117 protein-coding genes and 1 tRNA gene (2 of these 118 only partly in view) are annotated in these 115,343 nt (G+C 44.7%); 80 read left to right on the plus strand and 38 right to left on the minus strand.

Features of this window, described 5'->3' with window-relative positions; genetic code table 11:
- The 5 genes in view from BST85_RS01885 to BST85_RS01905 are tightly spaced (at most 15 nt apart) and all read left to right on the plus strand, a layout consistent with a single transcriptional unit that may run on beyond the window.
- On the plus strand, positions 1–710 hold the 3' portion of the coding sequence (locus BST85_RS01885; RefSeq protein WP_104811712.1) for a BT_3928 family protein. It extends 391 nt beyond the left edge of the window; 710 of the gene's 1,101 nt are visible here — the last part of the coding sequence; its start codon lies beyond the left edge, outside the window; its stop codon occupies positions 708–710.
- 3 nt (positions 711–713) lie between these two features.
- Complete coding sequence (locus tag BST85_RS01890; RefSeq protein WP_104811713.1) at positions 714–1,787, plus strand: ABC transporter permease; 1,074 nt, start codon at positions 714–716, stop codon at positions 1,785–1,787.
- Positions 1,788–1,791: 4 nt separating this feature from the next.
- A complete protein-coding gene (gene tpiA, locus BST85_RS01895) occupies positions 1,792–2,538 on the plus strand; it encodes a triose-phosphate isomerase (protein WP_104811714.1) in 747 nt (248 codons plus the stop codon).
- Between the two features lie 2 nt (positions 2,539–2,540).
- Entirely contained in the window at positions 2,541–3,383 is an 843-nt protein-coding gene (gene prmA / locus BST85_RS01900) for a 50S ribosomal protein L11 methyltransferase (protein ID WP_104811715.1), read from the plus strand.
- A gap of 15 nt (positions 3,384–3,398) precedes the next feature.
- Positions 3,399–3,674: an ATP-dependent Clp protease adaptor ClpS gene (locus BST85_RS01905; protein WP_104813860.1), complete on the plus strand. Its 276-nt coding sequence runs from the start codon at positions 3,399–3,401 to the stop codon at positions 3,672–3,674.
- On the opposite strand, the gene BST85_RS01910 is transcribed toward BST85_RS01905, so the two are convergent.
- The 8 genes from BST85_RS01910 to BST85_RS01945 all read right to left on the minus strand — a co-directional run bounded on the left by BST85_RS01910 (position 3,671) and on the right by BST85_RS01945 (position 7,721).
- A complete protein-coding gene (locus BST85_RS01910; RefSeq protein WP_104811716.1) occupies positions 3,671–4,849 on the minus strand; it encodes an MFS transporter in 1,179 nt (392 codons plus the stop codon). The two genes, BST85_RS01905 and BST85_RS01910, sit on opposite strands and share 4 nt — an antisense overlap.
- A complete protein-coding gene (locus tag BST85_RS01915) occupies positions 4,849–5,310 on the minus strand; it encodes a hypothetical protein (protein ID WP_104811717.1) in 462 nt (153 codons plus the stop codon). The genes BST85_RS01910 and BST85_RS01915 overlap by 1 nt, the downstream gene beginning before the upstream one ends.
- A gap of 77 nt (positions 5,311–5,387) precedes the next feature.
- Positions 5,388–5,531 carry a hypothetical protein gene (locus BST85_RS14295; RefSeq protein WP_181039936.1) on the minus strand — a complete coding sequence of 48 codons (144 nt, stop codon included), beginning with the start codon at positions 5,529–5,531 and terminating at the stop codon, positions 5,388–5,390.
- A 115-nt stretch (positions 5,532–5,646) separates the two neighbouring features.
- Entirely contained in the window at positions 5,647–6,081 is a 435-nt protein-coding gene (locus tag BST85_RS01925; RefSeq protein ID WP_104811719.1) for an outer membrane insertion C- signal, read from the minus strand.
- Positions 6,082–6,095: 14 nt separating this feature from the next.
- Positions 6,096–6,329, minus strand: coding sequence for a DUF6327 family protein (locus tag BST85_RS01930; RefSeq protein WP_104811720.1), 234 nt, complete (start codon positions 6,327–6,329; stop codon positions 6,096–6,098).
- Positions 6,326–6,676 carry a hypothetical protein gene (locus BST85_RS01935; RefSeq protein WP_104811721.1) on the minus strand — a complete coding sequence of 117 codons (351 nt, stop codon included), beginning with the start codon at positions 6,674–6,676 and terminating at the stop codon, positions 6,326–6,328. Before BST85_RS01935 ends, BST85_RS01930 begins: the two co-directional genes overlap by 4 nt.
- A gap of 3 nt (positions 6,677–6,679) precedes the next feature.
- Positions 6,680–7,003 (minus strand): hypothetical protein, encoded by a 324-nt coding sequence (locus tag BST85_RS01940; RefSeq protein ID WP_104813861.1) that lies wholly within the window; start codon positions 7,001–7,003, stop codon positions 6,680–6,682.
- A gap of 127 nt (positions 7,004–7,130) precedes the next feature.
- Positions 7,131–7,721 (minus strand): TetR/AcrR family transcriptional regulator, encoded by a 591-nt coding sequence (locus tag BST85_RS01945; protein WP_104811722.1) that lies wholly within the window; start codon positions 7,719–7,721, stop codon positions 7,131–7,133.
- Positions 7,722–7,740: 19 nt separating this feature from the next.
- Between BST85_RS01945 and BST85_RS01950 the strand changes: the two genes are divergently transcribed.
- Positions 7,741–8,184, plus strand: coding sequence for a cupin domain-containing protein (locus BST85_RS01950; RefSeq protein WP_104811723.1), 444 nt, complete (start codon positions 7,741–7,743; stop codon positions 8,182–8,184).
- 195 nt (positions 8,185–8,379) lie between these two features.
- Here BST85_RS01950 and BST85_RS01955 read toward each other — a convergent pair whose 3' ends face one another.
- From BST85_RS01955 to BST85_RS01970, 3 genes are all read right to left on the minus strand, one after another.
- On the minus strand, positions 8,380–8,829 hold the full coding sequence (locus tag BST85_RS01955) for a hypothetical protein (protein ID WP_219842109.1): 450 nt from the start codon (positions 8,827–8,829) through the stop codon (positions 8,380–8,382).
- A 28-nt stretch (positions 8,830–8,857) separates the two neighbouring features.
- A complete protein-coding gene (locus BST85_RS01960; protein WP_104811724.1) occupies positions 8,858–9,463 on the minus strand; it encodes a hypothetical protein in 606 nt (201 codons plus the stop codon).
- A 787-nt stretch (positions 9,464–10,250) separates the two neighbouring features.
- Positions 10,251–10,324: transfer RNA gene (locus tag BST85_RS01970), tRNA-Arg, on the minus strand.
- Positions 10,325–10,391: 67 nt separating this feature from the next.
- On the opposite strand from BST85_RS01970, the gene BST85_RS01975 reads away from it, so the two are divergent.
- The gene (locus BST85_RS01975) at positions 10,392–10,907 is read left to right on the plus strand and encodes an adenine phosphoribosyltransferase (protein WP_104811726.1); all 516 of its coding nucleotides are present in this window, start codon (positions 10,392–10,394) and stop codon (positions 10,905–10,907) included.
- Positions 10,908–11,118: 211 nt separating this feature from the next.
- Here the strand turns inward: BST85_RS01975 and BST85_RS01980 are convergent, their stop codons facing one another.
- Both BST85_RS01980 and BST85_RS01985 read right to left on the minus strand, forming a co-directional pair.
- Entirely contained in the window at positions 11,119–12,999 is a 1,881-nt protein-coding gene (locus BST85_RS01980; RefSeq protein WP_104811727.1) for a M56 family metallopeptidase, read from the minus strand.
- A 2-nt stretch (positions 13,000–13,001) separates the two neighbouring features.
- The gene (locus BST85_RS01985; RefSeq protein WP_104813863.1) at positions 13,002–13,358 is read right to left on the minus strand and encodes a BlaI/MecI/CopY family transcriptional regulator; all 357 of its coding nucleotides are present in this window, start codon (positions 13,356–13,358) and stop codon (positions 13,002–13,004) included.
- A 174-nt stretch (positions 13,359–13,532) separates the two neighbouring features.
- On the opposite strand from BST85_RS01985, the gene BST85_RS01990 reads away from it, so the two are divergent.
- Complete coding sequence (locus BST85_RS01990) at positions 13,533–14,480, plus strand: calcium/sodium antiporter (protein ID WP_104813864.1); 948 nt, start codon at positions 13,533–13,535, stop codon at positions 14,478–14,480.
- 48 nt (positions 14,481–14,528) lie between these two features.
- Here the strand turns inward: BST85_RS01990 and BST85_RS01995 are convergent, their stop codons facing one another.
- The gene (locus tag BST85_RS01995) at positions 14,529–15,548 is read right to left on the minus strand and encodes a glutamine synthetase beta-grasp domain-containing protein (RefSeq protein WP_104811728.1); all 1,020 of its coding nucleotides are present in this window, start codon (positions 15,546–15,548) and stop codon (positions 14,529–14,531) included.
- Positions 15,549–15,734: 186 nt separating this feature from the next.
- Between BST85_RS01995 and BST85_RS02000 the strand changes: the two genes are divergently transcribed.
- The 11 genes from BST85_RS02000 (at position 15,735) to BST85_RS02055 (ending at position 28,801) form a co-directional block, all read left to right on the plus strand.
- Complete coding sequence (locus tag BST85_RS02000; protein WP_104811729.1) at positions 15,735–17,921, plus strand: glutamine synthetase III family protein; 2,187 nt, start codon at positions 15,735–15,737, stop codon at positions 17,919–17,921.
- 558 nt (positions 17,922–18,479) lie between these two features.
- Positions 18,480–20,090: a hypothetical protein gene (locus BST85_RS02010; RefSeq protein ID WP_104811731.1), complete on the plus strand. Its 1,611-nt coding sequence runs from the start codon at positions 18,480–18,482 to the stop codon at positions 20,088–20,090.
- A 100-nt stretch (positions 20,091–20,190) separates the two neighbouring features.
- A complete protein-coding gene (locus BST85_RS02015) occupies positions 20,191–20,706 on the plus strand; it encodes a hypothetical protein (protein ID WP_146090622.1) in 516 nt (171 codons plus the stop codon).
- 11 nt (positions 20,707–20,717) lie between these two features.
- Positions 20,718–21,476, plus strand: coding sequence for a CsgE family curli-type amyloid fiber assembly protein (locus BST85_RS02020; RefSeq protein WP_104811733.1), 759 nt, complete (start codon positions 20,718–20,720; stop codon positions 21,474–21,476).
- Positions 21,476–21,865 (plus strand): curli assembly protein CsgF, encoded by a 390-nt coding sequence (locus BST85_RS02025; RefSeq protein WP_104811734.1) that lies wholly within the window; start codon positions 21,476–21,478, stop codon positions 21,863–21,865. The genes BST85_RS02020 and BST85_RS02025 overlap by 1 nt, the downstream gene beginning before the upstream one ends.
- Positions 21,866–21,878: 13 nt before the next feature.
- Positions 21,879–23,294 carry a CsgG/HfaB family protein gene (locus tag BST85_RS02030; protein ID WP_104811735.1) on the plus strand — a complete coding sequence of 472 codons (1,416 nt, stop codon included), beginning with the start codon at positions 21,879–21,881 and terminating at the stop codon, positions 23,292–23,294.
- The gene (locus tag BST85_RS02035) at positions 23,294–24,814 is read left to right on the plus strand and encodes a carboxypeptidase-like regulatory domain-containing protein (protein WP_104811736.1); all 1,521 of its coding nucleotides are present in this window, start codon (positions 23,294–23,296) and stop codon (positions 24,812–24,814) included. The genes BST85_RS02030 and BST85_RS02035 overlap by 1 nt, the downstream gene beginning before the upstream one ends.
- Before the next feature lie 70 nt (positions 24,815–24,884).
- Entirely contained in the window at positions 24,885–26,060 is a 1,176-nt protein-coding gene (locus BST85_RS02040; RefSeq protein WP_104813865.1) for an AIR synthase related protein, read from the plus strand.
- A 62-nt stretch (positions 26,061–26,122) separates the two neighbouring features.
- A complete protein-coding gene (prfA, locus tag BST85_RS02045; protein ID WP_104813866.1) occupies positions 26,123–27,199 on the plus strand; it encodes a peptide chain release factor 1 in 1,077 nt (358 codons plus the stop codon).
- A gap of 2 nt (positions 27,200–27,201) precedes the next feature.
- Positions 27,202–28,020 (plus strand): orotidine-5'-phosphate decarboxylase, encoded by an 819-nt coding sequence (gene pyrF, locus BST85_RS02050; RefSeq protein WP_104813867.1) that lies wholly within the window; start codon positions 27,202–27,204, stop codon positions 28,018–28,020.
- Positions 28,010–28,801, plus strand: a complete 792-nt coding sequence (locus tag BST85_RS02055; protein ID WP_104811737.1) for an ABC transporter substrate-binding protein — start codon at positions 28,010–28,012, stop codon at positions 28,799–28,801. The genes pyrF and BST85_RS02055 overlap by 11 nt, the downstream gene beginning before the upstream one ends.
- Here BST85_RS02055 and BST85_RS02060 read toward each other — a convergent pair.
- Positions 28,781–28,957 (minus strand): Lacal_2735 family protein, encoded by a 177-nt coding sequence (locus tag BST85_RS02060; RefSeq protein WP_104811738.1) that lies wholly within the window; start codon positions 28,955–28,957, stop codon positions 28,781–28,783. The two genes, BST85_RS02055 and BST85_RS02060, sit on opposite strands and share 21 nt — an antisense overlap.
- Positions 28,958–29,195: 238 nt before the next feature.
- On the opposite strand from BST85_RS02060, the gene BST85_RS02065 reads away from it, so the two are divergent.
- The gene (locus BST85_RS02065; protein ID WP_104811739.1) at positions 29,196–32,645 is read left to right on the plus strand and encodes a methylmalonyl-CoA mutase family protein; all 3,450 of its coding nucleotides are present in this window, start codon (positions 29,196–29,198) and stop codon (positions 32,643–32,645) included.
- An 11-nt stretch (positions 32,646–32,656) separates the two neighbouring features.
- On the opposite strand, the gene BST85_RS02070 is transcribed toward BST85_RS02065, so the two are convergent.
- Positions 32,657–33,052: a hypothetical protein gene (locus BST85_RS02070; RefSeq protein WP_104811740.1), complete on the minus strand. Its 396-nt coding sequence runs from the start codon at positions 33,050–33,052 to the stop codon at positions 32,657–32,659.
- Between the two features lie 131 nt (positions 33,053–33,183).
- Here BST85_RS02070 and BST85_RS02075 point away from each other — a divergent pair, with 131 nt between their 5' ends.
- Together BST85_RS02075 and BST85_RS02080 are read left to right on the plus strand one after the other, a co-directional pair.
- Entirely contained in the window at positions 33,184–33,627 is a 444-nt protein-coding gene (locus BST85_RS02075) for an Lrp/AsnC family transcriptional regulator (RefSeq protein WP_104811741.1), read from the plus strand.
- 70 nt (positions 33,628–33,697) lie between these two features.
- Positions 33,698–35,038 (plus strand): hypothetical protein, encoded by a 1,341-nt coding sequence (locus BST85_RS02080; RefSeq protein ID WP_104811742.1) that lies wholly within the window; start codon positions 33,698–33,700, stop codon positions 35,036–35,038.
- On the opposite strand, the gene BST85_RS02085 is transcribed toward BST85_RS02080, so the two are convergent.
- The 3 genes from BST85_RS02085 to crcB form a co-directional block, all read right to left on the minus strand.
- Entirely contained in the window at positions 35,023–35,763 is a 741-nt protein-coding gene (locus tag BST85_RS02085) for a DJ-1/PfpI family protein (RefSeq protein ID WP_104811743.1), read from the minus strand. The two genes, BST85_RS02080 and BST85_RS02085, sit on opposite strands and share 16 nt — an antisense overlap.
- A 10-nt stretch (positions 35,764–35,773) precedes the next feature.
- Positions 35,774–36,994 carry an MDR family MFS transporter gene (locus BST85_RS02090; RefSeq protein WP_104811744.1) on the minus strand — a complete coding sequence of 407 codons (1,221 nt, stop codon included), beginning with the start codon at positions 36,992–36,994 and terminating at the stop codon, positions 35,774–35,776.
- Positions 36,995–37,159: 165 nt separating this feature from the next.
- Positions 37,160–37,531: a fluoride efflux transporter CrcB gene (gene crcB / locus BST85_RS02095; protein ID WP_104811745.1), complete on the minus strand. Its 372-nt coding sequence runs from the start codon at positions 37,529–37,531 to the stop codon at positions 37,160–37,162.
- 114 nt (positions 37,532–37,645) lie between these two features.
- Here crcB and BST85_RS02100 point away from each other — a divergent pair, with 114 nt between their 5' ends.
- A complete protein-coding gene (locus BST85_RS02100) occupies positions 37,646–39,706 on the plus strand; it encodes a dipeptidyl-peptidase 3 family protein (RefSeq protein WP_104811746.1) in 2,061 nt (686 codons plus the stop codon).
- A gap of 54 nt (positions 39,707–39,760) precedes the next feature.
- On the opposite strand, the gene BST85_RS02105 is transcribed toward BST85_RS02100, so the two are convergent.
- Together BST85_RS02105 and BST85_RS02110 are read right to left on the minus strand one after the other, a co-directional pair.
- Positions 39,761–40,453 carry a hypothetical protein gene (locus BST85_RS02105; protein WP_104811747.1) on the minus strand — a complete coding sequence of 231 codons (693 nt, stop codon included), beginning with the start codon at positions 40,451–40,453 and terminating at the stop codon, positions 39,761–39,763.
- 122 nt (positions 40,454–40,575) lie between these two features.
- Positions 40,576–40,764 carry a hypothetical protein gene (locus tag BST85_RS02110; protein ID WP_104811748.1) on the minus strand — a complete coding sequence of 63 codons (189 nt, stop codon included), beginning with the start codon at positions 40,762–40,764 and terminating at the stop codon, positions 40,576–40,578.
- 48 nt (positions 40,765–40,812) lie between these two features.
- On the opposite strand from BST85_RS02110, the gene BST85_RS02115 reads away from it, so the two are divergent.
- On the plus strand, positions 40,813–41,199 hold the full coding sequence (locus BST85_RS02115) for a pyrophosphohydrolase domain-containing protein (RefSeq protein WP_104811749.1): 387 nt from the start codon (positions 40,813–40,815) through the stop codon (positions 41,197–41,199).
- Here BST85_RS02115 and BST85_RS02120 read toward each other — a convergent pair.
- Positions 41,196–42,266 carry a branched-chain amino acid aminotransferase gene (locus tag BST85_RS02120; protein WP_104811750.1) on the minus strand — a complete coding sequence of 357 codons (1,071 nt, stop codon included), beginning with the start codon at positions 42,264–42,266 and terminating at the stop codon, positions 41,196–41,198. The genes BST85_RS02115 and BST85_RS02120 overlap by 4 nt on opposite strands.
- Positions 42,267–42,364: 98 nt before the next feature.
- Here BST85_RS02120 and BST85_RS02125 point away from each other — a divergent pair, with 98 nt between their 5' ends.
- The 12 genes from BST85_RS02125 (at position 42,365) to BST85_RS02180 (ending at position 54,965) form a co-directional block, all read left to right on the plus strand.
- On the plus strand, positions 42,365–42,886 hold the full coding sequence (locus BST85_RS02125) for a DUF4920 domain-containing protein (RefSeq protein WP_104811751.1): 522 nt from the start codon (positions 42,365–42,367) through the stop codon (positions 42,884–42,886).
- Between the two features lie 2 nt (positions 42,887–42,888).
- The gene (gene mnmC2 / locus BST85_RS02130) at positions 42,889–43,557 is read left to right on the plus strand and encodes a tRNA (5-methylaminomethyl-2-thiouridine)(34)-methyltransferase MnmC2 (protein WP_104811752.1); all 669 of its coding nucleotides are present in this window, start codon (positions 42,889–42,891) and stop codon (positions 43,555–43,557) included.
- Positions 43,558–43,581: 24 nt separating this feature from the next.
- Positions 43,582–44,487: a TIGR01777 family oxidoreductase gene (locus tag BST85_RS02135; RefSeq protein ID WP_245917613.1), complete on the plus strand. Its 906-nt coding sequence runs from the start codon at positions 43,582–43,584 to the stop codon at positions 44,485–44,487.
- A gap of 84 nt (positions 44,488–44,571) precedes the next feature.
- Positions 44,572–45,105: a nucleotide exchange factor GrpE gene (locus BST85_RS02140; RefSeq protein ID WP_104811754.1), complete on the plus strand. Its 534-nt coding sequence runs from the start codon at positions 44,572–44,574 to the stop codon at positions 45,103–45,105.
- Positions 45,106–45,109: 4 nt separating this feature from the next.
- Positions 45,110–46,225, plus strand: a complete 1,116-nt coding sequence (dnaJ, locus tag BST85_RS02145) for a molecular chaperone DnaJ (protein ID WP_104811755.1) — start codon at positions 45,110–45,112, stop codon at positions 46,223–46,225.
- 303 nt (positions 46,226–46,528) lie between these two features.
- Positions 46,529–47,455, plus strand: a complete 927-nt coding sequence (locus BST85_RS02150; protein WP_104811756.1) for an ABC transporter ATP-binding protein — start codon at positions 46,529–46,531, stop codon at positions 47,453–47,455.
- Between the two features lie 4 nt (positions 47,456–47,459).
- Positions 47,460–48,770: an ABC transporter permease gene (locus tag BST85_RS02155; RefSeq protein ID WP_104811757.1), complete on the plus strand. Its 1,311-nt coding sequence runs from the start codon at positions 47,460–47,462 to the stop codon at positions 48,768–48,770.
- 1 nt (position 48,771) lies between these two features.
- A complete protein-coding gene (locus BST85_RS02160; protein ID WP_104811758.1) occupies positions 48,772–49,671 on the plus strand; it encodes a mechanosensitive ion channel family protein in 900 nt (299 codons plus the stop codon).
- Between the two features lie 67 nt (positions 49,672–49,738).
- A complete protein-coding gene (locus BST85_RS02165; protein WP_104811759.1) occupies positions 49,739–50,902 on the plus strand; it encodes a sigma-54-dependent transcriptional regulator in 1,164 nt (387 codons plus the stop codon).
- Between the two features lie 113 nt (positions 50,903–51,015).
- Complete coding sequence (locus BST85_RS02170) at positions 51,016–51,894, plus strand: PPK2 family polyphosphate kinase (protein WP_104811760.1); 879 nt, start codon at positions 51,016–51,018, stop codon at positions 51,892–51,894.
- 5 nt (positions 51,895–51,899) lie between these two features.
- On the plus strand, positions 51,900–53,312 hold the full coding sequence (locus tag BST85_RS02175) for a M20/M25/M40 family metallo-hydrolase (RefSeq protein WP_104811761.1): 1,413 nt from the start codon (positions 51,900–51,902) through the stop codon (positions 53,310–53,312).
- Positions 53,313–53,546: 234 nt separating this feature from the next.
- Positions 53,547–54,965, plus strand: a complete 1,419-nt coding sequence (locus tag BST85_RS02180) for a helix-turn-helix domain-containing protein (protein WP_181039937.1) — start codon at positions 53,547–53,549, stop codon at positions 54,963–54,965.
- Between the two features lie 342 nt (positions 54,966–55,307).
- Here the strand turns inward: BST85_RS02180 and BST85_RS02185 are convergent, their stop codons facing one another.
- On the minus strand, positions 55,308–55,766 hold the full coding sequence (locus tag BST85_RS02185; protein ID WP_104811763.1) for a DUF1801 domain-containing protein: 459 nt from the start codon (positions 55,764–55,766) through the stop codon (positions 55,308–55,310).
- Positions 55,767–55,839: 73 nt separating this feature from the next.
- Here BST85_RS02185 and BST85_RS02190 point away from each other — a divergent pair, with 73 nt between their 5' ends.
- The 3 genes from BST85_RS02190 to BST85_RS02200 are packed head-to-tail and all read left to right on the plus strand — an operon-like array spanning position 55,840 to position 58,071.
- Positions 55,840–57,234, plus strand: coding sequence for an MATE family efflux transporter (locus BST85_RS02190; protein ID WP_104811764.1), 1,395 nt, complete (start codon positions 55,840–55,842; stop codon positions 57,232–57,234).
- Between the two features lie 47 nt (positions 57,235–57,281).
- Positions 57,282–57,512, plus strand: coding sequence for a hypothetical protein (locus tag BST85_RS02195; protein WP_104811765.1), 231 nt, complete (start codon positions 57,282–57,284; stop codon positions 57,510–57,512).
- Positions 57,505–58,071 (plus strand): phosphatase PAP2 family protein, encoded by a 567-nt coding sequence (locus tag BST85_RS02200; RefSeq protein ID WP_104811766.1) that lies wholly within the window; start codon positions 57,505–57,507, stop codon positions 58,069–58,071. The genes BST85_RS02195 and BST85_RS02200 overlap by 8 nt, the downstream gene beginning before the upstream one ends.
- On the opposite strand, the gene BST85_RS02205 is transcribed toward BST85_RS02200, so the two are convergent.
- Genes BST85_RS02205 through BST85_RS02215 form a run of 3 tightly spaced genes read right to left on the minus strand, consistent with a single transcriptional unit; the run spans position 58,061 to position 61,021 of the window.
- A complete protein-coding gene (locus BST85_RS02205; RefSeq protein WP_245917614.1) occupies positions 58,061–59,692 on the minus strand; it encodes an ArnT family glycosyltransferase in 1,632 nt (543 codons plus the stop codon). The two genes, BST85_RS02200 and BST85_RS02205, sit on opposite strands and share 11 nt — an antisense overlap.
- Complete coding sequence (locus tag BST85_RS02210) at positions 59,685–60,311, minus strand: lipid-A-disaccharide synthase N-terminal domain-containing protein (RefSeq protein WP_104811767.1); 627 nt, start codon at positions 60,309–60,311, stop codon at positions 59,685–59,687. The genes BST85_RS02205 and BST85_RS02210 overlap by 8 nt, the downstream gene beginning before the upstream one ends.
- Positions 60,308–61,021, minus strand: a complete 714-nt coding sequence (locus BST85_RS02215) for a glycosyltransferase (protein ID WP_104811768.1) — start codon at positions 61,019–61,021, stop codon at positions 60,308–60,310. The genes BST85_RS02210 and BST85_RS02215 overlap by 4 nt, the downstream gene beginning before the upstream one ends.
- A gap of 103 nt (positions 61,022–61,124) precedes the next feature.
- On the opposite strand from BST85_RS02215, the gene BST85_RS02220 reads away from it, so the two are divergent.
- Positions 61,125–62,066 carry an NAD-dependent epimerase/dehydratase family protein gene (locus tag BST85_RS02220; RefSeq protein WP_104811769.1) on the plus strand — a complete coding sequence of 314 codons (942 nt, stop codon included), beginning with the start codon at positions 61,125–61,127 and terminating at the stop codon, positions 62,064–62,066.
- On the opposite strand, the gene meaB is transcribed toward BST85_RS02220, so the two are convergent.
- Positions 62,059–63,144: a methylmalonyl Co-A mutase-associated GTPase MeaB gene (meaB, locus tag BST85_RS02225; RefSeq protein WP_104811770.1), complete on the minus strand. Its 1,086-nt coding sequence runs from the start codon at positions 63,142–63,144 to the stop codon at positions 62,059–62,061. The two genes, BST85_RS02220 and meaB, sit on opposite strands and share 8 nt — an antisense overlap.
- Before the next feature lie 45 nt (positions 63,145–63,189).
- A complete protein-coding gene (locus BST85_RS02230) occupies positions 63,190–63,762 on the minus strand; it encodes a DUF2911 domain-containing protein (RefSeq protein WP_104811771.1) in 573 nt (190 codons plus the stop codon).
- 131 nt (positions 63,763–63,893) lie between these two features.
- Between BST85_RS02230 and BST85_RS02235 the strand changes: the two genes are divergently transcribed.
- From BST85_RS02235 to BST85_RS02245, 3 genes are read left to right on the plus strand one after another with little or no spacing between them, the layout of a single operon-like run.
- A complete protein-coding gene (locus BST85_RS02235) occupies positions 63,894–64,436 on the plus strand; it encodes an RNA polymerase sigma factor (protein ID WP_104811772.1) in 543 nt (180 codons plus the stop codon).
- On the plus strand, positions 64,420–65,016 hold the full coding sequence (locus BST85_RS02240; protein ID WP_104811773.1) for a hypothetical protein: 597 nt from the start codon (positions 64,420–64,422) through the stop codon (positions 65,014–65,016). Before BST85_RS02235 ends, BST85_RS02240 begins: the two co-directional genes overlap by 17 nt.
- The gene (locus BST85_RS02245; RefSeq protein WP_146090624.1) at positions 64,988–66,595 is read left to right on the plus strand and encodes a DUF4097 family beta strand repeat-containing protein; all 1,608 of its coding nucleotides are present in this window, start codon (positions 64,988–64,990) and stop codon (positions 66,593–66,595) included. Before BST85_RS02240 ends, BST85_RS02245 begins: the two co-directional genes overlap by 29 nt.
- Positions 66,596–66,653: 58 nt before the next feature.
- On the opposite strand, the gene BST85_RS02250 is transcribed toward BST85_RS02245, so the two are convergent.
- Positions 66,654–67,004, minus strand: coding sequence for a DUF6249 domain-containing protein (locus BST85_RS02250; RefSeq protein ID WP_104811775.1), 351 nt, complete (start codon positions 67,002–67,004; stop codon positions 66,654–66,656).
- Between the two features lie 161 nt (positions 67,005–67,165).
- On the opposite strand from BST85_RS02250, the gene BST85_RS02255 reads away from it, so the two are divergent.
- On the plus strand, positions 67,166–67,750 hold the full coding sequence (locus BST85_RS02255; protein ID WP_104811776.1) for an RNA polymerase sigma factor: 585 nt from the start codon (positions 67,166–67,168) through the stop codon (positions 67,748–67,750).
- The gene (locus BST85_RS02260) at positions 67,725–68,129 is read left to right on the plus strand and encodes a hypothetical protein (protein WP_146090625.1); all 405 of its coding nucleotides are present in this window, start codon (positions 67,725–67,727) and stop codon (positions 68,127–68,129) included. Before BST85_RS02255 ends, BST85_RS02260 begins: the two co-directional genes overlap by 26 nt.
- On the opposite strand, the gene BST85_RS02265 is transcribed toward BST85_RS02260, so the two are convergent.
- The 9 genes from BST85_RS02265 to BST85_RS02305 form a co-directional block, all read right to left on the minus strand.
- The gene (locus BST85_RS02265; protein WP_104811778.1) at positions 68,130–68,687 is read right to left on the minus strand and encodes a DUF4377 domain-containing protein; all 558 of its coding nucleotides are present in this window, start codon (positions 68,685–68,687) and stop codon (positions 68,130–68,132) included.
- 63 nt (positions 68,688–68,750) lie between these two features.
- A complete protein-coding gene (gene secA, locus BST85_RS02270) occupies positions 68,751–72,107 on the minus strand; it encodes a preprotein translocase subunit SecA (protein ID WP_104811779.1) in 3,357 nt (1,118 codons plus the stop codon).
- A gap of 167 nt (positions 72,108–72,274) precedes the next feature.
- On the minus strand, positions 72,275–72,496 hold the full coding sequence (locus tag BST85_RS02275) for a DUF2795 domain-containing protein (RefSeq protein ID WP_008272287.1): 222 nt from the start codon (positions 72,494–72,496) through the stop codon (positions 72,275–72,277).
- Positions 72,497–72,636: 140 nt separating this feature from the next.
- On the minus strand, positions 72,637–73,209 hold the full coding sequence (locus BST85_RS02280; RefSeq protein ID WP_104811780.1) for a cob(I)yrinic acid a,c-diamide adenosyltransferase: 573 nt from the start codon (positions 73,207–73,209) through the stop codon (positions 72,637–72,639).
- Between the two features lie 8 nt (positions 73,210–73,217).
- Positions 73,218–73,412, minus strand: a complete 195-nt coding sequence (locus tag BST85_RS02285) for a hypothetical protein (RefSeq protein WP_104811781.1) — start codon at positions 73,410–73,412, stop codon at positions 73,218–73,220.
- A gap of 13 nt (positions 73,413–73,425) precedes the next feature.
- The gene (locus tag BST85_RS02290; protein ID WP_104811782.1) at positions 73,426–74,112 is read right to left on the minus strand and encodes an ABC transporter ATP-binding protein; all 687 of its coding nucleotides are present in this window, start codon (positions 74,110–74,112) and stop codon (positions 73,426–73,428) included.
- Positions 74,113–74,182: 70 nt separating this feature from the next.
- Positions 74,183–74,956, minus strand: coding sequence for an O-methyltransferase (locus tag BST85_RS02295; protein WP_104811783.1), 774 nt, complete (start codon positions 74,954–74,956; stop codon positions 74,183–74,185).
- Between the two features lie 107 nt (positions 74,957–75,063).
- On the minus strand, positions 75,064–75,396 hold the full coding sequence (locus tag BST85_RS02300) for a four helix bundle protein (protein WP_104811784.1): 333 nt from the start codon (positions 75,394–75,396) through the stop codon (positions 75,064–75,066).
- A gap of 91 nt (positions 75,397–75,487) precedes the next feature.
- Complete coding sequence (locus BST85_RS02305; protein WP_104811785.1) at positions 75,488–77,347, minus strand: ABC-F family ATP-binding cassette domain-containing protein; 1,860 nt, start codon at positions 77,345–77,347, stop codon at positions 75,488–75,490.
- A 92-nt stretch (positions 77,348–77,439) separates the two neighbouring features.
- Here BST85_RS02305 and BST85_RS02310 point away from each other — a divergent pair, with 92 nt between their 5' ends.
- The 35 genes from BST85_RS02310 to BST85_RS02485 all read left to right on the plus strand — a co-directional run.
- Positions 77,440–78,237: a polysaccharide biosynthesis/export family protein gene (locus tag BST85_RS02310; protein WP_104811786.1), complete on the plus strand. Its 798-nt coding sequence runs from the start codon at positions 77,440–77,442 to the stop codon at positions 78,235–78,237.
- The gene (locus BST85_RS02315) at positions 78,234–80,693 is read left to right on the plus strand and encodes a GumC family protein (RefSeq protein WP_104811787.1); all 2,460 of its coding nucleotides are present in this window, start codon (positions 78,234–78,236) and stop codon (positions 80,691–80,693) included. The genes BST85_RS02310 and BST85_RS02315 overlap by 4 nt, the downstream gene beginning before the upstream one ends.
- Before the next feature lie 12 nt (positions 80,694–80,705).
- Positions 80,706–81,290, plus strand: a complete 585-nt coding sequence (locus BST85_RS02320) for a sugar transferase (protein WP_104811788.1) — start codon at positions 80,706–80,708, stop codon at positions 81,288–81,290.
- Between the two features lie 7 nt (positions 81,291–81,297).
- Positions 81,298–82,581, plus strand: coding sequence for a nucleotide sugar dehydrogenase (locus BST85_RS02325; RefSeq protein WP_104811789.1), 1,284 nt, complete (start codon positions 81,298–81,300; stop codon positions 82,579–82,581).
- Positions 82,581–83,564, plus strand: a complete 984-nt coding sequence (locus BST85_RS02330) for an SDR family oxidoreductase (RefSeq protein ID WP_104811790.1) — start codon at positions 82,581–82,583, stop codon at positions 83,562–83,564. Before BST85_RS02325 ends, BST85_RS02330 begins: the two co-directional genes overlap by 1 nt.
- A gap of 7 nt (positions 83,565–83,571) precedes the next feature.
- Complete coding sequence (locus tag BST85_RS02335) at positions 83,572–84,381, plus strand: sulfotransferase domain-containing protein (protein ID WP_104811791.1); 810 nt, start codon at positions 83,572–83,574, stop codon at positions 84,379–84,381.
- An 83-nt stretch (positions 84,382–84,464) separates the two neighbouring features.
- A complete protein-coding gene (locus BST85_RS02340) occupies positions 84,465–85,304 on the plus strand; it encodes an ABC transporter permease (RefSeq protein WP_104811792.1) in 840 nt (279 codons plus the stop codon).
- 1 nt (position 85,305) lies between these two features.
- Positions 85,306–86,541, plus strand: a complete 1,236-nt coding sequence (locus tag BST85_RS02345) for an ABC transporter ATP-binding protein (protein ID WP_104813869.1) — start codon at positions 85,306–85,308, stop codon at positions 86,539–86,541.
- Positions 86,538–87,230 (plus strand): sulfotransferase domain-containing protein, encoded by a 693-nt coding sequence (locus tag BST85_RS02350; RefSeq protein ID WP_104811793.1) that lies wholly within the window; start codon positions 86,538–86,540, stop codon positions 87,228–87,230. The genes BST85_RS02345 and BST85_RS02350 overlap by 4 nt, the downstream gene beginning before the upstream one ends.
- Positions 87,227–89,365 carry a class I SAM-dependent methyltransferase gene (locus BST85_RS02355; RefSeq protein WP_104811794.1) on the plus strand — a complete coding sequence of 713 codons (2,139 nt, stop codon included), beginning with the start codon at positions 87,227–87,229 and terminating at the stop codon, positions 89,363–89,365. Before BST85_RS02350 ends, BST85_RS02355 begins: the two co-directional genes overlap by 4 nt.
- 779 nt (positions 89,366–90,144) lie before the next feature.
- A complete protein-coding gene (locus tag BST85_RS02365; protein ID WP_104811796.1) occupies positions 90,145–91,815 on the plus strand; it encodes a glycosyltransferase in 1,671 nt (556 codons plus the stop codon).
- A complete protein-coding gene (locus BST85_RS02370) occupies positions 91,787–92,815 on the plus strand; it encodes a glycosyltransferase (RefSeq protein WP_104811797.1) in 1,029 nt (342 codons plus the stop codon). The genes BST85_RS02365 and BST85_RS02370 overlap by 29 nt, the downstream gene beginning before the upstream one ends.
- A 1-nt stretch (position 92,816) precedes the next feature.
- Positions 92,817–93,761, plus strand: a complete 945-nt coding sequence (locus BST85_RS02375; RefSeq protein WP_104811798.1) for a glycosyltransferase family 2 protein — start codon at positions 92,817–92,819, stop codon at positions 93,759–93,761.
- Complete coding sequence (locus tag BST85_RS02380) at positions 93,758–94,732, plus strand: glycosyltransferase family 2 protein (protein ID WP_104811799.1); 975 nt, start codon at positions 93,758–93,760, stop codon at positions 94,730–94,732. Before BST85_RS02375 ends, BST85_RS02380 begins: the two co-directional genes overlap by 4 nt.
- Entirely contained in the window at positions 94,719–95,897 is a 1,179-nt protein-coding gene (locus BST85_RS02385; RefSeq protein WP_104811800.1) for a glycosyltransferase family 4 protein, read from the plus strand. Before BST85_RS02380 ends, BST85_RS02385 begins: the two co-directional genes overlap by 14 nt.
- Before the next feature lie 4 nt (positions 95,898–95,901).
- Entirely contained in the window at positions 95,902–96,729 is an 828-nt protein-coding gene (locus BST85_RS02390; RefSeq protein WP_104811801.1) for a glycosyltransferase family 2 protein, read from the plus strand.
- A 1-nt stretch (position 96,730) separates the two neighbouring features.
- Positions 96,731–97,519, plus strand: a complete 789-nt coding sequence (locus tag BST85_RS02395) for a glycosyltransferase family 32 protein (protein ID WP_104811802.1) — start codon at positions 96,731–96,733, stop codon at positions 97,517–97,519.
- Positions 97,512–98,462, plus strand: coding sequence for a hypothetical protein (locus tag BST85_RS02400; protein ID WP_104811803.1), 951 nt, complete (start codon positions 97,512–97,514; stop codon positions 98,460–98,462). The genes BST85_RS02395 and BST85_RS02400 overlap by 8 nt, the downstream gene beginning before the upstream one ends.
- Positions 98,446–99,696, plus strand: coding sequence for a glycosyltransferase (locus tag BST85_RS02405; protein ID WP_104811804.1), 1,251 nt, complete (start codon positions 98,446–98,448; stop codon positions 99,694–99,696). The genes BST85_RS02400 and BST85_RS02405 overlap by 17 nt, the downstream gene beginning before the upstream one ends.
- 29 nt (positions 99,697–99,725) lie before the next feature.
- Positions 99,726–100,508: a glycosyltransferase family 2 protein gene (locus BST85_RS02410; protein WP_104811805.1), complete on the plus strand. Its 783-nt coding sequence runs from the start codon at positions 99,726–99,728 to the stop codon at positions 100,506–100,508.
- A gap of 7 nt (positions 100,509–100,515) precedes the next feature.
- Positions 100,516–101,424, plus strand: a complete 909-nt coding sequence (locus BST85_RS02415) for a glycosyltransferase family 2 protein (RefSeq protein ID WP_181039938.1) — start codon at positions 100,516–100,518, stop codon at positions 101,422–101,424.
- Positions 101,425–101,426: 2 nt separating this feature from the next.
- On the plus strand, positions 101,427–102,434 hold the full coding sequence (locus BST85_RS02420) for a glycosyltransferase family A protein (protein ID WP_104811807.1): 1,008 nt from the start codon (positions 101,427–101,429) through the stop codon (positions 102,432–102,434).
- Positions 102,431–103,345 (plus strand): sulfotransferase, encoded by a 915-nt coding sequence (locus BST85_RS02425; RefSeq protein ID WP_181039939.1) that lies wholly within the window; start codon positions 102,431–102,433, stop codon positions 103,343–103,345. Before BST85_RS02420 ends, BST85_RS02425 begins: the two co-directional genes overlap by 4 nt.
- A gap of 144 nt (positions 103,346–103,489) precedes the next feature.
- Complete coding sequence (locus tag BST85_RS14385) at positions 103,490–104,092, plus strand: CatB-related O-acetyltransferase (RefSeq protein WP_219842110.1); 603 nt, start codon at positions 103,490–103,492, stop codon at positions 104,090–104,092.
- 63 nt (positions 104,093–104,155) lie between these two features.
- Positions 104,156–105,160, plus strand: a complete 1,005-nt coding sequence (locus BST85_RS02435) for an N-acetylneuraminate synthase family protein (RefSeq protein WP_342750376.1) — start codon at positions 104,156–104,158, stop codon at positions 105,158–105,160.
- Positions 105,157–106,317: a UDP-N-acetylglucosamine 2-epimerase gene (neuC, locus tag BST85_RS02440; RefSeq protein WP_104811809.1), complete on the plus strand. Its 1,161-nt coding sequence runs from the start codon at positions 105,157–105,159 to the stop codon at positions 106,315–106,317. Before BST85_RS02435 ends, neuC begins: the two co-directional genes overlap by 4 nt.
- On the plus strand, positions 106,317–107,006 hold the full coding sequence (locus BST85_RS02445) for an acylneuraminate cytidylyltransferase family protein (RefSeq protein WP_104811810.1): 690 nt from the start codon (positions 106,317–106,319) through the stop codon (positions 107,004–107,006). The genes neuC and BST85_RS02445 overlap by 1 nt, the downstream gene beginning before the upstream one ends.
- Entirely contained in the window at positions 107,003–108,040 is a 1,038-nt protein-coding gene (locus BST85_RS02450; RefSeq protein WP_104811811.1) for a cysteine peptidase family C39 domain-containing protein, read from the plus strand. The genes BST85_RS02445 and BST85_RS02450 overlap by 4 nt, the downstream gene beginning before the upstream one ends.
- 23 nt (positions 108,041–108,063) lie before the next feature.
- Positions 108,064–108,363 carry a hypothetical protein gene (locus BST85_RS02455; protein ID WP_146090626.1) on the plus strand — a complete coding sequence of 100 codons (300 nt, stop codon included), beginning with the start codon at positions 108,064–108,066 and terminating at the stop codon, positions 108,361–108,363.
- Positions 108,360–109,487, plus strand: a complete 1,128-nt coding sequence (locus BST85_RS02460; RefSeq protein ID WP_104811813.1) for a glycosyltransferase family 4 protein — start codon at positions 108,360–108,362, stop codon at positions 109,485–109,487. The genes BST85_RS02455 and BST85_RS02460 overlap by 4 nt, the downstream gene beginning before the upstream one ends.
- Before the next feature lie 28 nt (positions 109,488–109,515).
- Entirely contained in the window at positions 109,516–110,625 is a 1,110-nt protein-coding gene (locus tag BST85_RS02465) for a glycosyltransferase family 4 protein (RefSeq protein WP_104811814.1), read from the plus strand.
- Positions 110,622–111,695 (plus strand): glycosyltransferase, encoded by a 1,074-nt coding sequence (locus BST85_RS02470; protein ID WP_104811815.1) that lies wholly within the window; start codon positions 110,622–110,624, stop codon positions 111,693–111,695. Before BST85_RS02465 ends, BST85_RS02470 begins: the two co-directional genes overlap by 4 nt.
- A gap of 151 nt (positions 111,696–111,846) precedes the next feature.
- Positions 111,847–113,043 (plus strand): O-antigen ligase family protein, encoded by a 1,197-nt coding sequence (locus BST85_RS02475; protein ID WP_245917615.1) that lies wholly within the window; start codon positions 111,847–111,849, stop codon positions 113,041–113,043.
- Entirely contained in the window at positions 112,994–114,010 is a 1,017-nt protein-coding gene (locus BST85_RS02480) for a glycosyltransferase family 4 protein (RefSeq protein WP_104811817.1), read from the plus strand. The genes BST85_RS02475 and BST85_RS02480 overlap by 50 nt, the downstream gene beginning before the upstream one ends.
- 30 nt (positions 114,011–114,040) lie before the next feature.
- Positions 114,041–115,343 carry the 5' portion of a sugar transferase gene (locus tag BST85_RS02485; protein ID WP_104811818.1) on the plus strand. Its footprint extends 86 nt past the window's final position, so 1,303 of the gene's 1,389 nt are visible here — the first part of the coding sequence; the start codon lies at positions 114,041–114,043; its stop codon lies beyond the right edge, outside the window.

The following is a 115,343-nucleotide window of genomic DNA, read 5'->3' on the forward strand; positions in this document are numbered from 1 at the left end:
TCCTGTTCCTGATATATGGCAGGAAGTATATTCAACCATTCTTTACGGTGAACATCCGCAGCATACTGGTCTTTGCATCCCTTGTTGGTTGCCTGGGATTAGCCTATCATGTTTTGGAGCACTTGCCTGTGGTCGATTTTCGTCCATACAAGATCGGAGCCAATATTCCGGAAGGTATGTCAATCCCTCCCGGTGCACCAGAACCCGTGTTTGAATATCGTTGGCTTTTTACTCAAAATGGGGAGGAAGAGACGGTGGTGACCAATGGTGATTACCCGTCCCATCCGGGCGAACTACTGGAGGTGAAAACCAAAGAGATACAAGCCGGTTACGAACCTCCCATCCACGATTTTTCCATGGAACGAAATGGGGAGGATCATACGGAGCAATTGATGCAGGTTCCGCGCATGCTAGTCATCATAGCCTATAACTTGGAGAACACCGAAATGGAGGGTTATTATGGGGTTCGACAGCTGGTCCAGCAGGCCAGATCAAAAGGGGTAAGAGTGATTGGAATGTCTGCTTCCAGTCAGGATGAGACCACGGCCTTTAGCCAGCAAAATTCCTTAGAACTGGACTTTTATTTTTGCGATCAAACTACCTTGAAGACCATTGTTCGCAGCAACCCGGGAATCCTGGAGATAAGAAATGGGACCATTACTCAAAAGCTGCACTGGAACGACGCGGCCAAATTTCAATTAGAACCGTAGATCGTGCTGGGTTATTTTCTGAAAAAGACGGCCTATGCCTTGTTGACACTCTTCGGTGTTGTAACTGTCATCTTTCTGCTCTTTACTCTCCTGCCAGGCGATCCCGCGCGCATGATGTTAGGGCAGAATGAGAACGAAGAGCAACTCGCAGTTGTCAAGAAGAAATATGGGTTTGACCAACCGATACATAAGCAATATGCCTATTACCTGAATGATCTGGCCCCGCTCTCGTTTCATAGTGTGGACTCGGATGATTACACCTACTTCGATGAAAACAAGTATACGGGTATAGTGTTTGGTCAGATCGGAAATACTGATATTGCGGTTAAAACACCTTATTTGCGGGAGTCCTTTCAGAAGAACGGCAAGGCTGTGACTCAGGTGATCGCTGAGACCTTACCAAATACGGTGATATTAGCCGTTTCCGCCATCAGTATTGCATTAATCCTTGGAATTTTGATGGGGATAGTCTCGGTCATCTTCAAGGACGGCTGGATAGATCGTTCCATACAGCTGATCAGCACCTTGGGCATGAGTGTTCCGTCCTTTTTCAGCGCCATTGTATTTGCCTGGATCTTTGGGTATTTGCTGCAGGAATACACCCACTTGAATATGACTGGCTCTTGGTACGAAGTTGATGATTTTGGCCGGGGTACTTATGTTTCCTGGAAGAACCTTATTTTGCCGGCCATTGTTCTAGGAATTCGCCCTTTGGCTGTGGTCAGTCAGTTAATGCGGAATTCACTGCTGGAAGTATTGGGTCAGGATTATATCCGGACAGCCCGGGCGAAGGGATTGAAGTTTATTACCATTATCCGTAAACACGCCTTGAAAAATGCGCTCAATCCGGTGGTAACGGCCGTTTCTGGTTGGTTTGCATCCATGTTGGCGGGAGCGGTATTCGTAGAATATATCTTTGGTTGGAACGGATTGGGAAAAGAGATAGTGGATGCCTTGAATACCTTGGATCTTCCGATAATCATGGGAGCAGTCCTGGTGATAGCCACCCTCTTTATTTTGATTAATATATTTGTTGATCTGATCTATGGATGGTTAGATCCGAAAATTAGAAACTAAGTTTATGAGAAAGAAAATTGTTGCAGGAAATTGGAAAATGAATAATGACCTTCAGGAAACCCGATCTTTATTAGAGGCCTTAACTTCTGAAGATCTCCCATCTGAAGTAGAGGTGATGGTTGCCCCTTCATTTACAAACTTAAATGAAGCTGTTGGGTTAACTGATAAGACTGCAATAGTGGTTGCCGCTCAAAACATGCATCAATCCGATAAAGGAGCCTTTACTGGCGAAGTTTCAGCCGGCATGCTGAAAAGCATTGGTGTGGAAACGGTGATCATCGGACACAGCGAGCGTCGAGCTTATTTTGGAGAGTCGGATCGTATTCTGGCCGAGAAAGTTCGGGCGGCATTGGTTAACGGTATGCGCGTAATCTTTTGCTTCGGAGAAACCTTGGCGGACCGCAAGCACGGAGAACATTTTGAAACCGTTAAAACCCAATTGACACGGGGCCTTTTTCAGATCGAGCCGGGGCAATGGAAGCAGATCGTACTGGCCTACGAACCTGTATGGGCCATTGGAACTGGTGAGACTGCTTCTCCCCAGCAGGCGCAGGAAATGCACGCTTATATCAGGGAAACAATAGCCGATGCCTTCAATGGAGAGATTGCCGAGAGCGTTTCCATACTTTACGGGGGTAGTGTAAAACCCGGAAATGCATCAGAGATCTTCGGTCAAATTGACGTGGATGGAGGCCTCATTGGAGGAGCATCTCTTAAGGCAGAAGACTTCTTGGCCATTATCAATGCCTGATCGTGGCCGTTCCCTATGTAGAGATCGATCTTATAATTGAACCGGTAGAACCGGGACGAGAGATTTTATTGGCTCATTTGGGTCAATACGGTTTTGAGAGTTTTAAGGATACCGAAAGGGGTCTGCTGGCTTATATCCCGGAGTCCGACCTACAAGTTGGATGGACTGATACCATAGCGATACTCGAAACCCTCAACTTCCGGGTAAGTTACCGACAAAAGCGAATCGAACCGGAGAATTGGAACGCACAATGGGAGTCCAATTTCGAACCCATAGTGGTAGATGATCTTTGCCAGGTCCGGGCTCCGTTTCACACTTCTGACGACTTACCCTATGAAATTCTCATTGAACCAAAAATGTCCTTTGGGACAGGGCACCATGAGACCACCCATATGATGCTTTCTTTTATTTTGGAAAATGACTTCGACGGAAAACGGGTCTTGGATATGGGGTGCGGAACTTCTGTCTTAGGCATATTAGCTGCCATGAGAGGAGCTTCGGCAGTCATTGGGGTGGATATCGATCCCTGGTGTGTAGAGAACTCCCAGGAAAATATTGAAGCCAATCAGATCAATGAAATGAAGGCCCTCCAAGGCGGTGCCGATGTGTTGTCCGATCTCGGATATTTTGATAGTATCCTGGCCAATATCAACCGCAATATTTTGTTATCAGACATGGAGCAATATCTGCGTGTACTGAGAAGGCCACATGGCCAGTTATTTCTCAGCGGATTTTACCTTCAGGATTTGGACGTATTAAAAAAGGCGTGCAACAAGCACGATATGGAATTCATTGAGCATAAGGAGCGCAACAATTGGGTTGCGGCTAAATTTGTATTTTTATAGGAAGGCGTTATGTGGATAAGCACCAAAGAACGGACGGAAGAGGAGTTACTGCTGGAAGAGGAAACTGTCCAGGAGAATGAATTGGTATTGTACAACGATGATGTCAACACCTTCGATCACGTCATTGAAACCTTAATAGCCACCTGCGATCACACTCCGGAACAGGCCGAACAATGCTCTTTGATTGTTCACTTTAAAGGCAAGTGCACGGTGAAGACCGGGCCTTTTGATGATCTGAAACCCCGCTGTACCAAATTGCACCAGGCAGGCCTCAGCGCGGAAATTCATTAAGATCCCATTCTGCGCAGACACCAAAGGCCTAGTATAGGGCCCGCCACCAAGGGAAATAACCAAAACTCGAAACTCCATCGAATACTTATCCAGTTGATCAGTTGAATACTGACAATGGTCAGAGCGAAACCTATTCCGTTGACCAGGGTTAGGGCAGTACCTTTTAGATCCGGGTTGGCATTTTTGGCCACCAGGCTGGAGAACATAGGAGAGTCTGGAATGACTGCCACACCCCAGAATATTAAGAGTATCAATGCAGGCCAAAGCGCAGATAGCCCAAAGATCAAGGGAGACAATAAACAACAAAGTCCTGAAAGACTCAGGGCTATAAAGGCCATTTTTCTAATGCCATATCGAGGTGATCCCAGTCCGGCCAGAACGCATCCTATACTCCCGATAGCGATAATTCCAAAACTCCAGAGAGAGGGATTAGGCAGACTGGTTTCTGTAGATCGAGCCATGTGGAGCATAACTACAGGGGCGAAGGTCCAAAAAGCGTAAAGCTCCCACATATGTCCGAAGTATCCAAAGGCGGCATATTTGAATTCCGACTGCTTGAACAGCGCAAACATAGCCCTGGGACGAAAACCCCTTCCGGCTTGGCGGTGAGGGCCGTCACCAACAAATATCAATACGACTAGTCCTCCCAGGGCCGCGATAAGGCTAATACTCCAGATTACGTTCCTGAAGTCGGGATTCCAATTCACACCCTCGACCAAGTGTGGGAAGGCCGTGCCTAGTACAAGGGCACCCACAAGGAATCCCAGGGAGCGCCCCAAGTTTTTATCAAAATGATCTGCGGCGATCTTCATGCCCACTGGGTAGATACCTGCTAGAAAGAAGCCCGTTAAAAATCGGAACGCCAAAAGAGACTCCAATGTATTGTCCACCCAATTCAATCCCAGATTGGCCATCGCGCCAAGCAAAGCTGAAACAAAGAATACCCTGCTGGGTGAGAACCGATCTGAAAAGGAGTACCAGGCGAAGATCAGTGTCCCGCCGATAAAGCCTAGCTGAACCGTCGAGGTCAGGTGGCCAAGGGCCGTCTCGCTGAGACCGTAGGCCTCCGAAATAGGACCGATAACCGCGTTGCTGGCAAACCAAAGTGAGGTGCAGCAAAACTGGGCAAGGACGATGGTCCATAAAACGGCCGGAGAGGCGGGCTTGAATTTCATTATTGCTGTATTAGTTCCAGATCAACTACTTTGAATTCACTACCATAATTGCTCAACCAAACTTTGCTTTTCATCCGGCCATCTTTATCCAATCTGAGAAGAAAAGTCAGTTCTTTCTCGGGAATGGGATCGTTGGGAAATAATTTGTTCACAGAAGCGGTAAACTCCAACTCTGCCGGTCGAATTCGCGATCCCGATTTGATCTTTATGATTGAGACTGCGGTAAGTTGAGACTGACCAAACTGACCCCTGACGGAGTCTTCTTGGATCTGCAAGTGCAGCTCGGCCTCACCCATGTAATAGAGATATCGCCAAGGACGAGGTTCCCATCTCAAGGTTATCTCCTGGGGAGTGCTTTTCCAATTTCCTTTAAATGTACCTAAGTTGGTAGACCGGCTACAACTCAATAATAAGATGGCGATTAGGCATATACCTAATCCATATGGTCGATTGAACAGCATGACACGACAAAAATAGCATTATCGTCTCAGCCTTTCACCAAGGACGAATAGAGAATCCAACCGATAAGCTATCTATCTTAGCAGAAGGTTAGATCTACCTCCTCCAGGGGATCAAATCGCTTCAGAAAGCTTCCTTTTTCATTGGTGTCAATTGCTGAATGAGTTCTTTTGAACTGGCTGAAGAACGATCTGATGGACGAAAGGAAATTCAACTGTTTCATGGTGACTTGTTTTAACACAATTACAATACCTATTGCAACTGTATCAAATGTAGACCGCTTACCACAAAAAAAGGCCGACACAGCGTGTCGGCCTGATCAATATCATATCCAAAAATTATTTTCCAAAAATCCAACGGGCATTAAGTCCGAATCCACCCCATTCGAAATCGGTGTCCTCAACAATCCAAAAGGTTGGTCGGTAATCCAGTCCGATGGCAATTGGTACACTGTTAAAGCGGTACTCCAGTCCGATCTCACCACTGGCTCCTAAGTAAAAATCATCGTCTCCTACGTTCATGGATGGCCCTACACCGGCGTACCAATAAAAGGACTCACCGCTAATTTGTCGGAAGATGAAATCCCATAGTACGTCAACGCCCACCCCGTTGTTACCAAAGGAGGCATTGGCGTGGATCCTACTTGCGGAAGTGTTGAATACGGCATCAATGGCCACGTTGTTTCTGGCGACCTCCCCAAAACGGACCCCAACTTCTTGGGCTGTCGCGGTAAGGCCAAACATAAAAATGAGCAGAATGAGTAATTTTTTCATAATAGGTAGATGTATTAAGATTTTTTCTGAATTAAATGTACGATACTTTTAAGTGCTTTTTTGGTAATGAGCCCTAAAAGGACCTTTCGAAACCAATCCGTGGTTTGGACTACCAAATTGTCCGGGCTCAATTGATCCTTGGTCTTATTCACAGTAAACCGGATGGATTCCGCTGCGATCTGCCTTTTTAGGCGAATCATGGCCAACTCCTTCTCTATCTCCTCGAAGGATTCGTAGTGTTTTTTCATTCCTGTTCGAAAAAGAGGGTCGAAAAACGACCGATGATCCTTTTATTTAAGCTGTTGCGCAGTACATAGAGTATAAGACCTAAGACCGCATATCCTCCCGCAACTAACAAGTACCCCGCTATTACATTGTCCAGATACTCTCCCAGATAAACCGCCAATCCGATGGAAAGCAATAAAAAGATGATGCTGCCCAATAGGCCCAGTATAATGAACTGAATGGAACCAACCACCATTTTCATCAGTACCTGAAATATTTTTAGTTGGATGTAGGCCTCGGTCTGTTCCAGGTACTCCTGGGTGTCCTGTTGGATTTGATCGGTGGATTCCTTGACGTCTTCGAATGCCATGATCTACTTTTGGAATTGGGCGTTCTTTTCTTTTAACTCGGCCAGCTTAGCTTCTAAGGCGACAATGAGATCATCTGCCTTATAACTCAAATTGGAGACCACCTGGTCCAGGGTATCCTTAATTTCCTCCTTCATCGAAGGTTTATTCTCTTCAGTCTGACTCGTGTCTTCATCATCATTGCCTTGGAGTCGCGATTTAATCTTATCGAACCCCCAATCTTTGTCAGAGTTAGCCAGGTAGATACCCAGTCCCACCCCGATCAATGCCCCCGCTATAAGGGCTAGAGCAGTATGAGTGGATTCTTTATGATCAGATTGGGAAGTCATAAGGGTCTTAAGTCTGGAATCTAAATTAATAGAATTCCCAGAATTGGGCAAAGGCAAAGTAATGCCCATTTCTAAGTTGATGCTTTCTAGATCAAATACCGGTATTTGCGGTCTTCTGGTGGGATCTTTATTTCTGAATGCCCTTTAGGATCATTTCGAGTCCCCAGGATAAGGCTTCTAGTGAGTCTTGATCATTGAGCCCACAGACATCCTTGGTCACAATGATGGGTTCAATTCCCATAAGCACTGTAGCTACCACTATCAATTTGGCCCGCTCTTCTGCAGAAATTCCAAGATTGAGTTTGGTAAGGGCAAGTTCCAAAGTTTGATGTCTGCGTGCGCCTCTGACACGACCTTCAGGTGGTTGGGTTATCACCACGCTCAGATATTTTCTAAAGACGGATTCATTGGTGATCGCGAGGTCATGGAAGTATTGTTGAATTTCTAAAGTAACTCCCGAGTTGTGATTAGCTTTTACGGATTCAAGAACTTCTTCCGGAGAATTGGTCGTCAGATCAAGGGCTGCTTCCAGTGAAAGCGCCTCAGCGCTGGAGAAGTAACGATAAACAGTCGCCCTAGACATACCGCTGCATTCAGCTACATCCTCTAAGGTAAAACTGCCTTTTGAATTCAATAGATCCTGGGCTCCGGACAAGATGCGTTGACGAGTCTTTTGTTTTTGGTTGCGACGTCCAGCGTTGATATAGTCTTTGTTCATGAGACTAATATCTCATAAAATGAAACAATCAATCACACATTGGGTACTTGGGCACAAAGTAACCCCTTATGACACAACAGGAAATTACGATCTGATGATGGCCGAAACTCCACCTCATGTTCCCGGTCCTCCACCGCATTCACACCACCATATGGAAGAGTCTTTTCTTATTCTGGAAGGTGAAATGGAATTTATCATCAATGGTGCGATCAGAACGGTGACTGCCGGCCAATCAGTAGACCTTCCGCCCAATACCATGCACACCTTCAGCAATAAGACTGATAAACCTTGTAAGTGGATCAATATCCATAGTCCAAAGGGTTTCAGGGACTTCTTTGAGACACTTGGTATCCCGGAAGGGGAGCAAGACGCTCAGTCCAGATCTGTTTCCCAGGAGATCATTCAACAGGTTATCCAGACCGCCGCTGATTACGATATGCATATTCCGCCACCGCCGGGATAGTCCTGACATACTTTACCTTATTACAGTGATGTTCATGAGGTTCTTTGCTTTTAGACTTTTCACATCAAAAAAATTGAAGAGCGGCGATTGAGCTGCTCTTCAATTTTTCAGGTAATTAATTATTGTTTGAAAGTACTTATATTTTAAACATTTACAAGTCTTCAACTTTTCCACCCAATGGTTATTTCTATTGAATTAACCTCCAAATCGCCATCTTGCATTTAATCCGAATCCACCCCATTCGAAGTCTGTGTTTTCCACAATCCAGAAGGTAGGCCTGTAATCTAAACCTAAGGTTATTGGTACACCCGTAAACAAATATTCGATACCTATCTCACCGCTCACGCCCAAATAGAAAGCACTATCTCCAAAATTGGCCGAGGGGCCAGCACCCAGGTACCAATTGAATGCCTCGCCACCAAGGTTTTTGTAAACAAAATCCCAAAGGGCGTCCACACCAACTCCGTTGTTACCAAAAGAAAGATTTGCATGTACTCTACTTGAACTTGTGTTAAACACGGCATCAACTGCTACGTTATTTCGGGCTACTTCACCGAAGCGAATTCCTACTTCTTGGGCATTTAATTCTGCGGTCAACATAATTAGGACCAACAGAATGCCTTTAGATAATAATCTTTGATTCATTTTATTGTGATTTAAATTAGTTAACTTTTTAATCTCCATCATAGTCTAGCAGGAGCCAATGCCCTCCATTTACTTCAGTCGTATATACCAATAATGCAGAACTCCATTTTAGTTTGTCCTCTTTGGTATAAATGTAGATGCGGTCCGAGGGTGGGTTAATGTTCGACTCCTCAAATTTCATGTCTTTGTCAGAGTTATTCACGATACGAATTCGTTTACCTTCCGTACCATTCTGAATTCCCTTTATTTTCAACTCACCCCCTCCTGTGCGTTCAATTATAAAGGTTGAAGTATCTGAATTCGCTCCATCTAAGTCCAAGTCCCAGTTGTTTTTTGTATTGAAGTTTGTTTCAATTTTCGTCACTTTTTCCCGGTCTGATGAATTGTTCTCCACGACAATCTGGCCATTTTTCACGTGAAGATCTGGACTTTCAAGTTCGAACAGTTCACCCAAATCTGACGCAACTATCATTTTCAGGTTGCCTGCTAGGCCATTGGAAGGAACAGCCAAACTTCTTATGCGTGCAGTACCGTTTACATCGAGCATGCTGGTCGGCGTAGTTGTATTAACCCCTACTTGAGCATTTAAATTTGTGATAATCAGTGCTACTAAAATTCGTAATGAGCTTTTCATTTTTTTTTTATTTCTGTCTGAGAGTAAAGGAAATAAGAAAATGACCTCAAGTCTTTTTCAAACGATGAAAAACCATAAAGTATCGATAGAATGTTTTTTACTATCGATTAATCGCTTCTTCAATCTGATGTATTTCAGGGTGATGTCTATTCAGTTGAGTTTCGATGGCCTGAAGAAGGAATGGTTGCCGCTCCGCAGCCTAATATTGGAAGTTGATTTAGTGTATAGGGCCCAGGAATTATGTAGGTTATTTATTCGTACCGGACTCAGCAGACAGGATTCTTTGCTTCGCAAAGTTCCTGACATGACTTCGACTTGAGGATCAAAAAGTCTTTAGGGTGACTAACGTAATCTCTTAAGCTCTCTTCTGCAAGTAAGAAACCGGACGGAGTGTTTTCGAAGAAAAACTAATGTCCGGTGGACATTAGTTAGCGAGGAGCCAGCTGGTGCGCTGGCAAGGGTTATGTCTCAGGATTACTCGCTTCGCTCGTGATCCTTTGAGCTCTCTTCTGCAAGTAAGAAACCGGACGGAGTGTTTTCGAAGAAAAACTAATGTCCGGTGGACATTAGTTAGCGAGGAGCCAGCTGGTGCGCTGGCAAGGGTTATGTCTCAGGATTACTCACTTCGCTCGTGATCCTTTGAGCTCTCTTCTGCAAGTAAGAAACCACAAACGGCAGCCATTGGCTGCCGTTTTTGATTTTTCCGTTTACTTCCAAACTCGAACAAGTTCGGTTTGTTCGTAAACGAAAAAACCACAGCCAAAATGCTGTGGTTTCTTACTTGATGTGACCTCGGCAGGATTCAAACCTGCAACCTTCTGAGCCGTAATCAGATGCGCTATTCAGTTGCGCCACGAGGCCGTTTTAATTGTGGGGGCAAATATATTTCTTTTTAACTTTATGGACAAGCATTCTGATAAAAACACCTATGGACCTGACCTCACATATACGTACCATTCCTCATTTTCCCAAACGCGGGATCGCCTTTAGAGATATTACTCCATTACTCATGGATCCTGCTGCTAGTGATCATTGTCTGCAAATGTTGCTGGAAAGGGCTGCTGATCTCAAAATAGATAAAGTGGTTGCCATCGAGTCACGAGGGTTCTTTTTTGGTTCCATGATGGCTAACAAATTGAATGCAGGATTTGTTCCCATCCGTAAACCTGGCAAACTTCCTTATGCCATAGAGAAGGAATTCTATGAGCTGGAGTATGGAGCGGACTCGGTAGAGATCCATAAAGATGGGATCAACAAGGGAGAACGTATCCTGTTACATGACGATGTGTTGGCAACCGGCGGTACGGCCAAAGCTGCCTGCAACCTGATCCAGCGTTTAGGCGGGGAGATCGTGCAGTGCAATTTCATTATGGAATTGGTAGAATTGAATGGCCGTGAGAAACTGAATGGTTTTCCGGTAGAAAGCCTGCTCAGTTATCCCTAATCCAGGGAATTTTTAGTTACCCACAAGCGATAGGCGAAGAGTATCAACTACCACTTAGATGCTTTGCTAAGATCTATGCGCTGTTTTGAGAAACTAGGTAGAACTGCCTTATTTAGTTTGGCAAGAGCGCGAAAAAGTTGTTTCTGCATGAGACCAAAATACAAATAAAAAAACCTCCCGTTTTGGGAGGTTTATCTACAGAATCGGTTGTTTAATAACCGATCCGCGTCCTTTTGATTGGCTGACCATTTGATTTAATGGAGGTCTGGCTTTCCTCCCCGTTTTTCTTTACGGTGTACTTCAGGCTGATGATCTCACCTGCATCATTGCGCTTAACTCTCTTGTAGTTAAACTCCACACCGTGACGAGCGAGTTCTTGCTTGTACCTGGCTAATTCTTCGTCAGTCGTGTCCTTATCGATGGTGACTCCACCTCGGCTTGAGTATCCGGCTATTGCGTAAGACTGGTCTTTGGTACGGGCTATAGCTCTGCTCTTTGCCATGGCCACTCGGGCACGGTTCTGATCTTCCAAGCGTCTGGCTAACTCCTCTTCTCTTGCCGCCAAGCGCTCTTTCATTTCCATCTCGCGCTCTGCCATCATGGCTTCACGCTCTTTTGCCCGTGCATAGCCTCTGGCTTCGGCAGCCGCTGCTCGTTCTTCATATCGTTTTTGCATTTCCAATGCTCGTCTGTAAGATCCTTCCGATGAACCAATGGCTATTCCATTGTCTGAAATACTGATAATGATTTCAGAAATGGGTTCGTCTCCATTAATGTTGTAATTGCTATTGGCATTGTCGCTAGATATCGACAGACTAATCCCGGTTAGTTCGCCCTGGTCGTTGTAATCCAGTTTATCGTAGTCCAGGTTGATCCCTTGCTCCTTCAAATACATTTGTTTTTCCTTGAGTTGAGCCTCCGATGTATTCTTATCGATGCGAACAATGACCTTGCTTATTTGAGTAGGATAACCAGTGGCAAGAATAGGGTCTGAAACTATGGTCTCACTGCTAACTTTAGCCACTGGATAAGAATTGTAAGTTGTGGCTAATTTGGCAGGGCTATCATCGGACGCTATGGTCTCGGCGACCGCCGGATAAGTTGCCGTGGTGGTGGCTAATTTTGCCTGGACATCTGAATCCGCACCTGGAATAGTCGAAGTGAGACCGGCCTCCGCAGGAGGGTATCCCTGGCCTACGGTAACAGGATCTGAAGGAATAACCTGAATTTCCTCCTGTACGTTAAAGCTCCATAGGAATACCGCCAGGGCAGGTAGGATCAAAGCGGCCTTCAGGAAATTGCGTTGTTTAGAATCGGGTTTGTTTAACATGAGTATTCGTTTTTTGATGAATGATTGATAAAAGGAATTGATCAGCATTGGGCTAAACGAGCTTGATGAGGCTCTTACCAATGCCAATTGATATTGTTTGATCGACTGAACACGCTGCGCCGTATCGTGATCGGCCAGGAACTCTAGGTTCTCCTCCAGGCTTTTTCGGTAAAGCCAGGTCAGTGGATTCCACCACTGCACGATGATCAGCAGATTGGATAGTAAAAGGTCAATGGAGTGCAGCTGCCGCACGTGAGCCTGTTCGTGAGCAAGTACCATCTGAAGTTCCTCTGCCTTGTGCATTTCCGGGTTGAAGACTATGAGCCGGAAAAAGGAAAAAGGTTTGATCTCCCTGTCAACCTTTACATATGTAAACCCTTGTCGCTTAAATCGAGGTCGGCGGTGAATTAGTCTGAACAGGCTCCAGAGATGAAACCCAAAACGCAGGCTTAGTGCAAGTACACCGACTAAGTAGACATAGAATAGTATATCGTTCCAGGGTAGGGAAGTGGAGACCTCAGTGAGGGCTGTGGTTTCCGTCGCAATAGGAATGAAATCCCCTGCGGAATTTGCCGGATCCGCTTGTACATAGGTTACCCTGGTCCATTTAAGTAGGGGGAATAAGACGGCAACTAACATCCCCGAAAGCAGGAAATGACGATTTCCCTTAAAAAGAGTTTCTCCTCTCAGTAAGAAGATGTAGATGAGGTAGAACAAACTCAGTACCCCAGCCGATTTGATCAAATACACTATCCACTCCATACCTACTTCTTTTTTTCGATCAGTTCCAATATCTCACGCAGCTCATCGGCACTGATGTCTTCTTCCTTGGCAAAAAAGGAGACCATGCTTTTGTAGCTATTGTCAAAGTATCTTTTTAGGGCGACCTTCATGAATTTACGGGTGTATTCTTCTTTACTCACGACTGGGAAATACTGATGGGTCTTGCCGTAGGCCTGGTGACCAACAAACCCTTTTTCTTCAAGATTTCTAACCACTGTTGATACTGTATTGTAGTGATTCTCCTCCGGAAGCTTGGATAGGATGTCCTTTACAAAACCGCGTTCCAGGGCCCACAGGGCCTGCATGATCTCTTCTTCTTTGTTCGTTAATCGCTCCATATTGAATACTTGATAGATCAAACCTAAAACTATTTTTCTAGTTATCCAACTATAAATGCAGTTATATAACTTAAAATTTAGTTAATTATTGCAATTGACCGATGTCATTTGCAGGGTAGGGGTCGATCAAATGCTTCGAATTCTTGCTATCTTCGTTCCCTCACAGCTATTATGATTCCGGTACTATTTATAATTATAGGTCTTGCCCTTCTGGTCTTGGGAGGTGAGTTCCTTGTGCGAGCCTCAGTGGCTCTGTCCTTCAAGCTGAAATTATCTAAAATGGTCATTGGTCTGACCATTGTTTCCTTTGCTACATCAGCACCGGAGTTACTGGTCAGCGTGAATGCTGCACTCGATGGATTGAGCGATATCTCCCTGGGCAATGTGATCGGGTCCAATATTGCCAATATCGGACTTGTATTGGGAGTTACGGCATTAATATCGGCCTTGATGATCGATCGTGATTTTTACAAGCTGAATTGGCCGGTCATGATGGTACTTTCTGTAGTCCTCTATATTTTACTGTATACCGGCCGAGTGATCTCCAGATGGGAGGGACTCTTTTTATTTACCCTCTTGGTCAGTTATCTGTGGATGCTATTGGCCCGAGCCGCAAAACAAAAGAAAAAGCAGGCTTTTGAGGAGGTGGATGACGCTCTGGCCAAGGTATCTCCCTGGCGCGTTCTGATCTGGTTACTCATTGGTGGGGTTTCTCTTTGGGGAGGAAGTGAACTGTTGGTTAACGGAGCTATTGATCTTGCTACCCGCATGGGTGTGAGCGAACGCGTAATAGCCGTCACCATGATCGCGGTTGGAACAAGTATACCTGAGTTGGCGGCCTCCGTTATTGCGGCTATTAAAAGAGAGAAAGCTATCTCCCTAGGGAATTTGATAGGGTCCAACATCTTTAATATTGCTTCCGTGCTTGGAATTACCGCCATGATCCAACCCATCACCTTAAAGGATGACCAGGTGTTGACCAATGATATCTTCTGGATGATCGGTTTTGCGGCTATCTTGTTACCCATGGCCTTCCTGCCGGTCAAGTTCCAGATAGGACGAGGGAAGGGGTCTATTCTTTTCCTGGCTTATTTGACCTTTGTTCTACTGGCTTTCTTATAAAAAAAGAGCGCCCAAAAAAAGGCGCTCTCTTACCAACATCACTTAAACTTAACTCACTAGCACTTCGGCAGACTTAACGGTCTTGATGATGCGCCCAGCAATTTTGTATGGATCACCGTTCGATGCAGGACGACGGTCTTCCAACCAGCCTTTCCAGCCTTTTTCTACAGTGATAATCGGAATACGGATGGATGCTCCACGGTCTGAGATTCCGTAACTGAAATCATTGATGGAGGCCGTTTCATGCAATCCTGTCAATCGTTGGTCATTAAATTCTCCGTACACCTCGATATGTTCTTTGGTTACCGGACGGAATGCCTCGCAGATCTGCATATAGATTTCCTTGGATCCGCACTCGCGTAATAAGGAGTTGGAGAAGTTGGCGTGCATTCCACTACCGTTCCAATCTCCCTTAACAGGTTTTGGGTGGTATTCGATATAGTAACCGTATTTTTCGGTCAATCGGTCCAACAGATATCTGGCAACCCAGATCTCGTCACCTGCTTTTTTGGCGCCTTTGGCAAACAATTGAAATTCCCATTGTCCACTGGCCACTTCCTGGTTGATTCCTTCAAAGTTGAGGCCTGCTGCGATACATAGATCAGCGTGTTCCTCAACGAAATCACGACCGTGAGTGTTTCTTCCACCTACTGAACAATAATACATTCCTTGAGGTCCTGGATATCCCCCAATTGGGAAACCTAGTGGCAACTGAGTATCCTTATCCATGATGAAGTACTCTTGTTCGAAACCAAACCAAAAGTCGTTGTCATCGTCATCGATAGTTGCACGAGCATTAGACTCATGCGGTGTTCCATCCGAGTTTAGTACTTCGGTCATCACCAGATATCCATTATCCCGTGCAGGGTCAGGATAGATGGCAACCGGTTTCAACAGACAATCCGAAGAGTTCCCTTCCGCTTGTTTCGTTGATGACCCATCAAATGACCAGATCGGACAATCCTCCAGTTTACCACTAAAATTATCTTCGACCTTGGTCTTACTTCTCATGTTTTGTGTGGGCTTGTACCCATCCAGCCAGATATACTCGAGCTTTGATTTACTCATAACCGTGAAAATAAATGTTTTAGACCGTGCAAATATAAATACTACCTAAACAATACGCCTGTTTTTTTAGGGGTAAATTGTTAACATTATTAAATTATTGTCAATAACCCCCATTTTTTTGGGGTGCTATTGATGAAATCTCAAAATTTAACAAGGAATGGACTATCTTTGGGCAAACTTCCTAAGATGTCAACCCTACGTTTTTACGCCCTTCGGGATGCAGTCAACAGACAGCCGATAGAGACCCACGAAAGTACTCGCAGGTCCGATCAATTCAGAAAGCAGGTATTCGATCTTGACAAGATGACTCGGCATTTGACGCAAGATGCCGTTCAGGCAACTGAGAATGCCATAGTAAAAGGAAAGAAGATCGACCGGGCCATAGCCGATCAAATTGCGGTTGCTATGAAAGAATGGGCCATAGGTTTGGGCGCTACTCATTATACGCACTGGTTTCAGCCTTTGACAGGATCGACAGCAGAAAAGCACGACGCTTTCTTCGATATTAACTCCAGAGGTGATTCGTTGGAACGATTTGAAGGAGGGCAGCTGGTCCAACAGGAACCTGATGCTTCAAGTTTTCCTCATGGCGGGATTAGAAATACCTTCGAAGCCAGGGGGTACACTGCCTGGGATCCAAGTTCCCCGGCCTTTATCTATGGAACAACCCTTTGTATTCCTACCATCTTTGTCAGTTATACGGGGGAGGCCCTGGATCACAAAACGCCCTTGCTTAGAGCATTGCAGGCTGTTGATCAGGCCGCGACCGATGTAGCTCGTTATTTCGATAAGAATGTGAGCAAGGTAAATGCTACCCTGGGATGGGAACAGGAATACTTCCTTATAGATAAGGCTCTCGCCGCTTCTCGCCCCGATATTATGATGGCTGGCAGAACTTTATTGGGGCATGCCTCGGCAAAGGGTCAACAATTGGACGATCATTACTTTGGGAGCATACCGACACGTGTCCTTAATTATATGAAGGACTTGGAGTCCGAATGTATGTTGTTGGGTATACCGGTCAAGACCAGGCACAATGAGGTTGCGCCAAATCAATTTGAACTGGCCCCCATCTTTGAAGAAGCTAACCTTGCCGTAGATCATAATTCGCTCATCATGGATGTGATGGATAAGGTGGCAGACCGGCATCACTTTAAGGTATTATTCCACGAGAAACCTTTTAAAGGGATCAATGGAAGTGGAAAACACAACAATTGGTCCTTGGCTACCGATACGGGAATCAACCTGCTTAGTCCCGGAACCACTCCGATGAAAAATTTACAGTTCCTGACCTTTTTTGTCAATACGATCATGGCAGTTAATCGCTATGAAGAATTGATCCGGGCATCGGTGGCTTCGGCCGGGAATGATCACCGACTGGGCGCCAACGAAGCCCCACCGGCCATCATTTCCGTTTTCATAGGCTCTCAGCTGACCGAAGTCCTGAACGAACTGGAAAAGGTGACTGAAGGGAAACTATCGCCCAAAGAGAAAACAGACCTCAAACTGAATGTGGTCGGTAAGATCCCGGAGATTCTCCTGGACAACACCGATCGCAACCGCACCTCTCCTTTCGCCTTTACAGGAAATAAATTTGAATTAAGGGCAGTAGGATCGAGCGCAAATTGTGCTTTGCCTATGACGGTGCTCAATGCGATTGTAGCCAGGCAGCTGATCGATTTTAAAAAGGAGGTGGACCAGCTGATCGACCAACAAGGATTGAAGAAAGATGATGCTATCTTCAATGTGTTGAGGGAATACATTACGGCGTCGAAAAGAATTCGCTTTGAGGGAGATGGATATGGTGATCCTTGGAGAGAGGAGGCGGCAAAACGCAAATTGAGTAATCATGTCTCTACTCCGGATGCACTAATGGCTTCAACATCCACGGCGGCCATCGACTTGTACGAAGGACTGCATATACTCAACCAGGTAGAATTAAAAGCCCGGCAGGAGATCCAATTCGAGGAATATGCCCTTCGCCTGCAAATAGAGGGACGTGTATTGGGTGATGTAGCCCGTAATCATGTGATTCCAACAGCCGTTCAGTATCAGAATGTGTTGATCGAGAACGTTGAGGGTCTGAAATCTATCTTTCCCGATAGCTATGAGGAAATAGGAGCCCAGCAGATCAAGTTGATTCGATCCATTAGCGGGCATATTGCTAAAATACACTCCAATATCGACGAAATGGTCGAAGAGCGGAAACAGGCCAATGGACTTGACGATGGTTTTTCCAGGGCAACTGCCTATTGTAGGAATGTAAGGCCTTTGTTGGTTGATATCCGTTATCATTGTGATAAACTCGAATTACTGGTGGACGATGAAATCTGGCCTTTAACGAAATACCGCGAACTGCTCTTTACCAAGTAGGCTTTTGAAAGACAGAATATTAGCTAATTTTTAGGGTCAGAATTTACTGCGAAAACGTTTTCGAGAAATTTCTTACTTTAACATAAAATTAACACAAATTTAACAAAATGCAGTTCGTCGAATTTTTGGTATTTGGACGGATATTTTGGTCGACATATCGTCAGAATTAAATGCTGTTAACAAGTAAATTCCTACAACTTGTTTGTCAGAGTTTTACTACGTGTTTATACCTATTGTTTCCTACAAAATTTTTTCCAACCTTTGAGTTGTAAACGAATGCTGATAGGTGGAGATAGTCAAGAACCACACCTATATAAGAGAAATCATCATTCTTACAAAATTCGCCCCCAGAATCCGACCCTTTTTTTAATCACGCTAGTGGTATTTGTTAACAGTTTGTGTAGGAAGAACGAACTGATTGAGAGGAAAATGAATTTCAAATTGTTAACAACTAACTCTGTAAAACTCATTAGAGCTTATGGTTAATACCATAAATTTAATGTGCAGATTTGATTTGTTTTTTAACTTTTTTTATTAACCTTTTTTAACCTTACAATTATGAAAAGAATGTTGTTAAGCGCGGCGGCCCTTATGACCGGCGCGCTAATGTTCGGACAATTTAACGGCAGTGCTGTCTTGCAGCTAGGTGTCGGGAATGGCTCGAACGTAAATCAAGTGGGTGCAGTCAATGGATCCCTGGTTACGCAAATCGGAGCCTTTAATGGTTCTGACGTGGACCAGTTTGGTACTGGAAACGGATCTCAAGTAGGTCAGTTTGGAATCGCCAACGGTTCTCAAGTGCTTCAAATCGGAGGCTTTAACGGTTCTTCCGTTAATCAGTTTGGTATTGAGAACGGATCCTTCGTTTATCAAGATGGTGGTTTCAATGGTTCTGACGTTGATCAAGTAGGTCGTCGTAACGGATCTTTTGTATACCAAGACGGAGGTTTCAATGGTTCTGATGTATACCAATTAGGACGTCGTAACGGATCAGCTGTTGTACAACTAGGTTCCTTCAACGGATCAGATGTAAATCAGTTTGGTCGTCGTAACGGACAGTACACTATCCAACAAGGTTCCTTCAACGGATCCTATGTTGAGCAGTGGGGACGTCGTAACGGATCTATCGTAAATCAGGACGGGAGCTTTAACGGATCTTATGTAGGTCAGTTTGGTCGTGCTAACGGATCTCGCGTAGAGCAAGATGGAACTGGCAACGGTTCTGCTGTTATCCAGATCGGACGTCGTAACGGTTCGGAAGTTATCCAGGATGGATCATCGAATGGATCTTTGGTATACCAACAAGGACGCGCTAACGGATCTTACGTATACCAGGAAGGAACTGCTAACGGTTCTTTAGTTGTTCAACTAGGACGTCGTAACGGATCTTTTGTGTACCAAGATGGTGACTATAATGGATCTGATGTTTACCAAGAAGGACGCGCTAATGGATCAGCTGTTGTACAACTAGGTGACTACAACGGATCTGATGTTAACCAATTCGGTCGTCGTAACGGACAGTACACTATCCAACAAGGAACTTACAATGGTTCTTACGTTCTTCAAATTGGACGTCGTAATGGATCTATCGTTAACCAGGATGGTGACTTTAACGGTTCTTATGTAGGTCAAGGTGGGAGAGCTAATGGTTCTCGCGTAGAGCAAGATGGTCTTGCCAACGGATCTTTCGTAGGTCAACTAGGCCGTCGTAACGGATCAGAAGTTGAGCAAACTGGTGAAACTAACGGATCTCTGGTTCTTCAAGCTGGAATTGAGAATGGTCAGTACACTGGTCAACTAGGTCTTTCTAATGGATCAGCTACATTGCAAGCTGGAGCTGGTAACGGTTCTGCTACTATCCAAATTGGTGCTTTCAACGGAAGCTTGACTGCTCAGTTAGGTGTTGGTAACGGGAGTTTCACTGGTCAACTAGGTGTTGCTAACGGTGCTGCTACTTTCCAAGCTGGAGCTGGAAACGGATCTATTACACTGCAAGCTGGTTTGGCGAACGGAAGTTTAGTTCTTCAGAACGGAACTGCTAACGGTTCTCTTGTTGGACAACTGGGTGCCTTTAACGGTAGCTACGTTCAGCAAACTGGACTGGGTCACGGTAGCTTGGTTCTTCAAGCTGGAATCGGAAACGGTTCTATCGTAACGCAGAGCAACTAGTAATTAGAAGCTCACTGATGTGACTATTATATAGTATAGGGGCTGCGGCCCCTATACTTTTCTAAAGACATCTTAACTAACCCTTTGTAATAAACTAGTCATGAAGAAATTACTAACAACAATGACCGTACTTTCGGTACTGTTCATGGTCGATTTCTCTCAGGCCCAAACCATTGGTCTGGACCAATCCAATAAGACGGCACTTACACCTGTTAGACAACAGACCACCAATAGTCAAGCTGTTCAAAGAACGACAAAGCAGGTATATACAACGCGAAAGGTCAATACAACTGTGCAGCAAGTTGGTAATTACAACCAGGTAAATGTCGATGTTAAGGCATACTCCGGGCAGGTTGGGTTGCATCAATTTGGAAATAAGAACAATATCGCTGTTAATCTTAGCTCATTAGTGCTGCGTGAGAACGTCCTGCAACAAGGGAATAATCACAATTTTGTACACACTAATATGCGAGCTACGCGCTACCAAAGCGCCACTGTCATACAGCGCGGTTCCAACCAGAATTTGATCATGCAAGGACAGAACAGGATGTCCAAAAATATGATAGTCAACATGCGAGGTAGGAATCAAACCGTAATTATTCGTAACTTTCGCTAAATTGAAATGCCTTGTTGCCGCTCCAAACACATAAGGTCATTAGTTGCCTACTGCTATGCTCCACGCTAGCATTTGGCCAGGTATACAATACCGAGGTCGAAGCGAAGATCAATCTTCTAGATAACTCTGAATTCGTTCAGATTGAGGGTTCTGCCATCAATAAGACCCAACTCCCATTTAGTTTAAGATATATCCTTTCCCTGATCGATAATTCAGGTGAAAACCCTGATAAAAAGGACTATTCAGGACGTTTTATCCTAGGTCCAGGTGAGCAGAAAAATTTAGATACTCAGACATTTCCTACAAAAAATCAAGGAAAACTCACAATTCTTTTGTTAATTTACAATCTTGAAGATCAGCTGATCGGAATGGATCGGGTCGTTTTAAATGGGGATGAATCCGATGAAGTTAAACGAATAGTCGTTAACGATAATGCGATCTTTAGTCGTAAGAAGGATGGAGGAGTAAGTATACGCGGAATAACTGTAGAAGATACCAAGACCAAATTTGGAAGGGACTTCTATCGATATTTTGCTGATGAATACCGGGCTAACACTGTTAATGGTCTTCACCCGGTGACTGTCAAAGAGACATTTGCCATTGCAAATACCTCGAAGATTGAATTAATAATAAACAACAATAAACTGCTAGAGTTTATTTTGCCCCCGAAAGACGACGTTATCAGATCGTATGCGGCCGAATCCGTTAGGATGGTGTCCAAGTATTTTCGGGATCAAGAACTCAATGCGAACCAAAAAATACGATACTGATGAAAACCAGAATTTCACTCATAGTACTTTTCTTCTTAGCTGTTGGTTCTTATTCTTATGGACAGCAGTTGGTTTATACTCCCAAGAATCCTGCTTTCGGAGGGGACCCATTTGCGGGTAACTGGTTACTGAGTGTGGCCAATGCACAAAATCCATTTGATGATGACCAACAAGCCGTACCCGGCTTGGAAAATCTCGGAGCATTGGATCAAAGCCTGAATAATCAATTACTTGGTCAACTGGGTGGGGGAGATCTAAACGGATTACAATCCGGGACTTCAGCCGACGGGAATTTCGAATTCGAAGTTTTCGATTCACTGGATGGCCTTGTTGTCAACATACTGGATCTGCTCTCGGGTGAACAGACCCAGATCGTTATTCCTAACTAGCACCTCTTAACCTATGGTAAAAATCTACAAAACAACCTTATTATTTGCGCTCCCATTTCTACTTTCAGGTTGTGGTGCGTATTGGAACCAACCCACGGGGCCTCAGGATGCAAGGATATCCGAAATTACCGAGGCAACTAAAGACTTAAGGGAACTACCACCACCGGCGGAGCCGATTGTGGTAGGGGTATACAATTTCAAGGATCAGACTGGTCAGTACAAGAACCTGGAGAATGTTTCCAGTTTCAGTACTGCCGTTACACAAGGTGCTACGACCATTTTAGTCAAGGCCCTGGAAGACTCTAAATGGTTCAGACCCATTGAACGGGAAAATCTAAACAACCTTTTAGGAGAACGGAATATCATCCGCAGTACTCGAGACGAGTACAGCGACGCCAACAACCCTCCTCAGCGCTTGAATCCTCTTTTATTTGCAGGAATGCTCCTTGAAGGAGGTGTGATTTCCTACGATACCAATATCATGACCGGTGGAGTAGGCGCCCGATACTTTGGTGTAGGTGGTTCTGCTGAATATCGCCAGGATCGTATCACGGTTTATCTTCGAGCCGTTTCCACCAATACTGGTGAGGTTCTAAAAACAGTGAACGTTTCCAAGACCATTTTATCTCAGGCTGTGGATGTTGGAATATTTCGTTTTGTGAATTTCGAACGTCTGTTGGAAGTAGAAACCGGATTCACCAAGAATGAGCCCACGCAATTGGCCGTTCAAGAAGCTATCGAACGTGCTGTAGAACTTCTGATCCTGGAAGGTATCAAAGATGACCTCTGGGGTACGCTGGAAGGAGAAGAAAAAGACCAGCAGCTGGTAGATGCTTACATGGCCGAAAAAGAGTTGGAGGAATCCACTACGCTTTACGAGCGACAGTATCTTCCTCAGGACTTTCGTCATGTTATCACTCCAAGTTTGGGACTATCCTTGATGGATGGAGATTATGACAGCAGTGTTCTTGATTTCCGAGCAGGTCTTTCCTACAAATACAGATTGTATCCGCATTTTGCGCTTGGTGCCGATTTTGAGATCTTCAGGCTCAATTCTACCCCGGAAGAAAGAACCTGGTGGCTGAGCCAGACCTTGTTGCTCGATTTTACCATCTTACCGAACGATCGTCTCTCACCCAAGGTGTATGGAGGTCCGGGGCTTTTGCTCTATGCCGATGATACGGATACCCAATTCAACAGCAAATGGGATTCCTATTTCCAGCTGAAGGCTGGTTTAGGTTTGGATTATCGGGTTTCTGATCGGGTATCGTTAGAATTGACAGGAGATTGGAATTTTGCCTTTACAGATCAACTGGATAATCTCGTTCAGGGTCGAAGAGACGATTATTATATCAACTTCGGTTTTGGTGTCAACTATCAATTTGGAGCCAGAAACAAGAATAAAGAAGCTAACTCAAACAACCAATAATGAAGACAATGATGGATAAGAAAACCTACTTGATGTGGACGAGCGTCCTCTTGTTGATCTTTACCTTTTCTTGTAACGAAGACAGAGTAAGTGAGAATCAAATTGGAAATTTACGAGGAAAAGTGGTCGAAGCGGGATCCAATACCCCGATACCTAATGCAAAGATCTCTACTAATCCTACTTCTAATACTGTCTTTACGGATAGTTCAGGAAACTACGAGATGAATGAGATTCCGGTGAATGATTATGTGGTCACTGCCGAAAGCGAACTTTATATAACCACCGCTCAACCAGCTACGGTGACTGGAAACAGCACCACCCAGGTTGTTTTTGAGCTAGAACGATCTACGACCAATAACAGGCCGCCTACGGCACCTCAGCTTAATTCTCCATCTCAGAATGAGTTGATCTCTGGTATTGAAGTGGTATTCAAATGGTCTTCCTCAGATCCTGAAGAAGATCCTATCACTTACACTTTAGAACTCAGAAATGATGCGAATAACGATGTTTTGTTGTTTGAGGATTTGAGCAATGATTCCTTAGTGTATTCAGAATTGATGATGGATACCAAATATTTCTGGCAAGTTTCTGCCAATGACGGAATCAATACCCAATCTGTTCTCAGTCCAGTAGGAACCTTTACCGTAGATGGACCGCCAGTGGATAACCGTTTCTTTTTCACAAGGACCGTAAATGGCAACAATGTCATTTTCTCTGCCGACGAAAGTGGTAACGAATTTCAACTTACCCCAAGCGACAGGAATAGCTATCGTCCTAAATTGAACGTTGCTGCTAATTTGATCGCTTTCTTAAGAACGAATGGAGCAGACGCAGATATATATACGATGGAACGTGATGGTAGCAATGTCCGCCGTGTTACCAATACCGTGAAGCCAAGTGGTTTCGATCCAAATGAGATCAGTTTTGCTTGGCCGACGGATAGTGATATGATCTACTACCCGGAATTCGAACGACTCTGGCGAATCAATAGCAACGGGCAAGGACGTGAATTGGTTTACAAAATTGAAGACGGGCGCTTCATCTCTGAAGTCGATATTAATGAAACTTTGGATTTAATAGCGATCAAAGTGAATGATCAACGTGGATATGATATCGGTATTTACTTAACAGATATGTCAGGTGTGGTCAGTGACACTGTTATTGACAATGTTTCGGGAGCTGCAAACAGTGTTAGCTTGTCAGCTACCAACAACACCTTAGTTTATACCTACGATGTATCTGGACAAGAAAATCCTGGTTACCGTCGATTCGATTCCAGAATCTTCATTTATGACAGAACTGATCAATCAACTACTGATATCTCTGGAGAAAAACCAGATGGGACCAATGATATTCAAGCCTTCTTCTCTCCAAACGAAGCTTTCGTAATATTTACGAATACTTCCAACGACGGACGTTCAAGACGTGATGTTTTCGAGGTCAATGTGGTGGGTGATGAGGACGGCGGACGTACCAGAACCATGTTGTTTATGGATGCCTTTATGGCGTTCTGGAAATAGCGAATTCTAATTAGATATTAGTGAAGACCTCATGGGAAACCATGAGGTTTTCTTTTTTACCTTTGCAGCTATGAATTCTAGCTCAGATCGATATGCGCAGCGGGGAGTTTCCGCCAGTAAGGAAGACGTTCATCAGGCCATTAAAAATGTAGATAAAGGACTATTTCCCAAGGCCTTTTGTAAGATTGTCCCGGACCATTTGACTGGTAGTCCAGATCATTGCGTCGTCATGCATGCGGACGGTGCCGGTACGAAGTCTTCCTTGGCCTATATGTATTGGAAGGAAACCGGTGATTTGTCCGTCTGGAAAGGAATTGCTCAAGATGCATTGATCATGAACATAGATGATCTACTCTGTGTTGGTGCAACCGGTAATATTTTGTTGTCATCTACTATTGGACGCAACAAGAACCTGATCCCGGGCGAAGTTATCTCCGCCATTATCAATGGGACAGAAGAGCTTCTGCAGGATCTCCGGGACCATGGTTTGGATATCTATTCGACAGGCGGAGAGACAGCAGATGTCGGCGATCTGGTTCGGACCATCATTGTCGACTCTACCGTTGTCTCACGAATGAAGCGTAGTGAGGTCATTGACAATGCCAACATTCGTTCAGGTGATGTCATTGTTGGTTTGTCTTCCTTTGGTCAAACCTCTTACGAGCAAGGCTATAATGGTGGTATGGGAAGCAATGGGTTGACTTCAGCCAGACACGATGTTTTTAATAAACTACTGGCTACGCGTTTTCCGGAGAGCTATGATCCGGCAGTTCCGGAAGAATTAGTATACTCCGGTACCGTTGGACTAACCGATGCAGTTGCTGGTAGTCCACTTAATGCGGCCCAGTTGGTCTTGTCTCCAACCAGAACCTATGCTCCGGTTATCAAGGCCCTTCTAGACGAGATAGACCGTAATTTGATCCATGGGATGGTTCACTGTAGTGGGGGAGCCCAGACCAAGGTCCTTCACTTTGTTGATGGAGTGCACGTGATCAAGGACAATCTATTTGAAATTCCTCCCCTTTTCGATCTGATCCAGCGTGAAAGTGGTACGGACTGGAAAGAAATGTATAAGGTCTTCAATATGGGGCACCGAATGGAGCTTTATGTCCCTGAGACCATTGCCGGCATAATAATCGATCTTGCTGCAAGTTTTAAGCTCGATGCCCAGATCGTTGGTCGGGTGGAAGCAGATCCTGGCGCCAGGTTGACCATAGAAAGCCCGCACGGCAGCTTTCAATATTAAGATCAGATTAGCTCAATTGTTGTAATTTTAACCACCACTAAGCGGGGGAGATCATGAACGGAATGCTCGAAAAATTAGCCATTGTCAAACAGCGATTCGATGAGGTCAGCGACCTGATCATTCAACCAGATATCATTTCTGATCAGCAAAGGTATATCCAGCTCAATAAAGAGTACAAGGACTTGAGGATCCTGATGGATAAACGAGAGCAATATGTCACCTTACACGATAACCTGCAGGAAGCGGAGGAGATCATTTCCGATGGCAGCGATGCCGAAATGGTCGAGATGGCTAAAATGCAATATGATGAGGCCAAAGGCGCCTTGCCTGGTTTAGAGGAGGAGATTCGTTTTCTCCTGGTACCCAAGGACCCTGAAGATTCAAAGAATGCGGTCATGGAGATCCGTGCCGGTACAGGAGGAGATGAGGCCAGTATTTTCGCTGGTGATCTATTTCGGATGTATACCAAATATTGCGAGGGCCGGGGTTGGAAGATCAGTGTGGTCGATTTTAACGAAGGTACCAGCGGAGGATACAAAGAGATCCAGTTCGAGATCACGGGAGAAGATGTTTACGGTGTCTTAAAGTTCGAAGCTGGTGTGCACCGGGTTCAGCGTGTTCCTCAGACTGAGACCCAAGGGCGCGTTCATACCAGTGCTGCTACAGTCATGGTTTTTCCTGAGGCCGAAGAATTTGACGTAGAGATAGACCCTAAAGATGTCCGCATTGATTACTTCTGCTCTTCAGGACCAGGGGGGCAATCGGTGAATACGACCTATTCTGCGGTAAGATTAACCCACGAGCCAACCGGACTCGTGGCCCAATGTCAGGATCAGAAGTCTCAGCACAAGAATAAAGAGAAAGCATTTAAAGTCCTTCGTTCTCGGTTGTACGACCTCGAACTAGCCAAAAAACAGGCTGAAGATGCGGAAAAAAGAGGTTCAATGGTTACTTCCGGGGACCGTTCTGCCAAGATCCGTACCTATAATTACCCACAGGGAAGGGTTACTGATCATCGGATCAATCTGACCCTCTATGATCTAAGCAACATTATAGATGGGGACATTCAGAAGATAGTAGACGAGTTGCAGCTGGTCAATAATACGGAGAAACTCAAAGAAGCCGGAGAGACGTTCTAATGATAACCATCAAGAAGCTTGTAGAACAAATTGAAGCCAAGAAATCCTTTCTATGCGTTGGACTGGATGTGGACCTGGAGAAAATCCCGACGCATTTGTTGGAAGAGGAGGATCCCATGTTTGCTTTTAACAAGGCGATCATAGACTCCACCCACCACCTGGCGGTAGCTTACAAGCCCAATACTGCATTTTACGAGGCCTATGGATTACAAGGCTGGAGATCACTGGAGAGAACCATTGAATACCTCAATGAACGCCACCCGGATATTTTTACCATAGCCGATGCCAAACGTGGCGATATTGGAAATACCTCTACTCGTTATGCCAAGGCCTTCTTCGAAGACCTGCAATTTGATTCGGTCACTGTTGCACCCTACATGGGAAAAGATTCTGTAGAACCCTTCCTGGCCTTCGAGAATAAGATTACCATTCTACTGGCCTTAACATCCAATGCAGGGGCCTTCGATTTCCAAACTCGTTCCCTGGAAGATCAGGAATTATACAAGCAAGTTCTACAAACTTCCCTTAACTGGGAAAATGCCCATAATCTTATGTATGTGGTCGGTGCGACCAAGGCAGAGTATTTGGCCGACATACGTGCCATTGTACCTGATCACTTTCTGTTAGTACCCGGAGTAGGAGCTCAAGGAGGTGATCTTGAGGCAGTTTGCCGGTACGGATTGAATAAGCAGGTCGGACTCCTGATCAATTCCTCCAGGGGGATCATTTACGCCTCTCAAGGAAGGGATTTTGCCGAGGCTGCCGCGGCTTCTGCGCTCAGCCTGCGAACTCAAATGCAGCAGATACTGGATGCTCGTTAAGGATCAGCTTGGTCGCGATTTAAGCTTTCCCTATACTCCAAGGAGAATTGTATCTCTTGTTCCCTCACAAACTGAACTTTTAGTTGATCTGAATTTGGTAAATGAGATCGTTGGGGTCACCAAATTCTGCGTTCATCCGGATCATATCCGAAAGACAAAAACTGTTGTCGGCGGTACCAAACAACTTCATTTAGACAAGGTACGTCGGTTGAAGCCGGACATTGTAATAGCCAATAAAGAAGAAAATACCCTGGAATTGGTAGAACAGCTATCAACCATCTGCCCGGTGTGGGTAAGTGATGTGGAAACTATTGAAGATGCTATGGTCATGATCCAAAGCCTGGGTGAGCTCTTCAATAAGAAACAAAAGGCATCAGACCTGGTAAATCGTATCTCGTCCGGAATGGAGGATTTGACTGTGACTTGCGCAAAGTTGGACCGTCTGAAGGTAGCCTATTTGATCTGGAACAAACCCAACATGGCCGCTGGAAGCAGAACCTTTATCGATCACTTATTGAAACGCTGTAATCTGGAAAATGTGATTGTGGAAGAACGATATCCGGTGGTAGATATTTCTCAGCTAACCCAGGCTGAGGTCATTCTATTAAGTTCCGAACCTTTTCCTTTTAAAGAGAAACACAGCTTGCAATTGAAAGAGTTGGTAGCTGCCGAAATTGAAATTACGGATGGAGAAATGTGGAGTTGGTACGGTTCGCGCTTATTGAAGTCTGTAGTGTATCTAAAGGATTTCCGACTCCATCTAGGATCGCTTCAGGCCTAATTCCTTGATCTTGGCATAGATCTTATCCGCTTCTTGTCTGGCCCAAATACTTTTTTCCTGATCTCTTGCAGCCTGTTCAAATGATTGTCTCATTAAATAAGTATACTGCTTCTCCAGTTTTTCCAATCGTGACCTTCGTCTGAACCAATCCGGCATAATTCCATCTCTTTGTGGGCACAAAGTTAGATCGGCAAGCTTAAAAATGGTCTAAATTATTGGTTAATAAGGTCTTAAATATTAGCGGATAGCCTAACTTAGTGTTAAGTTCTATAACACCAATGAGCGATGAGCTCATTTCAGGACTAGATATTATCAGAGGATTGAGCTATAATCCGCGTGCCGCATCTTTGTGAATTTCGTAAATTTGTGGTCCAAATTGTCATTCAAATTAACAATGCATCAACAGCCACCTTATATTCCTAAGAATAAAGTAAGAATTGTAACTGCAGCCTCACTTTTTGATGGGCACGATGCGGCCATCAACATCATGCGGCGCATCATTCAGGCTACGGGTGTAGAGGTGATCCATTTGGGACATGATCGCTCTGTGGAAGAAGTCGTTAATACGGCCATACAAGAAGATGCCAATGCCATTGCAATGACCTCGTACCAAGGTGGCCACAACGAGTACTTCAAATTCATGTACGACCTGTTGCAGGAAAAAGGAGCTGGTCACATCAAGATTTTTGGAGGTGGTGGTGGTGTGATCTTACCAGATGAGATCAAAGAACTCATGGATTATGGGATCACCAGGATCTATTCGCCGGACGATGGACGAGAAATGGGGCTACAAGGTATGATCAATGACCTGGTACAACAGGCGGATTTTCCAATTGGTGAATCTTTGAATGGTCAATGGCAAGATCTCTCTTCCCGAAATCCTGGGGCTATCGCTCGAGTCATATCAGCTGCCGAGAATTTCCCAGAGGTAGCCAAGGATACCCTGGAGAAGATTCACCAGAAGAATAAAACATCAAAGACCCCGGTATTGGGAATCACGGGGACAGGAGGGGCTGGTAAGTCCTCCCTGGTGGACGAGTTGGTCCGACGCTTTTTGATCGATTTTCCAGAAAAGAACCTGGGCTTGATCTCTGTGGATCCCTCCAAACGAAAGACAGGGGGTGCCTTGCTAGGGGACAGAATCAGGATGAATGCTATCAATTCTCCCAGAGTCTATATGCGATCTTTGGCTACACGACAAAGCAACCTGGCCCTCTCCAAGTACGTTGCAGAGGCTCTGGAGGTTCTTAAAGCCGCAGAATTCGATCTGATCATATTAGAGACTTCCGGAATTGGACAAAGCGATACAGAGATCTTGGATCACAGCGATGTTTCCTTGTATGTAATGACACCTGAATTCGGTGCGGCCACTCAGCTGGAGAAGATCGATATGTTGGATTTCGCTGATCTTGTCGCCATCAACAAATTTGATAAACGAGGTTCCTTGGACGCCCTTCGCGATGTCAAGAAACAGTATGTTCGCAACCATAATTTATGGGATACGCCCCATGAAGAACTTCCCGTTTTTGGAACCATTGCCTCTCAGTTTAACGATCCTGGGATGAACCAACTGTACAAGGCCATAATGGATACCTTGGATAGCAGAACCCAAGCCGGACTGAGTTCTTCCTTTGAGATAACAGATGAGATGTCTGAAAAGATTTTCGTCATTCCACCGGCAAGAACCCGATATCTGTCCGAGATTGCCGAGAATAATCGGAATTATGATCAGCGTGTCGTGTCCCAAGTCAAGGTGGCGGAAAAGCTTTACGGGATCTTTGTGACCATAGGATCTGTTCTTGGGACAGATCACAACAAAGCCATGGAGCAGTTCCTGACCAAGTCAGGTCTTAATGATGAAGCAATACAAGGGGCAACTGAAGAGAAGGATGGGCAATTGATGGAATTATTGATCGCCGAATTCGATCGAGTCAAGATGGATTTAGATCCGCATAACTGGGAGATCATTACGGCATGGAGTCACAAGATCGACCGATATAAAGCCCCTGTTTACAGTTTCCAGGTTCGGGATAAGACCATCGAGATCGATACCCATACCAAGTCTTTATCCCAGTCGGACATACCTAAGGTGGCCATGCCTAGATTTCAATCCTGGGGAGAGATTCTTCGTTGGTCCTTGCAGGAAAATGTACCTGGTGAATTTCCATACGCCTCCGGTCTTTATCCATTCAAGCGGACCGGGGAGGACCCCACTCGAATGTTTGCTGGAGAGGGAGGTCCTGAGAGAACGAATAGGCGCTTTCATTATGTAAGCCTTGGAATGCCGGCTAAACGTCTTTCGACGGCCTTTGACAGCGTTACGCTCTATGGAAATGATCCTGGGCATCGTCCAGATATCTACGGGAAAATTGGGAATGCCGGAGTTTCTATTTGCTGTTTAGACGACGCCAAGAAATTGTATTCGGGCTTCGATCTTTCCGATCCCATGACCTCTGTCAGTATGACCATAAATGGTCCTGCTCCGATGTTGCTAGGTTTCTTTATGAATGCTGCGATCGATCAGAATTGTGAGAAGTACATACAGGAACAGGGAATAGAAGATGAGGTAAAGAAAAAAATAGCTGCCATTTACAAGGAGAAAGGAAGCACGCCACCGCAGTATATGGGTGAACTTCCTGAAGGGAACGACGGTTTGGGATTAATGCTACTAGGCGTTACAGGTGACCAGGTATTAGAAGCATCTGTTTACGAGCAGATTAAGAAGGATACCTTGGCCCAAGTTAGAGGAACGGTCCAGGCTGATATTCTAAAAGAAGACCAGGCCCAGAATACCTGTATTTTCTCGACAGAGTTTGCCTTACGATTGATGGGTGATGTTCAGTCCTACTTCATTGATCAGCAGGTACGAAATTTCTATTCGGTTTCCATTAGTGGATATCATATCGCCGAAGCGGGAGCAAATCCGATCACTCAATTGGCCTTTACGCTGGCCAATGGCTTTACCTATGTGGAGTATTATTTGTCCAGGGGTATGGACATCAATAAGTTTGGTCCTAACCTCTCCTTTTTCTTTAGCAATGGGGTAGATCCCGAGTATGCGGTGATTGGCCGTGTTGCGAGAAAGATCTGGGCTAAGGCGCTTAAATTCAAGTATGGTGCCAATCCGCGTGCTCAGATGTTGAAGTACCATATTCAAACCTCTGGTCGATCATTGCACGCCCAGGAGATCGATTTTAACGATATCCGTACTACTCTACAGGCGCTTTATGCTATTTATGACAATTGTAACTCCTTGCACACCAATGCCTATGATGAGGCCATTACTACCCCGACGGAAGAAAGTGTCAGACGGGCTATGGCCATTCAATTGATCATCAATAAGGAATTAGGATTGGCCAAGAATGAAAATCCATTGCAGGGGTCCTTTATCATCGAAGAATTAACAGACTTGGTCGAAGAAGCTGTATTAGTGGAGTTTGATCGTATTACCGAACGAGGTGGGGTTTTGGGGGCCATGGAAACTATGTACCAACGAAGCAAGATCCAAGAAGAAAGTCTGTACTATGAAACCCTGAAACATACGGGTGAGCTGCCCATTATTGGGGTCAATACCTTCCTGAACAGTAAGGGATCGCCAACGGTTCTACCCATGGAAGTCATTCGGGCGACCGAGGAGGAAAAATTACATCAGATCCAGACCCTTGAGAACTTACACCAGACCTATGAGGATCGTGCCAATAAAGCGTTGGAACGGGTGCAACATGCTGCCATTCAGAACGAGAATATCTTCGAAGAGTTGATGGAAGCTACCAAAGTCTGTTCTTTGGGACAATTGACTTCTGCACTATTCGAGGTAGGCGGTCAGTATAGACGGAATATGTAAACAGGACTGACCTACATGGTCAGCATCCAGCTCCTTACCAAGAGGCGAAACTTCTTGAGTTCTGTACGAAGTATAGGTAGAAAGTCCTTGCCGTTGCTATCAACCTTCTCCAGACGTTCGCAGTTGCGATACAGGAGGTTGGTCAACCGATTGACCGAAGCAGCATAGCGCCTCTTGTCCTGGGCAAAAACCTGGCTTTCAGCCTTGAGGATCTCTGGAGCCAGTGAAATGGACTGTTGCACAATATCCCCGGAAAAGTAGATCTGCGGATCTTCTTTGCCATCCCGGCTGAGTTGATTCAGGTCTTCTACCAGATAATGAGAGATGCTTCTGGAAAGACTAAAGATCTCCAGGGCCTTCTGATAGACAGCCGATTGTGAGTGATGTGGTGGCATGTTGGGGATCATGACTTTTCTTTTGGTTCAATTAGCAATTACCTCAAAATTAACGACTTATCAGAAGACGATACTATAGAATTTAAGGTAAATGAATTATTTTTCTTTAATTATTTAGTATTTTGCGTTAAAAACAAGGTTAAATGAAACTAGATAGCCTTAATTGGGAAATTCTTGCTTTACTACAAGGAAATGCACGGCTATCCAATGCGGCCATTGGGCGGCAAGTGGGGATCAGTTCTCCGGCTGTTAGTGAGCGTATTAAAAAGATGGAAGATGCCGGAGTGATCCAACAGTATTATACGGTGATATCGGCCATAGAAAGCGGTTACCAGCTAAAGGCTATTATCACCTTAAGAGCTTTTATGGGTAAGTTGAAGCCTTTTTTACAAAAGGTACATACCTTCGATGAGGTGGTGAACTGTTATCGGATAACAGGTAATGAGAACATTGTGATGGAGGTCATCCTAAAGAATCAACATCACTTGGAGACCTTTATTGACCAACTGATCACCTATGGGGAGACCAAAACCCAGATCGTTCTCTCTCATGTAGTCCGTAATAATGAGGTTCGCCCATTGAGCTGATGCTCACATTGTTTTGTTAAACAGGAATTTGGGAGTTGCTAAAATCCAACCGCTGGCTTAACTTGTTCGAATGCGATTCCTAGTATCCTTGTTACTGCTGCCTTACTTCCTGCTTGCTCAGCAAACTGTTCCAGAGCGTACTGAACGAATCGTAATTCCAGGAACTTCAGAATCCTACCTGCAGTTTATTCCTGCAGATTATGATAAAGATAGACTGTGGCCGGCCATCTTTGTGTTTGATCCGGGCGGTAATGGAGCAAACGGTATCTCTCCTTTTTTGGAAGTCGCAGGGGAGTTTGGATACTTGGTTTTTGCGTCAAACGATGCCCGCAATGGGCGGCACAGTGAAAATTTTGATATAGCTGGCCGGATGATCAATGGGGCCATCTCAAATTATTCAATAGACGCTAAACGCATGTATGTGGCCGGTTTTTCCGGTGGTTCGCGTTTGGCCAGCGCAATTGCTGTCTTGAGCAAGCAGATGGCCGGAGTCATTGCTTGTGGTTCAGGTTTTTCGCCTAACGTAAATGAACAGCCCACTCAAGAGAGCTTCGTTTATGCCGGATTGGTGGGAACTGCGGATATGAATTATGCAGAGATGCACGCTGCTCACGCCTGGCTCAACAAATTCGATGTAAGCAATCGGATGTTTGTTTTTGAAGGAGAACACAGGTGGCCAGATCCTACTACCATCAAACGGGCGATTCTTTGGTTGGAGATGGGTACTGAAAAGAACGCCAAGCCGGAATGGCTGGCTGCGGACCGCCGTTATGGAGATAGTTTGTTCAAAGCTGGTGATTTCCTGATGGCCCACAAAGAGTTCAAGGCGATACGCGATGGAAAGCCGACATTCGCGCAACGCAAATATGCGGATAGTCTACTGGCCGTGATCGGTCAAAAAGATGATGTCATGCAACAGATCAGGGAGGAAGATCAGTTGTTGGCCAAGGAGAATAAATTGCTGAACGAGCTCAGTGAACGTTACTTACAAGACTTAAAAAAGGCCAAGAAGGCATCATTCAAATGGTGGAATAAGCAGATCGATGGGTATACAATTACCGCTGTTGAGGATGGTCCGCAGGGAAAGCAAGCGGCTCGCGTAATCAGACATATTCAGGCCATTTCCTTGGAAAGTGGATTTGTTGATCAGCAGCACAAGGATAGTTATGACAAAGCCTTGTTCTCTTCCAAATTGCTGCTATTGACCGATCCTGACCGAGGATATTATCACTATTTACTAGTATACACGCACGAGATGGGAGGAAAACGAGATCTCGCGTTGGAACAATTGGAGGATTCATTCCGTTCCGGTGCACTAAAAGCGCCTGAATTCACTACCTACCGCTTACACCAACAGCTTCAAGGAGATAAAGATTATGAAGATTTGATCGCACGTTACTCAACCGACTGATCGATCACCAGATATGGGACCTGTTCCAAGTCCCATTCGATGACCAAACCACCCGCCAGGGAACGAGCGATTTCCGCACCGTACAGATGCTCGACAAGATATAAAGCCGCCTCAAAACTCTTTGCACCTCCAGCAGAAGTGATGTATTTACCATCGTGCACAAACAACACCTCCTTTCGAACATCCAAGCCCGGGAACATGTCCCGCATCTTGTCGATATCAGATGGAAAGGTTGTTGACACTTTTCCTTCCAATAATCCAGCCTTGGCCAGCACAAAGGCCCCGTCGCAATGGGAAGTGATAAACTGGGCTTCCCGATCAACCTGTTGTACGAACTGAATCAAAGCTTCGTTTTCCAGGTCGGAGTCGAGGTGATGCTCGGCACTGGGAACCACAAGGATGTCGATCTTCGGTAGTCCTTCATCCAAATAATTATAGTCCGGTAAGAGGTACATGCCTTCAAAGGTCCTGACCGGGTCCAGAGTATTGGCCACGGTAAATACATTCATGGCCTTTATACCCTCCCGAAATACGGTGTGCTGAAAAATATCGAAGGGAGCGGTCAGTTCGGTATTGTAAACCCCGTCCATAATTAAAAAGGCAACATTATAATTTCCCTCCACCAGTTGAACAGCCGGTTTTTCGAATGTGGATTCCTGAGGTTGCTCCTTGGAGTTGCAACTCACCATGAACAAGGCAAAAAGAATGTAAATATATTGGTTCATCCTCATGTGTTTAATAGGAATCAAAGTTATCCTTTTTTCGAAGCTGACGCAGCAAATAAATACTCAGTCCAACTGCGACAATCAAAAGGGCAAAGAAAATATACCAGGTGTTGGCGAAACCAAACTGGTCGATCAAGTTCATTCCTCCATTGTGCCCAATGATGTGAGACAATGACCAACTCATGCTGTAAAGCCCCATATAGCTTCCCTTGCGTCCTTCTGGCGAAAGTGCGATGGCCAGGGCATTAGAAAAGGGGGAGCCTATCATCTCGCCTAGGGTCATTAGTATCATCCCGACAATCAAGATCCAAAAACCGCTACTGAAGTTCAGGACCAAGAAGCTAGCAGCCAGGAACAATATTCCCCAGATCATGGCTCCGGTCTTGGTCAGTCCTAGCCGTTCCAACCAGCCGATCAGTGGCATTTCCAGTAATACGATCATAGCTCCATTTAGAAACAGCAGCCAGCCGATCACATCTTCGCTTAACCCACGATCTTCCTGATAGTAGAGCGGAACCGTAGAGAAGTATTGAACGAAGACCAGGCTATTGATCACCATGATCAGCAGGAACAGCATGTACAATGAATTACGATATGGTGGTTTCCCGGCTTTGACTTTCTCTTTCTCTTCATTTTGATCCCGTTTCTTGGGTTTTAACAAGACGAATAACAGTGCAGAAGCTAGCAGGCAGCTGCCTCCATCTATCCAGAAGATGGAATTGTAACTCACATGAGCAATTAGTATACCTCCAATTACAGGCCCTATTGAAAAGCCCAGGTTGATGGCCAGACGTATTAGCCCAATGCTGCGCGTCAGGTTTTCTTTTTTGCTATACACGTCAGCGGCCACGAATATCCCGGGACGATACAAGTCTACCGCCCACATTAGTCCAAATAGCCCGATGACCAATCCTTCAAAACTGTCGATAAATTGAATACTGATGAACCCTAGTCCTCCCAGGAACAAACTGATCACTATGGTCTTGTAAAATCCGATCCGATCGGTGAGCTTACCGCCCATCCAGTTACCCAAAAGTGAACCCAAGCCATAGCCGGTCATGATCCATCCGACCTGAGGTAGACTAAATCCTTTCTCACTCACCAAATACAGTGAGAGAAAGGGGATTACCATTGCTCCTGCCCGGTTGATAAAGGTAACCAGCGAGAGTAGCCAGATCTCCTTGGAAAGACCTTGAAAGTTTGCTACATAGTGCCGATAGAGCGTTTTCATGTATATCAAAATTAAAACGTCCGGCTTTCGGGCCGGACGTTTGGTCATGGTTTTATCTTATCGTTTGATCAATACCATATACACCTCATTCCTGGCCAGTAAGCGGTCACTTGGATTCGTTGTGTATTGGAATTTTTCATTTATTCTGTGTTCCTGTCAAAAGTACTAAAAAAAGCGAACCAGCCATATCCCTAGAAATACCGAAGCGAAACCCAGGACAAAGCTTCCTATGGCGTAGATACCAAAGGAAAGCAGGTCACCGCTCTTCAATAAAACATGGTTTTCATAGGCAAAGGTGGAAAAGGTGGTGAACCCTCCACAGAATCCGGTTGCCAATAAAAGAACAGCCTGGTCGGAAATCCCCTGTGATCGCGCAGCAAAACCTAAGATGATCCCAATGAGCAAGCTCCCTAGGACATTGGCCAGGAAAGTCCCGTAGGGGATACCGCTTTGAGAACTGTTGAGGTAGAGTCCGAGACCATAGCGGGCGATGCTACCCAGTCCACCTCCAAGGAATACAAGTAAGACGTTTTTCATTTGGTGAGCTTACTTAGCGAAGATAAACAAAATGACAGGCTAGGGGATTTGAGTGATTTATCTCATGAGCTTAAACCTAAGAATTCATAAATTTGGCGAACTAATCCAATAAAGATGAAACGACAATTAATTCTGGGACTTAGCTTGCTTTTGGCTGTGCTGTGGTCCTGTGCCAATGACAAATCCAAGGAAGCCGAAAAAACTGATGAAGTTGCTCAAACAGAAATGGCTTCGGACAATTTTGATTACCAGGTAGATCAATTTGCTGATCTTCGAATCCTGCGTTATCAGATACCAGGTTTCGAGGAGCTTAGCCTGAACGAACAAAAACTGGTCTATTTCCTGACACAAGCCGGTCTTGCCGGTCGCGATATGATGTGGGACCAGAATTACCGCCACAACCTGGAGATTAGGGAAGCACTGGAAGGTATCTACACCAGATACAAAGGAGAGAAAGAGTCTGAAGATTGGATGGCCTTTGAGACCTACCTCAAACGAGTTTGGTTCTCCAACGGTATTCATCATCACTACAGCAATGATAAGATCAAGCCTGGATTCTCTGCCGAATATCTCCAAGGATTGCTAAGCCAGACCAATACTACTTTAGAGGGAGAGGCTTTCGAGGTGATCTTTAACGATAAGGATGCCAAAAAGGTTAACCTAAGCAAGGATGCCGACATCGTACTGGAGAGTGCTATCAATTTTTACGGACCTGATGTGACCACGGCAGATGTGGAAGCCTATTACGGTTCCTTTGATGTAGATCCTAACGAGCCCATTGAGATCGGTCTAAACACCAGATTGGTCAAGGAAAATGGCGAGTTAAAAGAGCTGGTTTACAAAAGCGGCGGACTATATGGAGCTGCGATCGACCAGGTGATCTTTTGGTTAGAAAAGGCCAGGGAAGTAGCTGAGAGCGAAGCTCAGGCCAAAGCCCTGGGTCTGCTGATCGAGTATTATCGAACGGGTAGTTTGGACATTTGGGACGATTATGCTGTGGCTTGGGTAAACTCCACAGAGGGAAACATCGATTGGATCAATGGTTTTATAGAAGTTTATAACGACCCTAAGGGTTACAAAGGATCCTATGAGACCATCGTAGAGATCAAGGATTTTGACATGTCCAAAAAGATGGCCGTGCTCTCTAACGAAGCCCAGTGGTTTGAAGATAATTCCCCACTGATGCCGGAGCACAAGAAGAAGGAAGTTAAGGGAGTTTCTTATAAGACCGTAATTGTGGCCGGTGAGGCCGGGGATGCTTCTCCATCTACTCCGATCGGGGTCAACTTGCCCAATAACAACTGGATCCGTCAAACCCACGGGAGTAAATCCGTCAGTCTGGGTAATATCATCAACTCTTACAACAATGCCGGAGGTAGTGGAAGGTTGAAGGAATTCGCACACGACCCTCAGGAGATCGAGTTGGAAGAGAAGTACGGGCAACAAGCTGATAAATTACACACTGCACTGCACGAAGTTGTTGGGCACGCTTCCGGTCAGATCAATGAAGGTGTGGGCACGCCCAAGGAAACCCTAAAGAGTTACAAATCGACCATAGAGGAGGGCCGGGCCGATCTGTTCGGTCTGTATTACCTAATGGATCCTAAATTACAAGAACTAGGACTAACCGATAATTACGAGGAATTGGGCAAGGCCGCATATGATGGTTATATCCGAAATGGACTTGTTGGTCAGCTGGTACGTTTGGAACTGGGAGCTGACGTAGAGGAGGCCCACATGAGAAATCGCCAATGGGTTAGTGCCTGGGTATATGAAAAAGGAGAAGCCGATAATGTGATCACCAAGGTAGAACGAGATGGTAAGACCTACTACGACATCCAGGATTACCAAAAACTTCGTGAGCTATTTGGTGAGCTATTGAAGGAAACCCAGCGGATCACATCCGAGGGCGACTACGAGGCTGCCAAAGCCCTGGTAGAAGACTATGGCGTAAAGGTAGACCAGGAATTGCACGCCCAGGTACTGGAACGAAATAAGCAGTTCAAGTCACCACCTTACAGTGGTTTTGTAAATCCTTACATCATCCCACTTACGGATGATCAAGGGGAGATCACTGGATTCAGGATCCAACATCCGGAAAGTTTTGAAGCGCAAATGCTGGAATACAGCAAGGTCTACGGACATCTCAGGAAATCTGAAGCCGTTCAGATGTAAAAATGAAAAACCCTCCATTTGGAGGGTTTTCTTTTGTCTTATAAATAGGATGTGTTATTTGACCCTGGCCTGGAACTCGTCAATTACTCCTTCGTAACGACGAAGAACTCGATCCCACTCTTTAAAGAGTTCGTCACTCTTGACACTGACCATTGCTAAACCAGAGGCTTCACTAACCAGTTTTACTTTAAAGGTTAATGGGTCATCAGAAGCTTCTTTTACGATGATCCTTGAACGAACCGTATTTTGCTTAAAGGTCTTCAGCTCCCAGGCAGTTCTTAGGTAGCCCGTTTCCTTATCGGTCATTTCGATTACATCGATGTACGAGAGTACGATCTGGTTGATAAGTTTCCAAGCTTCGTCCTTATCGGTCTTGTTGACCTTAAGTTCAATATCGATGTTGGCAATATCTGTCTGAACCGATGCGTCATATGCATCGTCTCTTTGCATTTCGATATAATATGTTTTTGGAGGGGAGGTCATCTTCTTCTTGTTACAGAATTCGATGCGCTCCGTCAGGAAACCTATCTTTTTAGCTATTACGGTAACACAGTCATTGCTGGGGACAGTCACTTCGACAGTTCCTTTACCAACCATTTTACCGTTAACATAAATTTCAGCATCTGACTCGGAAGTCCCGACTTCGATTCTTTTTTTACCGAAATCGTCTTCTGTGTTCATGGAAATTCCTGGTGTGGCTACCAACACCAAAAAACTGAAGAGGGCGAGAGCGTAGTGTTTTTTCATTTGGAGAGTTATTTAGTTAATTGGCCTAAATATACGGGAATTTTGTAGGAATTAATTCTGACTAAAATAAATGTTAACATAACACCCAGATAGACAGAAATTTAAGCTAATTGCTCCCTGGCTTAGTCCTTCAGGTACCATTTCAGGAAGAGAAGCAATCCTGAAAAAAGCAGGAATCCGACCAATACCCATAGGCTACCTTTGTAGTGTTTTCGGTGTAATTGCTTGTCTTTTCGATAGCTGAATACCATCAGAGCCACAAAGGCGATCACAAAGAAAATAGCAAAGATCAACTGGCCGGAACTAAACATAAAATACGTAGTTTTAGTCCTGCAAATTTACGATCAATACCACACATTATGCAAGACAAGATAGCCGCAGTTGCCAAATTTCACGATGCTTTCGGTCTGGGGATCAGACATAGCCCCAAAGCCGACCTGGGCGAATCCCTGAACCTACTTCGCTATAAACTGATGCGCGAGGAGAATGAGGAATATCTGGAAGCGGCCAACGACGGAGACCTGGTAGAGGTTGCCGATGCTTTAGGCGATATGCTGTACATCTTGTGTGGTACCATCATTGAGCACGGCATGCAGTACAAGATCGAGGAAGTATTTGCAGAGATCCAGCGCAGCAATATGAGCAAATTGGGTGCCGATGGTAAGCCCATATACCGGGAAGATGGTAAAGTGCTGAAAGGACCTAACTATTTTAAACCGGACATTGCCGGTATCCTGGAGAACTAATTGATGGGGTATCGCCAGTTGTACGGATCCGGTGCGCAGTTGTATTGAATATCGTTCAGCGCCTTTTTGAATCTGATTGCATAGGAACTCTCCTGGGCAGGTAGATCATATTTTGTGCCCCTGTAAGAAAAGGCCTTAACCGGGCTGACAACGGCAGCGGTTCCCGCCCCGAATATCTCTTTAAGTGTTCCTTGCTGTGCAGCTTCCACGATCTCACTGACTTCAACTCGTCTTACTTCCACATCAATGCCGGCGTCCTTAGCCAGGGTAATGAGACTCTTTCTTGTAACTCCATCCAGAATACGGTCGTTGGTTGGAGCTGTCAACAATTTATCTCCAACTCGGAAGAAGACATTCATGGTACCAGCCTCTTCCAGGAATTGATGGGAATTGGCATCGGTCCAGATGACTTGTTGGAAACCTTGCTCCTGGGCCAAACGGGTAGGATAGAACTGAGCTCCATAATTACCCGCCGCTTTGGCATAACCAACTCCGCCGTCAGCTGCACGGCTATATTTTTCGGCTATGACCACACTGACATCACCAGAGTAATAAGCTTGTGCAGGCGAGAGTATGATCATGAATTTATATTGGTTGGCAGCGGATGCCGATACCCCGATCTCACTGGCGATCACAAACGGACGGATATAAAGGGAATTCCCCAGACCTGGTTTTATCCAGTCATTATCCATACGCAGTAACTCTTCCAAAGCGCCAAAAAAGTACTCCCGTGGAAATTCGGGTATGGCCAGGCGCTCTGACGACTTGTTGATCCGGTTGAAATTCTCATCCGGTCGGAACAGGAAGACCTTGCCCTGATCGTCCTTGTATGCTTTCATACCCTCAAACACCGCTTGACCATAATGAAATACCTTGGCCGCTGGGGAAATGGTCAACGGGCCGTAAGGTCGGATCGTTGGTTGCTGCCAATGTCCATTGATATAGTCACATTCGAACATATGATCGGTAAAGACCGTTCCAAAGACCAGCTTGTCAAAATCGACCTGATCGATACGGGATTCTGCAGCTTTTTTGACGATGATATCACTGACGGAAATGCTTTGCATGCAAGTGGTTATTTAGGGTGTAAAATTAGTTAAAATATGGCCATTTTCAGGCCAAAATTGCCGAAATTTGCAATGGACTAACCCATAAACCACATACCATGAAAAAGTCATTATACATCGCCTTGCTAGCGACAATAGCCGTAGTTGGTTGTAAGGAAAAAACACAAGATGCAGAGGCTGAAACCTCAGCTGCACCAACGGAAGAAATTGCGGTGAATTATCAATCCTTCGGCCAACAGATCGATGATCAAGAAGTGTCGGATAAAGCGGCCATGTTGGAGCAATACATGAGCATGAAAGAGGGAGATACTATTGCTATGAAATTTCGTTCCAAGGTCAACACAGTATGTCAGATGAAAGGATGCTGGATGCGACTGGATCTGGGAGATGAGGAAGTTCATGTGACCTTTAAGGATTACGGTTTCTTCGTTCCCAAGGATATCGCAGATCAGGAAGTGATCGTCGAGGGAATCGCCTATGTGGAGATGACCGATGTGGATACCTTGAAACACTTTGCAGAGGACGCTGGAAAACCACAAGCCGAGATCGATGCCATAACCGAACCTCAGCTGACCTATGCCTTCCTGTCCTCTGGTGTGCTGCTGCCAGAAAAACAATAACCTTGAAACGCAAACTGCTGCGTACAGCCGATGGTTCCCTGACCATTCATCTACCGGAATGGAATGAGCACTATCACTCTCATCATGGAGCCATAGCAGAGGCCGAGCATGTCTTCATGCAGATGGGATTGAACCATTGCCTAAAGCAGTTTGACGAGCGACCGATCGCTGTATTGGAGATCGGATTCGGAACAGGATTAAATGCCTTGATGACCCTTCAGCAAGGGATGCGTCAGGGCATTTCGTTTCATTACCGCACACTGGAAGCTTATCCGGTAGCTGAGATGGAGTATAGTCAATTGAACTATCCGGAGTTGTTGGAGGCGGACTCGAAAATCTTTTCAGATTTGCATCAGGCGGACTGGAATACAACGGTGAACATTAGCCCAGGCTTCGACCTGGAGAAGGTTAATATTCGCTTGGAGGATTTTGAACCGAGTGGAGACCGGCATCTAATCTTCTTTGACGCCTTTGGACCGCGGGTCCAACCAGAGCTATGGACGGAAACTGTATTTGAGAAGATGCATGCCGAACTGCTTGACGGTGGAAGCTTGGTCACCTATTCTGCCAAAGGGAGTGTGAGAAGAGCCATGCAGTCCGTAGGATTCGAGGTTGAACGCTTGCCCGGTCCACCCGGAAAACGGGAAATGCTCAGAGCGACCAGGACTTAGCCGTATCTTTGTAAAAAAGTGCAAATGAAAGTACTCATTGCAGGAGCTACTGGGTTGATCGGTCAGGAATTGGTGCGGCAATGCCTGGAAAAAGAGATAGCGGTCAATTACCTGACCACCCGTAAGGATAAGATCATTCACCGAGAAAATTACAATGGATATCACTGGAGTCCGGACCATGGTGAAATGGACCTGGATGCCCTAAAGGGCGTAACTGTCGTCATAAACTTGGCCGGTGCCACGGTGGCAAAACGTTGGAACAAGTCCTATAAAGAGCAGGTACTCAATAGCCGTATACAGACCGCACAAGTTATATTCAATGGGCTAAGTAGTATAGAACACAGAGTCCAACATTATATAGGAGCCAGCGGTATCAGCTATTACCCAGATTCTGATAAGGAGCGCTACAAGGAAGATTTCGAGCAACACTCACCTTCATTTTTAGGTCGTGTAACTCGAGACTGGGAGGCTGCCGCTCTGGCCATGGAAAAACTAGGAGTAAAAGTTGGCCTGGTCCGAACTGGACTGGTCATGGATATGCAGGCAGGAGCTCTGCCTCAGATGGTCGGCCCGATCAGGAAAGGACTGGGTGCGCCTCTGGGACGAGGTACTCAATGGCAAAGTTGGATTCATATCAAGGATATAGCCGCGATCTATCTGTTCATGGCAGAAAATGGTCTTACCGGCATTTACAATGGAGTGGCACCTAATCCGGTCACGAATAAAGCCTTAACCTTGAAGATTGCCCAAGTCATCGGGAAGAAGATCATCCTGCCCCCAGTACCGGCATTCATGCTTCGCCTAATGTTGGGCGAAATGGCTGATCTTGTCCTGGAAGGGCAATGGGTGAGCTGCGAAAAGATCAGGCAAGCCGGATATGTCTTCCAATATGACCATGTAGACTTGGCACTCGACGATCTGTTAGGCTAATAACCCATGTGACATTTTGACATTTTACAGGAATTGGCGTTACTTTTGCAGCCTCGTAATCACATTGTACATTATATCAATTCAATGAGTAAGAAAGAAGAACAAGAGATCACACCAGAAGAAGCTGTGAAGCCTGAGAAGAAAAGCAAAAAGGCCAAAAAGGAAGGAGAGGAATTGGAGACGGTAAAGGCTGATCTGGCGGCCGAAAAGGATCGCTATCTGCGCTTGTTTGCAGAGTTCGAAAATTATAAACGCAGAACGACCAAGGAGCGGGTCGAGTTATTTAAAACGGCTGGTCAGGAGGTCATGGTTGCCTTACTCCCTGTATTAGACGACTTTGATCGGGCGTTGAAAGAAATTGAGCGTTCAGGAGATGATGGCCTATTCCAAGGGGTAGAACTGATCAGCAACAAACTGAAAGAGACCTTGCGCGCTCAGGGCTTGAAGGCTACTGATGATGAGGTTGGGACCACTTTTGATGCCGAGATCCATGAGGCCGTAACCCAAATCCCTGCTCCATCAGATGAAATGAAGGGCAAGGTGATCGACGTGATCGAAAAGGGCTATACCCTGGGCGAGAAGATCATTCGATTCCCCAAGGTAGTGATAGGACAATAAGGAGATGAAGGAAGATTTTTATGACATATTAGGCGTCTCTAAGAACGCTACTTCGGCCGAGATCAAAAAGGCCTACAGAAAGAAGGCCATTGAGTATCATCCGGATAAGAATCCAGGCGATACCAAAGCTGAAGAGATGTTCAAGAAGGCAGCAGAAGCCTACGAAGTACTTAGTGACCCGGACAAGAAAGCCAAATATGACCAATTTGGTCACCAAGCCTTTGAAGGAGGAGGATTTGGAGGTGGCGGCATGAATATGGACGACATTTTCAGCCAATTCGGTGATATTTTTGGAAGTGCATTTGGGGGTGGTGGCTTTGGTGGTTTTGGTTTTGGCGGCGGCGGACAACGCCGTGTCAAAGGCAGTAACCTGAGGATACGGGTTAAACTGAGCCTGGAGGACATTGCTAACGGAGTCGATAAGAAGATCAAGGTCAAACGAAAGAAGGTTGCGGCAGGGACTACTTACAAAACCTGTGGCACCTGTAATGGTCAGGGCCAGGTTACCCGAATTCAGAATACCATCTTGGGCCGCATGCAGACAGCCACAACCTGTTCTACTTGTGGCGGAAGTGGCCAGGTAGTGGATTCTCGTGGAAGCGGATCTGATTCTATGGGTATGATGGTGGAAGAGGAAACTGTGAGTATCAAAATACCTGCGGGTGTAGTAGATGGCATGCAGTTAAAGGTTTCCGGAAAGGGAAACGAAGCTCCTGGAGGAGGAATTGCCGGAGACCTTTTGGTCGCTATAGAAGAAATGCCACACGAGCAACTTCAACGGGATGGCGATAACCTGCATTACGACCTGTATATCAGTTTTAGCGATGCCGCCCTGGGAACCTCCCAGGAGATAGACACTGTAAGTGGTAAGGTCAGGATCAAGATCGAACCGGGTACTCAGAGTGGAAAGATCCTCCGTCTGAGAAACAAAGGAATTCCTAGTATCAATGGGTATGGTTCCGGAGATCTGCTGGTCCATGTCAATGTTTGGACTCCACGTCACTTATCCAAGGAACAAAAAGAATTCTTCCAGCGGATGAAAACGGACGAGAACTTTGAGCCGAAACCTGAAAAACAGGACAAGTCATTCTTTGAAAAGGTAAAGGACATGTTTTCTTAAAAAACAATCCTTGTTAAATTATTTTACCTATATTTGACTGTCGCTTCTCTTAAAGCGATAATTTTTCTTTTTCATAGCAATTTTTTTCCCACCCTTAACGCAAGTTGAGGGTGGGTTTTGTTTATAGACTCTTTTTCAGACAACTAGCTTATTACGGACCACTATTTCCAAGGGCAACTACTCTTTTGTTCCAACGGTCTGTAACAAACATTTCACTTCTCATACAAACAGTTGAATCACCGACTAAAATGCTGGTAACCATGCCCTAAATCGGTATCTTTGCCAGTCTCATTAACTAACTCTATGCACAATCTCCTAATTGCCGACTCCGTAACTAAGAATTATGGCGAGTTTCGGGCGTTGAACGAAGTCTCTATTTCCGTACCACAGGGAAGTATTTTTGGACTCTTAGGTCCAAATGGAGCAGGGAAGACCACCCTGATCCGAATCATTAACCAGATCACCATGCCGGATACCGGATCCGTGACCTTGGATGGCGAACCTTTGCGGCCGGATCACATTCGGTACATCGGTTATCTGCCCGAGGAACGCGGTCTGTACAAGAGTATGAAGGTTGGGGAACAGGCGCTATACCTGGCTCAATTAAAAGGATTGTCCAAAGCCGATGCCAAAAAGAAGTTGCTCTATTGGTTTGAGCGTCTGGAGATCGGCGATTGGTGGAACAAAAAGATCCAGGAGCTGTCCAAAGGGATGGCTCAGAAGATTCAATTTGTCGTTACTGTCTTGCACGAGCCCAAGCTGTTGATCTTTGACGAACCATTCAGTGGTTTTGATCCAATCAATGCCAATCTGATCAAAGAACAGATCCTTTATTTACGGGATCAAGGCTCTACTGTTATTTTCTCCACCCACCGTATGGAATCTGTGGAAGAAATGTGCGATCATATTGCCTTGATCCACAAATCCAACAAGATTCTGGATGGTAAGCTACTGGATATCAAACGAGCCTATAAATCCAACACGTATGAAGTCGGATTGATCGCTCCAGATCGAGATCAGGTGACTGCTCAACTCAAGGAGCGATTTGAACTTTTTCCAGCAGATTTTAAGACCATCAATGATGAGTTGCAATACAAGATCAGGATACCAGAGGATCACTCTGCCAATCAGTTGGTTCAATTCCTAACGACCAAAGGGTCCTTAACCCATTTTGTGGAAGTGGTCCCGACCGCCAATGATATCTTTATAGAAACAGTCAGCAAAAACTAGCCATATGAACCATCTATCACTCATTATAAAACGAGAATATTTAAATAAGGTTAGAAATAAATCCTTTATCATCATGACCTTCCTCAGTCCGCTGATCATGGTTGCGATTATTGGATTGGTGGCCTACCTCTCATCCCTGAACAACGATAAGATCGAAGTGATCTCGGTACTGGACGAAAGTGGATTGTTCGTGGATCAATTCGAGAATACGGGGAGTTTGGAATTTAAGATTGTGGACAATCAAAGTCTGGAAGAGGCCAAGTTGGAGGTAGAAGACTCTGGTGACTATGGGCTACTCTACATTCCACGTATTGATAATATTGATCAGTTGGAGGACAATATAACTTTCTATTCAGCAGATTCACCCTCACTTATTGTGATGGACGATATAGAGGACCTCATCGAGTCCCACGCCAATAACCTGAAACTGACAGAAGCTGGATTGGATGCGGATCAGATTCGATCACTTCGGATGCGAGTCAATACTCGCCTGGAGACCTTTCAAGGACAGGAAACCTCCAAATTGGGGTCGGGTCTCAAGCTTGTTTTCGGTGGAGCAGCGGGTTATCTGTTGTTCATGTTCATCATTATTTATGGAAACATGATCATGCGCTCCGTCATCGAAGAGAAGACCAGTCGCATCATTGAGGTTATTATTTCATCGGTTAAACCCATAAAGCTCTTATTGGGTAAGATCTTGGGAACTTCCCTGGCTGGAATCTCCCAGTTTGTTGCTTGGGTAGTTCTAATAGGGGTGTTTAGTATGGTTATGTCCTCCGTATTTGGAATAGACACCTCTGCTATGCAAGCTCAGCAACAGGAGGCATTGGCTCAGGCGGATCCAGTTGTTGTAAACGATACAGTCCAGCAGGTGATAGGAGAGATCTATGCCCTGCCGTTGACCAACCTGGTCATCATGTTTATTTTATTCTTTGCGGGAGGTTATCTGCTCTATGCCTCACTATATGCTGCAATTGGTGCAGCGGTGGACAACGAGACAGATACTCAGCAATTTATCTTTCCGATCCTGATGCCATTGATTTTGGCCATTTATGTCGGATTCTTTACCGTGATCGAGAACCCACACGGGACCGTTTCCCAAGTGTTCTCCTTTATACCATTTACCTCTCCCGTTGTCATGCTGATGCGAATTCCCTTTGGGGTTCCAATCTGGCAGCAAATACTATCCGTACTTATATTATTTGCTACATTTATGGGAACAGTCTGGTTCGCGGCCAAGATCTATCGTGTAGGTATATTGATGTACGGTAAAAAGCCTAGCTACCGCGAGCTGATTAAGTGGCTCAAATATTAGCATGTTCCAGCAAGAACTAGGAGATAAACTTGAAAATGTAACCGATAGCGTATGGACCAGTATTCAGGAGTTCCTGAATATTGGTTTCCATTTTGGAGAAGGAGAGAACAAGGTCGATCTGACCATCGGGACCCTTCTGGTCGTTGTTGTTTCATTCCTCTTGACCCATGTGGTGCTTCAATGGATCAGGAAACTGACTACCCGTAATCGGGACGAAATTGACACCCTCAAGTTTATGACCATTTTCCGCTTTGTCCGGTATGTGGTCTTTGTCCTGGTCTTTTTTATCATCTTGAGTTATACGGGTATCAATGTGACTCCTTTCCTGGCTGCTTCGGCTGCTCTTTTGGTGGGAGTTGGATTAGCCCTACAGGAGTTATTCCAGGATGTCATTGGAGGTGTGGTGTTGATGTTGGATAAATCCATCGGAATTGGCGATGTTGTTGAGGTTGACGGAAAAGTAGGAAAGGTCATTGAGATCAATCTCAGATCGACCCGGGCGCTCACCAGGGATGACAAGGTGCTTATCGTACCTAACCACATGTTTATCCGAAACTCTATTTTCAATTATACTCAGAATCATCAGGCGACCCGCGAAAAGGTCCGTGTAGGGGTTGCCTATGGAAGCGATACGCGTTTGGTGAAGGAATTATTGCTGGAAAGCGTTCAAGGGTTACCCAATGTGGCACGATTTCCGACCCCAATGGTATTGTTTGAGGATTTTGGCGATTCGGCTTTGATCTTCACCGTCTACTATTTTGTGGAGGATAGTTTTATCACACCACGAACAGGCAGTAATATTCGTTTTCGGATCGATGAGCTCTTTAGGGAGCACGACATTAAAATACCATTTCCCCAGAGAGATGTGCACCTTTTTCAACCGCCCAAGTTGTCCGATTGAGCCCCGTTTCAATTTTTGGTATGAAGATTGTTTTGCACACCCTGTAACCATTTAAAACCAACAGACCATGTCCCGAATATTGATCATAGAAGATGAGGCCGCCATCCGTCGCGTACTTGTTAAGATCCTGACCGAAGAAAACAGCGATTACCAAGTTAGTGAAGCTGAGGACGGTCTGGCTGGGATAGAGCTTATTCGCAAGGAAGATTTTGACCTTGTTTTGTGTGATATCAAAATGCCCAAAATGGATGGAGTAGAGGTGTTAGAGGCCGTCAAGAAGGTCAAACCCGAGACTCCGATGGTTATGATCAGTGGCCATGGTGATCTGGACACAGCCGTTAATACCATGCGTCTGGGTGCATTCGACTATATATCCAAACCCCCGGACCTGAACAGACTCTTGAACACCGTCCGAATTGCCCTGGACAGGAAAGAGTTAGTTGTAGAAAACACTCGCCTCAAAAAGAAGGTCAGTAAGAATTACGAAATGATAGGTAGTTCTGATGCCATGGATCAGATCAAGGAGATGATAGAAAAAGTGGCTCCAACTGAAGCACGTGTGCTGATAACAGGTCCCAACGGAACGGGGAAGGAGTTGGTTGCGCATTGGCTCCATCAAAAAAGTGATCGACATAAAGGTCCGATGATTGAGGTCAACTGTGCTGCTATCCCCAGCGAATTGATCGAAAGTGAATTATTTGGTCATGTTAAGGGCGCATTTACCTCGGCCAACAAGGATAGAGCAGGGAAATTTGAAGCGGCCAATGGAGGCACAATATTTCTTGACGAAGTTGGTGATATGAGTCTTTCGGCCCAGGCCAAGGTCCTTAGGGCACTTCAAGAGAACAAGGTTCAGCGGGTTGGGAGCGATAAGGACATCAAAGTGGATGTGCGGGTAGTAGCCGCCACCAACAAGAATTTGAAAAAGGAGATCGAAGAAGGAAATTTCAGAGAAGATCTCTACCATCGCCTGGCCGTGATCCTGATCAAGGTTCCACCTCTAAATGATAGACGGGAGGATATTCCGGAGCTCATTGAGTATTTTACTGCTAGCATTGCCAAAGAACATGGGACCTCACAAAAGAAATTCTCCAGTAAGGCCATTAGTCTGCTCCAAAACTATGATTGGACAGGAAATATCCGCGAACTGCGCAACGTCGTCGAACGGCTTATCATCCTTGGCGGGAAAGAAGTAAGTGAACAGGACGTTAAACTCTTTGCGTCCAAATAAATCTTCACCTATTTTTCCGCTGATTTGATCTACCCTATTTGCTTTTGGAAATGGGGTATCGCCTTAGACGCTATGCTGTTCAGATTATTTATCTTTAAGCCAAACTAGGCCAAATGAAAAAACTCGATCCGACAAGATTTAAGGCGAAGGTTCCGGTAAACCTAGCCAAGACGCCTACTCATGTAGAGCATAACCGTTCTGAAAAGGTGATGGAGAAGATGTTGGAGGAGACCCGAGAGGAATTGGGTGATCTTCAAAACACCTTGTATGCCCACGGTAAATACAGTGTGCTGGTTTGTATACAAGGTATGGACACCGCAGGAAAGGACAGCTTGATCCGTGAGGTTTTCAAGGATTTTAATGTTCGAGGGGTCGAAGTGCACAGTTTTAAGGTTCCTACAGAACTTGAAAGAAGGCACGATTATCTGTGGAGACATTATTTAGCCCTGCCCAGGCGCGGGACCTTTGGAGTCTTTAACCGGACGCATTATGAGAATGTCCTGGTAACTCGGGTACATCCTGAATATATTCTGGGCGAACTTTTACCGGATATCAATGATGTTTCTGATATAGATGAAACCTTCTGGGACAATAGGTTTGAACAGATTCGAGGCTTCGAGAAGACCATCGCCCAAAATGGAACCATCATCTTTAAATTCTTCTTGCATCTGTCTAAAGATGAACAAAAGCATCGCCTTTTAAGGAGGCTCAGAAAAAAGAACAAGCAATGGAAATTCTCGCCCGGAGATCTCAAGGAAAGGATGTTGTGGGATGATTATCAGCGCTGTTATCAGGACGCTATAAACAGGACCAGCGAGGAACATGCTCCGTGGTACCTTATCCCTGCAGACGACAAACCGACTGCCAGATATCTCATTGCCAAGATCCTCCTGGAGACCATGAAAACCTACGACGATATCGTCGAACCGCCATTGGATCCGGATGTAATGGCCCATATCGATCAATATCGAGAACAACTTGAAAAAGAGTAACAACTATGCGCAAGTTTGCCCTTTGCTGCCTCATGGTGGCCACCCTGCACGCACTTAACGCTCAAAATGTCAATCAGGCCGATTCCCTGATGATCCGTTCCATTTTTGACCGGGCCCTTACCAATGGCAAGAGTTACGATTGGTTAGATCATCTTTCCAATGAGATCGGGGGACGCCTGTCCGGATCCATTCAGGCGGAACGGGCTGTCAGATATACCGAAAAAGAATTAAATAAACTTGGCTTGGACAAGGTTTGGCTGCAACCCGTAATGGTGCCAAAATGGACCCGCGGGATACCGGAGTATGCCTATATTGAGACTGCACCAGGACTCTCTTCGACCACTAATGTTTGTGCCCTTGGAGGTTCAGTACCCACTCCGGATGGTGGTCTTAAGGCCAAGGTCATCGAAGTGAAAAGCCTGGCTGAGATCGCAGAATTAGGGAGAGAAAAGATCCAGGGGAAAATAGTCTTTTACAATAGGCCTATGGACCCAACACTCATCAACACTTTTGCGGCCTATGGAGGATGTGTAGACCAACGCTACGCTGGTGCTATGGAGGCTGGTAAATACGGAGCAGTTGGTGTGGTAGTTCGATCCATGTCCCTGTCCCTGGATGATTATCCTCATACAGGATCGATGAGTTACGGAGACATTCCGATAGATCAGCGTATACCGGCATGTGCCATCAGCACCAGGGGTGCAGATTACCTGAGCCGGGCATTAAAGATCCAGCCCAATTTGAATTTCTATTTTAAACAGAATTGCAGGGCTTATCCGGATGTGCAATCCTTCAACGTGATCGGAGAGATCACCGGAAGTCAGTATCCCGATCGTTACATGATCGTGGGGGGGCATTTGGACAGCTGGGACCTGGGAGATGGATCTCATGACGATGGTGCCGGTTGTGTTCAATCTATGGATGTGCTTCGATTGCTGAAGGAGGTTGGTTATCGTCCAAAGCACAGTATTCGGGTCGTCCTTTTTATGAACGAGGAGAATGGCTTAAGAGGTGGACGAGAATATGCGGAACAAGCTCGTTTAAAGAACGAGGATCACATCTTCGCATTGGAAAGTGATGCTGGAGGCTTTACTCCTCGTGGTTTTTCTTTTGACAGTGACGATGCAAACTTTGCGCAGATCAAAAGTTGGGAACCTCTGTTCAAGCCTTATTTGATCCATTACTTTGAGAAGGGGGGAAGTGGTGCAGATATTGGGCCATTAAAGAAAGAAGGAATGGTTCTGGCCGGATTGCGACCTGATTCTCAGCGATATTTTGACCATCACCACGCAGCCAGCGACACCTTTGACGCTGTCAATAAGCGCGAGCTGGAATTGGGCGCTGCAGCAATGACCGGCTTGATCTACCTGATGGACAAGTACGGAACCAGGACTGAGATGGGGCCTATTCGGGATTAATATCGCATCTAAATGGCTGATAGTTAGTATTTACAAAAGTTTAACAAGAGGCTCTATCCCTCTTATTCATTGAGACCGTTAAACCTTGTCGAGTAAAACGTGATCGTGTCTTCCTAACTCCCTTTTTATTTCACTTCAGTTAGATTATATTAACAACACAGAACGACGCGCTACATGAATTACCAACTACCTGAAATTCGTTCCAGGCTAATGTATTTAATTCTTTGCCTTTTGTTGATATCAATTTCAACGGAGTCTGCCTGTGCGTATTCTCATGCCTATTTTCAGGACGGGGAAGTAGAACAATCTGGTCAATTAGTGGCCATGGAACGTACCCAATCTTCTGAACAGATGAAGGCGGAAATGGTCAAGAAACAGGCCATATCCTTAGCAGAGGAAGGAGATGCAGGGGAGGCTGTCGCCAAAATTAAAGACTATCTGTATTTGACCGCTGATCTGAGTGTGATCAATGATCACCTGTTTCAAAATATTTCGGATACGCCGGCCTATATCGACCTGAAGGAGGAGTTTCTCTTTGAGAATAACACCATAGCCTGGCTTTATGTCTATGCTGGTCTCATTGGGTTGTTTGTCAGTTTCTTTCTCTTGTTCAGGAAACACAGGGATAGGACCAGTATGATACTGATTGGACTGTTCGTGTTGTTCAACTCGTTTTTCCTGTTGCATCTGAGTTTGTACAAATTGCATGCGGAATATCACATTCCTCATATGTTGTATTTCTCGACTACCTTCTCCTTTTTGTACGGTCCACTGCTTTATCTGTATTTCCGCAGGATTACGGAACGATATACATTCCGGTGGATAGACCTGTTGCATCTGCTTCCTTCTCTGATCCTGTTGATCTACATCGCACCATTCTATATGATGAGCGGTATTGAGAAATTTGGTTTAATGATGGGCAGAGACTCGCGGCTCTTACCAGGCGGGCATACCATTGTATTGATCAAAACGGTCTCTCTGGTGATCTATGGGTTGCTCATTGTGCAATTGTACCGCAGACATACCTTGAATAGTTCGAAAAAGCCAGATAGACAACAGTTACTATGGCAACGGAACATCATGGGAATGTTTATAGCCTATACCATCTCTTATATGATCTATGGTAGCATCCTTACCGGTGTTATGCCTGTTCGTGAGTTGTTCGAAGCGCAGACATTGGTTATGACTGCCATGGTATTTTATATTGCCTATTTGTCTTACGCACAGCCCGAGATCTTCTCAGGATCTTTACAAATTATAAGTCCTGTCGATCTCTTTAAATATCGTAAATCTAGATTGACTCCTTCCTTCTCTTACGAATTGCGAGATGAATTATTACGGCTACTTGATAGAGAAAAGATCTTTAAGCAAAATGACCTTAGTCTGGATATGCTCGCAGAGCGCTTGGGGACCAACCGGCATAATGCCTCTCAGGTGATCAACGAACACTTTGATATGAATTTCTTCGAATTGATCAACTCTTATCGTATCAAAGAGGCGATCGAGATCTTCCGAAACGACCGGAAAAAGAATTTGAGCATCATTGAAGTGGCCTATGAAGTTGGTTTCAATAACAAGGTTACCTTCAATAAGTCGTTCAAGAAACACTTATCGCAAACCCCCAGCCAGTTCATTACCTCCCTGGAAGGGTAAATCAAGGGTAAATATTCTTCGGATAAGTTAACTCTTATGGGGTTTACCTGCCTTTACTTGTAGCCGTTCTATTTTCACAGTACACAGGAAACAGCAGTCCTTGGCCCGATTTCGGGTTTGCTGCCCTCTGGTTAGATGGTAGACTCCCTTCTAGGGAGAAATGCAGAGGAACAGCTGGCATAACTGCCAAACCCGTTGAGTAGTTCGCGGGCCCGAGGACGAACATAGTTGGTGTTTTTTTGTTGTGAAATCTGCGTAAGATGCAGGATAATCCCGTCCAGGTGATACGATTCGTAGCGCGAAGAATCGATCCCTCATCGACGGGATTTTTTTTGGCTTAAACTAGCGATTCTTTATGGCTTTCTCGTAAGTGTCGATCCATTGGTCTACAGTGATCTTACTGACCAGTTCTCCCAATAAGTCAAAAGGAATGTTCTTTGGATTCTTAAAACGGATGCAACTCTTTCCCATATCCAATTTTGTGGACACTTGTTTTTTGTACTCATCCTGAAACCACTCCAGTAATTCAGGATCCGAATAGATTCCCATGTGATAAAATCCGATGTGATTTTTCTGGGAAGCCAGATTGATAAAAGGAAGGGGAAGTTTGGGATCGCAATGATAGCCATCGGGATACAGACTATGGGGAACTACATATCCCAGCATACCATAATTCATGCACTCCTCGAAGCCTTCCGGGATGTTATCTAATATGATTTGCCGCAGACGGCCAATGACTTCCTTCCGATCTTCAGTTAACTCGGACAGGTATTGCTCTGGAGTCCTGGCTTTTGATTGCATGGGAATAAATGGTTTAAATAAAGATACTAAAGTTATTCCGTGAGCCACTGTTTCCTAACTTTGTGCCTTCTTTATGGCCATCCTTCAACAATATACTAAGGAATTCAAATACAATATCTCCCTGGCGACCCCAGTGATTCTGGGCATGTTGGGGCATACCTTGGTTGCCTTTATCGACAATATCATGGTTGGGCAGTTGGGTACAGCAGAACTGGCCGCCGTCTCTTTGGGTAATAGTTTCCTCTTTATTGCCATGTCATTGGGGATAGGATTCTCTACAGCGATCACTCCATTGGTTGCAGAGGCCGATGGGGAGCAAAATTTTACTGCAGGGAAATCCTCCTTTAAGCATGGATTATTCTTGTGCACGGTATTGGGGATTGTACTTTTTCTCATGGTCTTGATGGCCAAGCCCTTGATGTATGTCATGAACCAGCCTCCCGAGGTGGTCGATCTGGCCATGCCTTACCTCAATCTGGTAGCTATTTCGCTGGTTCCGCTAATCGTTTTCCAGGCTTTTAAACAGTGTAGTGACGGTCTGTCCATGACCAGGTACCCCATGTATGCGACCATCCTGGCCAATGTGATCAATGTGATACTAAACTACATTTTCATCTTTGGAAAGTTTGGAGTTCCTGCATTGGGGATAGTGGGAGCGGCCATTGGAACACTTGCCTCACGTGTGATCATGCTGGCCTATTTATGGTTCCTGATGTCCAAACATTATAAATCCAGGGATTATGTCCGGCATATAAAATTGTTCAAGTTGAGTAAGGCCATGCTGAATAAACTGATCGGTCTGGGATTTCCCTCAGCCCTGCAAATGTTCTTCGAAGTGGCCATTTTTACAGCGGCCATCTGGTTGTCCGGAATACTGGGTAAAAATCCACAGGCTGCCAATCAGATTGCACTCAACCTTTCTTCCATGACCTTTATGGTTGCCATGGGTTTCAGTGTAGCTGCTATGGTTAGAGTGGGTAATCAGAAAGGAATGAAGCGGTTTAGAGAGTTACGCCGTATCGCATTCTCCATCTTCATGGTCACCCTGATCTTCGCGACCTTCTTCGCTTTATTTTTCTTCCTGTTCCGGGAGGAACTGCCCAAATTGTATTTGGACTATGACGATAGTGAGAACTTCACAGACAACTATCAGGTGGTGACCATAGCTGCCAAATTGATGTTGGTTGCGGCCATATTCCAGATCAGTGACTCGCTGCAAGTTGTTGTTTTGGGAGCGCTCAGAGGCATGCAGGATGTTCGTATTCCGACTTTGATCACTTTTTTTGCATATTGGTTGGTCGGATTTCCGCTATCCTTCTACCTGGGAATGTATACCGAATATGCCAGTTCAGGTATTTGGATGGGCCTGTTGGCGGGATTGAGCACAGCGGCAGTCCTGTTATTTATAAGATTTAACTATCTTTCGAAGCGAATGATCCGCCTCTCCACCATAGAGGAAGCGGGTTGAACTAAAGACCGATCATAAAGGTCATGACACCAACTAATCGAGACCACATGAAGATTCCTAAATTTCTTTTGGGTGATAACACCGACCATCCGGATGCGATTTTTGTGGTGCATACCGAATTTCCCCGATTCATAATCGATCTGACTACGGACGAAGTGGAATGGCTAGAGGAATTTGATCCTTCCGATCAGCAGGAAGTTGCCGATCAAACTGAGCAATTCATCACGGAAGCTGCCGACTTCTACGATCGTGAGGTGGATCGATATGCTCATGATTGATCAATTACTGCAGTACGATACCGATCTTTTTTTGTGGCTGAACAACCTGGGTAAACCTGCCTGGGATGGGTTTTGGTTATTTGTGACCCACAAGTTCTCTTCTATACCGCTATACCTGATCCTTTTGATACTTATTTACCGACAATTGGGGTGGAAGGCCACCTTGGTTGTGTTGGTGGCTGCAGCTTTGATGATCACAGCCTCGGACCAATTGGCTAACTTATTCAAATACGGAGTACAGCGTCCCAGACCCTGCAGGGAGGAGGAACTCCAACCAATTATGCGTTTTGTAGCAGAAGGCTGTGGCCGGTTTGGTTACTATTCCGCTCACGCCTCTAGCTCTATGGCTGCGGCAGTATTCCTGGGGTTGATCCTGCGCAGATCCTTTTCTTACTTACCTTTTGTACTGCTCTTCTGGGCGGTATCCTTAGGCTATAGCCGGATATATGTTGGTGTCCATTATCCCTTGGATGTGGTATCGGGTATGGCTATGGGAGGAATATTGGGTTTCTTGTTCTACCGTCTACAGGAATGGGGTCAAAGCCGGATCACTTCCTGATCAAATAGAGATCCCTGTACAAGCGGGGTTTATGCCCACTCTCACCTGGAGCTTTCGGGTTCATGTCGTAGCGCATCACTTTTTCGATCTGATAATCGCCAAAGGTGTTTTGGAAATCTGGGAGATTTTCTTCTGCGATCAGTACTCCAAAGGTTCTTTCTTCCGGGATCTGAATTGTTCCCTCCTTGTTGAGAACTGGTATAGGATTTCCATAGGCCCATATCAATTCTGGTGTAAATCCACCGAATTCATATACCGGTAGGTCGTCATTCTCGGCTTGCCACTGGTTGAGTTCTTCAAGGCTCCGGAATTCGGGGTTAACGGTTAGCGTATTGGCCAGCGGTAGCCCCAGACACATCACGGCTATGATCAGACCTATGCTCCAATAGAAGGTTCCTCGCACATTCTTCTTAAGAAGATTCTTCCAGATCATCCATCCTATTATTAACAGGGCTATGGACAAACTAACAAACCAGAACCACTGTCCATCCAGATTATCGCCGAGGAGGAGATAGCCTCCAAGAGGAAATAAAAATCCAATGCTACCCACTATCCCAAAATGGAGATAGACCGGGAGTTTTTCCCAAGGATTCTTAACAAGGGCAAATCGTCTGAACAAATACTCCAGGTACATGGCTGTATTCAAGGCCAAGGGGATCAACACAGGTAACAGATATCGGGATTTCTTCTCTGGGATCACGGATAATAATACAACAGAAGCTATAGTCCAAATGAAGCTGAATTTGTACAATTGCTTATCCCAGACCTTGTCTTTCAGATAGGGAAAGAGCAATCCGACGAAGGCCGGCACTGTCCACAATCCACTTTGAGTGAAAAAACTCCAGTAATAGTAGAATGGTCTCACATTATAACCGGTCCAGTTGGCCGTTTCCCTTCTGGTGATCATTTCGACGGCTTCCCGATCAAAGAAATAGGTATAGGCATACCACCATCCGGAAAGTACAATAGCGACCAAAGTAGATACCAGTAGAGGCAGCCACATTTTCCGCAATCCCTTAAAGCGGTATGTCCACCCAAAGGCGATCATAAATGGCAACCAAAGTGCATAGAGAGACACGGGCCCCTTACTCATAAAAGAACAACCGATAAAGATCCCAGCCAAAAGACTATCCGTCCAGATCCTTTTGGAATCCGTAAATAGCCTTACGATTCTGTCTGTAGCCAGTATCATAAATCCATGGGTAAAGATGTCCCATTGTCCGTTTCGCCCGGAAAAGATGACATAGAAGGAGGTGGCCAGGACCAGGGAAGCCACAAAAGCAAAGCCTTGATCTTTCCCTAACCGCAAGACAGTTTTGTAAAATGTCAGTACCAGTATTAAGCTCATAATGGCCGCTGGAAGCCTGTTGGCGATCATGCTTTTCATGCCAAAGGCCGCGGCAGATATAGCTGTTATCCAGGTAGGTAGAGGCGGTTTTTGGTAGCGCGGTTCCCCATTCAGGGTAGTCAGGATCCAATGATCATCGACCAGCATTTCCCGTGCTGTTACAAAATTCCTGGCCTCCATGATATTGATGTAGATGGCATCCAGATTCACAAAGAAGATCCCCAGGCAGGTAAAAACCAGTAGTATGATATGTGCTTTATCCGGTTTATGCATTTCGCTCTCTTTTACCAATAATGATGTTTCGCAGATAGACGATCAGTCCGGCTCCATGCCCGATAAAGAGAACAGGGTCTCTTCGGATTATCGCATAGATCAGTATCAATGATGCCCCTGCCACACTCAAACGCCAGAAACCAAGTGGCAATTGCGATTCCCCTGTTCTTTCCGAATAGATCCATTGGTAAATAAAGCGAAAGGTGAAGGTGACCTGGGAAACGATACCCAATATCATTAACCAAAGTGGAATGTCCTGATTGTTCCACAACTGGTACAGGTCGTATTCCCCATTGTTGTACCCATAGATCACGATGGCTATTGGGAATACCAGCAGGAAGATGCGAAACCAAAGTGGGGATTTCTGCCATTCCCCTTGTAATTGCAAATTCCGGATATAAATGAAATAGGTCAGGGTCTGTCCCAGCATAATGGCTAAGTCGTCCCTTAGGTAACCATAGACAAAGAGCAGAAATGAGGCAAGTAAACTAAGCTTCCAAAATAGGGAAGGGGTGATGATGCGCTTGCTCTTCTCGGACATGATCCATTGGACCAATAATCTTCCTGAGAAGAGAGCCTGGGCCAGGAATCCAATTCCGTAAATCAGCCAGTCGCTCATCCGCGAACTTTGATTTCGTAATTAATGTATTTGCGTTTCATCCAGAGGTAGGCGAAACAATCAGATAATGGACCTAGAAGTCGGTTCCAAAGGCCAAATTTGGCCGTCCCGGCTATCCTGGGATAATGCCGAACCGGGATTTGAATGATCTTTCCTTCCTGTAAAAGTATCATGGCGGGAAGAAAGCGATGTAAACCCCTGAACATGGGTATGCGCTTGGCGTAATCCGATTTGATCACTTTGAGCGGACAGCCAGTATCGTCCATGCCGTCATGGGTAAAGGCCCTTCGGATGCCATTGGCGATCTTAGAACTCATATTCTTTACAAATGAGTCTTTGCGATCTGCCCGAACCCCGGTTACCAAGTCGTAGGGACCGATCTGTTCCAGAAGGAGATTGAAGTCTTCCGGGTTAGTCTGCAGATCGGCATCAATATACCCCAAGAGTGGAGTGTCTACTTCGTCAAATCCGGCTTTGATGGCCGCACTAAGACCGCGGTTCTCGACAAAACTCACATAAGTAAAATCCGGCTGCCTTTTGCAAATCTCCTTGATCAGGGCTTCGCTATTGTCCGAAGATCCGTCATTGACTAATAAGATCTTGGCTTTCTTTGAAGAATTTGGTAAGAAATCGGCCAGAGTTTCCTCTAAACGGGAGAGATTTTCCTCCTCGTTGTAAACCGGGACGATGATGGTGAATTCGTACATCAACAGCTTGGCGATTGTTTGTGCAAAAGTATTTCTTTTTTAAAGAATGAAACTTAATTAATGTCCATGAATAAAAATGTGTTTATTTTGCGCTCAAAGTCTTGTTATGAAGGTATTGATTACCGGTGCAGCCGGATTTATCGGCTCGCATACGGCCGAGCGATTTAAGGACATGGGTCATGAAGTTATCGCTATAGATAATTTCTCTGATTACTACGACGTCCAACTGAAGGAGCGCAATGCTTCAACCCTCTCAAAGCGAGGTATTGAAGTTAGCCGATTGGACCTGCGTTACGATCCATTGGATCAGTTGGTCTCTGACTGCCATATGATCGTACATTTTGCAGCTCAACCCGGAATCTCGGCCAGTTGTACTTTTGAGCAATACTTGACCAATAATGTGATCGCGACTCAACGCTTATTGACTGCGATCGAACCATTGCAAGACAAGCCGTACTTCATCAATATTGCAACTTCCTCTATCTATGGTCTTCATGCCACCATGACGGAGGACCAGGCTCCATTACCAGCTTCCTGGTATGGGGTGACCAAGTTAGGTGCCGAGCAGTTGGTTTTGGCATACAGCAGAAGAGGCTTACTTCGTGGATGTTCCGTGAGGCTGTATTCTGTATACGGTCCCAGAGAGCGTCCGGACAAGTTGTATACCCGTCTTATTGCCGCCGGGTTAAAAGATGAGGTTTTCCCGCTTTACGAAGGCAGCGAAAAGCACCTCAGGAGCTTTACCTATGTGTCCGATATAGTTGATGGGATTGTGAGTATAATCGACAGGGAAGAAATCTGCAATGGCGAGATCTTTAACCTGGGTACGGAAGAAGAGAACACTACAGCTACCGGGATAGCCGTTGTGGAGGAATTGTTGGGTAAAACCATCCGCAAGGAAATAACCCCACCGAGGCCGGGTGATCAGGCTAGAACCTGTGCCAATATTGATAAGGCGCGTCGGCTGTTAGATTACGATCCTAAAACGACGCTGCATCAAGGACTACAGAAGCAGATCGATTGGTATCGTGAGAGTTTTCTCAACTGATCGTGGCTAATTGTAGCAAGTAGTTGGCCGCTGCAAATGGAGTGGTCTTATTCTGTTCCATCAAGCTCATTTGTTCGTCCAGGGCTTCTTTTATACCGGGATGATCAAAAAAACGTTGTTGCAGGCTATCCTGTATGGTCTGCATCAGCCAATAGCGGTTCTGTTCCTTCCTTTTTTGTTCAAAATATCCATTGTCACGGACCAGCTCGATATAATTGCAGATCACATCCCAGACTTCCTCTATGCCCTGGTTCTTCAGTGAACTACATGTAAACGCTTTGGGAGTCCACCCACTGGCCTTTTGTGGATATAGGTGGAGTGCCCGATTGAATTCGGTTTTCGCCAGTTTTGCAGCTTTGACATTTTCGCTGTCTGCTTTATTGATCACAATGGCATCTGCCATTTCCATGATCCCCCGTTTAATACCCTGCAATTCATCACCTGCTCCGGCCAACTTCATCAAGAGGAAAAAATCGGTCATGGAGTGTACCGCAGTCTCACTTTGTCCTACGCCAACGGTTTCTATCAGGATCACATCATAACCCGCAGCTTCGCATAGTAAAATGGTTTCCCTTGTCTTTTGTGCAACCCCACCCAATGAAGTGCCGCTGGCACTGGGACGGATAAAGGCCTGGGGCTGTTTGACCAATTCTTCCATTCGGGTCTTATCTCCTAGTATACTGCCCTTGCTCAGGCTACTACTGGGATCTACCGCGAGAACAGCCAGCTTGTGGCCCTGGCCCACCAATTGTAAGCCCAGTTGTTCGATAAAGGAACTTTTACCGACCCCTGGTACACCGGTTATTCCAATACGAACAGAACGATTGGTATGGGCTAAACAGGCTTCTATTACTTGCCGAGCCTGGTCCTGGTGCTTGGCGGCTTTACTCTCGATAAGGGTTATGGCCCGGCTGAGCCTGGTTTGATCACCTGCTAAAATTCCCTGGACAAGTTCTTCCGTCGTAGCCGATCTTCGTCTTCGGGATATTAATTGCTTAGCCACATCCGGACTGCTGTGCGCGGGTTGGGGAATACCCTCTTTTTCCGATAGGGCCTTGGATTTGGATTGCTTTTTCATCGATGCAGAAACAGGCGAATGTTGTCTACACGAAGATAATTCAATTTAATCGATGGCAATAGTAACAGGTACTGCTGTCTGATCCCATCTGAAGTCCATGATCACATTTCCACCAACCTCTGTGAGCTCGATCGTGAAATCCACGGTCACAAAATCGACCATGACGGGAGGGACTTCAACCACCACTACATCGTACTCAGTCTCCCTCGACGCCTTTCCACTCGGTGCACTAACTCCCCATTCATACATCTTGGAATTGAACATGACCTCCCACATATCCTTTCCCGGGAGGGTCCAGAGGGTGTACTCACCAGCCGGCAATGACTGGTCGCCTATGGTCAGATCTGTATTGGTCACAAAACGGGTGGGTTCATTCGCACCGGTCCTCCACACCTCGTCGTAAGGAACTAACTCTCCAAATATCAACCGGTCCTTTTTAGACGGACTACAGTAGTACACGTCTATAGTGGTCTCTTCTACCGTGATATGAACTTCGGTTTCCGGACTGTGCTTTTTGGTTTGGTTCTTCATAATGGGCCAAGCCACAAATTTGAATAGCAGGAAGCCCAGGATTAGTACACCGACGATCCAAACTAGAATTTTGACGGTTTTGTTCATGGACGAAGTATTGTGTTCTTGGTTGATTATCAGTATTATTTAAAGTTAGTCAAATTTTTTCGTGCACATTTGCAACAAGCCCTTTTTTGTGTCGTCTTTAAACCGAACAGCAACCAAAAAAAACCATCAAATTGTCTGATCTGTTACTTGTTGAGCAGTGTAAGCAAAACAACCGCAAAGCGCAAATGGCACTATATCGCCAGTATTGTGACGGGATGTTCGTCATTGCCAATAGGTATATGAAGGACGCAGCAGCGGCAGAAGATGCCATGCAGGATGCCTTCATCAAGGCTTTTTCCAGGATGCACCAGTTTAAAGGGGACGTCACCTTTGGTGCCTGGCTAAAGCGGATCGTGATCAACACCTGTCTTGACCAGATCAAGGCGCGCAAGGTGGACCTGTATGCGATCAATGAAGAAGTGTTGTCCCAGGCAGACGAGGACGATTGGCAGGTAGACGACGAGACTTCGGTCCCGGAGATCATGCAAGCCATCGAAGAATTGCCGGAGCAATACCGAGTAGTGGTAAAGATGTTTTTGCTGGAAGGTTATGACCATTCCGAGATCGCTGATGTATTAGGTATTTCGGAAAGTGCCTCCAGGACAAACCTCTACCGCGGAAAACAAAAATTACAGCAAACGTTAAATCACCTGCGTTATGGGACGGGATATTAGAGATTTATTGAAGGATTACGAAGCCCCGAAGACAGAGATGTCCAAGGGACACGAGGCCAGGTTCGAAGCCAGGCTGGCAGCAGAACTAGGCCAAAAGCAGAAGCCATCATTTTTATGGTTGAAGGTGGCTGCAGTGGCAATCGTCTTCTTTTCCCTGGGTTATTTCGGATATCAGCAATTGGGGAATCAGCAAGAAGTTGATCCGATCATAGCTGATGTAGAGCAGCCAACAACGGAAGTTGTTGACCCTGAAAAACAGATCACCCTGGGTGATATTTCTCCGGACTTGAAGAAGATAGAGGATTTTTACACCAACGGGATCAATCTGCAATTGGCCTCCCTGGAAGAAGATGACGAGAACAAAGAACTTATCGACGGTTATTTACAGCGCTTGGATGAGCTGAATGTCGAATACAATACCCTGAATGAAGAATTGAATAAGGTTGGGCCCACAGAGGCAACCATCACTGCCTTAGTCGATAACCTGCAGCTGAGATTGGAATTGCTGTTCCGATTAAAGAACAAATTAAAAGAACTAAAAGACACAAACAATGAGCAACTTATTGATATGCAAGCGTAGGTCTGTGGTGGTGCTGTTTTTGCTATGCACCAGCCTGATCTTCGCTCAGAACAAATACAAGGAGTCCTTTAAAGTAGGAAAGGACGCCTTGGTATCGGTCAACACTTCGCATACCGATGTGATCATAGAGACCTGGAATAAAGATGTTGTAGAGGTTGAAGCCCTTGTAGAAGGCGAGGACCTGACTGCAGACGAAAAAAAGGAGATCTTCGATAACTGGACCTTCGATGTGCTGGGTAACAGCAAGAAAGTGATCGTTACCTCTAATGAAGGAAGCCTTTGGGGTGGGTTTGAGAACCTGAGAGCCTTGGAGGGATTAGCAGAATTGGAAAGTTTAAAGAACTTGGCAGACATGCCGACCATGGAAGGTTTCGAAATGAATATGGACAACTTTAGCTTTCAGTTCGATGTACCGGACATTCCGGAGACGGATGACTTCCCCAACTGGCCATTTACAGATGATCAGCCTTCTGTGGTATCGTCCGGCAAGGGATCCAAAGTGAATGTAAGCAAGCACAATGGGATGAAGTTTGATCGCAGCGAATACGAGAAGAACAAGCAGGCCTATGTGAATAAACTGAACAAAAAGTACAAGAGTAATGCCAGTGTCGGTGAGGTGGATAAATGGCTGGGCGAGGTCGATAAATGGGCAGAAGAATTTGAGAAGGTCATGGAAGAGTGGGGAGAGAATTTCTCCTACAGTTTTGAAAATAATTTTGGACCCGAGTTCGAAGAGAAGATGGAGAAATGGGCCGAGGAGTATTCCGAGCAATGGGAAGCCTGGGGCGAAGAATTTGGTGAAAAGCTGAGCAAAGATATGGAGAAATGGGGCGAAGAGTTCGGCAAGGACATGGAAGAATGGGCCGAAGATTTTGCCAAAGATGCCGAGAAATGGGCCGAAAAATACGAGGACAACGGCAATGTAAAGGTCATTATCAGTGATGATGACGACGATGAAAGTATCTTCATCGATAAGAAGAAGGTAAAGAAGACCATTATTATCCGTATGCCAAAAGGCACTCGAACAGATATCAACGTACGTCACGGAGAAGTGAAGATGGCCGACGCAACTAACCTGCGTGCAACGCTGAACTACTCTACGTTAACAGCTAACAGCATTGATGGGGGGTCTACCCTCATCAATGCCTCTTATGCTCCTGTTTATGTAAATAACTGGAAAGAAGGGTCCTTGAAGATCAATTATGTAGAAGATTGCAAGCTGAATACGGTCGGAAGCATAGATCTTGATGCAGTTTCCAGCGATGTGAATATTTTCAATATGTCCAAAGGTGGACGATTAAGTGGTTCCTTCGGGAATCTATTCATCAAGAATATTGACAACAGTTTTGACCGTCTGAACATCATCCTGGAGAATACGGATGCCACCATTAAATTACCTCAATCGGCCTTTGTCCTGGACTATGACGGAAAGCGCTCCCGCGTGGAGATACCAGATAACATGAAGGTAAGCAAGACCAGTTCCGGCGACCGTACCCTGATCGAAGGCTATAAAGGCTCCTCTTCTGCCAATAGTAAACTGAGCATTACTGCATTGTATAGTAAAGTATACATGCAGTAAAAAAGCCAACCGATCCCGCTAAGGATCAAGTTGGCTTTGACTAAAAACTAACTTCAGCTTACTGGTCGGCAGTCAATTTCTTCGTAGCCAGAAATCCAGTGAAAAGCCCCAGTCCAGCTGTAAAGAGGATAGTTCCAGGCATGGCGATATCCTCATCCATTCCAACTATATCTGAGAAGAATCCACCGATAAATATTCCCAGGCCAATTCCCATCAGCAAACAGGCCAGGTTGATCACCAGTACTTTCCAGGTCGATGTCCGACCTTTCTTACCGTAGAATATTGACGCTTCTGCACCCTTTTCGATGAGCGCAAGTCTTTCCTTATTTCTTGCTGAGATAAAGAGATAAAAGATTCCGAAGATGACCCCAAACATAATGGGTACTATGATAATTTCAGGATGTTCCATTTTAGATTCGATTAATTGAGCCACAGGGGCTGGTTGATAATTTTCTGTTCGTTTGTCCTTAGGACGTAACCTTTTGGAGTCCGGTTACAAAAATTCGTATATTTTATTTCTCCCTTTCTTGTGTAACCGTTCGTATACAAGTATCGTCTTAGGGATGTACCATGGAGAACACTGACCAAGATTTGATCCGGGAAACCCTTTCAGGGAATTCTCAAGCATTCGGAAAACTGGTCCTGGCTTATCAGGATTTCATCTTTACCGTTGCCCTGCGTGTAGTTAAAGTGCGGGAGGAAGCGGAGGAAGTTGCACAGGATACCTTTATAAAGGCCTATGAATCTTTGGGCACCTATAGGGGAGATTCTAAATTCTCTAGTTGGTTGTACAGCATTGCATACCGGAAGGCGCTGGATCGGGTCCGCAAGTACAAACGGAATAAAGAGCTTGAATTGATCGAAGAGATCACCGAGCGTCAACTGGACGAAGTGGAGAACGCACTGGGATATTTGGAAGCCCAGGAAAGAAGGCTAATGATCGATCAGTGCATCATGAAATTACCTGAGCAGGAAGCCGCATTGATCACATTTTATTATTTTGAAGAGATGTCGGTCAAAGAGATTGCCAAGATCACGGATCTTAGCGAAGACAATATCAAGATCAAATTGTTTAGGAGCAGGAAGAAGTTATTCAATATGCTTCGATCTTATATACAACCGGAAGAACATGAAGAGAATGGAAAAGCGATCTAAGAACATAGAGGAATTCACTCAAAAAAGGGTGAAAGAAGCAGGTTTGGAAACAGCTCCGGTCGGTCTCTACGAACGGATCATGAATACCATCGATCTGATACCTGTTGGACAATTTATCTACAAGCCGTTGATCTCCCGTAAAGCCTGGATCTGGATAGCCGTCATAGTACTTAGCATTCTGGCCATACTGATCTTCCTTCCCTGGCAAGGATCGGCCTATGCCAACGAAGTACGGGAAAACATAGCGCTGGACTGGAAAAACCCACTAGCGGGACTGGAACTTTCTAAAACAGCGATCTACGCTATTATCGGCATCGGACTATTTCTTCTGCAAATTCCACTGCTAAAAAAGCAGTTGGAAAAACGGTACAAGGATTAACTAGTAAATCTCTGTCAGGATATAACTTCCTTCCGGTCCATGAACAAAGACACCGGTGGCCTCTTCCTGGTTGGGAATGACGGCATTTAGCTCACCACAGTTCAGATAACAGTCGATAGGGATCTCGAAACTGATATAATATCCAAATTCTTCCGTCCCGGTAAGCCAGGTGGAGTATCCTCCAAAATTGGCGTAACGCGCCAAGGGAACAGAAAATGTAGTACCCGGTAAGACTTCCTTCTGCTCGTCCACAGAGATCAAGCGATAATCCACTGTAGCGTAATCAGTCTCCGGGTTTCGGATGGTGGTCTTGGTTACGGTGAGTAGGGAAGTGTAACCCGGCCGAAAGTTGAATCCTTGTATGTCATAGGTACTTAGATAGAGATCTGAGCCGATATTTTCCTGCTCCTGAACCAGTAAAACATTATTCAAGGAGAAGGCAGCGGTTGTTTTGTAGTGCTGCACAAATAATTGGATCTCTTCTTGTATAAAGTCTCCGTCGTCCGAAGAACAGGAAGCGAAGATGATGAGGCCGAATAGAAGTACTAACTTTTTCATAACCAGTCGTTTTCCACTAATATACGGAAAGTTGGATTAGTTTGAGCCTTTGGATACCGTGGGTTAGTCCTCCACAAGAACCCACTCACCTTTATCCAAAAGCGGTATGGCCTGCTTGTACTTGACGGTTTTGTTCTCACCGCTCATCACATGCTTGATCGTCACGCGTTCGTTTCGTCCGATCTTAGGCCGTTCCCGAACAATGGTCTCGGTGATCTCCTGCTGGCCCTGGGTGTTACCCGCAGCCCGTGCCTGAGCCGCACGTTCGTCCATGTTGGGGATCTCATCCTTTTGTTCGCTTAGCTTATCAGATCGCTTCACCTGACGGGCTTCCTGAATGCGTTGCTGGTTCTCCTGAGGTAATTCTCCCTTGAAGAGGAAGGAGATCACATCCTTATTCACCTTTTCGATCATGGTCTTGAATAACTCGAAGGCTTCAAATTTATAGATCAGTAAAGGGTCCTTTTGCTCGTGAACTGCCAGCTGAACGGATTGTTTCAATTCGTCCATCTTCCTCAGGTGAGTCTTCCAGGCATCGTCAATAATGGCCAGGGTGATGTTCTTTTCAAAATCGTTAACCAGCTGCTTGCCCTCTGTTTCGTAGGCTTTTTCCAGATCAGTACTTACATTCAAGGTCTTGACCCCATCCGTGAATGGTACCAGGATACGTTTGTATTGATCTTTGTGGTTCTCATATACATTTCGAATGACCGGGTAAGCCATGTCCGCATTGCGAGCCATTTTATCCTGATAGTGCTGATAGGACTCCTTGTAAACTTTACCTGCAATATCCTGCACGCTCATGCTATCAAACTCATCCGGACTGATGGGTGAGCTCATGGAGAAATAGCGAATCAGTTCAAACTCAAAATTCTTGTAGTCTTGGGCAGCTTTGTTGGTGTCCGCAATAACCTCTGCCGTGTCAAAGATCATATTGGCGATGTCCACACGCAGTCGTTCTCCAAATAGAGCGTGATATCGTCTCTTGTAGACCACCTCACGCTGAGCGTTCATGACATCGTCATACTCCAAAAGTCGTTTACGGATACCGAAGTTGTTCTCTTCTACCTTTTTCTGGGCCCGTTCAATGGATTTAGAGATCATGGAGTGTTGAATCACTTCACCCTCTTTTAGTCCCATACGGTCCATAAGCTTGGCAATTCGTTCACTACCGAACAGACGCATCAGGTTATCCTCCAAGGAAACGTAGAACTGTGAACTACCGGGATCCCCCTGACGTCCACTACGACCACGCAACTGTCGGTCTACACGACGAGAATCGTGACGTTCCGTTCCAATGATGGCCAGACCACCGTCAGCTTTTACCTGATCAGATAACTTAATATCCGTTCCACGACCGGCCATGTTGGTGGCTATGGTTACGATACCTGCATTACCGGCTTCGGCAACGATGTCCGCCTCTTTTTTGTGCAATTTAGCGTTCAGTACGTTGTGAGGTACCTTTCGAATACCCAACATTCTACTGAGCAATTCCGAGATCTCCACGGAGGTAGTACCGATAAGCACCGGTCTACCAGCATGGCTTAGTTGTGTGACCTCTTCGATCACGGCGTTGTATTTCTCGCGTTTCGTTTTGTAGATCTTATCGTCTCGGTCGTCCCTGGCAATGGGTCTGTTGGTAGGGATCTCGACTACATCCAATTCGTAGATCTCCCAAAGCTCACCGGCTTCCGTAACTGCTGTACCCGTCATACCGGATAGTTTCCGATACATCCGGAAATAGTTCTGTAGGGTAATGGTGGCAAAGGTTTGAGTGGCCGCCTCGATCTTCACATTTTCCTTGGCTTCGATGGCCTGGTGCAAGCCATCGCTATAACGACGACCATCCATGATACGACCGGTTTGCTCGTCCACGATCATGACCTTGTTTTCCATCACCACGTACTGGGTATCCTTCTCAAAGAGTGTGTAAGCCTTCAGCAATTGGTTCATGGTGTGGATACGCTCCGACTTGATGGAGAAATCCCGGAAAAGATCTTCTTTTAGCTCGGCTTCCTCTTCTGGCGTTAAACCTTGTTCCTCGATCTTCGCGATCTCGGTGCCCATCTCGGGCATGACGAAGAAATTCGGATCGTCCTTCCCAGACAGGAATTCCACGCCCTTGTCGGTCAGTTCGATCTGATTGTTCTTTTCCTCGATCACAAAATAAAGGGGCTCATCTGCCTTGGGCATCTCCCGGTTGTTATCCTGCATGTAGAAGTTCTCGGTCTTCTGCAAAATCTGTCTGACCCCTTCCTCGGAGAGGTATTTGATCAGGGCCTTGTTCTTGGGTAACCCCCGATAAACACGTAACAGCTGCAAACCACCTTCCTTGGTGTCTCCTTCCTTGATCAGTCGCTTGGCATCGGCCAGCACACCGGTCAAAAATTTCCGTTGCACATCGACGATGGATTGGATCTTCGGCTTTAACTCGTTAAACTCATGCCGGTCTCCTTGAGGGATCGGACCAGATATGATCAATGGTGTCCGGGCATCGTCGATCAAAACAGAATCCACCTCATCCACGATGGCGTAGTGATGCGGACGCTGTACCAGATCTTCCGGTGCATGGGACATATTATCCCGTAAATAATCGAAACCGAATTCGTTGTTGGTCCCGTAGGTGATATCGGCATTATAGGCCTTACGTCTCTCCGCCGAGTTGGGTCGGTGATGATCAATACAATCTACACTCATACCGTGGAACTCGAAGATGGGCCCCATCCAGGCGCTGTCCCGTTTGGCCAGGTAATCGTTTACGGTTACCAGGTGAACACCATTTCCGGCCAGGGCGTTGAGGTAAACAGGCAGTGTTGCTACCAAGGTCTTTCCTTCCCCGGTTTGCATCTCGGCTACCTTCCCTTGATGAAGGGCGATACCCCCGATAAGCTGCACATCGTAGTGAACCATGTCCCAGGTCACCTCTTTTCCTGCGGCATCCCAACTGTTGGACCAGATGGCATTTTCGTTGTCCAGGGTTACATAATCTTTGGCTCCAGAAAGTTCTCTGTCAAAGGGAGTAGCGGTAACCTCGAGGGTTGTATTGTCTTTGAATCGCTGGGCAGTTTCTTTGACCACGGCAAAAGCCTCGGGCAGTATAGATTCCAGCGTTGCCTTTTCTATTTCGTACAGCTCGTCCTTCAGTCCATCGATCTGGTTGTAGACTGCTTCTTTCTCGTCTATGTCTTCCAACTCGTCGGCCTGATTGTTCAGGTCGTCGATCTGCTGCTGCAGCTCTTTCTGATCGTCTTTTATCTGCTGACGGAACTTATCCGACTTGGCCCGGAGTTCGTCCAGGGACAAGGAAGCCATTTCCGCTTCAAATTTTTTGATCTCTTTGACTAGGGGTTGGATCTCCCCAATATCTTTTTTGGATTTGTCACCGACAAATACCTTGAGTACATTATCTAAAATTCCCATGTTCTATTCTTGGTTTTTGGCAACGGGAGTCTTGTTTTACTGCCATTTTCAGGAAGTACAAAAAAACGCCAAAAAATAGACTCCGCCAAAGCTTTAACGGTTTTTAGGAGCCAATAATGCTCCCAAAAAAAAAGCCTCGCTAGCGAGACTTTTTATGTTAGTTTGGTTTAGTATTCATCTTCGTTCCACAGATAATCTTCATCTGTGGGATAGTCCGGCCAGATCTCTTCGATCGAGTCGTAGGAATCTCCTTCATCTTCGATCGCTTGCAGGTTTTCAACAACCTCTAGGGGAGCTCCTGTTCGGATCGCATAATCGATCAATTCGTCCTTGGTCGCCGGCCAGGGGGCATCGCTTAAATAAGATGCCAGTTCTAAGGTCCAATACATGACAAACAGGTTTAATTTTCCTGCAAAAATATATTTTTCGATTAAAAAGTCAAGAAAAATCGAAATTATTTACACGTCGTGAAAAAGAACATTTGTAAAGTATTGAAAAACAATATCTTACAAAGGCTATTGAGATGGGCTTAGTACTTCTCAGGCACCCATTTTATCTCGTTTGCCTGCAGATCATGGGACAACTTCCGTGCCAGTACAAAGAGATAGTCAGAAAGTCGGTTAAGATATTGCAATACCCGGGTGTCAATCCCCTCATTTTCATGTAGCAAGGTGGCTAAACGCTCGGCTCTTCGGCAAACACAGCGGGCAATATGACAATATGACACCGTAGTATGTCCTCCGGGCAGGACGAAGTGGGTCATAGGAGGAAGCGCATCGTTCATTTGATCCATCTCCTTTTCGAGAAATTCGATATCCCCTTCACTGATCTTGGGAATATTTAAGCGCTCCTTTCCACTTTTCAGGACAGCTTTCTCCGGGTCGGTAGCCAGGATGGCGCCGACGGTAAATAGTTTATCCTGAACCCCGATAAGAACATCCTGGTAGTGTGGATTGATCTCCTGATCCCGGATAAGTCCGAGGTGAGAATTAAGCTCGTCCACGGTTCCATAGGATTCGATCCTGACATGGTGTTTGGGTACTCGTGTACCACCGAAGAGAGCAGTGGTCCCCTGATCTCCTGTTTTGGTGTAGATCTTCATAGCAAATTCTATTGAGTGGTATCCCTTCCGGAATTATCTTCTTTGTTCCGCTCCTCTTTTCGCTCGTAATAACCAGTTCTAAAACTCCTCCGCCTGCGGGCACTGGCCCTGCTGGTATTGGTCTTGTTCCAGAAGTAGAGCACCATGATCAGCAAGGCGCCGCCAACGATCAAAACAATAGGATTGGAGAGGTCCACATTCATGGACTAAAGATAACTATTTGGTGCGGATATCGCTTTCTACCATACCGTCTTTGAGGCGGATCACTCGATGAGCATGTTCGGCTATGTCCTCTTCGTGAGTAACAATGATCACGGTATTTCCCGCAGAGTGGATCTCGTCAAACAGATCCATGATCTCGGCCGAGGTCTTGGAATCCAGGTTACCGGTAGGCTCATCCGCTAAAATGATGGAGGGCTTATTGACCAGGGCTCTCCCTACGGCGACCCGCTGGCGCTGACCCCCGGAAAGCTGATTGGGCTTGTGGTCCATTCGGTCTGCCAATCCCACATCCGTCAATACTTCCGAAGCGCGATCCGCGCGTTGGCTTTTACTGGCCCCTGCGTAGATCATAGGAAGTGCTACATTTTCGAGAGCGGTTGTCCGAGGTAATAGATTAAAAGTCTGAAACACAAAACCGATCTCGGTATTCCGGATATCGGCCAATTCATCGTCCGACATATTACTCACGTCTTTGCCATTCAGAAGATAGGAACCAGAAGTCGGAGTGTCCAGACATCCCAATAGGTTCATCAGGGTCGATTTCCCGGAACCAGATGGTCCCATTAGGGCGACATATTCACCTTTTTCAATATCCAGGTCTATCCCTTTCAGGACTTTTACAACCTCTTGTCCGAGTGGAAAATCTCGTTTGATTTCCCTGATCTTGATCACTGAGTTCATAGACTACGCGATGGTAAAGCGTGAAGCAAATTAGTTAATTTTTGTATTAGACGCCTAATGTGCCTCCCTGTTACACCCTGAGGTAAAAATGCTGCTTCTCTTGCTCTCTTCTAAAGAAGGCAATGCCCCATCCAAAGCTGTCAATGCTTACACTAATTCTTGGGTTCTGTCTGATCTCTTCCCAGGCTCGGGTCATTTCTTGGCTCCAATAGATATCGTCGAAGATCATCATTCCGTTTTCCGTACAGTTCGCCTCGAACCGATCAAAGGCGGCCATGGTGCCTGCATAACTGTGGTCTCCATCGATATAAATAAGGTCGAATCGTTCTTCCTCGAGGGTCTCAAAGAATTCCTCAAATGACTGCCTTCTAAGATCAATTCCATCTACACCGGTATGAAGCCATTCTGCTTCGGCAACATGGGCTGTATTAGGACAGCCTTCAACCGTTACCAAGTGAACTTCGGGGCAAGCCAATTTAATGGCCAGACTACCCATTCCTAATGAAGTTCCCAATTCCAGAGCAGAACCTATGTTGAAATACCGGCACAATCTGAAAAGTAGTTGCTGTCTATGACTACCGATCCCCGCATTTCTGGCAACGGATCGTACACTTCTCACATCCGACCGAAATACCCTGGATCCCGCTCCCAAGTCAGTTACCTCAATGGCATCCCGCCGATTTAATAAGGCCATTCGGTGTTGCTCCAAGATCTTGTACTCCGGATAACGGTTTCTATCCTTAACACATCTTTGTTGGAACTCATACACAAAAGGGGAGTGGATTCCGTGGAGGTGCAGAGACTTTGTTAAGAATCTTAGATATGCCAGAGCTATTTTTAGCATAGTACAGGGTTTGTGCGAAGATAGATTTTTTGGTGATTCGTGATTCGTGAGTGGTGAATGGGAGGGTATATTCTTATTAACTACTACCTATCACGGGGTGAATTTACCTACTTTCTCAAGCCCAGAAGCAGTTTTCTTAGTCTGGTTATTTTAAGCTCAGTTGGGGTTGTTTGTTCAATGTATCCAAGGTCATAGGATATTAAGATCAGGGTTTCCAATTCGGCAAGAGATCCTAAAGCAATATGAATAAAATGAGAAAGCTCTTTATCACTTTTCCTCGCACAACCTTCTGCTATATTGGAAGGTACATAAACTGCAGCTCTTCTTGCTTGACGGGTAATTCCGTATTGTTCTTGTTTTGGGAAAGTCTGAGTGATTGAATAAATTGATCGGGTCAGTTCCATGGCCGTTGTCCATGTTGTCAGGGTTTTGTGATCCATTTTTTAGACCAGATTAGGCAAGAAATCAAAAATATCTAAGAATTGTAAATCGCTATTCACAAATAACGAATCACCATTCACGAATCACGACTCACGACTCCCGCTTTTCTTCTAATTCCATCCAGCGTTCTGTCTTCTCATCCAACTGCTGAATGATGTCCGCTAATTTCCTGGACTGCTTATCGATCTCATCCCCGGACCAGTTCTCCGTCGCAAAGAGCCCCTCCAGCTTCTCTTTTTCAAGCTCAAGTTTGGCTATTTCCTTTTCCAGCTTCCGGTGTTCTTTTTGCTCCTGGTAACTCAAACTTGCCCCTTCTTTATTTTCCTTCCAGTTACTCTTTTGCGGTTGCTTTGATGATTCCTTTTTTGGCGGGTTCAGTAAGCGATACTCCCGAAGATCCGAATAATTCCCGGGGAAGTCCTTTATTTCTCTCCCGTCCAGCACAAATAAGTGATCCACGATCTTATCCATAAAATATCGGTCGTGGGAAACTACGAGCACACAACCCGGAAAGTCCAGCAAGAAATTCTCTAATACATTCAAGGTCACAATGTCCAGGTCGTTGGTGGGTTCGTCCAGGATGAGGAAGTTGGGATTACCGATGAGCACGGTGCAGAGGTAGAGCCGTTTTTTCTCTCCTCCACTCAGTTTTTCGACATAGTCGTATTGTTGCTTACGGTCAAACAGAAAACGCTCCAGGAGTTGACTTGCAGAGATCTGTTTCCCCTTCTTCAGCGGAATATAATCCCCAAACTCCCTGATCTGATCAATGACCTTCATACCGGGTTTTAGCTCGATACCGGCCTGGCTGTAGTGCCCAAACTTGACTGTTTCACCGACAACCACCTTTCCGCTATCCGGCTTGTCAGAACCTGTGATCAAACGGAGTAAGGAAGTTTTTCCGCTGCCGTTCTTTCCAATGATACCTACTCGTTCGTCTTGGAGAAAGTTATAGCTGAAGCCGCTAAATAATTCATTTTCAGGATAGGACTTGCTAATGTTGTGCAGCTCGACCACCTTGGTCCCCAAGCGTTCCATATTGATCTCCAATTGCACCACATGCTCTTTTCTGCGATTGCGTGAGCGTTCCTTGATATTGGAGAACTCATCGATCCTGGATTTGCTTTTCGTGGTTCTGGCCTTGGGTTGTCGCCTCATCCACTCCAATTCCTTTTTATAAAGTTGTCTGGCCTTTCCCAGTTCGACCTTTTCCTGTTGGATCCTCGCTTCTCTCTTTTCCAGGAAGTAGGAATAATTTCCTTTGTAGGTGTAGAGTTTTCCCTGGTCCAGCTCGATGATCTCATTGCATACACGGTCCAGGAAGTAGCGATCGTGAGTGATCAGGAGCAGGCTCAATTTTTCCCGATTCAACCATTCCTCCAGCCATTCGATCATTTCCAAGTCCAGATGGTTGGTCGGTTCGTCCATCAAAAGCAGGTCTGGATCCCGCAGAAGTGCATTGGCCAGGGCCAAGCGCTTCTTTTGGCCACCGGACAGATTCTTTACTTTTTGATCGATGGGGTCCAGCATCAGGCGTGAAAGCAACTGCTTGTAACGCGTCTCAAAATCCCAGCCTTGGGCCGCCTCCATGGCGTCTGTGGCCTTTTCCAGGGCTTCAATATCATCTGGATCGGATAAGGCTGATTGATAGTCTTCAATGACCTTTAGAACTGGTTTATCATCGGCAAATATGGTTTGCTCTATGGTCAAGTCCTGGTCCAGATCAGGTTCTTGCTCCAGCAGGGCCATGGTGATCCCTTTTCTAAACACTACCTGGCCTTTGTCTGCCTGATCCAGCCCGGCAATAATTCGTAAGAGTGTTGTTTTTCCGGATCCGTTGCCGGCCACCAGGCCAATTTTTTGGCCCGCATTGATGCCAAAGGAAATATCCTGTAACAGCACCCGCTCTCCAAATGATTTTGCTATATACTCTACAGTGGCCAGATTCATGCCGCTAAAATGCAATAAAATGTGTTAAGCGCGGCTGTGAATGTTAAGTTTTGGCCAATTCCGTTATATTTGCTCAGAGCAACTTACCTACAATGAAGTTCTACCCCCTCTTACTCGTCATTTGCTTTGGATTAATGGCAACATCCTGCATTACCACCAAGCAACTGACCTATTTACAGCCTAGCGAAGAACAGCAAGTTGATAGTTTGATCAGCCTGCAGAAATCTCAGCCGCCTTACCGTTTGCAGATTAACGACCTGCTTAGTATACGTGTGAAAGCCCTGGACCAGGAAACAGTTGGTTTTTTTAACCCCATTGGAGAGGGTAACCCTAATGCAACTACAGAAGAGCGACTCTACAGAGATGGATTTGTTGTGGATAGACACGGAAATATCCGGATTCCCAGTTTAGGAGAGGTACCTGTTTTGGGTATGACGGTAGAGGAGGTCCGGAAGGATATTGAAGAACGCTTGTTAAAGGACTACTTCAAGGAAGAGGCCCAGATCTTTGTGACCGTCAAACTGGCTGGTATCCGATATACTATTGCCGGGGAGATAAACGGACCGGGTTCCAACATTATTTATCGGGATCAGGTATCAATCATGGAGGCCATAGCGAATAGTGGGGATATTCCCGTAACCGGAGATAAATCCGATGTGATCATCATCCGTCAATATCCCATAGGGCAAAAGGTTCACCACATCAATCTCAACGATCTGAATGCGATGAATTCGCCTTACTACTATATTCAACCAAATGACCTTATCCTGATCAATCCTTTACCGCAGAAAGCCATAGGCTCCGGTACAACAGGGCTACAAACTTTCCGGGATATTGTGTTAGTGTTAACGGCGGCCACCACCACCATCTTACTGTTTATCAGCTTATGATCTACGAGGAGGCCGATAAGCAGGAGATACACGCTCAATTTGACATTCAAGGGTTTTTGGCTAAACTCCTAAGGTACTGGCCCGTCTTTGTTGTTTCTTTGCTGATCGCTTTCGGGGTGGCCTATTATATCAGCGTCCGCAAGCTGCCTGTTTATCGCATGCAGAATATCATTAACATAAAGGATAAACAGAATCCCTTTTTTACATCCAATACCAGCTTGACCTTTAATTGGGGAGGAGTTACAGATAAGGTCAATACCGCTATGGTCGTACTCAAGTCCAGGACGCATAATGAAGATGTCGTCGATAGGTTGCAATTCTATGTCAATTATTTGACCGATGGGGATTATCAGCAGGTGGATGCATACGGCCGGGTACCATTTCAGGTTGAATTGGATCTTGAAAGGCCTCAAGCCCTTTGGAGGCAATTTAAAGTGGAATTCAGAGATTCTGTGAACTATACGCTAAGTGTAAATTTTGAGTCAGATAGGGCCAATACACAGTGGTTTGGTAATAAACGCCGGGGTGGAATTCCTACACCTGTAGGTGAATTTCGCGAAGACTTTAAGTTAGGGGATATCATACGGTTGCCTTTTCTCAATGTTAGGTTAATGCCAGTGAGAGGGTGGAGGCCAATTCCGAACCAACCGTATTATTTTCAATTTCAGAATTTTAATTCTACTGTAAGCAAATATATGGGGATCGGTGTCAGACCAGAATCCGATGGCTCGTCCACCTTATTACTCAGTTTGGTAGGAACCAACAAAAAGCGTCTGGTAGACTATTTGAATACTTCTGTGGGTATATTTAGCGAGAACCTGTTGGAACAAAAAAATGAATTTGCCACCAACACCATTCGCTTTATTGACAGCACTTTGGCAGAACAAACCGTCCAGTTAAAGAGTGTAGAGGACGAACTGAACCAATTTAAGGATAGGAACAAGATATATGACCTGGGAGCAGAAGGAACCCTGCTCAACAACCGGATAAATGAATTGGATCTGCGGAAAGAGGGCATAGATCGCGAAATTGACTATTACAACATTTTGGAGAATTATCTTCTCAACCGCACGGACTATTCCAGCGTTCCTGCACCCTCAGTGGCAAATATTAGTGAGTCTAGTATAGTTGCCGGTGTTGGTAGGATAGTCTCTCTGGCGGAAGAGCGGAATAAATTGCAGTATTCATATCGGGAAGGAGCACCTATCTTTCTAGACATTGACCGTCAGATAGATGCGGTTAAAGAAATACTTTTTGAGAACATACGCTCCACCAAAAGTCTTAAGCAGCAGGAGTTAATCACAGTGCAAGGTGATATCGCCCGCTATGAAAGTGAGATAAGGCAACTACCTAAGGAACAGCAGGACCTGATCAAGATTCAGCGTCGATATGATCTCACACAAGGCACCTATAATCTGTTTTTATCCAAACGCTCCGAAGCTGATCTGGTAAGAGCGGCCAATGTGAGTGACGTTCAAGTCATCGACCTGGCCAAGGATACCGGAGGAGGCAAGGTTGGGCCAAACAATAAGCTCAATTACATTCTTGCCGGCGTGGTAGGATTAATAGTTCCTTTGGTTGTCGTTTTTTTAATTGTATTCCTGGATAACCGTATCCATACCGTAAAAGACGTGGAACGGCTCTCGGACATACCTATACTGGGATATATTGGAAAGTCGAGGGCTGAAACTAATTTGGTAGTTTTGGACCAGCCTAAATCGGCTATTTCTGAAGCCTTCAGGGGGTTACGCTCCAGTCTGCAATATATATATCGCAGGTTGGGGACAGCAGGAAGCAAGACGGTGTTGATCACCTCTTCAATCAGTGGGGAAGGAAAGACCTTCTGCTCCATGAATCTTGCTTCCGTTTTGGCCCTAAGCAATAAAAAGACTTTACTCTTGGGATTAGATTTACGTAAGCCCAAGATATTTGGCGATTTTAATATTGACAATTCTGTTGGAGTGGTCAACTATTTGATCGGGCAGGCCAGCAAGGAAGAGATCATACAAGAATCAGGTACCCCAAACTTGCGAATAATCACTTCCGGCCCGATCCCTCCTAACCCATCGGAACTATTGATCAGTGAGCGAATGCAGGATCTTATAACTGAACTAAAAGGGGAATACGAATATATTGTGATAGATTCACCACCAATTGGTCTAGTTTCTGATGCAGCTGGGTTACTTGACTATGCCGATGCCACACTGTATATGATCCGCCAGAATTACACCAAGCGGGCCATGCTTAGTATTATCAATGAAAAATACAAGACTGGGGAGGTATCCAATATCAGTTTTGTGATGAACGTCTTCGGAAAACAGGGAGTTTTGGGTTACGGCTACGGCTACGGCTACGGCTACGGCTATGGTTATGGCTACGGTCAGGGTTATCACGAAGATGCTGTCAAACCTTCATTTTTGGGACGACTGCGACGGCGTTTTACAAAGAAGAAATAACTTCCTGGCCAGATGAGTTCGGCCCAACATCTTTTAAAGCGCGTGGTGGATCTTTTGATCGGCCTTCCTCTTGCTTTAGTCTCATTGCCCATTGTGCTTCTTCTGATTTTGCTCGCCAGTTTGAGTACGGCTCAATTTGGTCTTTTTTGTCAGCACCGCATAGGTAGGCATGGCAAAGGGTTCAAACTTTGTAAGATTAGATCCTTGAAAGGTTCAGATCATCTGGATGTAAGGGAAATGAAGCGGGCTACTGCGCCATTTGGGAAGTGGCTCAGAAATTCCAAACTGGACGAGTTGCCCCAACTTTGGCAGGTGGTCATCGGGCAGATGAGTTTGGTGGGACCCCGACCGGATATACCTGGTTATGCGGATCAGCTGCAAGGCGAAGATCGTCTCATCTTGGAGTTACGCCCCGGGATTACCGGGCCGGCCAGCATTAAGTACAAACAGGAAGATACCTTGTTGTTAAGCCAGGAAGATCCCAATGCTTATAACAATGAAGTGATCTGGCCGGATAAGGTCAGGATCAATAAATCCTACTATCAGAATTGGTCGCTTTGGACAGATTTCAGGTATCTTTGGCAATCGCTCATCTAAAGTTCTCATGAAAGAAAACCCCCAAATTGTGATTATCGGACTGGGCTATGTAGGCCTACCCTTGGCTGTGGCTTTTGCCGAAAAATACCGGGTGATAGGATTCGATATCAACACGGCTCGGATTACCGAACTCAGACAGGGAAAAGACCACACCCTGGAGGTGGAAGAGGAGCTGTTGGCAGCTGCTCTCATGCAGGATGGTGAATCGGGATTGAGATTTACTTCTGAGCCTGAGGAATTGAAGGGATCCGATGTGTTTATCATTACTGTACCTACACCCACCGATTCCCAGAACAAACCTGTATTAACTCCATTGGAAAAAGCCAGTGAAACGGTCGGTAACATTTTAGAGCCCGGGCAGATCGTCATTTATGAGTCTACGGTATATCCCGGATTGACCGAAGAGGTCTGTGTGCCCATATTGGAGAAGGAATCGGGCCTAATCTTTAACAAGGACTTCTTTGCAGGTTATTCGCCGGAACGGATCAACCCGGGAGATAAGAATCATACCATTAAAAAAATACTCAAAGTTACCTCTGGTTCTACCCCGGAAGTGGCCAGGTACATTGATGGCCTCTATGCTTCTGTGATCACAGCCGGGACTCATCTGGCGCCATCCATCAAGGTAGCCGAGGCTGCCAAGGTCATCGAAAACTCCCAGCGCGATATCAATATTGCCTTTGTCAATGAACTGGCCAAGATCTTCAACCTTCTGGACATAGACACCCGCGCTGTTCTCGAAGCTGCCGGAACCAAGTGGAACTTTCTAAAATTTACACCCGGATTGGTTGGAGGACACTGTATTGGAGTTGATCCTTACTATCTGGCCCAGAAAGCTGAGTCTGCGGGCTATAACCCTGAGATCATACTGGCCGGGCGTCGAATGAACGATAGTATGGGTGCCCATGTGGCTTCTCAAGTAGTCAAGCTCATGATCCAAAAGGAGATCCCGGTAAAAGGAGCAAAGGCTTTGGTACTTGGAGTTACCTTTAAAGAAAATTGCCCGGACATTCGAAATACGCGAGTCGTCGATGTTATTGCTGAACTCAAGTCTTATGGTTTAGATGTGGAACTTTATGATCCCTGGGCCGCTTCGGAGGAAGTTCATGAAGAATACGGACTAAATTTGGAAGAGGAGCTGAAAGATGACGCAAGTTATGATGTGATTGTACTTTGTGTGGCACACAATGAGTTCAAATCGCTAAATTTAGAATTGATGTCCAGCAGTAATTCTGTGATCTATGATGTAAAAGGTATACTCGCGGATGATATAGTCGATGGCCGTTTGTAATGTATCAAAATAAATTTCATACTGAAGATATAACGAAACTCAGCTTCCTGATAACAGGAGGTGCCGGCTTTATTGGGAGTAATTTGGTGGAATATCTCCTGAATCACAAGGCTGGCAAGGTCAGGGTTTTGGATAATTTGGCTACCGGATCCGAAGAAAACATCAGAGAATTCTTTAATCATCCCTCCTTCGAATACATAGAAGGGGATATACGAGATCTTGAGACTTGTAGAGAGGCCATGAGTGGGATCGACTTTGTATCTCACCAAGCTGCGCTTGGATCTGTCCCGCGTTCCCTGGATGATCCGCTTACTTCCCATGAGGTAAATGTAACGGGCTTTGTCAACATGCTGATCGCCCAAAAGGAGAGCTCAACCGTCAAACGAATGGTCTATGCAGCTTCATCGTCCACCTACGGTGATAGCCTGGAATTACCCAAGGTGGAGGATAGGATCGGAAACCCACTTTCTCCCTATGCAGTCACCAAACTGGCCAATGAGATTTATTCCGATGTCTTCTGCAGAAGTTATGGAATAGAGACTGTCGGATTAAGGTATTTTAATGTTTTCGGACCCAAGCAGAGCCCGGATGGACCCTATGCCGCGGTCATCCCACTCTTTATGCAAGCGCTAAAAGACAATGTTCCTCCTACCATTCATGGTGATGGAGACCAAACACGGGATTTTACCTTTGTTGAAAACGCTGTGCAGGCCAATATACGTGCGTTCTTTGCAGGACCTGAAGCGGCCAACCAGGTCTATAATGTGGCTTGTGGGCAGCGGATCAGCTTAAACGAACTCTGGGAACAGTTGCAACAATTGGCAGGAATTCAGTTAAAGGCCCATCACGGACCGGCCCGAAAAGGGGATGTGAGGGATTCCTTGGCTCAGATCGACAAGGCGAAAAAATATTTGAATTACAACAATTTGATCAGTTGTGACCTCGGTCTGCAGATCACATGGGATCATTTTTACCAAGACTAGAGGTGTGATGAGTCTAGGTTCATTATTTGATAAGATCTTTGAAAAGAACATATCCGGACGCATACGCAATCGGTTTGTGCAAGAAGGCTACAAACCAATCACATACAGTGAACCCAAGGATATTTTCATTGCCGGATATCCAAAATCGGGTAATACCTGGGTCCAGAATTTGCTAACAGGGATGTTGTTAGGGTCGGCATCGTCTACAATACCGCCAAAGTTGGTTAGCGAATTGATCCCCGACGTACATGCAAAAAATTACTATAAGCGCATTTTTAATACCATGCACTTTAAGACACATGATCTTCCCATGTATCATCATAAACGCGTTATTCACCTGATCCGGGATCCACGGGATGTTTATGTCTCTTACTACCACTTTTTAAATATGAGTGGGGTTGAAGAGGTGTCTTTTGAGGCCATGTTAAATGGTGGTAAGGGGTTGTACAAAAGTACCTGGATGGAACATACCAAGTCCTGGAATAACAATCCGCATGATGCACAGATATTGACAGTCCGTTACGAGGACTTACTTGTAGACCCCTTAAGGCAAATGCAAAATATGGCCAAATTCTGTGACTTGGAATTAACCGATGACCTGTTGACTGATATTTACCGTCAGAATACCATAGACAGCTTGCGGAAAAAGGTAAGCGACCAAGGCTGGGATTACGGCAAACAATACGGGAAGAATTCCATCAATTTTTTTCGTAAGGGTGGTAGCGGCAACTATAAAGAGGAACTCACAAAAGAGCAGATCCAACTGATCAATGATCGGACCGAAGCTATGCTCAAACACTACGGCTACCAGTTCTAAACACATCTTGATTCAAACTCCACTTAGTTCACGGACGTTTGGATTAGAATTTCTACCTTCGTGCAAACCTACTTACCTGAACTGTGGAAACCAGAATTTATCGGAAGGGCCGACAAGCGAGACCTTTTAAGGTCTTCAAAGATAGTCTTACCGACCTGTACAGATCACGCTTCTTAGCACGCCAATGGGCAACGAGGGATATCAAAGGACAGTATCGTCAATCTATTTTGGGGATACTTTGGTTATTCATTACTCCTTTGATGACGGCCTTGGTTTGGATCGTCCTTAACAGTTCCGGCACAGTTAAGTTATCTGATACGGGAATACCATACCCAATTTATGCTTTCTCAGGCACCTTGATCTGGTCCATAATTGTACAGTCCATCAATGCTCCCACGCTGAATACTTCGGCTGCGAAATCTGTCTTATCGAAGATAAATTTCCCCAAAGAGGCCTTGTTACTCTCCGGATTCTACAAATTGTTGTTCAACTCCTTTCCAAAGGTTTTGCTGTTGATCATTTTTTTGTTCGTTTTTGATGTTGGATATCATCATAGTCTGTTACTGCTCATTCCGGTCTTACTAAGCGCAATTTTCTTTGGGTTTACCATAGGAGTATTATTAACTCCAATTGCTCTTCTGTATAAGGATATTGGGCGTTTGGTCGCTACAGGTTTACGGTTTTTAATGTACGTTACACCGGTGGTTTATGCCATACCCGAAAGTGGCATGCTAAGGACAGTGATGCAGTACAATCCGTTTACTCCTTTCATTCTGACAGCCAGGGATGTTGCTACGGAAACGTCACCGGAAAATTTGGAATACTTCTTTACTGTTCTGGTATTGTGTATGCCTCTGGCCTTTGTCGGTTTGGTAGTTTATCGAATTTCAATACCGATACTTGTCGAACGAATGAATGCTTAGGATGGAAAAGAAGGGCGAAATATTAGTCAAGGTAGAGGGAGTTTCCAAGAAATTCTGTAAAGATCTAAAAACAGGACTTTGGTACGGGCTCAAGGACTTGTTCGGCAACGTCTTGGGCTCTTCTGCTTCTTCCGATCTACGACCCAGGGAATTCTGGGCGGTCCGGGATATCAGTTTTGAGCTACGTAGGGGCGAATGTCTGGGTTTAATTGGCCATAACGGGGCGGGTAAGTCTACCTTGCTCAAAATGCTGAATGGCCTGATCATGCCTGACGAGGGGACTATTACCATGCATGGCCGCATCGGGGCACTCATCGAGTTAGGAGCGGGGTTCAATCCAATTTTGACAGGTAGGGAGAACATTTACAACAATGGAGCTGTCCTTGGGTTTTCGCGAAAAGAGATAGACAATAAACTTGATCAGATCATCGAATTTGCTGAGTTGAAAGAGTTTATTGATATGCCGGTACAACATTATAGTTCTGGGATGAAGGTAAGGTTAGGTTTTGCCATTGCTGCCCAGATGGAGCCAGATGTTTTGCTGATCGACGAAGTTTTAGCGGTTGGGGACGTTGGTTTTCGAATGAAGTGTTTAACAAGACTAGGGGAACTCCTGACTAATTGTGCAGTTGTATTTGTTTCACATACTATGCCTCAAATTGCTAGGATTAGTAATCTTGCCTATTTATTGGAGAAAGGGACTATTCATAATTTAAGCGGAGATGTAGGGACGGCAATACAATCTTATTACAATCAATTCAAACAAAGGGATAGGGTTCAGCATGGCGGCGAATTAATCTCAGTTAAATCTTTTGAGATTCTTGATATTGATAGACAGATTGAATCACCAGATGGTTATTATCCATTGACTTTTAATCAGAGTTATACATTTAGACTTACACTAAAGGTTTCGCCTAACGTAAACGCATATTGGATAAACTATTCCTTTATTGATAAAGACACGAAACAAGTTGCTAATTTCTTTTCCTTGTTTTCCGAAATGCTTTTTGAGGAAAAAGGAACTGTTGTAGTTAATTCGTCTATCGAAAGTTTGAATTTGGGCCAAGGCCACTACAATATTGGCGTCGCTATAAATGAGTCAAAAGAGGATAAAACGAGAGGAGCAATCTACTTTTACGATTCTTGTATTGCAAATATTCGAATAACCGGAATTAGCGAAGGCCTCGCTCCTGTACAATTTGTTGGACAATGGACCGCAATATCAATGGATAAATGAAAGAGCACATATCAATATATTCTCATCCTAGAAGTGGAACCCATTTTCTGGAGGCTTTTATTGCCCGGAATTTTTATAGAGGCCAGAATTTATCTTCGAATGGTGCGATTTATTATGGGCATTGGTCTAACAAGATTTTGCTTGAGAGCGGTGAACCCTACCACCAATTATTTGGGTCTCATTTCTTTCCAGAAGAGGTAAAGAAAAAGAAAAGAAGGATATATATCTACCGAGACGGTAGAGCTGTAATTTCCTCCATTTATCGATCAAAGTTCTATTCGACTAGTTGGGACGGAATATCCTTTAGCGAATTTCTAAGAAAGAAGATTGATTGGTACGGAGGGCTGGGCAGAGAAGCTTACCCCGATATGAATATAGTTGAGCATTGGTATCATCATCTAAATTCCTGGATGAATCAACCTCAAGACGATTTGTTGATTATACGATTTGAAGATTTGAAACGGGATCCAAAAACGGTTTATAAATCAATATGCAAGAAGTTCTTTCCTCAAGAATATTTAAAATTACGGTTAGGAATCAACAAGAAAATTGATCCGATCCGAGAGAAAGTTGGATTATCACCTAACAAGGCAACCATTACAAGTTGGCAAACTCTCTTTTCTAAAGAAGATGAAGAATTTTTTATTAGTCAATTACCCTCATTGGAGTATTTAGATCAAACTAAATGAGCAAAAATAACAAAGTCCACTTTTCATGTTTACTTGACTCCAACCCCATCATGGATGCCCAGTGCTATGTTTGGGTCAATTCGTTGTTGGCACAAAACATTAGTCCGGCATTTATTCATGTCCATATTGTTGGTTCGCCCTCTAATGCGATCAAAGATTTCCTGGTTGAATTAAATGTTATTCTGCATTATCACAATGCACCATTCGATCCGACTAATTTATATTGTAATAAACTATTACAACTTGATTACTTTTTTGATTTGCCGCAGGGGGAGTACGTTGCTCTAATGGATTGTGATACAGCTCTTGTTGCACCATTTGATCTTAATTTTGATCAGCCTGTTTATTCCAAAATAGTAGATCTGCCGAATCCACCATTTGAGCTTATTCGTAAGGCTTATGAAAAGGCAGGTTTGCCGGTATCGACTGTAAAAACCAGCTTAAATAATAAAGATGGGGACAAGACTGTCGCGAATAATTGTAACGGAGGACTCTATCTGATCGCTGCAGAGTTTATTCATGATTTATCCATTCATTGGAAGAAATGGTCTAAATGGTGCATTGAAAATAAAGACCTCTTCGGAGTAGAATATGAAAAGCATGCCGACCAATTGGGTTTTGCGATGGCAATGACTCAAATGGGTAAGACAGTTTCATACTTGGATCTAGCCCATAATTTTCCCACACACCTTTCAAACTACGGTTTACCAGATGCAAGGCCTGTGGTACTGCATTTTCACGACAGATTGGATGAGCATATGCGGTTAAAGGGCATGAACTTGCCCTTAGCAGATCAAGCCATACAGGAATTAAATGATATCTTAAATGAACAATTAAACAGGTCATTAAATAATGCGATTTTCTGGAGTTTCAGATATGCGAAGTACCCGGGATTAGGCAGTGGGGTTGGGTCCAGAGGCGCGACTTTGGAGTATAAACAGCGCCTTATCCGTTATTCAAGCTATCCTTTTCAAAATAAGCCAGTTTTAGATGTGGGTTGCGGTGATCTTGAATTGATGAAAGGTTTTAATTTCGAACAATACACTGGGCTGGATGTTTCGGAGCAATCACTTGTTCTTTCAAGATCAAAAAGACCAGAATGGTCATTCAGTACCAAAGCACTTACAGATCCGGACATAAAACAAGCCGATCTGATTTTGTGCTTTGACGTATTGATCCACCAGAAGTCGTCTGATGATTTTTATTCATTGGTTAAGGGAATAATTGCTAAATCCGATGGGCGAATAGTTGTTGGTGCCTATCATGATCAACCCGAATTCACTTCTCACATCACCTATTATTACGAATCAATTTTGAACCTGATAATCGGGTCCGATGAATTTGATGAGATTGCCATAATAGGTCATTATCGCGATATAACAGTCGTAGCCGCGACGAAAGGCCAAACTGATCATAAAAGGGATATTGGATCGCAAGATTTGAATAGAGCCTTTCGGGAGGTGAATAGGCCAGACCTTTTACTTTATCTATCCGATATCTCCAGGAGCAAACTCGGATTTTATACGAGTCATTACCCTCGTGTATTCGAGTATACTTGGATATATGAGCAAATTGAAAACTTGCAACCAGGATCTATTCTGGATCTGGGAGCTGGTGTTTGTCCTTTACCTATTGCATTTAATGAGCTCGGATTTGAGGTGACCACCGTGGATTTACATAGCAAGGTTCGTTTAGCCGAGGAGAAAGCGGAGTGGAACGAATGGGGCTTTTTGGACTATGAGCAGATTTCAAAGGGCATAAGATCATTCAACGTCGACTTCACCAATTTCAAAAGCAATAAGAAGTTTGATGTCATTTATTCCGTTTCAGTTATTGAGCATATGCCAAAACGCATGAGAAGAAAAATTTTAAAAAAGGTGCGATCCTTATTGCAAAAGGGAGGTAAAGCCATTTTTACAATTGACCTTGTTCCTGGCACAGACGACCTTTGGAATTTCTCAGAAGGAAAAGAAGTAGAAGACAGAAAGACTCATGGAGACTTGAACATGTTTAGAAAAGAGCTCCGCCGTGTCGGAGTACGAATTGAATATGAGAATATACAACGTGAAGTGTTCAATTCTCGGACGGACCTGTATTATGTGATTGCAACTGCAGTGAAAAAATCTGTCTTTTGAACAATTCCAAATCTTCCAACATTCTCTGTATCACAGGAATGCATCGATCCGGTACTTCTTTAACCGCAAGTTGGTTACAAAACTGTGGACTCCAAATAGACGATGGTAATCTAATGGGAAAAGGAATAGGAAATGTTAATGGTCATTTCGAGGATGAAGATTTTGTCCATTTTCATGAACAATTAATATGCTTAAATGATACCAAGTCAAAAGGATGGATTGTATTCGAAAGAGTCCCAATCAACGAGTCTGACTTTCAATCAAAAGCTCTAAAATTGATAAAAAATCGAAGTCGAAAATTTCAACTTTGGGGGTGGAAGGATCCGCGTACTACAATTTTTTTACCTGAGTGGAATAGTTGCCATGATGGGATATTCTTTTTATTGATATGGAGAGATCCGTGTCAGGTAGTCTCATCATTAATTCGAAGAGCGAATCGATCCAAAAATGTAGTCAATCGGATTTCACTGATTCGTGCTCTACAAATTTGGAAATTCTACAATAAGTGTATATTGAATTTTTACAAGTCAAATTATGAAAATTGTGTTTTGGTAGACTTTTCAACTTTACCGATTCTGAATCGCGATTTATTGAATTTGATAAATAGCGAAGTTACGTCTAGTCAAAAACTAAACTATTTTGACTTCAATAAACTATATGATTCATCTTTAACTAAGACAAAGACCAATAGCATGCTCATTCACATTCTAGTCAGGATTTTTGGACTACGATCAATTCAAAAAGATCTTGTTAAGATGAGCTATAAAGGAAGATAATTTATGGCGGATCTGATATCCATTGTTCTTCCCAATTACAATCATGCCGAATTTCTAGACATCCGTCTAGAAACAATTCTCAATCAAACATATAAAGATTACGAGATAATTATCCTAGATGATTCGAGTACAGATGCTAGTCTAAATGTTCTTGAAAAGTATCGAAATCACCCTAAACTGGCTCATTTTATAGTTAATGAAGTAAATTCTGGAAGCCCTTTCAAGCAATGGAAGAAAGGAATTGACCTAGCTAAAGGAGACTGGATTTGGATAGCTGAAAGTGATGATTATAATGATGTTGATTTTCTTCAGAAGGCGGTAAATGCCTTTACATCAGGAGCATCATTATTTTTCTCGAAAACTGTAATTGTTGATGAACATGGAGAACACCTTAATGAAGCCGGTGCCATTGCCCCAGGGATACATTACGGAGTTGACCTTTTAAACAGTTTTTTCAAGTTTGGGAATATTTACAATGCTAGTTCGGTCGTATTTCGAAAAGAGGTTTCTAATGAGATATTGGAAAGAATGACCAATTTCGGAATATGCGGGGATTGGTTTTTGTGGGCAAGTATAGCTAAGAATGGTGATGTTTTTTTTGACGATTCCACCAATACATATTACAGGAATCACAGCACAAACACCTCAGGTAATTTGTTTAACAATAAAAAATACTATCTGGAGGTTGCTGTCATTTTAAAGTCAATTAAAGCTCTTGTAACCATAGACGATGAATTAGTTCGTCATTATACCAAACGATTATACGCATCCAATCTATCAAAGAAAGAGAAACTTTTTGTTTTGATTGCTTTAGGTAAAAAAATGGGGATATCATCATGGAAGCCCATTAACCGAGATTTGGTTATTAAATTGAGACGTAATGTAAAAAGGTCAATAAGAAGATGTTTTAATTCCATTAAATCATATTATCCTAAGAATCCAGATTACATCATTTTAGTATATACTTCGGGAAAAGTTGGTGGTAGCACGATTACCAGGACATTGAAACATTACATGCCAGATTGTTCAGTTTTTCACATTCACTATTTTACAGAACCTTGGCTCAAGAAGATGTCTCAACGAAGTGAAGATTTGGGGATAAGGGATGTTTGGGGAGCAAGAGCAAAGGAGGTTAAGGACTATTTGTCAAATAACCCGAAGACAAAAGTTAAGTTTATTGCTTTATACAGAGACCCTGTTGCACAACAAATAAGTGGTGAATTTCAGACATCGAAATTATCTGGAAACTTGACAGATTATTCAATTGACAAAATTCTCGAATCAATCAGCGGGAAGGACTTTTTTTATTTGGAAAAATGGTTCGATTCTGAATTCAAGTCCTATACTGGTATCGACATTTGTAATATGACTTTTGACCGCAGTCAAGATTTCTTTATACATCAAGACGATGACTTTGATCTCATGCTTGTTTCATTTGAGAAATTATTTGGCTGTTATAGAGAAGCTTTATTTCAATTCTTAGAGGTAGATTGTCCCGACCTGTTATCTGACAATCTAACTGCACAAAAGAATACGGCTTTATTATATGAAAAGGTGAAAAGTCAGTTTAAATTACCTAGAGAGATTGTAGATGGAATCTACTCATCGAATTTAATGTGCACTCTTTACACAGAAAAAGAAATAGATGAATTCAAAAGTAAATGGACCAAATAGATCCATTTCAATTATAGTATGTTGCTACAACAGTGAGTTAAGGATAGAACAAACTATTCGTTGTTTATCTCAATTAATTCTTCCAAATTCAACTGATGTAGAATTAATAGTTGTGGATAATGCTTCTACAGATAATACTAGCATTATTGTTCAGGAACTTTGGGAAAGTTTTGATTCACCATTTCCAATGCGACTTTTATTTGAAGAGAAACCAGGTCTATCAAATGCAAGAAAGAAGGGGACAGAATCTGCAAAAGGGGATTTCTTGTTGTTTTGTGATGACGATAATTTGTTGAGGGCAGAATATTTAGAGATTGGACTCGAAATTTTGAATAAGAATGAATCAGTTGCCATATTGGGGGGGATAGGAACAGAACTTATTGAGTCAGATAAACCAGAGTGGTTTGATAGGGTTAGAGTCATGTATGCGGTTGGTGATCAACATAAAGATTACCCGGACCTTACGCATTCCAAACAATATGTCTATGGTGCTGGTGCTTTTATGCGTAAACGCATTTTGACAGAAATCTTTGAGTCTAATATTAAACAAGTTTTTACTGATCGGACCGGGAATAAGTTAATCTCAGGAGGTGATAACGAATTAGGGTATTTGATTGTGGCAAGTGGATACCAAATTCAATGGTCTCGTGAATTAACATTTAAACATTTTATTCCAAATGAGAGACTAAATTATGATTATCTGAAAAGAATGCGATTGGGCTATGCATATTCCTTACCTCTCATAAATATGTATAGAGCGGCCTTAGAAGGCAAAGAATATACTTTTAAGATAAATTCATGGTTTTCTGACATCGTTATTTCGCTTAAACGATTTATTAGAATTAGCATCAGATTGAGAAGATCCAAAAAAAGGAATTTAACCTTGCTTCTCGAGTATTGGTTCTACCTTGGGAGGATCAAGGCGTTAATTTCGAGTTTTGAGTTTTATCGGAATGCGAATCGTCAAATAAAGAAGAATATCTCCATTTTAAGATCTTAAAATGATAAGTGTAATCACTCCAGCATTTAATGCATCAGTTTTCCTAGATCGAACCATGGCGTCCGTTCTGGCTCAAAAGGAGGTTACAGACTATATAATCATAGATGATGGGAGTTCAGACAATACTCATGACATTGCGCTAAAATGGTCTGAGAAGGACGCTAGGATAACTGTGTTGCGACACCCTGATCGTAAAAATCACGGTCGATCCGAGTCTAGGAACTTGGGTATAGAGAACGCCACGGAATCATATATTGCCTTTTTAGATGCCGACGATTATTACTTACCTGGTCGATTCGCAAAGGATATTAGGATTTTAGAGGAGAACCGGGATATTGATGCTGTATACAATGCTATAGGAGCGCACTATTACGACAGCTACGACGGACCCAGACCAGATTGGTTAAATCTTACTACACTAAATGAGCGTATTCCTGGAAACGAGTTGTTTGAAAGGATGACACCTATTGGTCGTTCTGGTTGGTTCTCTGGTAATGGTCTGACTGTGAGAAAGACCTTCTTTGATCGCGTTGGCTTATTTAATTCCCAATTGGAGGTGGCAGAGGATACCGAACTCTGGATTAAAATGGCGATGATAGGCAAATTAGAGGCCTCTTCAATAGATGATCCAGTTGCGATGCGAGGTGTCCACGATAAGAATATTTTCAATAAAAATCAGAAGTATTTCGAAAATGTCGTTCGAATGTATAATTCGCTAATTCGCTTTGCTCAGTCAAAGGATGTCTCAAGCCTTCGGATAGGAAAGCTATGGTCTGTTAGGTCCAGAGTTATAAAGTCGAAACATCCAGATCGTTATGGAGATTTGCTGTTGTTGAAGGATTCAGCCAAATTTCTACTTCGAAATCCTGGATTGATTCGGGTAGAGGGCATCAGACTCCAACCTTGGAGATCACTAAGAAATGTAATTGGAAAAACCTTGACGTGATACCACTTATCTCCATCATCATTCCCACCTATAACCGGGCCCATATGCTTGGAGAGACACTGGATTCCATAAAGTCTCAAACTTTTACCGATTGGGAATGCCTGGTTGTTGACGATGGTTCCTCCGACGATACAGCTACAGTTGTTGGCAAGTATGTGCTGGAAGATGCTCGTTTTAGCTATTTAAAGCGACCTGAAGACCTCCCCAAAGGAGCCAATAGCTGCCGTAACTTTGGCTTGGATCAAAGTAGAGGACAATATATTCAATGGTTTGATAGCGATGATCTTATGGTCAAAACCAAGTTGCACAAGCAGTTATCACTACTCGACAATTCCAATTACGATTATTGTGTTGCGCAAACCACCTTTATCGATACCAATAGTGGCGAAGATCTGGGTGTCAGGAATGAGCGAATGCAATCTGAGAATCCGCTGCCTGATTTCATTCAATTCAAGATCTTCTGGTTAACAGGAGCTGTGCTTTGGAAGAAGGATTTTTTGATGACATCAGGACTGCGCTTCGACCCTGATCTGCAACAGGCTCAGGACTATGATTTTCATATTCGGGCATTGGGGCTTTCTACCAATTACATAGCAGAGGACTCTATTTTGATGCGGTATAAATGCCATGGGGATAATATGTCTGTTTCCTTTACTAACAACCCACAAAAGATATGGTCCAACGCACGGGTAAAGGAGAAGATACTGAATAACTATACCCATATTCTGCCGGATTCTTTCATCCAGAAGAAATATGAGGAATTATTGGCCCAATATAAATTGTGTCTGCGCAAGAATTACCTTAAGGAAGCAAAAAGAATTGCCAGGATATTAGATAAAAGCTTGGATAAACTCAATTTTACCCCGTCAAAGAAACGCGGTATTCGATGGCGCATAGGCCTAGTTTATATTTCTCTGGGATGGCTTAAAAGAGGGGACAATTTGTTAAAGAACAGGCATGTCTTTGGGTAAAGAGCACAAAATAAACATTGGTTATGAAGGCCTGGGCTATGCCGAGTCAAGAAATATCGTTTGCCTCCTTCCTGAGGCCAATTATGTGCAGGTTTCAAAGTCCAAGCCTGGAGGGTTTTGGAAGAAATGGAGCGGATGGTATAGTTCCTCTACGGAAAGGCACTTGCACCACTCGAAACCAGGCTCAGGAATCGACTTTTGTCATTTTTTTAATTCAATACAGATGGGGTCAGGTCAATGGGGGACTACCTTCGAGACCCTGGTACCTTTTCATGACCAGCCCAATTTAGGCCGGTTTCTAAGAGCTGAGATCGAACACTTCAGCGAAGAGAGATTAATTGACCGTCTGGCTCATGAATCCTGCAAATTCCTGATTCCCATATCCCAAAATGCAGCTAATATTCAAAAGGCCGTATTGGAAGAGTATCCCTCTCAAAAGGAGGTCATTTTGTCCAAAATGGTTGTATTACCACCACCACAACCGCTACTGATCAAATCATATGAAAAACCTCCTGTAAGAGATGGAATTCACTTTATGATGTTGGGTCGAGATCTTCCCCGTAAAGGCGGTATTGAAGTGATCAGAGCATTTACCAAGCTATTCGGAGATAATCCATCCCTTAAATTGACCATGATCGGTTCCCTGCACAGTCAGAATAAACGGCATAGTCTGACTGATGAGCAACTACAAGAACTGGCGGGTCTGGCCCGTGCTTATCCAAGTCAACTGGATTGGCAGGAAGAATTACCCAATCAACAATTGGTCAGAAAAATGAAAGGTGAGGTTCATGTTGGCCTATTGCCAACTCATGCCGATACATATGGTTACAGTGTTTTGGAGTTTCAAGCGACCGGTTGTCCGGTAATTTCGACCGATATCAGGGCACTGCCAGAGATCAACGATCAGGAATGTGGGTGGATGATAAACCTTGCCAAAAACCATTTGGGGGAGGCAGTTGACTCTTGGGGTGAAGCTTCGTCCAGACTGGAAGCGGAGATCGAAACCCAATTATTCCGCATTGTCAATGAGATAATTTCAGACCCCACAGTGATCAGGGTAAAAGCAGAAAAGGCTTTACAGCGCATAGAGGAGTATCACCATCCTGACAAGTTCGCTGACCGATTAAGGAAAATTTACTTAAACTGTGGTTTGATTCAAGCTTAACTGCATGGCCAGTATATCAGTAATTACGGTAAATTATAACAACGCAGAAGGGTTGAGAAGAACCTTTGACTCTGTCGCTGAGCATAAAACCTCAGATTTGGAGTATATCGTTGTTGATGGCAACTCAGATGATGATAGTTTAGTATTGATCGAAGGAGCTACAAGTCTGATCGATCAGTGGATCAGCGAAAAGGACGAGGGTATTTATCAAGCCATGAATAAGGGGATTGCCATGGCTCAAGGGGAATACGTTCTCTTTCTGAACAGTGGAGATCATTTTACACAGGGGCTGGATTTAACTAAAGTCTTCGATGCTCTGGATGGAACTGGCTTGATTGCCTGCGACATTCACGTGAGGGGAACGGGCATCGATTACCTTAAAGAACATCCGGAAACCTTGACTTTCTCCTACCTGATGGAGGATACTCTGGCGCATCAGTCTGTGTTGATCAGGCGGGAGCTGTTCCAGGAGATTGGGAGCTACGACGAGTCCCTTAAGATTACAGCAGATTGGAAGTTCTTTATGCATGCCATCGGTTTACACAGAGCCAGTTATAAGCGTCTACCCTTGGTGCTGTCGTATTACTATCTGGACGGAATCAGCGCAACCGGCCCTGGCAGTAATATGCGTAAAGCGGAGAGGCGTAGAGTGATCCGGGAAGAGTTTGCCTATTTCTATCAGGACTATCGCAAGCTTAAACTTATGGGTTCCAACAGATTTAAGATGCTCACAGAACTCGAGAATTCCAAGTTCGCCCGTAAGTTCAATTCGTTCATGTTAAGACTAGGCCTATTTATCTTCAGAGGGAAAAGATTGAAAGATCTCGAATAATATGATCCCTAGAAAGTTGCATTATTGTTGGTTTGGTCATGGTCCAAAAAGCCAGTTAGCACTGGATTGCATTGCGAGTTGGAAAGATTTGGCTCCGGGTTTCGAGTTGATAGAATGGAATGAATCCAATACCACCAAATACCAGAATAAGTTTTACCGGGATGCCTATAGGAACAAAGCCTATGCCTTTGTAGCGGATTGTGTGCGCGTTCAGGCTCTGCAAGAGCATGGGGGAATCTACTTGGATATGGACATGCTAATGCTGGAAAGCCCTGATTCTTTATTGGGATATGAATTCTTTACCGGTTACGAAATTGACAAACGTCCGGCCTATGGATACTTCGGGGGTGTGGCAGGTAATCATTTTTTCCGCGAAATGAGTCAGTACTACAATACCAACCGCTACAACAGGTATTCTCCTCCGGTAATCACTCACCTGTTTAAAGACCTGGTAACGGAAAATAATCTGGAGAAGAACGAAGTTATCTTGTCTCCAGCGGTTTTTTACTGTTTTCCTTATCAGGAAAGGGAAAAGGATTATCGCCAGTTTGTAAAAAGCGACTCGCTTGCTGTTCATCTCTGGGATCACTCCTGGAGTGATGGCGATGGCTTTTCCAAGGACTTTACAAGGAATTCCAATTCATGGTTATTGACCGAAATAGCCAAAATTACCCGGGACTTTCTGTGGTATGGTTATCCTTATTCGTATTTCAGGAGGTATTTAAGAGGATTTAGCCGAATTTTGTACCACCGACTGTTAGGCATCAGCAAAACAAACACCCATGATTAACCTGGCCCGAAAGATCTATAAAAAGACCTTTGGCTTTCCTAAAAGGACTTATTTCAATGTGCACCCAGCCGATTATAAGGGACAGGATGTCGCAGATTTGATCTATGAGGAGCTTCAGTCAGGGAAACCACTTATGATATCAAGAATGGGCCGTACCGAGTTTAGCTGTGTCAATTTTTACAAGAAGACTCGAAACGGGAGAGTTCAACGCGACTGGAATTACATCCGAGGTCGCATCGATAAATTTGATTACGATCCGACAGATGTGCATAAGATCCATCAGAACGCAGGCTTCTTCCCACCAACGCATGACAAACTAGATCAGTTTTCAGAGTTAATGCTTGATTGCTTGCCACAGATCGATATACTGGCATCCATCATTAACCTGGAGAATGAGTTTGGTGAGGAGTTGAGGCAGGCCAAACGTATTTGGTTCGAAGACCTGAATCCCTACTATCACCAAAGACCATGGAGTCGAATTCTGAAGGGTAAAAAAGTATTGGTAATACACCCTTTTACAGCTAGTATAAAATCCCAATTCGAAAAGAGAGAATTAATATTTGAGAACCCCGATATTCTCCCTGAATTTGAATTGATCACCTATACACCGGTCCAGTCCATCGCTGGAAACTATAAGAGTTTACCCTATAAGGACTGGTTTGAGGCGCTCGAGAGTATGAAGTCGGATATTTCTAAACTGGATTTCGATGTTGCCCTGATCGGTTGTGGAGCTTACGGTATGCCATTGGCCGCTCATGTCAAACAATTGGGTAAACAAGGAATTCACATAGGCGGTGCCATTCAAATCTTGTTTGGGATACTTGGTAAACGTTGGGAAAGCGAGTACGATATTAGTCATTTGGTCAACGACAACTGGGTAAGGCCCATGGTTACAGAGATACCGGATAATCACAATCTTGTAGAGGGTGGGTGCTACTGGTAAAAAGGGACCTAAGGTTCTCCATTTATCCACCACAGCTAGAGGTGGGGCCGGAATAGCGGCGTTCCGCCTTTATGAGGCTCAGCGAGCAAGAGGTCATCAGGTGGCGTTCCTCTCTAAAACCATTGCCATCGATTTTGAAGGCACTGAATTAGTCGATCACTCATTGAGCTATAAAAGACCTGGTCCTTGGAAAAGAGCAATGATCAAGATTAACCGATTGTTCACAAGGAACAAAGTCCTCAGCCATATCCGAGATATACAAGAAAGTACTCAAGCCGAGATGGTGTCTTCTCCCTACGGACCAAAGGCCATGAATACTCATCCTTTGGTTATATCGGCTGACATTATCCATCTTCATTGGGTTTCTGGTTGGATTGATTATCCTAGTTTCTTTAAGGAAGTCCGAAAACCGATGGTCTGGACTTTACATGACGCTAATCCATTTATGGGTCTTTTTCATTATCCCATGGATTTGGAGATCAATCGCAGCTTAGTTAATTCCCTGGAAGATCAGGTTAAGGAGATCAAGAAAGGAGGAATGGCCTTAAGTAACCAATTAACCATAACAGCACCTTCAAAATGGTTGCTCAACCAAGCCAGAGAGAGTGGTCAATTTCCAAAAGGATCAAGTTTTCTATGCGTTCCAAATTCTGTGGATACCAACAACTTCAGACCATCTAAATCAACCCTGAGAAGTCGTCTTGGGCTAACTGAGGAAGAAGAAGTAGTCATGTATATTGCGGGTTCCCAAAACATCAGACGTAAGGGATTGGATCTATTGTTAAAGGCTCTGGCCTTGTTAGATCGAGATATAAGCATACTCACAATAGGTAAGAGTGACCGGCCCATGGATGCTACGGCTGCCAATGTGATCAATCTGGGTTTTATTACTGATGCAGGTCAATTGGTCGAGGCTTATAATGCCGCCGACGCTCTGATCCTTCCCAGTTTAGAGGACAACTTACCCAATACCATGTTAGAGTCGCTGGCCTGCGGGACTCCCGTTGTTGCTTTTGATCGAGGTGGAATGAAGGAGCATCTTTCTGATCCTGATCGCGGGCAGTTGGTAAGTGATCAAACTCCTGAAGCCTTGGCAATTGGGATAGAGAAATTCATGGATCGACGACGGCAATTGCAAGTCAATAAGATCAGAGATTATGCTTTAAAGCACTTTAGCCCTGATGTTCAGGTAGCGGCCTATAAAGAAACCTACGAGGAACTGCTGAAGGACTAAGTTGATCGATTTGGCTTAACTTTAAACACATGATAGCCCCATCAATATCTGTAATAACGATCAATTTCAATGACTCCGCGGGTCTTAAGCGAACCTTGGATTCTGTGTTCTCTCAGTCCTACAGCAATTTGGAATCTGTAGTTATCGATGGGGGTTCTACAGATTCAAGTGCCCAGGTTATTCAGTCGAGGATTAATGAGATAGGCAAGTGGGTGAGCGAACCAGATCGAGGTATTTACAACGCCATGAACAAAGGGATCAAACTCGCAACCGGGGATTTCATCCTTTTTCTGAATAGTGGAGACGTGTTTACAACCGATGAGTCGCTTGCCAAATTTGTCCAACATCCCAATTTCAAAGGCGATATTATCTATGGGGATTACAATTTTGGCCAGGGCGAAAAACTGTATCCGGACCGTCCCTCCTTGTACTTTCTCTTTAAAAGCTCTTTACCTCATCAATCTACCCTTTTCAAAGCTGATGTATTTGAACGAGTAGGCCTCTATAACGAAGAGTATAAAATTACCTCAGATCGAGAATTTTATATCAAGGCCTTGGTTAGAGGAGATATTGAATTTAGTCATGTCGATGTTGCACTTACAACTTTCGATCAAGAGGGTATAAGTAATGACCCAAATTCCAGAGCGCTAAAACAGGAGGAAAATCACGAGATGCTGAGAGAACATTTCGGACCCTTTTATGATGATTATTTGCAATTTATTCAGATCGAACATGAGAATAACAGGCTGAAAAGAGGGAAGCTTGTTCGATTCTGGGCTCGGTTTAAAAGGAAGGTGTTTGGAGGAAAATAATCCCAAAGTGAGTATTGTCGTACCGGTTTATAACCGTGAAGGACTTGTTGGCGAGACATTGGATAGTATACTGGGCCAGACATTCCCCAATTGGGAGTGCATCATCGTCGATGATCATTCAGATGATTCGACCTTTGAAGTGATCAATGAGTATCAATCCAAGGACAGTAGGTTCAAGATCTTTAAGCGTCCTGCAGACCGTCCCAAGGGTGCCAACTCTTGCAGAAATTATGGCTTTGAGCAAAGTACTGGGGCCTATGTAAATTGGTTTGATAGCGACGATATTATGCTACCCGAAAAGCTGGAGATACAGCTAAGTTCTTTAACTAAGTCTGAATATGCATTTTCTGTGTGCCAAACGCTGGTCTTTGAGGAGGAAAAAGAGAACATCATCGGATTGCGAAAAGAGTCCATTCACTCGGAGGATTTCTTTAATGACTTTGTCACCAATAAGATCATGTGGTTGACCCAGGCACCTTTGATCGAACGATCATTTATCGATCAGTATGAATTTCGATTTGATGAGACCTTGGCTAAAGGGCAAGAGCGAGATTTCTTCATCAACCTGCTTTCGGTTGTAAATGGATATCATCATACGGATCAGCCTTTGGTTCTGTTTCGAAAGCACCCCAATAGCATATCAAATAAGCCCTCAACACCTCAGAAGTTGTATTCCAGTTTTTTGGTCAATTTCAATATAATCAAGCGTCACTCTTCCAGATTGAACAAGGAGTCCATCAGATATCTTAAGCGGGTGCTTTTGTCAAAATTGTATCAACTCAATCGGATGGATGAGAGATCACTGGTCGGTGATATATTGAATCAAATTAAGTCGATCAAAGTGTATAATCCATTGGAATTGCTGGTAATTAAATTGAAGCTTCTTTACTTTGCGAATCGGAATTCGTCAAAATAATTATGAGACTGGGAGAAAACCCGCATAAGGATAAAAAGATCGACAGTGGTTACTACCACAGGGTTATTATTCCCGTTCATGTACCCGAGCTGGAAGGCTATTACGAAAATGGCCTTAAAGTGACCAGAATTTGCCTGAATTCGTTGATTAAGACAATACATTCCGGAGCCTGTATTACGGTTGTGGACAATGGAAGTTGCCAGGAAGTAAAAGATTATTTATTGACATTGTTTCAAGACGGCAAGTTGGATCAATTGATCTTGAATAGTGTTAACCAGGGCAAGATTGATGCGGTCATACCGGTTGCCCGAACCTCGGCAGAACAATTGATCACTATTTCGGATGGGGATGTTTTATTCATGGATGGTTGGATTCAGGAGGTTGAGACGGTGTTTCTTAGCTTTCCGGAGGCCGGAATGGTTTCGCCAGTTCCACACGGAACAACTGCTTATAATTACACTGTCAATACCCTATTCGATGGAATGTTCAAAGGAAGGTTGAAGTATCAACAACTCTGTGACCAGGAAGATATGATGCGTTTTGCACGAAGTATAGGGAAAGAAGATAGCATGTATAAGGATAGGGGCAAGTTACATCAACAACTGACCGTAATACGTTCCGGTCATTCGGCTGTTGTTGGCTGTGGTCATTTTGTTTCGACCATTAGAAAGGAAGTTTTTGATCATTCACCAAAGGAACGAAGTCAAATGGCCTATGCCAGCATTGCGGACAGAACCTACATAGACATACCTGTGGAGCATGCAATGTATTGGCGGTTGGCAACAGTAAAAAATTGCGCATACCACATGGGGAATCATCCAGAACCCTGGATGGAGGAACTATTTGATGATCTATCCGGAAACCGCTCAGAATTAATACAAGTCCCATCAGGGAAACGGTGGAATGTTCCACTTGAGATCAAAAGAATAATGGTACGATTACTTTATGACAATCGATTAATGAGACCACTGGTCAATAAAAGATTGGGATATAAAAGTGATTGGTCTTGAAAGAGAGGAAAGTTATACTGGTAACAGGTTCCAATCGCTCCGGATCAACCTGGGTTGGACGGGTATTAGCATCTAACGGAAAGGTAGATACCATCATAGAACCGTTGAATGTGAATCGGGTCCAGCGATTTGGTCATTACGACATAAACACCTGGTATCCAACCATTAATTCGGACAGCACTGAATCCCTGATCAGGGAAATTCATAAACTATACGCTGATTATCTGAATACCTCTATCATTGGTTCATTTCGAGATTTTTTTAAGTCCTATGAAGGTTTTGGCCCGCTGATATCATTGAAGAAGAGGCTGCGTAGAGCAAGCAAGCCTGTTAAAATGCTTAAAGACCCCATGGCCATTTTCCTTGTACCCTGGTTAGTGGAGCAGTTCGCGGTCATTCCAGTTATTTTGATCAGGCATCCCGCGGCTTATGTTCTCAGTATCAAAGAAAAAGGGTGGAAATTTGATTTTCAGAATTTATTGGAACAACCCAACTTTTTTAATGGAGGAATGGACCAGCTGGAATCTGAGGTTAGAGCACACCAGAACAGTAGAAATGATAGTCTGATAGATAATGCCGCCTTGTTTTGGAAGGTCTGCTATACCAAGGTTCAACTTTATCAAAGAGATCATCCGCAGTGGCATTACGTCAGACATGAAGACCTGTCACACGAGCCGGCCGCGCAATTTCAGCGGATGTTTGCCTACCTCCAATTGGATTATAACCAGGCAGTTCGGGATTATATCAGGAATTCCACTTCTGTCCAAGACAACAAGTCTGACCAATACCTGCGCAACTCAAAAAAGAACGCCGAAAAGTGGAAATACCTCCTGAACGCAGAGGAGATCGAACGTATTTATGCCATTACCGCTAGTGTATCGAATCATTTCTATCCAGATTTTTCTGTGTAAATTGGTCAGGAGACAAGCATTATTTTATTCTCCACCTTTGAGACATTTTCTACATGTATTAAGGATGTATGACCAGAGTAATTTATCCATAGTCAGTTGAGCAAGCCCGTGAAATTATTTCTCAAAAAATTTCTCAATCGCATTTTGAACACCCCTGAGGAAAGGAAAGGAGTCAGGATAACTGGTTTTTCCAGAGGACTTGCTAATGTTGAGTTTGAAGGGAAGAACCAGGTTCCGGATCGATGCAATTTTTCCGGAGAGATCAAAATAGGATATGCTACTACCCTGGGCTATAACAATTTTCTGCACGGTCATATCACGGTTGGCAAATACTGCCAATTTGGAGCCGATGTAGCCCTGCACGCCACCAACCACCCCATGAATTATCTGACGACATACATCAATGCCAACCTTTTTGAGGGAGAACTCAAGCAGTTAAAAGAGCAGCGCGAGATCCTTGTCGGGAATGATGTTTGGATTGGGCACAACGCTATGATAGTTGGAAATGTAAGTGTGGGTAATGGAGCGATAGTAGCTGCGGGTGCGGTGGTGACCAAAGATGTGCCGGCATATGCTGTTGTGGCAGGAGTTCCTGCCAAGATAGTAAAGATGAGGTTTTCCGATGAGGTCATTGCCAAAATACAAGACCTCAAATGGTGGGATATGACCCAGACCGAGCTTCAGCAACACAAACAGCTATTTCAAACCCCAATAACCGACGATTTCGATCCGACAAAGGACGACTAAATCAAGTGCTATCTGCTGTCTATTTGCCCCAGAAATTAGTACTTTTAACCAAACTCTAGACCCTTGATCACAACCATAGCCGAAATTGGCCAAGCCCACGATGGCAGTTTGGGTATGCTGCATGCATACATAGATGCATTGGCGGAGACAGGGGTGACGGCGGTCAAATTCCAGACCCACATAGCAAGAGCTGAAAGCAGTGAATTTGAGCCCTTTCGTGTAAAATTCTCTTCTCAGGATGCCAGCCGCTACGATTATTGGCAGCGGATGGAATTTTCGAGGGAGCAATGGGTAGCGATTGGCCAGCACTGCCGCGAAAAGGGACTGCGCTTTATCAGCAGTCCATTCAGTAACCTGGCCGTTGATGTCCTGGAAGAAGCCGGAGTCGATGAGTATAAGATCGGCAGTGGGGAAGTGACCAATCATTTGTTGTTACAAAAGTTAGCGGCTACAGGCAAGCCGGTCATTCTGAGTAGTGGAATGAGTTCTTGGGAAGAACTGGATGCAGCGGTCAACCTATTCAGATCACAAGGCACCTCCTTATCCATTTTACAGTGCACTACCGCCTATCCAACGGCAGCAGAACAATACGGTCTCAATGTGATTAAGCAGTTGGCGGAAAGATATGAGTTACCCGTTGGCTTCTCGGATCATTCCGGTGGAATTGCCGCAGGAATTGCAGCGGCCGCTCTTGGAGCCAAGATACTAGAATTCCATGTGGTCTTTGACAAGCAAATGTTTGGACCCGATGTGACCTCCTCTCTTACCATGGACGAGGTGAAGACTTTGGTCAGTGCTGTCAATCAGGTTGACATTGCCTTGAATAATCCAGTGGATAAGTCCGATACTGAACCCTATACCGGGTTAAAGCAGATATTCGAAAAATCCTTGGCGGTGAATAAGTCGCTGGATAGTGGTCATGTATTAACCTTCGAAGACCTGGAAGCTAAAAAGCCGGCAGGAAGAGGTATAGCTGCATCAGAATTTGACCAAATCATTGGGAGGACCCTGAAAAGGCCCCTGGGGCAATGGGATTTTATAAACGAAAATGATTTAGAAGACTCTTGAGCGACAAACGAAAAATATGTGTGGTCATTACCGCCCGTCCCTCTTACAGTCGGGTAAAGACCGTTTTATCAGGTATTCAATCCCATCCTGATCTGGAGCTACAATTAGTAGTTGCAGGTTCGGCTCTGTTGGACCGCTATGGGACCTCGGTCAATTTTATCGAAGAGGATGGTTTTAGCATAAACGAGAAGGTCTTTATGGTACTGGAAGGCGAGAACAAGACGGCTATGGCCAAAACCACCGGACTTGGAGTTATGGAATTGGCCAATGTTTTTTACAACCTGAACCCAGATGCTGTCATTACCATTGCAGACCGTTTTGAAACCATAGCAACCTCCATAGCAGCTAGTTATCAGAATATCCCGTTGATCCATCTTCAGGGCGGAGAAGTAACCGGCAACATAGACGAAAAGGTGAGGCATGCCAATACCAAACTAGCCGATATCCACCTGGTCACAACCGATGATGCAGCACAGCGGGTCATCAAAATGGGAGAAGACCCGGAATATGTCTTTACCACAGGATGTCCGTCTATCGACCTGGCGGCCGAGGTGGCGGCTAACCCTTCCTTGAGTTTTGATCCGGCCAAGAAATATGGTGGAGTAGGAGCCGACATCGATAGTAGTCAGCCGTATATCGTAGTGATGCAGCACCCAGTGACCACGGAATACGACCTGGCGCGTAAGTCGGTCTTGGATACCTTACATGCGGTAAACGATCTTGGAATACAGGCCTATTGGTTCTGGCCCAATGTCGATGCCGGATCTGACGGTACCTCCAACGGTATCCGTTCCTTTAGAGAACGCTATAACCCGCCCAACATCAGGTTCTTTAAGAACATGGAACCCCACGACTTCCTGCGGTTGCTGGTCAATTCGAAATGCCTGGTGGGCAACAGCAGTGTGGGTATACGCGAATCTTCCTTTTTGGGAGTGCCTGTTGTCAATATTGGGTCCCGACAGAATCGGAGACAACGTGGGCTTAACGTGATCGATGTCGATTACAGCCCCGAAGCTATTACCGCTGGGATAAGTTCTCAGTTGTCTTCACCCCGAAACCAAAAAAGCACCATTTATGGAGATGGTCAAAGCGGAACTCGAATAGCCAAAATATTGGCCGAAGTTCCTCTGAGGTTCCACAAAACCATAACCTACTGATGAGAATACTTGGTCTGGTTCCTGCTCGTGGAGGTAGTAAAGGCATACCCGGGAAGAACGCAAAGATATTGTCGGGTAAACCTTTGATCCAGTATACGCTGGAGGCTGCAAAGGCTGCCGAAAGCCTGACCGAACTAATCGTTTCGACCGACAGTGACGAACTAATGCAACTCTCCAGGAATTTGGGGGTGGAAGCTCCGTTTAAAAGACCGGATGAGCTGGCCTCGGATACAGCAAGCTCCCTGGCTGTTGTTCAACACGCTGTAAGTTATTTGCAGACATTGGGAAGAGAATTTGATGCGGTATGCCTGTTGCAGCCCACTACTCCCTTTCGTACTGCCAGTGATATCGATAGTGCGGTAGCACGCTTTATTGATGGAGGATATGATTCTTTGCTCAGTGTAAGAGAAGTTCCACATCAATTTCATCCGGATTGGGTTTATCTCTCATCAAATGATGAGACCATATCATTGGCCACAGGTACATCAACACCTAAACCTCAACGTCAGTTGTTGAAGAAGGCTTACTACAGGGATGGAGCCATCTACATTACCAGGATCACAACGCTAAAGAAGGATAGCCTTTACGGGGATCGTATTGGATATGTGGTCAACGATTCTCAACGCTTTGTCAATATTGATGATTGGGAGGACTGGCAAAGGGCAGAGCGGATTTTAAAAGAGCAATGAAGAAGCGAATTCTACTTTTTGTTCCGGATGGAGTAGGGATCAGAAACTACCTCTATTCAAACGTCTTTAAACACCCTGATTTCGAGGTTGTAATGCTTCATGATTTCCCTCAACAAGTCATCGAAGATCTCTCCCTGGACCTTCCGATATACTCCGAACATAGGATATCCACTTACCGGGAAGGGATAGTGGAGAAATTCCTGAGAGAACTGATACATCGGGTTCGAATCATCCGGAATGTGCGGACTCAGGATAATCCCTCCATCTATCGATTTTGGAAACGCCCCGGTTCTGGTCTAACTCATCGCATCTTCTACGGCCTGATCAAAGGGATAGCGCCGCTGATCAGATCCTACAACGCGGTTCTTGGGTTAGAAAGGCGATATACTAAATCTGTTAAGACGAATTCTGGTTATCAGGCCATTAAACGGCAGATCGAAGAATTATCCGTAGACCAGGTATTTTGTACACATCAAAGGGCCATAAAAGCAACACCGGTCATGCTGGCCGCCCGGGAGCTAGGGTTAAAAACATCTACAGTCATTTATTCTTGGGATAATCTCCCGAAGGCGCGCCTACCCTTTAGAGCGGACACCTATTTTTTGTGGTCTGAGGTCATGCTGCAACATATGCAGGTTTTTTACCCCGAAATTCCTAGGGAGAACCTGATTGTAAGTGGAAGTCCTCAGTTTGAGTTTTATACAAACCAGGATATCTTGATGAGCCGAGACGGTTTTTTTACAAATTATGGGTTGGACCCCGGTCGACGAATAATCTGTTTTTCCGGAGATGATGTACGCACATCTCCTTATGACCCGGACTATTTAAGGGATCTTGCCCAGCAAGTAACTCACTCTGGATTGGACAGCGAATTTCAGATCTTACTCAGGCGTTGCCCGGTTGATCTCAGTGGCCGTTATCAAGAGGTGGTGAACGAGTTCCCTGATCTAATTGTGGAGGTTCCCCCAAATGGAGGGAGAATGTCCTGGAATGGTCTGCTGTTTACCCGGAAAAGGAAGATGTTGAACTACTGACCAATCTAGCCTATCACGCCGATGTGGTGGTCAATCTGGGCTCGACCATGGCCTTCGATTTTGGCATGTTCAACAAGCCTTGTATCTTCATTAATTACGACCAGCCACATGCCAAAAATTGGTCGGTTAAGGCCGTCTATCAATACGAGCACTTCAGATCAATGCCTTCTGAGGATTGCGTATGGTGGTGGAATGAAAAAGAAGGAGTTGTACAATTACTGAATAAGGCAAAAGCTGGTGAGTTCACGAAAATAGGCAATTGGTACCAGGCCATAAATACCCCAGGTGCTTCCCAGAACATTCAAAAAGTTTTACTGGCATGAGAATCGTATTTCTTTCTCACGAATATCCGCTTTGGGCTTCCGGGGGCGTAGGCACCTTTCTGCAGACATTTGGTCGGAGTTTGGTGGCCAACGGACACGAGGCCATCGTTTTGGGGCCAGGGAAAGACCAAGAGGAGGTCATTCTGGACGATCAAGGAGTACAACTGATCAGGCTGCCTCGGAATAGAAGTCGGATGCCGGACTTTATCCATAACGCCAGACTAATAAATAAGAGACTTGAGCAAATTCATAAAAAAACCAATATAGATATAATCGAGTCGGCCGAGTTGGGTCTGGCCTTTATCAAGTCTTCACATCCTGCGAAAAAGAACATTCGTCTGCACGGTGGTCACCATTTTTTTGCTGAGGCAGAACAACGGGGAATCAACTGGAAAAAGGGCTGGATGGAAAAGCGGTCATTTGCAAAGACCGATGGTTTCATCGCGGTTTCCGAGTATGTAAAGCAGCATACGGCCAAATATCTCAATTACCACAACAGACCAATTGAAGTAATTCCTTCCGCCATCGATACTTCCATCGAAATCCCAACGGTTCAAGTGAAAACTAATTCCGTGCTTTTTGCCGGAACAGTATGCCAAAAAAAAGGGGTCAAGGAGCTGATAGAGGCAATTCAAATTGTAGCGGAAGAATTTCCCGAGATTCAATTGAATTGCTACGGAAGAGATTGGTTCTACGCAGACGGACGGTCCTACATGGATGAAATGCGTTCAGTGTTTAGTGAAAGTCAAATGGCTCGGGTTCATTTTCATGGTCAGGTAAACAGAGAGGAATTAAATGAACACTATGCAGCTGCCAGCGTTTGTGTTTTTCCGTCGCGCATGGAGACTCAGGGATTGGTGTCCTTGGAGGCCATGCTCCTGGAAAAACCAGTGGTATTCTCCAAATATGGCCCAGGTCCTGAAACAATTAACCACGGAGTGGATGGATTACTTTGCGATGTCTACGAACCGGAAGATATTGCCCGTCAAATCCTTTTTTACATAAATAATCCGGAAGAAGCCAAAGCGCATGGAAAAAGGGCTCGTCAGGCGGTGCTGCAGCGCTATGACCCAAGAAAGATACTCGATCAGAATCTTGAATTCTACAATAGTCTTCTGAGCTGACAAACTAAACGAAAAACGGACCACTGCAATGAAAATGGCCATATTCACACATGTACCGCATTACCGTTCAGATGAAGGGTGGTGGGGATATGGTCCATACGTCCGCGAAATGAATAGCTGGGCCAAGTTTACCGATCAATTCCTGATCGTTGCTCCAGTCAAGCAAGCTAAAGACCGTATCGATCTGCAGTATGAGGGAGTGGATATTAAAGTGGCGAAGATCCCTGCATTTTCACTGGTCAATTTGAAGCAAGCCATACGTGCCTGTTGGTTGATCCCCGGAATAGTAATCAGGATCTATCGGGCTATGAAAGAAGCAGAGCATTTACATTTAAGATGTCCAGGAAATATTGGTTTATTGGCGGCTCTGGTGCAAATTTGCTTCCCGTCCAAACCAAAAACGGCCAAATATGCCGGCAATTGGGATCCTCTGGCCAAACAACCCAGATCCTATCGAATTCAGAAGTGGTTGTTGTCCAATACCTATCTGACCAAGAATATGCAAGTATTGGTCTATGGAGATTGGCCGGATCAAACCGTGAACGTCAAGCCGTTCTTTACGGCAAGCTACAGGGATGCAGATAAGCAGATACTCGCCCAACGAGCCTATAACCAGCCGTGGAGGTTTGTTTTTGCAGGGACCTTATCTGCCGGGAAGCAACCCCTTTATGTGATAAAACTGCTGTCCTCGCTGGGAAAGAAACTGGAATGGAAATTGGATTATTTCGGAAATGGAGAGCAGTATGACGACTTATCTAAATATATCAGTACTAAAGACTTGTCTGAGCGTGTAGTATTGCACGGCAATGTTCCACAAGACCGATTGAAGGAGGAATTGAAGGCGGCCCATTTTTTAGTTTTACCCTCCTTATCTGAAGGTTGGCCAAAGGTATTGGCAGAAGCCATGTGGTGGGGCTGTATTCCCGTGGCATTACCGGTATCCTGTGTGCCTTGGATGCTGGATCAGGGTAATAGAGGATTGATTATAACCGGAGATGTCAATTCCGATGGTGCAGAATTAACCAAACTGATCAGTGATCCTGTAGGACTGAAGACTATGTCTGAAGCAGGTAGTGTCTGGTCCCGTCAATACACCATGGACCTTTTTGAAGCCGAAATTCAAAAGCTCCTGAAATGAGAATACTTCAGCTGATCGATAGCCTTGAACCGGGAGGGGCGGAGCGCATGGCCGTCAATCTGTCCAATGCACTTACTGAGGCAGGTTATGAATCCCATCTGATCGCAACCCGACAAGGCGGAGACCTGGAGGATGAAATTCTCCCGGACGTTCAGTTCACTGTACTCAAGAAAAAAAGTGCATGGGATCTCATGGCTGTCAATAAATTGGCTCGCTATATAAAACGGCATGATATAAATGTGATCCATGCCCATTCCAGTAGTTTTTTTAGCGCCTACCTGGTCAAGTTTCTGATGCGAAACGTGAGACTCGTCTGGCACGATCATTACGGGATGAGCGAACAATTGGACAAGCGTCCAACAATGGTATTGCGGTTTTGTTCATCGAAATTCGATTCCATAATCAGCGTTAATGATCAGCTGCGAAACTGGGCCCAGTCCAATTTGAAGTGCAAGCGCGTTATTCAGTTGGATAATTTCGTTTGGACCAATACACAGAAGAAACCAACTCTGGAGCTTAAATTTCCCCAAACTTTTCGCATTATTTGTCTGGCCAATTTCCGGCCTCAAAAGGATCATTTGAATCTGGTCAAGGCATTTGCAAACTTGTCTCAGTCTGAGCAAGCAGTAAGCCTTCACCTGATTGGGAAGCTTTGGGGAGACCAATACGAGGACAGCATTCGGGATTTTATTGCTGAAAAAGAACTAAAAGTTCATATTTACGGGCCACAGAAAAATGTGCATGGCATTTTAAAACAGGCCGATCTGGGTGTGCTCTCTTCCTTGTCTGAGGGATTGCCACTCGCCTTGTTGGAGTATGGTATGGCAGGATTGGCTGTTATTGCTACGGATGTGGGTCAGTGTAGGGAGGTAGTTGGAGATTTTGGTAGCTTGGTTCCTCCTGCTGATCACCGGACCCTGGCTGATGCTATGATCAAAGTGAAAGGAAAATTGGACAAAGGAGAACAATTGGGGAAGGGCTACTGTGGTCATATAACCAAGAATTATGCCTTTGATTCTATATATTCCCAATTGAAAAGTATTTACCATGGCAAAGGTGCTAAAATATAAGATTACACCTCATATCCAGTTGATCCTTTTTCACTTAGGACTCGGATTAGGAATTTACAGCTTTAGGAGCTTTAGTAAATTATACCTGGCCCTGGTAGTTCTCTATTTCCTCTTAATAGTTTTCATACGCGGAAATCGCAAAGATGAGGTTTTGTATGCGGCCGCCTATATCACGGGTTTTGAGGTTTTTAGTCGAATGACCGGCGGAGCCATTACTTATGAATTCGCCAAGTATGCAGTGATTATGTTTTTGGGAGTCGGTATGTTTTACCGGGGTTTCCATAGAGGTTCTTGGCCGTTCGTTCTGTTTTTGTTACTCTTATTTCCAGGCATCATATTATCCGCTATTAATCTGAACTATGGGTCTGAATTATTTAAAGCAATCAGTTTTAACCTAAGCGGCCCTACCTGCTTGGCTATTTCTGCCCTGTACTGCTACCAAAGGAAGGTCCCTTGGAGACGAATGGTTGAAATATTGACCTATATCGTATATCCATTGATCGGGATGACTGTTTATCTTTTTCTTTATACTCCTGATTTGAGGGATGTATTGACTAGTACAGAATCTAATTTCCAAGCTTCAGGTGGGTTTGGTCCAAACCAGGTAGCCACAGTCTTAGGATTGGGGATGTTTGTCCTTTTTACACGTCTATTAATAATTAATCATCGATTCCTAAATTTGATCGATTTAGCTCTATTAGGATTTCTAAGTTACAGGGCTATTGTTACTTTCTCGAGGGGCGGGGTATTGACTGCCGCAGTTTGCGCGGGTATCTTTTTGATAATTTATTTTGTGCGAGCCAGTACGAAGGATAAGGCGGTCACCATTCCCAAATTAAGTCTCATTGGGGGACTTTTGGTGATAACATGGTTGGCTTCATCATTCTTTACCGGTGGATTTATTGATAAACGCTATTTGAACCAAGATGCGGCAGGGCGTGAGCAGGAAGACCTTAGTACAGGTAGATTGGAATTAATCAATTCTGAGTTGGAGGAATTCTATGCTTATCCCTTAACTGGTATAGGTGTGGGAAAAATGAAAGAAGTAAGGCAGGAAAGAACTGGGAAAACATCAGCAACGCATAATGAGATTAGTAGATTATTGTCGGAACATGGTTTACCAGGACTATTGGGATTATTTGTGTTAGTATTCACACCAGCAGTGCTATTTCTCAAGGATGGCTCCAATCCCTATTTGCTTCCCTTCATCGCCTTCTGGTTCCTGACCATCAACCATTCCTCCATGCGGATTGCTGCTCCGGCATTCGTCTATGGATTAGCCTTATTAAGTCTTTATCGTGAAAAGAAAGCTACTTTACATCGGCAACCAATTAGCGGACAAGGGTAGGACCCCGACCACTATAGATCGACTGGCTCCACGGCTGAAAGACATGGGCTTTGAAGTTCTTACAGCCTCTTCAAAAGAGAATAAGTTTCTCCGGCTTTTGGACATGCTTTGGACCACCTGGCGATTTGCGTCCGCCAGCAATCTTGTACTTATTGATACCTACAGCACTACCAACTTTTGGTATGCGGTATGGGTAGCCCGGATCTGTCGATTTCGAAAGTGCCCATACATTCCTTACCTGCATGGCGGTAACTTACCGGAACGGCTCTCTACCAACCCCAAGACATCCAGGAATCTCTTCGGTAAGGCCAAGATCATTGTCAGTCCGTCTTCCTATTTGATCCAGCAGTTTAAAGAAGCGGGATTTGACAGATTGCACCTTATTCCCAACTTCATCAATTTATCCGATTACCCCAGGAAAGATCGATCACAGTTGAGACCCCGATTACTCTGGGTCCGTTCTTTTGCAGCCATTTACAACCCTCAAATGGCACTTGATGTTGTCGAGAAGTTAATGGTTAAATATCCTACCGTGGAGCTGTGCATGGTAGGTCCTGACAAGGATGGGAGCCTCTATTCCTGTCAGCGCTATGCAAGAGAAAAGGAGCTACCTGTTCGCTTTACCGGAAAGCTGGGAAAAGAGCAGTGGATAGAACTATCCCAAGCGTATGATATTTTTATCAATACAACCCACTTTGACAACATGCCTGTTTCGGTGATCGAGGCCATGACTCTAGGATTGATCGTAGTGTCTACCAATGTCGGAGGAATTCCTTATTTGATCGAACATGGTAAAGAAGGGTATTTAGTCCCTGACGGCGACGCTCAGGCCATGGCAAGTCAAGTGAGCCAGTTATTGGAGAGCCCAGACGGAGCTTCTTCAATACAAGAACAAGCTAGTGAAATCATAAAACGATTTGATTGGTCCCAGGTTCAGGAAGAATGGAAGTCCTTGCTCAGGGAATAATTGTTAAATTTAACCCACCAATCTTACCCAATGTCTGCTAAGTCGAGTATCCATTTTGAGATATCCGAACGCAAAGTACTTTTACGCATCTTCGATGTGATCAGTGTTTTGTTGGTCTTATCTGTAGTAGGCAACCTCTTCGATTTCGATTATTTCAAGATAAACGCGGATAACTGGCTGTGGTCGGCTGTGTTGGGCTTCTACCTCATTGTCTTTGGAACCATCTTCGAGTTATACGATCTGCAAAAAGCCGGACGTTTTGAAGTAGTGGTCCAGAATGTGATCCTTACTTCCTCGGTTACCGTGCTGGTCTACCTGCTGACCCCCTTCCTAACACCAGTCCTACCAGACAATCGCTTGCAGATCGTCTATTTCTACATTGCCATCAATGTGGCCTTGTTTGGCTGGCGCTATGCCTATATCACCTTGATCAGTGCCGCCCGATTTTACAAGGAAGTCTTACTGATCTGCGATTCCAGGGACCTGGAGTCAATTCGGGAAGCTTTGTATAAATCTGACCCGAATTACAAATTGATGGGATTTGTCAATACAGGGCCCTATTCGCCTTCAGACGAGCACGGTATCACAGAGTACCGTAGACAGGAAATTGAGCCTTTACTGGCTGGAAATAAGGTTTCAGAAGTTGTAGTTGCTTCTCCATGGGATGGGGGAATGACCGTCAAGTTGTACAACACCCTGATCAATTTATTGGAAAAAGGAGTCTCCATTCGAGAATACACTCAAGTGTATGAAGAGATCACCCATCGTGTTCCAGTACAACATGTGGATAAGGATTTCTATCGATATTTCCCGTTTAGTAGATCCAACCAGAATAAGTTATACCTCTTCTTTCATCGCATATTGGACCTGTTATTTTCATTATTCGGTCTGGTATTTGGCCTGCTGATCAGCCCGATAGTGCTAGTTGGGAATTTAATCGGAAATCGAGGCCCCATTTTTTACACCCAGGAACGTGTCGGTCGCAATGGTGCGCATTTTAAGATCTATAAACTGCGTTCTATGGTGGTGGATGCGGAGAAGGACGGAGCTCAATTTGCTGGTAAGCGGGATCATCGGGTCACCAAATTTGGTCGTTTTCTTAGGCGTTCCCGATTTGATGAGATCCCACAATTCATCAATGTGATCAAAGGGGATATGAGTGTGATCGGCCCACGTCCAGAACGCCCGGTATTTGTCAAAGAATTGTCCCAGAGCATTCCTTTTTATGAAGTTCGCCACTTGGTTAAGCCAGGTGTCACCGGTTGGGCCCAGGTTAATGCGAAGTACGGAGAGTCCCAGGAAGACTCCTTGGAGAAACTACAGTACGATCTTT

This window comes from Aureitalea marina (assembly GCF_002943755.1).
In the GTDB taxonomy this organism is placed as follows: domain Bacteria; phylum Bacteroidota; class Bacteroidia; order Flavobacteriales; family Flavobacteriaceae; genus Aureitalea; species Aureitalea marina.

Bases quoted from the DNA above. Each gene is read 5' to 3' on its own strand.
- BST85_RS02315 (WP_104811787.1), top strand. From the start codon at position 78,234: ATGATCTACGAGGAGGCCGATAAGCAGGAGATACACGCTCAATTTGAC.
- BST85_RS02230 (WP_104811771.1), bottom strand. From the start codon at position 63,762: ATGAACAAAACCGTCAAAATTCTAGTTTGGATCGTCGGTGTACTAATC.
- BST85_RS02075 (WP_104811741.1), top strand. From the start codon at position 33,184: ATGAAACTAGATAGCCTTAATTGGGAAATTCTTGCTTTACTACAAGGA.
- BST85_RS02355 (WP_104811794.1), top strand. From the start codon at position 87,227: ATGAGCAAAAATAACAAAGTCCACTTTTCATGTTTACTTGACTCCAAC.
- BST85_RS02420 (WP_104811807.1), top strand. From the start codon at position 101,427: ATGAGACTGGGAGAAAACCCGCATAAGGATAAAAAGATCGACAGTGGT.
- crcB (WP_104811745.1), bottom strand. From the start codon at position 37,531: ATGAAAAACGTCTTACTTGTATTCCTTGGAGGTGGACTGGGTAGCATC.
- BST85_RS02080 (WP_104811742.1), top strand. From the start codon at position 33,698: ATGCGATTCCTAGTATCCTTGTTACTGCTGCCTTACTTCCTGCTTGCT.
- BST85_RS02030 (WP_104811735.1), top strand. From the start codon at position 21,879: ATGGTAAAAATCTACAAAACAACCTTATTATTTGCGCTCCCATTTCTA.
- BST85_RS02445 (WP_104811810.1), top strand. From the start codon at position 106,317: ATGAGAATACTTGGTCTGGTTCCTGCTCGTGGAGGTAGTAAAGGCATA.
- BST85_RS02105 (WP_104811747.1), bottom strand. From the start codon at position 40,453: ATGAAAAAACACTACGCTCTCGCCCTCTTCAGTTTTTTGGTGTTGGTA.
- BST85_RS02015 (WP_146090622.1), top strand. From the start codon at position 20,191: ATGAAGAAATTACTAACAACAATGACCGTACTTTCGGTACTGTTCATG.
- BST85_RS02325 (WP_104811789.1), top strand. From the start codon at position 81,298: ATGAAAGAAAACCCCCAAATTGTGATTATCGGACTGGGCTATGTAGGC.
- BST85_RS01930 (WP_104811720.1), bottom strand. From the start codon at position 6,329: ATGAAAAAACACTACGAATCCTTCGAGGAGATAGAGAAGGAGTTGGCC.
- BST85_RS02280 (WP_104811780.1), bottom strand. From the start codon at position 73,209: ATGAAGATCTACACCAAAACAGGAGATCAGGGGACCACTGCTCTCTTC.
- BST85_RS02335 (WP_104811791.1), top strand. From the start codon at position 83,572: ATGAGTCTAGGTTCATTATTTGATAAGATCTTTGAAAAGAACATATCC.
- BST85_RS02265 (WP_104811778.1), bottom strand. From the start codon at position 68,687: ATGAAAAAGTTAGTACTTCTATTCGGCCTCATCATCTTCGCTTCCTGT.
- BST85_RS02320 (WP_104811788.1), top strand. From the start codon at position 80,706: ATGAGTTCGGCCCAACATCTTTTAAAGCGCGTGGTGGATCTTTTGATC.
- BST85_RS01910 (WP_104811716.1), bottom strand. From the start codon at position 4,849: ATGAAATTCAAGCCCGCCTCTCCGGCCGTTTTATGGACCATCGTCCTT.
- BST85_RS02070 (WP_104811740.1), bottom strand. From the start codon at position 33,052: ATGATCCCCAACATGCCACCACATCACTCACAATCGGCTGTCTATCAG.
- BST85_RS02065 (WP_104811739.1), top strand. From the start codon at position 29,196: ATGCATCAACAGCCACCTTATATTCCTAAGAATAAAGTAAGAATTGTA.
- BST85_RS01915 (WP_104811717.1), bottom strand. From the start codon at position 5,310: ATGCTGTTCAATCGACCATATGGATTAGGTATATGCCTAATCGCCATC.
- BST85_RS02170 (WP_104811760.1), top strand. From the start codon at position 51,016: ATGAAAAAACTCGATCCGACAAGATTTAAGGCGAAGGTTCCGGTAAAC.
- BST85_RS02370 (WP_104811797.1), top strand. From the start codon at position 91,787: ATGAATTCAAAAGTAAATGGACCAAATAGATCCATTTCAATTATAGTA.
- BST85_RS02185 (WP_104811763.1), bottom strand. From the start codon at position 55,766: ATGCAATCAAAAGCCAGGACTCCAGAGCAATACCTGTCCGAGTTAACT.
- BST85_RS02000 (WP_104811729.1), top strand. From the start codon at position 15,735: ATGTCAACCCTACGTTTTTACGCCCTTCGGGATGCAGTCAACAGACAG.
- BST85_RS01995 (WP_104811728.1), bottom strand. From the start codon at position 15,548: ATGAGTAAATCAAAGCTCGAGTATATCTGGCTGGATGGGTACAAGCCC.
- BST85_RS02470 (WP_104811815.1), top strand. From the start codon at position 110,622: ATGAGAATACTTCAGCTGATCGATAGCCTTGAACCGGGAGGGGCGGAG.
- meaB (WP_104811770.1), bottom strand. From the start codon at position 63,144: ATGAAAAAGCAATCCAAATCCAAGGCCCTATCGGAAAAAGAGGGTATT.
- BST85_RS01955 (WP_219842109.1), bottom strand. From the start codon at position 8,829: ATGAATCAAAGATTATTATCTAAAGGCATTCTGTTGGTCCTAATTATG.
- BST85_RS02365 (WP_104811796.1), top strand. From the start codon at position 90,145: ATGGCGGATCTGATATCCATTGTTCTTCCCAATTACAATCATGCCGAA.
- prfA (WP_104813866.1), top strand. From the start codon at position 26,123: ATGCTCGAAAAATTAGCCATTGTCAAACAGCGATTCGATGAGGTCAGC.
- BST85_RS02150 (WP_104811756.1), top strand. From the start codon at position 46,529: ATGCACAATCTCCTAATTGCCGACTCCGTAACTAAGAATTATGGCGAG.
- BST85_RS02330 (WP_104811790.1), top strand. From the start codon at position 82,581: ATGTATCAAAATAAATTTCATACTGAAGATATAACGAAACTCAGCTTC.
- BST85_RS02115 (WP_104811749.1), top strand. From the start codon at position 40,813: ATGCAAGACAAGATAGCCGCAGTTGCCAAATTTCACGATGCTTTCGGT.
- BST85_RS02465 (WP_104811814.1), top strand. From the start codon at position 109,516: ATGAAAATGGCCATATTCACACATGTACCGCATTACCGTTCAGATGAA.
- BST85_RS01980 (WP_104811727.1), bottom strand. From the start codon at position 12,999: ATGGAGTGGATAGTGTATTTGATCAAATCGGCTGGGGTACTGAGTTTG.
- BST85_RS02125 (WP_104811751.1), top strand. From the start codon at position 42,365: ATGAAAAAGTCATTATACATCGCCTTGCTAGCGACAATAGCCGTAGTT.
- BST85_RS02025 (WP_104811734.1), top strand. From the start codon at position 21,476: ATGAAAACCAGAATTTCACTCATAGTACTTTTCTTCTTAGCTGTTGGT.
- BST85_RS02295 (WP_104811783.1), bottom strand. From the start codon at position 74,956: ATGCTAAAAATAGCTCTGGCATATCTAAGATTCTTAACAAAGTCTCTG.
- BST85_RS02450 (WP_104811811.1), top strand. From the start codon at position 107,003: ATGAAGAAGCGAATTCTACTTTTTGTTCCGGATGGAGTAGGGATCAGA.
- BST85_RS14295 (WP_181039936.1), bottom strand. From the start codon at position 5,531: ATGAAACAGTTGAATTTCCTTTCGTCCATCAGATCGTTCTTCAGCCAG.
- BST85_RS01985 (WP_104813863.1), bottom strand. From the start codon at position 13,358: ATGGAGCGATTAACGAACAAAGAAGAAGAGATCATGCAGGCCCTGTGG.
- BST85_RS02260 (WP_146090625.1), top strand. From the start codon at position 67,725: ATGAAGAGAATGGAAAAGCGATCTAAGAACATAGAGGAATTCACTCAA.
- BST85_RS02110 (WP_104811748.1), bottom strand. From the start codon at position 40,764: ATGTTTAGTTCCGGCCAGTTGATCTTTGCTATTTTCTTTGTGATCGCC.
- BST85_RS02010 (WP_104811731.1), top strand. From the start codon at position 18,480: ATGAAAAGAATGTTGTTAAGCGCGGCGGCCCTTATGACCGGCGCGCTA.
- BST85_RS02190 (WP_104811764.1), top strand. From the start codon at position 55,840: ATGGCCATCCTTCAACAATATACTAAGGAATTCAAATACAATATCTCC.
- BST85_RS02120 (WP_104811750.1), bottom strand. From the start codon at position 42,266: ATGCAAAGCATTTCCGTCAGTGATATCATCGTCAAAAAAGCTGCAGAA.
- BST85_RS02175 (WP_104811761.1), top strand. From the start codon at position 51,900: ATGCGCAAGTTTGCCCTTTGCTGCCTCATGGTGGCCACCCTGCACGCA.
- BST85_RS02200 (WP_104811766.1), top strand. From the start codon at position 57,505: ATGATTGATCAATTACTGCAGTACGATACCGATCTTTTTTTGTGGCTG.
- BST85_RS01975 (WP_104811726.1), top strand. From the start codon at position 10,392: ATGGACCTGACCTCACATATACGTACCATTCCTCATTTTCCCAAACGC.
- BST85_RS02060 (WP_104811738.1), bottom strand. From the start codon at position 28,957: ATGCCGGATTGGTTCAGACGAAGGTCACGATTGGAAAAACTGGAGAAG.
- BST85_RS02160 (WP_104811758.1), top strand. From the start codon at position 48,772: ATGTTCCAGCAAGAACTAGGAGATAAACTTGAAAATGTAACCGATAGC.
- BST85_RS02135 (WP_245917613.1), top strand. From the start codon at position 43,582: ATGAAAGTACTCATTGCAGGAGCTACTGGGTTGATCGGTCAGGAATTG.
- BST85_RS02310 (WP_104811786.1), top strand. From the start codon at position 77,440: ATGAAGTTCTACCCCCTCTTACTCGTCATTTGCTTTGGATTAATGGCA.
- BST85_RS02395 (WP_104811802.1), top strand. From the start codon at position 96,731: ATGATCCCTAGAAAGTTGCATTATTGTTGGTTTGGTCATGGTCCAAAA.
- dnaJ (WP_104811755.1), top strand. From the start codon at position 45,110: ATGAAGGAAGATTTTTATGACATATTAGGCGTCTCTAAGAACGCTACT.
- BST85_RS02345 (WP_104813869.1), top strand. From the start codon at position 85,306: ATGGAAAAGAAGGGCGAAATATTAGTCAAGGTAGAGGGAGTTTCCAAG.
- BST85_RS01950 (WP_104811723.1), top strand. From the start codon at position 7,741: ATGAAACAATCAATCACACATTGGGTACTTGGGCACAAAGTAACCCCT.
- BST85_RS02245 (WP_146090624.1), top strand. From the start codon at position 64,988: ATGAGCAACTTATTGATATGCAAGCGTAGGTCTGTGGTGGTGCTGTTT.
- BST85_RS02350 (WP_104811793.1), top strand. From the start codon at position 86,538: ATGAAAGAGCACATATCAATATATTCTCATCCTAGAAGTGGAACCCAT.
- BST85_RS02460 (WP_104811813.1), top strand. From the start codon at position 108,360: ATGAGAATCGTATTTCTTTCTCACGAATATCCGCTTTGGGCTTCCGGG.
- BST85_RS02375 (WP_104811798.1), top strand. From the start codon at position 92,817: ATGATAAGTGTAATCACTCCAGCATTTAATGCATCAGTTTTCCTAGAT.
- BST85_RS02085 (WP_104811743.1), bottom strand. From the start codon at position 35,763: ATGAACCAATATATTTACATTCTTTTTGCCTTGTTCATGGTGAGTTGC.
- BST85_RS02300 (WP_104811784.1), bottom strand. From the start codon at position 75,396: ATGGATCACAAAACCCTGACAACATGGACAACGGCCATGGAACTGACC.
- BST85_RS01945 (WP_104811722.1), bottom strand. From the start codon at position 7,721: ATGAACAAAGACTATATCAACGCTGGACGTCGCAACCAAAAACAAAAG.
- BST85_RS02055 (WP_104811737.1), top strand. From the start codon at position 28,010: ATGCTCGTTAAGGATCAGCTTGGTCGCGATTTAAGCTTTCCCTATACT.
- BST85_RS02255 (WP_104811776.1), top strand. From the start codon at position 67,166: ATGGAGAACACTGACCAAGATTTGATCCGGGAAACCCTTTCAGGGAAT.
- BST85_RS02400 (WP_104811803.1), top strand. From the start codon at position 97,512: ATGATTAACCTGGCCCGAAAGATCTATAAAAAGACCTTTGGCTTTCCT.
- BST85_RS02240 (WP_104811773.1), top strand. From the start codon at position 64,420: ATGGGACGGGATATTAGAGATTTATTGAAGGATTACGAAGCCCCGAAG.
- BST85_RS02090 (WP_104811744.1), bottom strand. From the start codon at position 36,994: ATGAAAACGCTCTATCGGCACTATGTAGCAAACTTTCAAGGTCTTTCC.
- BST85_RS02390 (WP_104811801.1), top strand. From the start codon at position 95,902: ATGGCCAGTATATCAGTAATTACGGTAAATTATAACAACGCAGAAGGG.
- secA (WP_104811779.1), bottom strand. From the start codon at position 72,107: ATGGGAATTTTAGATAATGTACTCAAGGTATTTGTCGGTGACAAATCC.
- BST85_RS01935 (WP_104811721.1), bottom strand. From the start codon at position 6,676: ATGGCATTCGAAGACGTCAAGGAATCCACCGATCAAATCCAACAGGAC.
- BST85_RS02285 (WP_104811781.1), bottom strand. From the start codon at position 73,412: ATGAATGTGGACCTCTCCAATCCTATTGTTTTGATCGTTGGCGGCGCC.
- BST85_RS02305 (WP_104811785.1), bottom strand. From the start codon at position 77,347: ATGAATCTGGCCACTGTAGAGTATATAGCAAAATCATTTGGAGAGCGG.
- BST85_RS02410 (WP_104811805.1), top strand. From the start codon at position 99,726: ATGATAGCCCCATCAATATCTGTAATAACGATCAATTTCAATGACTCC.
- BST85_RS02140 (WP_104811754.1), top strand. From the start codon at position 44,572: ATGAGTAAGAAAGAAGAACAAGAGATCACACCAGAAGAAGCTGTGAAG.
- BST85_RS02195 (WP_104811765.1), top strand. From the start codon at position 57,282: ATGAAGATTCCTAAATTTCTTTTGGGTGATAACACCGACCATCCGGAT.
- BST85_RS02220 (WP_104811769.1), top strand. From the start codon at position 61,125: ATGAAGGTATTGATTACCGGTGCAGCCGGATTTATCGGCTCGCATACG.
- tpiA (WP_104811714.1), top strand. From the start codon at position 1,792: ATGAGAAAGAAAATTGTTGCAGGAAATTGGAAAATGAATAATGACCTT.
- BST85_RS02035 (WP_104811736.1), top strand. From the start codon at position 23,294: ATGAAGACAATGATGGATAAGAAAACCTACTTGATGTGGACGAGCGTC.
- BST85_RS01940 (WP_104813861.1), bottom strand. From the start codon at position 7,003: ATGACTTCCCAATCTGATCATAAAGAATCCACTCATACTGCTCTAGCC.
- BST85_RS02210 (WP_104811767.1), bottom strand. From the start codon at position 60,311: ATGAGCGACTGGCTGATTTACGGAATTGGATTCCTGGCCCAGGCTCTC.
- BST85_RS02100 (WP_104811746.1), top strand. From the start codon at position 37,646: ATGAAACGACAATTAATTCTGGGACTTAGCTTGCTTTTGGCTGTGCTG.
- BST85_RS02040 (WP_104813865.1), top strand. From the start codon at position 24,885: ATGAATTCTAGCTCAGATCGATATGCGCAGCGGGGAGTTTCCGCCAGT.
- BST85_RS02385 (WP_104811800.1), top strand. From the start codon at position 94,719: ATGTCTTTGGGTAAAGAGCACAAAATAAACATTGGTTATGAAGGCCTG.
- BST85_RS02250 (WP_104811775.1), bottom strand. From the start codon at position 67,004: ATGGAACATCCTGAAATTATCATAGTACCCATTATGTTTGGGGTCATC.
- BST85_RS01960 (WP_104811724.1), bottom strand. From the start codon at position 9,463: ATGAAAAGCTCATTACGAATTTTAGTAGCACTGATTATCACAAATTTA.
- BST85_RS02290 (WP_104811782.1), bottom strand. From the start codon at position 74,112: ATGAACTCAGTGATCAAGATCAGGGAAATCAAACGAGATTTTCCACTC.
- BST85_RS02155 (WP_104811757.1), top strand. From the start codon at position 47,460: ATGAACCATCTATCACTCATTATAAAACGAGAATATTTAAATAAGGTT.
- BST85_RS02165 (WP_104811759.1), top strand. From the start codon at position 49,739: ATGTCCCGAATATTGATCATAGAAGATGAGGCCGCCATCCGTCGCGTA.
- BST85_RS01925 (WP_104811719.1), bottom strand. From the start codon at position 6,081: ATGAAAAAATTACTCATTCTGCTCATTTTTATGTTTGGCCTTACCGCG.
- BST85_RS02275 (WP_008272287.1), bottom strand. From the start codon at position 72,496: ATGTATTGGACCTTAGAACTGGCATCTTATTTAAGCGATGCCCCCTGG.
- BST85_RS02205 (WP_245917614.1), bottom strand. From the start codon at position 59,692: ATGCATAAACCGGATAAAGCACATATCATACTACTGGTTTTTACCTGC.